Genomic DNA, 112514 nt, shown 5'->3' with positions numbered 1-112514 from the left:
TGGGTAGCTATGTGCGGACGGGATAAGTGCTGAAAGCATCTAAGCATGAAGCCCCCCTCAAGATGAGATTTCCCATTCCTATAAGGAAGTAAGATCCCTGAAAGATGATCAGGTTGATAGGTCTGAGGTGGAAGTGTGGCGACACATGGAGCTGACAGATACTAATCGATCGAGGACTTAACCTAAATATTTGTGAATGGTCTTTACCCGTTATCTAGTTTTGAGAGAACACCTCTCAAATGGTTTGGTGGCGATAGCGAAGAGGTCACACCCGTTCCCATGCCGAACACGGAAGTTAAGCTCTTCAGCGCCGATGGTAGTTGGGGGTCTCCCCCTGTGAGAGTAGGACGCCGCCAAGCAAGCGAAAGACCAGCTTAGATAAGCTGGTCTTTTTTTGTTTGAAAAAAATTGAAGCGATTGTTGAGGCAATAGAATCAATATTGTCTCTTTTTTTAATGCAAATAAACAAGAGATATACACTGCATTCATATTGACAATATTAATATGAACAATTAGCATATTAAATAACCCGATGAAACTCAACAGAAATAAAAAATTGCTGATTATTTCCAAAAGAATCTCAAATGTAAAATAACGGATAAGGATGGTTGAAATGAAAGGCAGACATGTCATATTAGGATTGCTGATGAAAAAGAAGCGTTCAGGATACGATATAAACGAAATGTTGAAAACCGTTTTTTCTCATTTCTATGATGGCAGCTTCGGGATGATCTATCCGACGTTAAGGAAGCTTGAAAAAGAAGGGAAGATCGAGAAGGAAGTCATTATTCAAGAAGGAAAACCGAATAAGAATGTCTTTTCTATCACTCAAAAAGGCGTTCAAGAATTTAATGAATTTTTACGATCTCCTGTGAAGGAAGACAGTTTTCAGTCTGATTTTCTCGCCAGAATGTATTTTGGAGAATATGCTGAACATGACCAAATGATTGATTGGATTCGCGATGAAATCGAACGAAAAACGGCATTCATCAGCCAACTGGAAAAAGACTTTGTTGAATGGAAACCTGAGTTAACTGCCACACAAAAAATTTCGTTGGATGTAGGGCTGGCGATCTATAAAGCCCAAGTAAAAGTATTAAACGAAAAATTAGACAGCTTGGACGGAGAGAGAGAGCGGTAAATGAGGGGAATGAAGCTTCAAAGCAGCTTAAATAATGGGAACGGCTTTCACATTGTAGTGATCATGTGTATGGGCATCTTTTTATGCATGCTTGATACGACAATCATGAATATAACCATTCCGTCTATACAATCAGATTTACATCTATCATTAGAGCAAATCTCATGGGCGCTCAATATCTATACGATTATTTTTGCGGTGTTTTCAATATCTTTCGGCAGAATTGCAGATATTCTCGGCCGTCATAAAGTGTATATATTCGGTATCATTTTGTTTGCTTTTGGCTCCCTGTTCTGTGCTCTTTCCAAAGATGCAAATTGTTTAATCACAGGAAGGGGGATTCAAAGCATCGGTGCTGCGATCGTTTTTCCGACGAGTATGGTAATAGGTGTTGACGCTGTTCCTCTAGAAAAAAGAAACAGCGCCTTAGCCATATTGGGTGTTACGCAAGGGCTTGCTGCAGCTTTGGGACCGGCAATCGGAGGCATGATTACACAGTACGCCAGTTGGAGGTGGGTTTTTCTTATCAATCTTCCAATATGTATAATTAGCATTTTATTATGCTGTATATATCTTAATATTAAAAATGAACAAAAATTAACGGTTTCAATCGATTGGTTGGGGCTGATTTTCAGCGGTGTGTCTATATTCAGCCTTACACTTGTGCTTGTGAAGGGAAATGAGTGGGGCTGGATATCTTTAACAGCTGTTTTGTGTTATGCCATAAGCTTGGTGTTTCTACTATTATTTTTGCTCACAGAGAAATATTGCAAAAATCCAATGGTGAATTTACATCTGTTCAAGGATAGACAGTTTAAGGGAGCTGCCGTTACAGTCGTTTTAAGCAATCTGTTTTTAATTGGAGTTACGGTGATCCTGCCTACATATTTAACGAAAGTTCAAAATGAGTCAGAGCTGAGGGCGGCACTGTTGATGACTCCGGTATCGGCAATGATTTTTATATGTTCTCCAATAGCAGCTTTTGTTATAAAAAAACTCGGAAGTTTTATAACCGTTTTTACCGGATTCATTTTAATGTTTATTGCTTATTTTGTTTTATATCATGTAGATATGGGCGCAAGCTATACCGGATTGGTGATAAGCTGTTTCATACTGGGCGCAGGTTATGGGATCATTGTCGGGCCTATTACAGTGCTGGCTGCATCTTCTTTTAAGGGTGAAATGTTAACTGCTTCCCAGAGCGTAGTTGCCGCGCTTCGTCAAATAGGCATTGTGTTGGCGGTAGCCATTTATGTGAGCAGCTTGGATGTGAACATTAACAATAGTAAAGAACACATTTTTAATCATGCGAAAACCGTGGTGAAGAATTTTTCCCTGACAGAAGAACAGAAAACAGCTTTATTAGAAACGACAAAAAAGAATTTAGATAAAGAAAACATCAATGCCGTGGAAAATCAAGAGAGACAGGTTGTTTCTTCAAAGGAGAGAGAACAACTAATCAATCATAAGATCGACAAGAAACTCAGGGATATTTCTGAGAATGGAAGAAAATATGTAAGGAATTCGATAAAACAGGAAGTGACTGCAGAGGTTGATAAGCATTTGGCGCAAATCAACAAAACAGTGAGTGATTATCAACATGAAATAACTCGATTTCGTGACCAAGAGGTAAATTCCGCTTTTTTGACTTTATACAAAGTTTCATTGCCTTTTATTTTATTCAGCAGTCTTGTATCTTTCCTGTTTTTGAAAAGAAGGGTTAATCTTAGGAAGATCAATAAAAGCAAGGCCGATGCAACAAGGTGAACATGATCCATACAGTTGGCCTTCCTGAGAAAGTCGGCAAAACCGTATATCTCTTAATAAAATGGCATTTCTCCTTAATAAAAAAAGAAGAATCACCGATATAAGTATGGTGAAAAATATTAATGGAGGAAATGAAATGCAATCTGAAAAACATGAAGATCTGATTATGGAAGTTCCGGCAAATTTATTTAGAGGTATTGAATCGGTAGGAGGCAGACTGAAATTAACAAGTAAAGGTTTATCTTTTGCAACGCACCGTGTCAATTTTCAAAACAAACCGCTCGACATTAGCATTCAAGATATAGCAGAGGTTGAAAAGCGGAATACATTTCTGATTGTACCAAACGGGCTTAAAGTCGTCTTGAAAAATCAGCAGGAATACAAATTTGTTGTTGCAAAACGACAGGAATTCTACAACCATTTGAAGAACCTATTATAAGCATGGACATAAAAAGGCATTGCGGCAAAATGGTCTGCTGCTTTGCTTTTTGACTTAAAAACAGGATATTGCGCCCGAAAAAACTGAAAATAAAATTTTTTTAATATAACCTTTACAAATGGGTATGTTCCTGTATATAATAGTCCTTGTCAGATCGAGAGTTGATCGAATAACTGATGCGGAGGATTAGCTCAGCTGGGAGAGCATCTGCCTTACAAGCAGAGGGTCGGCGGTTCGATCCCGTCATCCTCCACCATCCATTTCCGAATGGGCCGGTGTAGCTCAATTGGTAGAGCAACTGAATCGTAATCAGTAGGTTGGGGGTTCAAGTCCTCTTGCCGGCACCACTTTTCTATGATATAATATAAAAGTTGCTGGAAAGAGAGAACCAACGGCTTTTATCTAAGATTTTCTTAGAGCCATTAGCTCAGTTGGTAGAGCATCTGACTTTTAATCAGAGGGTCGAAGGTTCGAGTCCTTCATGGCTCACCATTTTCATGCGGATGTGGCGGAATTGGCAGACGCGCTAGAATCAGGCTCTAGTGTCTTTTAAAGACGTGGGGGTTCAAGTCCCTTCATCCGCATTGCCAATCTTTTTCGCGGAAGTAGTTCAGTGGTAGAACACCACCTTGCCAAGGTGGGGGTCGCGGGTTCGAATCCCGTCTTCCGCTCCAACCATCCAAGCCGGGGTGGTGGAATTGGCAGACACACAGGACTTAAAATCCTGCGGTAGGTGACTACCGTGCCGGTTCAAGTCCGGCCCTCGGCATTGATAGATGCGCCCGTAGCTCAATTGGATAGAGCGTTTGACTACGGATCAAAAGGTTAGGGGTTCGACTCCTCTCGGGCGCGCCATTATAATAACGGGAAGTAGCTCAGCTTGGTAGAGCACATGGTTTGGGACCATGGGGTCGCAGGTTCGAATCCTGTCTTCCCGATTCTTTAAGGGGCCTTAGCTCAGCTGGGAGAGCGCCTGCTTTGCACGCAGGAGGTCAGCGGTTCGATCCCGCTAGGCTCCACTTTGTTATCTTTATAGTGATCATGGCGGCGTAGCTCAGCTGGCTAGAGCGTACGGTTCATACCCGTGAGGTCGGGGGTTCGATCCCCTCCGCCGCTATTAAAGGACCTTTAGCTCAGTTGGTTAGAGCAGACGGCTCATAACCGTCCGGTCGTAGGTTCGAGTCCTACAAGGTCCACCATTATTACGGAGGAATACCCAAGTCTGGCTGAAGGGATCGGTCTTGAAAACCGACAGGGGTGTCAAAGCCCGCGGGGGTTCGAATCCCTCTTCCTCCGCCATACATATTTTATCATCGCGGGGTGGAGCAGTTCGGTAGCTCGTCGGGCTCATAACCCGAAGGTCGCAGGTTCAAATCCTGCCCCCGCAACCAAAATATTTACTCATTAAATAAGGAGTGCCCGAAGGGTACAGCCAAAACATTGGTCCGGTAGTTCAGTTGGTTAGAATGCCTGCCTGTCACGCAGGAGGTCGCGGGTTCGAGTCCCGTCCGGACCGCCATTTTTAAAAAGGCTCGGTAGCTCAGTTGGTAGAGCAACGGACTGAAAATCCGTGTGTCGGCGGTTCGATTCCGTCCCGAGCCACCATTGTAGAAAATTTCATATGAATTGTGGCGGTTGTGGCGAAGTGGTTAACGCACCAGATTGTGGCTCTGGCATTCGTGGGTTCGATTCCCATCAACCGCCCCATGCGAAATGCGGGTGTAGTTTAGTGGTAAAACCTCAGCCTTCCAAGCTGATGTCGTGGGTTCGATTCCCATCACCCGCTCCATTTGTATATCATGGGCCTGTAGCTCAGCTGGTTAGAGCGCACGCCTGATAAGCGTGAGGTCGATGGTTCAAGTCCATTCAGGCCCACCATGATATTCCACAGTAGCTCAGTGGTAGAGCTATCGGCTGTTAACCGATCGGTCGCAGGTTCGAATCCTGCCTGTGGAGCCATCTGGAGAAGTACTCAAGTGGCTGAAGAGGCGCCCCTGCTAAGGGTGTAGGTCGCGTAAGCGGCGCGAGGGTTCAAATCCCTCCTTCTCCGCCATGATCATCATAAACGGCCCGTTGGTCAAGTGGTTAAGACACCGCCCTTTCACGGCGGTAACACGGGTTCGAATCCCGTACGGGTCATCTTTTTTAGTTTCCCTGTGTTTAAAGGCACAGGGGTTTTTTGTATTGTTTCGCTTCTTTTCGCATCAAGACTCCGGTCAATTTTTCTCAACAAAAAAATAATGTCGTTTGTCAAAACAGCTTTCGTCACTGACGATCAAGTAAGCAGCCAAGTTTTGCTTCTGGCACCGGAATAGCGTACGAACAATAAAACCAAAAGAAGCCGACTTACGTGTTTGTTAAAGTCCGAAAAACACCGGCGGCACAGCATTGAACCAGCCTCTAAATCAGGATAAGCCCCGCAAATCCGGGGCTTAGTCATCCTCTGTATAAGGTTCTTTTTCAGCCGGCGGAAGATCTCCAAATGAGGTCATAATGCCTTCTTCATCAAGAAGCTCCTCATATTTTTCATGCTCGATCGTCGGATAGACGGTGACCTCTTTGCCTGTGATATCTGTTGCAGCGTAGTTTTCGTAATCTTCGACATACCCCAAAGGTTCTTCATATTCCATGTACATCTGGCTGTATGACAGCGGCGGGACTGCTAAATCCTGCGGTGTTTCAGAGTTGCCGTAGCGTTCGACATCCTGATAGGCGTCTTCTGAATCATATGCAACATTTTCATCATTTTCATCGAGTTCAAAGCGCCCGAACGGAGGGGTTAATACCTCTTCTTCAATTGGACGATCCTTTGATACGGATACTGTTGAAGAATGTTCACTGCACGTCGTCGCCGTAGGAAGCACAGACAGCCTTTCATAAGGAATCTCTTTTCCGCATACCTCACAGCGCCCGTATGTCCCTTTTTCAATGAGGGAAAGGGCATGTTCGATATCGTGCAAATGCTCCCTTTCATGCTCATAAAGGGCGAGATCCTTTTCACGTTCATAAAGCTCTGTTCCTTCATCTCCGGGGTGATTGTCATAAGAGGACAGCTCTCCCGTTGAGTTGAAAGGATATGTGACATCCATGCCAAAATGGCCGCTGTCTTTAAAACGGCTGACAATTTGTTCTTTGCCTGCTTTAAGCTCTTTTTCGAGTTTTGACAACTGTTCTCTTGTTAGCACATGCATCGCCTCGTTTCTAAAAAGTGCTGCCTTTTTAGTATGAACGATTTTAAACAGAACTTTCATTGTAAAAAAAGCAAAAAAAAAGAGCCTTAAAGGCTCTTTTTAAACAAAATAATGAATCACGAGGGCAAGCGCCAAAAGCAGGCCGAAAAATGTGTTCGTCTGGGCCGTTGATTTCATGGCGACCATCAGATCAGCCGGCTTTTCTTTTGCCTTGAATTCTTTAATCGCTTTTATCGGCTTCGGGAGGCTTAACAGAACAAGGAAGCTCCATACCGTGAGGATCCCTAACGCGACATAGAGCCCGATTAGCACATAGGAAACAATAAACACCCAGCTTAAAATCTGGACGGCGTTTTTTCTTCCCGCCAAAATAGGAAGCGTTTTTCTCCCGTTTTCTTTATCTCCGACCAGATCGCGAATGTTATTGGACAGGTTGATTCCCCCGACCAAAATTGTAATCGGAAGGGAGACCAGAAAGACGCTCCACGTCAGTTCTCCGGTCTGGAGAAAATAGGAGATGAGGATAATGATCATTCCCATAAAAACGCCTGACATGATTTCGCCAAACGGTGTATATGAGATCGGAAGCGGACCTCCAGTGTAAAGGTAGCCGACGGCCATGCAAATTAACCCGATGAGCGCCAGCCACCAGCTAGAAGATATGCAAATATAAATTCCGAGCAGCACGGCGGCCGCGAACAATCCGTATGCCAGGTACAATACCGTTTTCGGCTTCATTCCGTAGCGGACAATGGCGCCTCCGATGCCGACCGAGTTCTCATTATCAAGCCCGCGGACGAAATCGAAATATTCATTGAACAAATTCGTTCCGATTTGAATCAGTATGGAGGCGACAAGCATGGCTAAAAACAGCCAAATGTCGATCCGGCCTGTTTCAAGTGCCAGAACCGTCCCGAGTGTAACAGGGACAAATGCGGCTGTCAGTGTATGCGGTCTTGTTAACATCCACCATACGCGCCAGCTTTTATCCGGCTTTATTCCAGAAACACTCCCTGAAAGTGATTGATGCTGCATAAGTTTGACTCCTTTAGTTTTAATACGTACACGTCCATACTAAGTTTAGAAAAAGTTAAAAAAGGTGTCAATATAATGGGTGATATTGTTATAAAAAAAGCGGTGACACAACAAGTGAAAAATAATAAACCACCTTGTCTTTTTCAATCGGCTGATTACGTTTATAATAGAAAGGAGTCTGTTTACAAAGTGTCGTTTTGTTGACACATATCGTTCACAGGTGTATGGTTATAAAAGCATTTTACGGACTTTGGAGGAGTGTAATCATGGTGGCAACAGTGCAGCGCACTTTCCTGCGGGAAGCGCCTGAAGCATTAAATATCATCAAAAAAGTCAACCATGCTGTTTTAATAAGTTATTCCATAAAAATAAAAAACATAGATGCCCTTTCCTTTTTTAAAAGCGGTGACAAAACGTTTGCCGGGAAACGGTTTTTTTGGTCTGATCCCGACGGCGAACTGACGCTTGTCGGTCTGGGAAAGGAATTATCGATTTCGACAAGCCAAAAGGATGCCGGCCGTTATCGGGACATATATGAACAATGGGAGCGTTTAAAAGAAAGAGCCTATCACTTCCATGAAGGCGACAGCCTTCATCAAACGGCAGTGGGGCCTTTGCTGTTCGGCGGCTTTTCTTTTGATCCATTGGAAGAAAGAGAACAGCATTGGAGCTATTATCCGGAAGGCGCTTTTTTTGTTCCTTCCGTTATGCTGACGAAAGCCGAAGATGAAGCATTTATCACGGTGAACAAATGGACATCTTCTGATGAGGATGGACGAAAGGTCCTGGAAGATCTAAAGGCTTCTGTTCCAGAGCTGGCAAACGTCAACGCTTTCAGGGAAGATGAAAAGCAGCACGTACAGATAGAAGCGAAAGAAGAATTGCATGTTTCGGAGTGGCTTGATGCGATTCGCCATGCGACTGGCGAAATCAAAAAAGGAAAATATGATAAAATCGTCCTGGCCAGAGAAATCCTCCTGAGGTTTCATGAGCCTGTCCGGCTTCATAACGTATTATCCAAGCTCATGTCTGAGCAAAAGACGAGCTATATTTTCGCCATCGAAGAAAACGGTACAAGCTTTGTCGGCGCTTCCCCAGAACGGCTGATTAAAAAAGACGGGAACAAGGTGCTGTCCACATGCCTGGCGGGTTCGATCAAAAGAGGCCGGACCGAGCAGGAAGACAGAATGCTTGGGCTTGAACTGTTAAATGATGAGAAAAACCTCATTGAGCACGACATCGTGGTCAACATGATAAACCAGGCGTTTCTGGCAAATTGCAGCCACGTCAAAAAGCCGGCGAAGCCGAGCCTGTACAAAACAAAAAATGTCCAGCATCTATATACCCCTGTCGTCGGCCAAATGAATGATGATGCGTCGCTCTTTGATTTAATTGAGGAACTGCATCCAACTCCGGCTCTTGGAGGTGCTCCGCAGCAAAAAGCGGTCGAGGTTATCAGAAACATTGAACCGATGTCTAGAGGATGGTATGCGGCTCCGGCTGGATGGGTCGACTTCGGCGGCAACGGGGAATTTGCCGTTGCGATACGCTCCGGGTTGATCGATTCAAATGAGGCGAGACTTTTTGCAGGCTGCGGAATTGTCGCTGATTCTGATCCAATGCTGGAATACGAGGAAACGCAAATAAAACTGAAGCCTATGCTGTCCGCACTTGGAGGCGATACCCTTTGACAGAAAATCCGATTACAAAATATATAGGCAACTTTATTGATGAGCTTTCACTTGCAGGCGTGACCGAAGCTGTCATCTGCCCGGGGTCAAGATCGACGCCCCTTGCGATTCTGGCGGCAGCCCATCCGGATATGAACATTCATGTCCATGTTGATGAAAGATCGGCAGGATATTTTGCATTGGGGATGGCAAAAGCGAAACGAAATCCCGTTGCATTGATCTGTACGTCGGGAACGGCAGCCGCGAATTTTTACCCGGCGGTTGTTGAAGCTCATTATTCCAGAATACCGCTGATTGTCTTAACGGCTGATCGGCCGCATGAGCTTCGGGAAGTAGGAGCACCTCAGGCGATTGATCAGCAATTCTTATTCGGCAACTTTGTTAAGTATTTCACAGACTCGGCTCTGCCTGATGCGCATCCTGATATGCTGGCATACATCCGCACGGTGGCCAGCCGTGCCGTCGGAGAAGCGTCAAAAGCGCCGAACGGGCCGGTGCACATTAATTTTCCGTTAAGAGAGCCGCTCATGCCTAACCTTGATGATGAGCCTTTTCAAAGAACGGAAACAAGCCGCCATGTGTCGGTGGCAAACGGCCGTGCCGCAGCTGATCAACAAGCTCTTGAATCATTGATGGCTCTGATCAGGAACACGGAAGAAGGCGTGATTGTTTGCGGAGAGCTTCTGAATGAAGATGTGAAGCGCCATATTTTATCGCTTTCAGAAACAACGGGATATCCGATTTTGGCTGATCCGCTGTCAAATCTGAGAAATGGCGGGCATTCAAAGGAATCGGTGATTGATTCTTATGATTCGTTGTTAAAAGATGAAGAGCTGAAAGGTTTGCTCATGCCAAAGCTTGTTATCCGGTTTGGCCCGATGCCGGTTTCAAAACCGCTGTTCCAGCTATTAAAACAACATCCGGCAATCGAACAAATCATCGTCGATCCCGATGGCGGCTGGCGCGACCCGACACATCGCGGCAGCTATATGCTCCACTGTACAGAGCAGGAATTCGCAGAAGCCGCGGCTGTTTCAATTTCTGAAAAAAGATCGGAACAATGGCTTGAAAAATGGAGGTTTGCAGGCAGCCGATTTCGTCATCTTTTAAGAAATCTTGAAGTTGAGGATCTTACATTTGAAGGAAATGTGTACCGCAACCTGCAGCATTTCATTCCGGACAACAGCTCCCTTTTCGTCGGAAACAGCATGCCGATTCGCGATGTTGACACTTTTTTTGAAAATCAGGACCGGTCTTTCCGGATCTTGGCCAACAGGGGGGCAAACGGAATTGACGGGGTCGTTTCCACAGCGCTTGGCATATATGCAGCCACAAAGAAGCCGGTGACGCTCGTGATTGGGGATTTATCATTTTATCATGATTTAAACGGCTTATTGGTTACTAAGACGCTGGACATTCCGTTGACGGTCATCCTCGTCAATAATGACGGGGGAGGGATTTTCTCATTTCTTCCCCAGTCTGCTGAAGAACGGTATTTTGAACAATTGTTCGGGACGCCGACCGGGCTGGAATTTGAACATGCTGCAAAATTGTATGGAGGACGCTACATCTGTCCAGAGTCTTCCGCACATTTCGCAGATGCCTACCTGTCTGCTGTCAACCGCAGCGGGCTTGATATCATCGAAGTGAAAACAAAACGCAAGAGCCGTGTTCAGCTCCATCGCCGGCTGCTTGACAAGGTGCTCGATGACTTGAAAAGGGAGTGGCCGTTTTGCGACTGACATTGCGTGACGGTGTTCAATATGAGGTGGAAGACAGCGGAACAGCTGCTGAAAAAACGGCTGTTTTTCTGCACGGATTTACTGGGAGCGCCAACACATGGGACGGCATTGACGAACATTTGCAAGGCGTCCGTGTCATCAAATTGAATTTGCTGGGACACGGTCAAACCGATTCGCCCCCTGATAAACGTCGTTATACGACAGAAGAACAAATCGCCGATCTTGTGGAGATTTTTGAGCAATTGAAGCTGAAAACCGTTTACTTGGTCGGATATTCAATGGGAGGAAGGCTTGCTCTCTCATTTGGGATGACACATCCGGGCCGCGTGGCGGGTCTTGTGCTGGAAAGCAGCTCCCCGGGGCTTCAGACGCAGGAAGAAAGAAAAAGCCGCATCATTCATGATTGCCGGCTCGGCGAGAGGATTATAAATGAAGGGGTCGAATCGTTCGTCGATTATTGGGAGGCTATACCGCTGTTTGCTTCCCAGCTGTCGCTTGACGAACCGGTAAGAAAGAAAATCCGTGAAGAGCGTCTGAGCAATAATCCGCTCGGCCTTGCGGGCAGTCTGGCCGGGATGGGGACCGGTTCACAGCCGTCATGGTGGGACAAGCTGGATGAGATCACATATCCCGTCCTTCTCATCGCCGGCGGCCTTGACCAGAAATTTGTCGCGATCAATCAGAGCATGTACCGGAAAATTCCGGGCAGCCGCCTTGTCATCGCTGAACAAACGGGACATGCGGTTCATGTGGAAGCGCCCGATTTTTTTGGTAAAATAGTAAGTGAATTTATTTTAATGTAGGAGGTCACGTACATGACTGTAGAATGGAAAAGCGAACGTCAATATGAAGACATTTTATATGAAACATACAACGGTATTGCAAAAATTACGATCAATCGTCCCGAAGTACATAACGCGTTTCGACCGAAAACCGTTACTGAGCTTATCGATGCATTTGCCTATGCAAGGGATGATGCGGATATCGGCGTGATTATCCTGGCCGGCGCCGGAGACAAGGCGTTTTGTTCAGGCGGGGACCAAAAGGTTAGAGGACACGGCGGATATGTGGGAGAAGACCAAATTCCGCGTTTGAACGTTCTTGATTTGCAGCGTTTAATTCGCGTGATTCCGAAGCCTGTCGTTGCGATGGTTTCAGGATATGCGATCGGCGGAGGCCATGTGCTGCATATCGTATGCGACTTGACAATTGCCGCGGACAATGCGATTTTCGGACAAACCGGGCCGAAAGTGGGCAGCTTTGATGCAGGATACGGTTCAGGCTATTTAGCGCGGATCGTCGGACATAAAAAAGCCCGCGAAATCTGGTATCTGTGCCGTCAATACAACGCTCAGGATGCGCTGGAAATGGGCCTTGTCAACACGGTTGTTCCGCTTGAGAAGCTTGAAGAAGAAACGATTAAGTGGTGTGAGGAAATGCTTGAGAAAAGTCCGACTGCGCTTAGGTTCCTTAAAGCGGCATTCAACGCCGATACGGACGGACTTGCGGGCATCCAGCAATTTGCCGGAGATGCGACGCTCCTTTACTACACGACAGATGAGGCGAAAGAGGGCCGTGACGCGTTTAAAGAAAAACGCCGTCCTGACTTTGGACAGTTCCCTCGTTTTCCTTAAGAAAGATAAAAGAAACAGCTTGGTGCTACTGAGCTGTTTTCTTTTATCACCCGAGACATTTTCTGTGGAGATGATGACATGTTAATGGACCAGCCGAACTGGCTTGCACAGCGTGCAGAACTGACACCCGACAGGCTGGCTGTGATTCAGGAAAAACAGCAGCTGACCTTTCTGGATTTGTATGAAAAAACGAAAAAAATGGCCGCACAGCTGAACAGCTGTTCCATCGGAAAAGGGGATACTGCTGCATTACTGTTAACAAACCGGATGGAGATGGTCATTGCGGTCCACGCTTGCATATTTCTCGGTGTCAGGATCGTTTTACTGAATACGAAGCTGTCAACTGCGGAAAGAATGTATCAAATTGAACATTCGGAGGCCAAGCTGTTGATTACGGAACAGCCCTTTGCCGAAGATCATAAGGAAAGCCCTTCTGTCCGGACGATTGAAATAGAAGAAGTCCTGAACATAAAGGCCGATCCGCTTTTAAAACCGGCGGACATCCATTTGGATGATACAGCCACCATCATGTATACATCGGGTACGACCGGGCGGCCGAAAGGGGTTATGCAAACATTTGCCAACCATTATTTCAGCGCGGTTTCCTCAGCTTTGAATTTGGGGCTTGCGGAGAATGAACGGTGGCTGATCGCTCTGCCGCTCTTTCATATCAGCGGGCTGTCAGCCTTATTTAAATCCGTCATTTATGGAATGACCGTTGTGCTTCACCAAAAATTTGACGCAGACGATGTTCTTCGTTCGATCGATGATCATCAGGTCACGATTATATCTGTCGTCCAGACGACGCTTTCCCGGCTGGCCGCACGTGTGAAAAGCTGCCCAGAATCGTTGAGATGCCTTTTGCTTGGGGGTGGGCCCGCCCCTTACGCGTTGCTTGAAGAGTGCAAACGGAAGCGGCTGCCTGTCGTCCAGTCGTACGGGATGACTGAAACATGCTCGCAAATTGCGACGCTAGCACCTGAACACAGCATCCAAAAGCTTGGATCAGCCGGAAAGCCGCTTTTCGCTTCAAGCATCAGAATTGAAAAAAACGGAGCGGCTGCTAAAGCAGGCGAGCATGGTGAAATCACCGTGAAAGGGCCGACTGTCATGAAAGGCTATTTAAAGAATAAAGCGGCAAACAAAAAGTCGTTCAATGATGGCTGGTTTAGAACCGGCGATATCGGGTATTTTGACGATGACGGGTTTTTATATGTGCTGGACAGACGGTCTGACTTAATTATCTCAGGCGGGGAAAATATCTATCCGGCCGAAGTTGAAGCGGTGCTCATGGCGCACCCGTCCATAGATGAAGCGGGTGTGAAGGGAGCTGATGACGAGACATGGGGAAAGGTTCCCCACGCCTATCTTGTCGTCCATGAGCCTGTTGATGAACAGGAATTGATCCGCTACTGCAGAGAACGGCTCGCTGCATATAAAGTTCCGAAAGCTTTTCATTTTGTCGGGCAGTTGCCGCGCAATGCCTCGAATAAATTGATGAGACACAAACTGTAGAAGGAGATCGCCATGATTCAAATCAGACAGCTGACATTGTACCACCTCAGCATGTGGTTGAAAAAGCCCTTTACATCAAGTTTGGAAACCTTTCAGGAACGAAAATTTATCATTATAGAAGCCGAAGACAAAAACGGTGTGACAGGCTGGGGGGAAGTTTCAGCTTTTTCATCTCCCTGGTACACGGAAGAGACAACTGAGACATGCTACCACATGCTCAAAGATTTTTTTATCCCGGCTGTGCTTCGCGAATCATTCGCACATCCATCGCAAATTCCTGAAACACTTCGCGGTTATAAGGGCAACAGGATGGCCAAAGCAGGGCTTGAAGCCGCGTTTTGGGACATTTACGCTCAGATCAACGGCATTTCTTTAAGCAAAGCCCTCGGGGGAGTCAAACAGGAGGTTCCCGCCGGGGTTGTCGTCGGGCTTGCGCCGTTAGATGACATGCTCCAGGAAATAGATCAATATGTAAAAGAAGGATATCAAAGAATAAAACTTAAAATTCAGCCTGGACAGGATATCGAACTGTTAAAAGAAATCCGCAGGCATTTTCCGAGGGTGCCGCTGATGGCTGATGCAAATTCTTCCTATGAACTAAAAGATATCAGCCGGATCAAGGAACTTGACGAATTCAAGCTCATGATGATTGAACAGCCGCTTGATGATGATGATATTGTTGATCACCGCCATTTGCAAAAGCATATTAAAACCTCAATTTGCCTTGATGAAAGCATACGCTCCGCTGATGATGCGAGAAAAGCAATTGAGCTCGGCAGCTGCAAAATCATCAATATCAAACCGTCAAGGGTCGGCGGTTTGACAGAAGCGCTGAAAATTCATGATCTTTGCAAAAAGCATAACATGCCTGTCTGGTGCGGCGGCATGTTTGAAACAGGCATTTCCAGAGCGCATAATATCGCGCTCAGCTCTCTGCCCCAATTTTTGATCCCAGGGGACATTTCGTCGTCTTCCCGCTACTGGGAAGAGGATATCGTGAAACCGGAAATCCGGATTAACAACGGGTTTATCAAAGTGCCGGACAGGCCCGGCATGGGGTTTGAAGTTGATGGGAATATTTTAAGAAAACATTCAGTCAAAATGGATGTTTTTAAAAATTGAAATAAATAAGGGGGATTTTTGATTTTCGAGATTTGTTTTCCCCGCCCCCTTCCTGTATATTGAAGCTGTACATTATCCCTTCTCGTTTGGACCGGCTCTGACAAAGCCGGTTTTTTATATGCAGAGGATGTCCCTCAGGGCCCCCTTTGAAAAATAGCCCGTTTTTTATCAACCAGACAACGATAAAGACGGGCTATTGGCGCCATCTTTTTTATTAATTTACATCGATAGATACCGCTGTTTCATCCATCAGACCATTCTTCAATCCACATCATTTTTTCATTTTAAAATAAAAAAATAGTCTAAATTTATTGACAAACTTTCGACACAAATGTAAATTTTGATTTATTCATATTAAATATCTAGGAATAAAGAGATTAATTTTTTCGGATATTTGCAGCCCAAAATGATGATAAAAGGAGAAAACGTCATGACAAACGAAAAAAAACAAATCAAATTAGGCGTGTTCCTTGCGGGAACAGGACATCATGTGGCATCTTGGCGGCATCCGGATGCTCCCGCAGATGCAAGCATGAATCTGGATTATTTCAAAGAGCTGGCCAAAACAGCAGAGCGGGGCAAACTGGATATGCTGTTTCTAGCTGACAGCCTGTCGATAGACAGCAAATCGCATCCCAATGTGTTAACAAGATTCGAGCCGTTCACTTTGCTTGCCGCATTGGCGCAGGTGACATCTAGCATCGGACTGGCAGCGACTGCTTCGACAACTTACAGTGAACCGTTTCATATTGCCAGACAGTTTGCTTCACTGGATCACATTTCGGGCGGACGCGCCGGCTGGAATGTAGTGACCTCCTCCATTGAATCCACTGCGCTGAATTTCAGCGGGGAGAAGCACCTTGAACACCATCTGCGCTATCAGCGGGCCGAGGAATTTGTAGAGGTTGTAAAAGGCCTATGGGATTCCTGGGAAGAAGATGCCTTTATCCGGGATAAGGAAACAGGCGAGTTTTTTGATCAAGAAAAAATGCACGAGCTCAACCATAAAGGGGAGTACTTTTCAGTCCGCGGACCTCTAAATGTCGCAAGAACCCCGCAAGGCCGGCCGGTTATCATTCAAGCGGGCTCATCAGGGGACGGAAAAGCGCTCGCCGCTAAAACAGCTGAAGTGATATTTACGGCGCAAAACCATTTAGAGTCGGCTCAGGAATTTTATCAATCAATCAAACAACAGGCTGCCGGGTTCGGCCGGGACCCTGAGAAGATCGCGATTATGCCGGGCATTTTCCCAGTGATCGCCGATACCGAAGAAGAAGCGAAGGCTAAATATCAAGAACTTCAGGATTTAATCATTCCAGCTGTCGGCCTGCAAATTCTCCAAAATTATCTGGGCGGAATCGACTTGTCTGCATATCCGCTCGACGGTCCTCTGCCCGAATTGGATCCGGAGGCTTCAAATGCGGTAAAAAGCCGCTTTAAGCTTGTTCAAGAAATGGCCAAGCGAGATAACATGACAATACGCGAGCTTTATCAATACGTTGCTGGCTCCAGAGGCCACCACATCTTTGTCGGCACCCCGGAGCAGCTGGCCGACAAGATGCAGGAATGGGTGGATCATAAAGCATGTGACGGGTTTAATATCATGCCGCCGCTTCTTCCGGAGGGACTTGAGCTGTTCGTTGACAAGGTCGTTCCGATCTTGCAGGAACGCGGAGTATTCAGAACAGAATATGAAGGCGCAACATTAAGGGGTCATTTCGGTTTGGAACAACCGGCAAACCGCTATTCAAAAAAATAAAAGGAGGAGGTACGTACGATGAAACGACAGTACCGGCTGGCAAATGAACATGATGCCAAAGAGCTTTTGGCGTTGACGAGGCGGGCCTATGAGCCGATTCGAAAGCTTGGCATTCATTTTGCAGCAGCACATGCCGATCTGGATTTGGTATTGAACAATATCCGGAAAAATGCGTGCTATGTCATGGAAGAAGATGGGCGGATTATCGCGACCATTTCATTAAGAATGCCGTGGGGACAGCAGCCGGGGCCATACGGAGTTCCACATATCTGGTGGTTTGCTGTTGATCCTGCTTCCGGAAAAAAAGGTGTAGGTTCAGAGCTGCTTCAATGGCTCGAACAAACGGTCCTCCGAGACACGCTAAAAGTTCCGTTCGTATCGCTTGGTACGGCGGATAAGCATCCGTGGCTGATCGACATGTATGAAAGAAAAGGATATGTCCGGACAGGGGAACAAGACCTTGGCAAAGGACACATGACGGTTTATATGAAAAAAGAAATACGGACTGATCTATCACATAAAAAGGCGGGGAAATCATGATGAAAATGAAAAAATGGACTGTTCTGCTGGTTGCCGCATTAATCGCAATACTATCGGCTTGCGGAAATGGCAACAGCAGCGCTGATCAAGATGATAAGGTACTTCATGTCGGCGCGACCGGACAGAGCTATCCGTTCGCATATAAAGAAAACGGAAAGCTGACAGGTTTTGATGTTGAAGTGATGACGGCCGTAGCGAAAAAGCTTGATATGAAACTGGAATGGAAGCTCCTTGAATTCAGCGGACTGATGGGAGAGCTTCAAACCGGAAAGCTTGATACCATTTCGAATCAGGTAGCGGTCACTGACGAGCGCAAGCAAATGTACAATTTCACAAAGCCGTACTCTTATGCCGGAACACAGATTGTTGTAAAAAAAGACAACGATGACATCCAATCAGTAGACGATCTTAAAGGTAAGACTGTGGCGGCTGTTCTCGGTTCAAATCATGCGAAAAACCTTGAAAGCAAAGACCCTGATAAAAAAATCAACATCAAAACATACGAAACGCAGGAAGGTACGCTGAAGGACGTGGCTTACGGACGCGTGGACGCCTATGTCAACAGCAGAAGCGTGCTGATCGCACAAATTAAGAAAACGGGTCTGCCGCTGAAGCTTGCCGGAGATCCAATTGTTTATGAGCAAGTCGCATTCCCGTTTCCAAAGGATGATGCGCACGACAAACTCCGCCAAAAGGTGGATAAAGCACTGGATGAACTGCGTAAGGACGGAACGCTGAAAAAGCTTTCAGAAAAATATTTTAAAGAAGATATAACAGTGGAGAAGAAGTATTGAGAACGGCGGTGAAACACAAAAATGAATACGATTGATTGGGGATTTATGATTTCTGCATTCCCGGCCTTGATTCAAGCCCTGCCGATCACCTTGTTCATGGCTGTGGCCGCTATGATCTTTGCGATCATCGGGGGACTTGTTCTTGCACTTATTACAAAAAACCATATTCCTGTGCTTCATCAGCTGTCGAAGGTCTATATTTCATTCTTTCGCGGCGTGCCGACGCTTGTGCAGCTTTTCTTAATTTACTACGGCTTGCCGCAGCTGTTTCCGGAGATGAGCAAAATGACGGCTTTAACAGCCGCCATCATCGGTTTAAGCCTAAAAAACGCCGCCTATTTAGCGGAAATTTTCCGCGCCGCCCTAAACTCGGTTGATGAAGGGCAGCTTGAGGCGTGCTTGTCAGTCGGGATGACAAAGCTGCAGGCGTACAGACGGATCATCCTTCCGCAAGCGGCCAGAAACGCGATACCGGCAACCGGCAACACGTTTATCGGGCTCCTAAAAGAAACCTCATTAGCATTTACTTTAGGAGTGATGGAGATGTTTGCCCAGGGGAAGATGTATGCATCAGGCAATTTGAAATACTTTGAAACCTATATGGCGGTTGCGATTGTTTACTGGGCTCTGACGATTATCTACAGCATCTTGCAGGATCTGTTTGAACGCGCCATCAGCAAGCCATACCGGACTTAGAGGTGAAATCAGTTGATAAAAGTGAAAAATATCCGCAAAGCGTTTAAAGATCTCGTCGTACTGGATGGGATAGACCTTGAAGTCAAGCGAGGAGAAGTAGTGGCGATCATCGGCCCGTCCGGATCCGGAAAATCGACGCTGCTCCGCTGTCTGAATCTTTTGGAACGTCCGGATCAAGGCATTATCGAAATTGGAGAAACCAAATTGAACGCCGAAAATTATACACGTAAAGAAGCTTACCGGCTTCGCCAGCAAACCGCCATGGTGTTCCAAAATTACAACTTGTTTAAAAATAAAACCGCTATACAAAACATTACAGAAGCTTTGATCGTCGCACAAAAAAAGCCGCGTGAAGAAGCGAACCGGATCGGTATGGAGATTTTGAAGCAAGTCGGCTTGGAACATAAGGCAGACAGCTATCCGGTTACGATGTCCGGCGGGCAGCAGCAGAGAATCGGCATTGCCCGGGCGCTTGCTGTCGATCCGCACGCGATTTTGCTTGATGAGCCGACTTCGGCGCTGGACCCGGAGCTTGTTACGGGTGTGCTTCAAGTCATCAAATCCATTGCGGAAAAACAAACGACAATGATCATCGTCACTCATGAAATGGCGTTTGCCAAAGAAGTCGCAGATAAGGTGATATTTATGGCAGACGGCCATATCATCGAGAAGGGAACGCCGGAAGAACTGTTTGATCATCCGCAAAACGAACGGACGAAAAAGTTTATCAAGCAGGTGGGAGAACCTGCTGAACTGATATAGAAGGGATGAGAGGAATGTCCGAGGAGTATAATAAAGCGCTGCATACACGTTTAGTGAGCATGCGACGTGAACTTCATGAACATCCTGAGCTGTCGTTCCAGGAATTTGAAACGACGAAAAAAATCCGCCGCTGGCTGGAAGAAGAAAACATTGCAATACTGGACACTCCGAAGCTTGAAACAGGTGTAGTTGCAGAAATCAAAGGGCGGGAGGAAGGCCCGGTTATTGCGTTGAGGGCCGATATAGACGCTCTTCCGATTCAGGAGCAGACGGGTCTTCCGTTTGCTTCTAAAACCGAGGGAACGATGCATGCGTGCGGGCACGATTTTCATACAGCATCAATCATTGGCACAGCCATTTTGCTGAACAGAAGAAAAAAAGAATTAAAAGGTACGGTCCGCTTCATTTTTCAGCCTGCGGAGGAAATTGCCGCAGGAGCGCGGATGGTTATTGAAGCGGGTGGATTGGACGGCGTTTCTGCTATTTTTGGCATGCACAATAAACCTGATTTGCCGGTCGGCACAATCGGCCTGAAGGAGGGCGCCTTAATGGCGAGCGTCGACCGTTTTGAGATCCTTGTTAGAGGAAAAGGCGGACACGCCGGCATTCCGAACAACAGCATCGACCCGATCGCTGCCGCAGGGCAAATCGTCAGCGGCTTGCAATCAGTCGTCAGCCGCAATATCAGCTCGCTGCAAAACGCGGTTGTCAGCATTACAAGAATACAGGGAGGAAGCTCGTGGAACGTGATCCCCGATCAGGTGGGAATGGAAGGCACCGTCCGCACGTTTCAAAAAGAAGCAAGAGAGGCCGTTCCGAAGCATATGGAACGAATGGCAGAAGGAATAGCTGCGGGCTTCGGAGCACAGGCTGAATTCCGCTGGTTTCCCTATTTGCCTTCCGTTCAAAATGACGGACGATTTTTGCGTGCGGCTTCAGAAGCTGCGACCCGCCTCGGCTATCAAACGGTTCCGGCTGAACAGTCTCCCGGGGGAGAAGACTTCGCTCTTTACCAGGAAAACATTCCGGGCTTTTTTGTATGGATGGGAACCAGCGGGACGGAGGAATGGCACCATCCGGCATTCACATTGGATGAAGAGGCTTTGATAGTGGCCGCCCGCTATTTTGCCGAGCTGGCTGTTATTGCGCTGGAGACGGTCAAATGATTGGACTGGAGCTGACAAAAGGTCTCGCCCGCGCCATCGTATCGTCGCGTCCCGAGGATTCAGCCGAAGCGATGCATGAAGCGAAAAAAGGACTTCTCGATTTTACGGCCGCATCATTTGCGGGAAGACATGACGGCGGTATTCAAAAACTGCTGCAGCTGATCGAGACAGAAGGCGGAGAGCCGATCGTTCCCCTTATCGGCCAGGGAAAAAAAGCATCTCCCTTACAAGCTGCGCTGCTCAATGGGTTTATGGCACATGCGCTTGATTTTGACGATGTCCATTCCGATGTAAGAGGGCACCCAAGCGCGGTCATTTTGCCCGCGCTTATTTCTTCTGCGGCGGCCCGCCGGGAGGATGATCGTTTTTTCGGCGCATATATTTTGGGTGTAGAAGTCATGGCAAGGCTGGGTGAGTCGATTGGCAGCCGTCACTATGAAAAAGGATGGCACAACACGGGGACGCTGGGGGCCATTGCCGCGGCCTGCGCGGCAGGCTATGCAGAGAACCTGTCTGAGGAAGAGCTTGAAAAGGCGATCGGTTTTGCCGCCTCTCAATCGGCGGGAATGCGGGTGCAGTTTGGTACAGAGATGAAACCGCTGCACGCCGGCTTAGCCGCTCAATCCGGATTATTCGCCGTCAAACTGGCTCAGGCCGGCTTCGGCGGCTCTAACGCCGCTCTTGATGGCGAACTTGGTTTCTTCAGTCTTTACGGCGATTTGGAAAAGGCGGAAAAAGTACTGTTAAGAGAGTGGGGCACATCATGGAGAATCGTTCATCCGGGACTGTGGTTTAAAGTGTATCCATTCTGCTCTGCCGCACACCACGCGGCAGATGCGATTCTCAAGCTTATCGACGAGCATGGCGTTCGAGCCGGCAATACGGAACGAATTGAAGTCGTCTTTCCTCCGGAGGGAGACGCAGCTTTAACGGAAAGGCGGCCGGCAACAGGAGAAGAAGGGCGCTTCAGCGTGGAATACGTGATCGCCCTTGCCTTGAATGGACAGGAACTGACGGCAGACCGCTTCACCCATAAGCCGATCCCAAGCAGCATCCGCGATGTTCTGCCGCGGATTCATCGTGTATATGACGCTGGGATTCGCCCGGCTCCGGAAGCTGTGCCGAAAGGCCGGTTCACCATTGTCCGCGCATTTCTTACAGACGGGCGTGTATGTGAAGCCCGTGTCGATTGCCCGAGGGGAGCCCCGGGCAATGAATTATCGGAAAAAGAAATTAGAGAAAAGCTGAAACTTGCGCTTTATGCTGATGAACGAAAAGCGGACCACTTGCTTTTTGCGATTGAACAAATCGGCATTCAGCAATTTTTATCGCAGCTATGAAGTTTTACCCTCTGGCATACGCCGTTCCTGAAGTCATAGGCACTAAACTGGCAGCAAGAACGCTGTTTGTTTCGTGTTTTTTTCTTAAAAAAAGCTTGCCGGCAAGCCGGTTTTCCCCGGCTTGATCGACAAGCTTTCAGGCCGTCTTTATGACAGCTTGACCTTCAGTCCCGCAAAAGCAGGTTCTCGTGCACAGTCTGTCCGATCAGCCGGTCGGCCTGCTCAGGCAAATCGTCGAGACACCCGTATTCATAATCCCATAAGTTCATGAAGGAGCGGGCGGCCTTTTGAAAAGAGGTTTCATCGGCTCCTTGTATTTCCTGATAAAAAGCCTTTAGCAGCGACTCTCTGTTCATGACCTGTTCCTCCTTCAAAACTTTTGTCTAGTGGTGTTCAGGTTTGAATGTTTTACAGTCTGTTTCTTCGCTTTTTGAAGCTTTTTCACCTTCGGCATGGCTTACGACATAAATGGCATCAGCCGTACATTTGTTTCCTTTATCCCAGTACGTGCAGTTGCTGACTTCACACAGTATTTTTTGTTCCATTTATGATTGGCCCCCCTTAAAAATATTGTACGACTTTAGCTTAACCGATCCGGCCCGATTCATACTTATTCAGGCTGTTTAATGTACCGCTTGTCCTTCATGAATAATTTCCAGAAGTAATAGAACCCGGGAAATAAAATAATAAAACCGACGATGTACGAGATGAACAGCGCCCGAAACGTTTCCGGGGCGGTAAAGCCGGATTGAATCGTCACATCGGGGTAGATCATGAAAGGAAGATGAGCTCTTCCATACACATAGCTTGCCGTGAAATATTGGAGGGTAATCGCGATGACGGCGAGACGCGGCTTTCCTAGACGGTCTTGATTATAAGTATTTGGCAGAAACAAAGCGCCGAAGGCGACAAGAAACAGCAGGAACGATAAAATCAGCCATGGGAGCCCGTTCATCATTTTGGTGTAAAGCCAGCTTGCTTCGGCTCTCATCGTCATCATTATGCTAAAGGACATGATCAAGGCAAGAGGCCCGGTGATTAAAGCGTTCCGTCGATAGACCTGGTAGGCGTCTTTCTCGTCTGCCACATTTGAAAAATCGGCAAGCAGCAGGGATGATAAAAACAAGGTGCTGAAAATGGCAAAACCCATAAATGAGTAGGCATGCGGGCTTAAAAATAAATCGGTGAAATTCAGCTGATAGCTGCCGTTCCGCTGGGAGACGAAAGGTCCGTGAGTAACGGGCAAAACAAGAATTAACACGGCGGGAATAATGAATCCGCTGATCCCTGAAACATATGTCAGCGCTCTTTCATAGCCTTTGGCAGCGTGGGAAAAGACCAAGAATCCGCTGCGAATGGCCAGCAGCAATAGAATGATGCTGCCCGGAATCAAAAGCACGGTTCCCAATACAAACGTTCCGCCGGGGAAAAAGCTGAAAAGGGCCACAACAATTCCGACAATAAAGACATTCGTGACTTCCCATGTCGGAGAAAGGTAGCGGTTTGCGATATTCGTCGCTTTCAGCTGCTGCTTATTCATATAGACCATCGACCAAAAGCCGGCACCAAAATCCATGCTCGCCATGACGGCGTAGATAAATATAAATCCCCACACGATCGAAATAGCCAGCAGGGCATCTGTTGTTCCATCCATTTGCATCATACGACTCCCTTCTTAAGCATCAGATGTTTTGAGATCCTCTTCGACTGGGTGGCGCTTGAAGTAGTACTGCAAAACAAAGACCACAGCCGCCCCCAAAATAATGTAGACGATAAAAAACAATACGAATAATAATCCGATTGATCCCGAAGCTGTCACCACTTCAGATGTCTTTTGCATGTGGTAAATGACCCAAGGCTGCCTCCCGGTACATGCAAAAACCCAGCCGAATTCAATCGCAAGCAGGCTGAGCGGCCCCGCCGTCGTAAATAAGATCAGCAGCCAGCGGGGAAAGCGGTCTTTTTTCAAAACCTTTCTCCATATAAAGCCGGCGGCGGCATAAACGATCAAGAGCCCGCCGATTAATACCATCCCGTTAAATAACGTATGAATGTACAAAGGCGGCCATTCATCTCTCGGAAACTCATTCAAGCCTTTTACAACAGTGTCAAACCGGTTGTCAGCCAAAAAGCTTAATGCCCATGGAATTTCAATCGCCCCTTTAATCGATTGCGTCTCTTCATCGGGAAATCCTCCGATCGCAAGCGGGGCATAGGACTGGGTTTTAAATAAACCTTCCGCTCCGGCCAGTTTTTCCGGCTGATAGCGGTGAAGAAACTGAGCTGATTCATGCCCGGAGAGCGCAGTCACGAGAGAAAACACACCGCCGACGAGCAGGCCGAGCAAAAGCGCCTTTCTGTGGAGGACATACACTTTTTCATCACCCCGATTGCGAAGCATTTTATATGCCGCGATTGTCGCAATAATGAAGGCGCCTGTCATAAACGCCGAGACGACGACATGGCTGGCCGTGATGAAAAAGCTTTTGTTGAAAAAGGCTTTCCATGGCTGAACATCCGTAATTTCACCGTTTACAATCTTGAAGCCCTCAGGTGTTCCTTGAAAAGCGTGGACATTTGTAATTAAAATGGCGGAAGACGCCGCACCGATGACAATGGAGACGACGGCGATGATTCTCATCAGAGGAGTCAGGCGGTCCGCCGCATAAACATAAATCGACATAAATAAAGCCTCGACAAAAAAGGCGTATATTTCGATTTGAAATGGAAGGGACATCACTTTTCCGATGACTTCCATGAATCCCGGCCAAAGCAGGGCGAGCTGGGTTCCGGCAATCGTTCCGGTCGGAATGGCGACTCCAAGCAAAACCGCTTGGGCCTTTGTCCATCTCTTCGCCATAATGGAGTAGTGGGGGTCTTTTGTTTTTTGATAGATCAGCTCAGCCAGCAAAATCATTAAAGGAATTCCGACACCGAGCGAAGCAAAAATAATATGGAATCCCATTGTTGTTCCGAATAGGCTCCTTGCGAACATCAAATCATTCATCCGGAAAACCACCTTTCATTCACACCATTTTGCTTTTATTGTTCACCTCCTTATTTAGATTATTCTTCCTCTTTGATGGGAAAATTGTTATTATGCTTAAAAAATGTAAACGCGAATTTTTGACAAGAGGAAATTGATGGTTTATAATAAAACGTAATTGTTACGTTTTGAAAAAGGAGGAATAGGAATGAAGCCGAATATTCACCCGAAAACATATCAAGTGATTTTTCAGGATGTAAACAGCGGATACCGTTTTCTAAGCCGTTCAACAAGAACATCTTCTGAAACGGCGGAATGGGAAGACGGCAAAACATATCCCGTGATTAAAGTCGAAGTGAGTTCCGACACCCATCCGTTTTATACCGGCAGACAGAAATTCAATGAAAAAGGCGGACGGGTCGAACAGTTTAAGAAAAGATTTAATATGGATTAATCAAAAAAACACGCGCTGCAATGCGCGTGTTTTACGTTTGATTAATTTGACAATGCTTTTTTCAATACAGACAGGTTTTCTTTCATAATGGTGAGATAGTCTTTGCCGCTTTCTTTATCCTCTTTAGAGATGGATTCAAGGTTTTTCATGGTCAGGCTCTCCGCTCCGATTTCATTTTTAATGATCTCTGAGATTTTGCTGCTGACGTTGCTTTCAAAAATGACATATTTGATATTGTGTTCTTTCGCGGTTTTTACGATATTTTCAAGTTCTTTTTGGGAAGGCTCCTCTGTCGGTGAGAGGCCGAGCACGCTCATTTGTTTGATTCCATAGCGCTTTTCCCAGTAGCCGTACGCTGCGTGCGAGACAAGGATCTCTTTTTTATCAGCGCGGTCGACAGTTTGTTTGAAGTCTTGGTCCAGCTGTTTCAAATCCTTTTTTAGAGATTCATAGTTTTTCGTAAATGTTTTTTTATGCTCGGGTTCCAGTTTGACCAGTTCATCTTTGATGTTTTCCGCCAGTTTTTCTGCAAGAACAGGGTCAAGCCAAACGTGCGGGTCTTTATCTCCATGGTCGTGATCATGTTCTTCGGCTTCACCATGGTCATGGGCATGATCATGTTCTTCGTGAGCGGACTCCTCTTCGTGCCCGTGCTCTTCGTGCTCTTCTTCCTGTGACAGAAGATCAATGCCTTCGCCCGCTTTAACGATTTTGACGTCGCTGCCTTTTAATGTGTTCACGGCTTTATCTGCGAACCCCTCAACGCCTACGCCGGAATAAATGAAGGCATCTGCCTCTGAAATCTCTGCCATCGTTTTGGAGCTTGGCTCATAAGTGTGAGCTTCAACGTTGGGAGGGTAAACGCTTTTGACGTTTACATATTCCCCGCCGATTTTTTTAGTGAAATCCTCAAGCGGATAAATAGTCGTGTAAATGTCCAATTTTCCGTTGTCTTTTTGATCGCCGGAAGCTCCCGTGCTTGAGCAGCCCGCGGCTAATCCGGCAGCAAGAATGAATGCAGATGCTAATCCGAATGTCTTTTTCATTGTATTTCTCCTCTCAACATAAAAACTGAAATCGTTCCGATTTAATAATCCTGTATCATTGTATCGTAATAATTACGATTTGAAAAGAGGGAAATTTTTTGATGCATTCATAGAAACGCCTTACATCAGAGCTTGACGCTATAGAGAGCGCCGTTAAAACGTAAATATTACGATTTAATGGCGGGATTTTTGTTGGCGAGTAAAAAAAAAATGAAGTTATATGTTATATTTAGATATAAAAAATTGTATAGAAAGGAATTCGAGCATGAAACTTTTGGATAATATTCTAAAATTCAACCAGCAGTTTGTTGAACGGCAGGATTATAAAAAGTATGAGACGAGCAAATACCCGGATAAAAAAGTGGTTATTCTATCCTGTATGGATACGAGGCTTGTTGAGCTACTGCCGCACGCCATGAATATGCGGAACGGCGACGTTAAAATCGTCAAAAGCGCAGGCGCTCTTGTTGCCCATCCTTTTGGGAGCATCATGAGAAGCATTCTTGTCGCTGTTTATGAGCTGAACGCCGATGAAGTATGCGTTATCGGCCATTATGACTGCGGAATGAGCAAGCTGAAAAGCAAAAGCTTTTTGGAAAAAGCGGTCAAACGCGGAATTCCTAAGGAGCGGATTGAAACGCTGGAGTATTCGGGCGTCGATTTTGAACAATGGCTGAAAAGCTTTGACTCTGTCGAGGATAGTGTCAGAGACAGCGTCAGTGTCATCAAAAACCATCCGCTGCTGCCCCAGGACGTCCCTGTTCACGGACTTGTCATTGATCCTGAAACAGGCCGACTTGATCTTGTCGTCAACGGCTATCCGGAAGAGCATTAATCCTTTTGCTTTTTTTCAGGCACGGGATCGACGCCGCCGGGGTGAAACGGATGACATTTCAGAATCCGTTTGATGGTCAGCCAGCCTCCTTTGAGAGCGCCGTGTTTTTCGATCGCTTCAAGGCCGTAATTCGAGCAAGTCGGATAAAAGCGGCAGGACGGCGGCAAAACGGGCGATATCCATTTTTGATACGTACGGATGATCAGAAGGAAAAGAGTTTTCATGTGTTCAGCACCTTTTTTTCTTCATATTATAATATAAGAGAAAATCATACAAAATGAAAAAGCATTTACCTAAAAACATACCGGCAAAGTATGATATAATACAAAAAGAGTAGAAAGAGGGGAGAGATGGAAATGCCTTCAGTTGAAAGTTTTGAACTAGATCATAATGCAGTAAAAGCGCCTTATGTTAGACATTGCGGGGTTCATAAAGTGGGAACGGACGGCGTTGTTAACAAGTTCGATATCCGTTTTTGCCAGCCGAATAAACAGGCGATGAAACCCGATACGATTCATACATTGGAGCACCTGCTTGCCTTTACGATCCGCACTCACGCTGAAAAATACGACCATTTTGACATTATCGACGTTTCACCGATGGGCTGCCAGACAGGCTATTATCTTGTGGTGAGCGGTGAGCCGACAGCGGAGGAAATCGTTGATTTGCTTGAAGATACGTTTAAGGAAGCCGTTGAAGTGACGGAAATTCCTGCCGCCAATGAAAAGCAATGCGGCCAGGCTAAGCTTCATGATCTTGAAGGTGCAAAACGCATGATGCGTTTTTGGCTTTCACAAAGCAAGGAAGATTTATTAAAAGTATTTGGATAAAGGTTTTCAAACAGCCGGCTCCATCTTTTGAAGATGGGAGCCGGTTTTTGATTTGTTCACAAAGAAAATAATGCCATAAATGCCGGAACTTTGCTACACTAAGTATGTGTATATCATATGAAAAAGGGTGATAGGATGCGTTTGGGAAAATGGCTTATATTCTTGGTGTTACTGGGCGGCCTATCCGCCTGCAGCCAGGCGGACAAGCCGGCAACGTCGGCAGAGGAGCCCAAGGTGCTGACCGCAAAGCTTTCGGCGCCTAAGCAGGCGGCGAAAAATGAAAGGGCTGTCATTAAAGCGTCCGTGCTTTACGGGGACGAGCCTGTAACAGATGCAGATGAAGTCGAGTTTGAAGTTTGGAAGTCGGGAAGCAAAGAGAAAAGCGAACTTCAAAAAGCAAAGCATGATGGAAAAGGGATCTACAGTATGGAAAAAGCATTCCCTGAAGATGGAGTTTATAAAATTCAGGTCCATGTCACGGCAAAGAAGCAGCATACAATGCCTGTTACGGAAATGAAAGTAGGATCACCGAAGAATGATCCGGAAACAGATGATAAGGAAGAAGCCCACCATCATTGACCGGTCTCTTCTTCCTCCATCCTGCGGCCCTGTGGAAGGGGATCGATTTTGTGCCGATAATCATATGCTTTGGCTGTTGTTACCAGTGATAATACGAGAACCGCGCCTGTAATCAGAATGCCTGCGACAATCCAGAAGACCATAAAGAAACCTCCAAGTCCTTTTTCTATAGTTTACCATATAAGGGGATGAATTAGGAGTAAAAGAAATGTTTCCTGTACAAGCTAAACGGGTAAACCAAAAGTAAACCAAAAGGAGGACGATCGAGTATGTCGGAAAAATTGAAAACAACGGTGAATCAACAAGTCGCAAACTGGACTGTACTTTACGTAAAGCTACATAATTATCATTGGTATGTGAAAGGCAAAGACTTTTTTACACTGCATGAAAAATTTGAAGAGCTTTATACAGAAGCCGCTCAATACATTGACGATTTGGCTGAACGTCTGCTGGCCATGCAAGGTTCTCCGGTGGGAACGATGAAAGAGTGCCTTGAAATCTCGACGATTAAAGAAGCGGACGGCAGCGAGACGGCGGAACAGATGGTAGAGGCGATTTACAACGACTTTTTAAAGGTGGCCGAAGAGCTGAAAAGCGGGATGGAGCTTGCTGATGAAGTGAATGATGAAACGACGGGAGACATGCTTCTCGCCATTCATCAAACGATTGAAAAGCACAACTGGATGCTGAAATCATATTTGGGATGAAGGAAAGACCCGGGTGATGCCGGGTCTTTTTTGTTTTCTCCATGAAGTTTCGTTCTTTTTAAAGCCTTTTTTATGAATTGTCAAACAATTCATCCAAGCCTTTCAAAGCATCTTTTCATAGGATAAGCTATGAAACGTTTTGTTTGAAAGGATGTTGAAGCGCATGAACAAAGACTTAGGCATCTTTTCGCTATTTTCAATCGGTTTTTCGGCTTTCGGATTTTTGTTTGGTGCAATTGAATATTTGTTTTTAATTTTAATTACGTTAATGGGGATTGAGTTTGTCAGCAAAAGTTTGAGCGAATGTGTGAAAGATCAATTTACGATCAAGAGCTTGTTTACAAGATTGGCGAAAAAATTTGTGACGCTTTTTCTCATATCAGTCGCGCACTTTTTTGATCAACTGTTGCAGACGGATAATTCGATCCGCGATTTTTCGATCGTGTTTTATATTTTGTATGAAACATTTTTGATTGTGAGCACTGCTCACGCACTGGGCATACCTGTCCCGCAAATCTTTTTGGATATTCAGGAATTCGTTAAAAATAAACTGCAAAGAGGACCGTAACATTTTAAAACAACAGGCAATACTAACGGGAAAAAGGGATGATCACTTTGGAAAAGAGGACATACTATATTTCAGTTCAAGATGGAATGATTTCGCAGCACTCCGGCGCTTCTCCCTGGGAATTCGAGATTTCGGCGGACGATGACGATATCATCATATTAAGAGAATATTTTGACCAGCTGCATTCCCAGGATTGGATCAACTTTTTCCGTGCGCATGTGCCGGCTGTCGAATACCATTATGACAGCTCAAATGATAAAATGGATGAGCTTCGCAGGAATATTTACGGGATGCTCTACCGTCTCGGCAATGAAGAAACAAGATCGTTTATCAGCGAGAACGGTCTTTGTGATATCAAATCCGCTGATTGAGATATGGCGCAAAAAACCTCTTCTTTTATGAAGAGGTTTTAGCGCGCCGACAAACCCTCGCATTCGTTGTCAGGCCTGCGCGTCGGTGCTCACGAATTCCAACATTCGCTCCGCTCCGATGCGCAGGCCTTCCTAGACTGCAAGGGTTTTCAATCACGCTGAGAGGTTTTAAACATGCTATCTTCTATTGTTTAAAAGGTTTCCGATGATATCGCCGATTCCGCCGCCCTGCTCTTGGCGGTGCGGCCCCTGGTCGTGCTGGTGCACCGGCTGATTCGTCATGCCTTGGCGCGTGTTCTGCCAGGCGCTGCCCTGGGTTTGCGCCTGGTAGCGCTGATCGTCAAGCCCTACTCTTAAGCCCGCCTGTCTTTCAAACGGCTGGACAATGACGATCTGTCCTGGTTCTTGAAATTCAAACATATATGATTCACCGGAAGTTTGTCCGATGATTGTTTTCCAGTTCACATCTAATTTTACTTTTGGAGCCGGACCCGTCCAGGCTACGATTGCATCGGGGTCGACCCGGCACGGGCTTTCCAGGATGAGCGGGTTGCCGGCCGTTTTAACGGCGACTTGGGCACCCGCCCCGTTAAATGAAAGCTTTGAAGTAAAAAGCCCTTTTTGGGATAAAACGCCGACACCGACAGGCGTGACACCGTAATGGCAGCTTTCTGTAAAAGCGAGCAGGTCTTCGCTTTCGACACAGACGCTCTGCCAAATCCCGTTAGGCTCAAGGTTAATGACTGTGACGTGATCGCTTTGGTCAGCTAGATAACAGACTCCGTGGCCGGTTACTTCCATCATTTCGAGATTTTCTCCCGTTATTTTTCTGCTTATGTGGTTGAATACTTGTTTGACTATGCTTCCCTGGTTAGTCCCGAGCAGCCGTTTGCTGTATTTCAATTGACCCTGATCTGCGATCATGGCCCCTTTCTTTGCAAAAAAACGCCCGCTCCCTTCAGCTTTTAATGTTAGTTCTTGTACTGTATCCAAGTAGAAACCCAATGGTGACATCTCCTTCAAACATGATAGTGGGTAAATGTTTCGTTCGGCCGGTCTGCCGGTAAATGTCCGGCTTGTCCTTTCATCAGACGATTTGATCGTATATTCAAGTTATCAAACGATGGGATCAATATAATTACGCGGGAGGTGCGCGAAAGGTTTCTTTTCTATCCGACTTTTTGATGTTTAAAAAAGACGGATGTTTGCGAAAGTGTTTTAAGCCGCGCCATTTTGTGAAACAATAAAATGAAAATTTACAGTGATTTCGTTTGGCAAATGTACAAAAAGACTACCGAAAAAACGGATATGTGATATGATGAGTGGAAGAAGCGAGGAAACGGATTAGAGGGATTAAGATGTACGAATTTAAAGACTTTTACCGTAATACAGTTCAGCTCTCCTTTGATGACCATCCCTTTTCACAGGCTCCAAAGCATGTTTGGGTGATCTGCCGATATCAAAACCAGTGGCTTTTAACAAATCACCAGGATAGGGGATACGAATTTCCCGGAGGTAAAGTAGAGCCCTTTGAAAACGCCGAGGAAGCCGCTTTGCGGGAAGTGAAGGAAGAGACGGGGGCTGCTGTAAAGAAGCTGACATATATCGGCCAATATAAAGTCCTTGGCAGGGAAAAAGTAATTATTAAGAATATATATTTTGCTGAGATTGATAAGATTGAAAAACAGGAGACGTATTATGAGACGAAAGGTCCTGTTTTGCTGAACAGCCTGCCCGGGGATATTGCAAAGAACAGAAAATACAGTTTTATCATGAAAGACTCCGTTCTCCAAATCAGCCTTGAGAAGCTGAAAAAAGACGGTATGATCGAATAGAAGGCCCTGCCAATCAGCAGGGCCTTTTCTAATTACGTTCTCCCTTTCATCCATTTTCTTTCCAAAAGCTCGACACATTGGTACATGATCGTTGCAAATACGGCGATGATCAGGAGACTCAGCATCACAAGGGTGAAGTTAAAGACTTGAAATCCGTATATGATCATATAGCCGAGGCCCTGGGCGGATACTAAAAATTCCCCCACGATCACGCCGACCCAGCTCAGCCCGACATTCACTTTCAACGCGGAAATGATCGTCGGAATTGAAGCGGGAAGAATCACTTCTTTAAAAATCTCGCTTTTTTTCGCACCGAATGTTTTCATAACCTTGATGTAATTTTCATCAATTTCCTGAAAGGACGTATAGACGACGATTGTGGTAATAATGACGCTGATAATGGCGCCCATGGCAATGATGCTTGTTAGACTCGGACCGATGGCGACGATCAGGATGGGGCCCAGTGCGACCTTTGGCATCGCATTAAGGACGACGAGATAGGGATCCAATATGTTGGAAAGCCGCGGAAACCACCATAAAAGAGCAGCCAGAAAAGTTCCGAGCAAGGTTCCAAAGAGGAAGCCGAGTATCGTTTCAAATACGGTTACACCGATGTGCCCGGGCAATGAACCGTCGCCCATTTTCTCCAGGAAAAGCGCCCAGACGGCTGAAGGGGAGCTGAAAATAAGCGGATCGATCCATGCCATGCGGCTGGCCGTTTCCCACAGGGCGAAAAAAACGATGAAAATCGCAGCCTGATAAAAACGGACCCGCCTTTTTTCCGCCTGCTGCTGCTTTAAAAATTCCTGATGAAGGAAATCAACTTTTTGTCTGATGTTGTTCAAGGTGATTGAGCTCCTTCCATATGGTCTGAAACAGGACCTGGAATTCCGGTTCCTGCCTGGCATCAAAAGGTGTCATCCCTTTAAGAGATTCAGGGACTGTAAAGGTTTTATGGATCGTTCCGGGCTGTTTTGAAAACAGTAAAATCCGGTCGCTCATCGCAATCGCCTCGCCGATATCATGGGTGACGAGAACGGCTGTTTTTTGATACGTTTTTAATGTGTTGAAAACCAAATCTTCAAGGTTCAGTTTTGTCTGATAGTCAAGGGCTGAAAAGGGTTCATCCAGCAGCAGAATGTCGGGGTCGACGGCAAGTGTGCGGGCGAGAGAAGCTCTCTGCCTCATCCCGCCGGAAAGCTCCTTCGGATACTTTGTTTCAACTTGATACAGTCCGAGCTTTGCCAATAGATCCAAAGCGGATTTTTTCGATTCGGGCGTCAGTTTTTTCGAAATCTGCAAACCAATCAAGACGTTTTCTTCAATCGTTTTCCAGGGAAATAAATAGTCCTGCTGCAGCATATAGCCAATATGCAGATCTTTTTCATCAGGCGTGCGGCTGTCGATCAAGACGCGTCCCGCTGTGGGGGAAATGATCCCGGCGATGATCGAAAGCAGCGTCGTTTTGCCGCATCCGCTCGGACCGAGAAATGACACAAATTCGCCTTTTTCCGCTTCAAAGCTGATATTCTCAAGCGCTGCTGTTTTTTCTTTCAGAGAGAAATAAGTATGCGTGATATCCTGAACTTGCAAAAAAGACAATGCGGCCACCTCCTAGTGATTTTTTGTGACCTTTTCGGCAATCTTTGTATTGACCAGTTTCTGATGGGAGGTGTATTTCGGCAGCTCACCGGCTTCATCCATAATGGTTTGAAGCTGATTCCATTCCTTTTCATCCAAAATCGGATTTTGCGCAAAGGATTTTTGCTGTTTATACCGTTCGATTGAGGATTCAAGAATCGAAGGCTCCGTATCTTTAAACTGGTCCTGGATGCTGAGAGCGGCTTCTTTTGAGGAGTGCGACTCGATCCATTGCTGTGCTTTATAGATCGCACGGGTGAATTTTTCAGCGGTAGCCTCGTTTTTCTTTAAATAGCTTGCTTTTGCCATAAATGTCGTATAGGGAATCCGTCCGGATTCTTTGCCGAAGGAGGCGACAATGCGGCCGATGCCTTCTTTTTCAAAAATTGAGGCCTGCGGTTCGAAAAGCTGAACATAATCGCCGGTTCCGGAAGCAAAGCTGTTTGGGATATTTGCAAAATCGATCGTTTGAATCAAATCGATGTCTTTTTTCGGATCAATGCCTTTCTGTTTTAAGACAAACTCTCCGGCCATCTGAGGCATTCCGCCTTTCCGCTGTCCGAGGAAGGTTTTGCCCTTCAGCTGTTCCCAGCTGAAGTGATCCGTTTTTTCGCGGGCGACGAGGAACGTTCCATCCGTTTGGGTGAGCTGCGCGAAATTGATGATTGGGTCGCTTGCGCCTTGGGCATTGACGTAGATCGAAGTTTCAGAACCGACAAGCGCGATATCCGCGCCGTTCGATAGCAGGGCCGTCATGGTTTTATCGCCGCCCCACGTTGTTTTCAGCTCGACATCCAAGCCTTCTTTCTTAAAGAAATCTTCAGATATGGCGATATATAATGGCGTATAGAAAACAGAACGGGTCACTTCTGCCAGCCGGACCTTCTCTGCTTTTTGTCCGCCGCATGCAACGAGGATAAACAGCATCAGGGTGAAGGATACTATCATAAAAAAGAAACGCTTCAAACCGATTTCCCTCCTTTGATTTCGGTTGCTTTCGGCATAAAATAGTTTATGTTAAATACAAAACAGGTGTGAGGGACGACTGCGGATTAAGAGGTGAACAAACAATGTTGTTAGAAAAAACCAGGTTCCCGTCACCGAATAAACAGATTCGCCTGTTTACCGTCACATATTTGTCACAGGGGCTTAAAGTCAAGGGCCTGTTGGCTGAACCGGCCGCGCCCGGCCGCTATGACGGATTTCTGTATTTGCGGGGCGGGATCAAAAGCGTCGGGATGGTCAGACCCGGCAGAATCGTTCAATTCGCCGTACAAGGATTTGTCGTCTTTGCTCCGTATTACAGGGGCAACCAGGGCGGTGAAGGCAATGAAGACTTTGCCGGGGATGACCGGGAAGACGCATTTGCCGCTTTCCGATTCCTTCAGAATCACGAGCTTGTGAAGGATCGGCGGGTTCATATATTCGGATTCTCAAGAGGCGGAATCATGGGCATTTTGACGGCCATCCAAATGAAATCGGCGGCCGCTTCATTTGTGTCATGGGGAGGAGTCAGCGATATGGTTCTGACCTATCGGGAGCGTAAAGATTTGCGGCGGATGATGAAACGGGTCATAGGCGGCACGCCTGAAAAAGTTCCGCAAGCATATGCGCGAAGGACGCCGTTTGACAAAATCGCAAGGATAGAAGCGCCGATATTGCTGATCCATGGTGCAAAGGACCAAAATGTATCGATCGAGCACGCCAGACGCTTTGAACGGGAATTGATCAAAAGAAACAAACCGGTTGAAACGTGGTATTTTCATTCATTCACACACTACTTTCCTCCAAAAGAAAACAGACGGATTGTGAGGAAGCTTGCGCAGTGGATGAAAAGCAGGTAATGGACAAGCTATGGTAAACTAAAGTGAACAGAGTAAAAAGGAGGGGGATTTCAGGTGGGAATGCCAGTAGAATTTAATACGATGATCGTAACAAAAGGACAAGAAACGCGGGTCGAGGAAAATTTGTTTACGCTTGAAAAAGAAGGCTATCGGGTTTACCCTCTTCATGTGCCGATAGAAGTGAGAAAGACGAAGAGCGGTGATGTGACAGGGACAGCCCGTGCGGAGCGTCTGGAATGGTCGGAAGGACGCACTCATTTAACATATAGACTCGTTTCTTTAAATTCCACGAACTAAGCAAAAAAGCCAAGGTCGTATAGGACGTCCTTGGCTTTTCTGTATGATTATGCAGGTGCATCCTCTTCTTTTCCAACCCCATTTTTTGAAGTCAGTCTGTGAATGAGCATCGTGAGAGCGCCGTCCCCGGTGACATTCGTGGCCGTTCCCAGGCTGTCCTGTGCCAGATATAACAATTGTCTGAAATTCATTAAATGCATTTTTAAGCGTTTTGCCTGGCAGATAGGTAATTCCAATCCCCATAATGAAAGCGAAAATGAGCGCGCTCATGATGCTCATAAAGGGCGTCATTTCAATTGTAAAAAATCCGCTTTGCAGGACTTCTTCCGGATTTTTAAACTCTTGCAGCTGCTGACCGGAAATAATGGCGGGAAGCAGGTTTGATCCAGCCAGATACGCCAAGAGGCCCGCAATAATGGTTGAGGCATAGGCGATGCCCGCGGTAATCCCGAGAATTTTCCCCGCGCCGCGGCCGATCTGCCCAATTCCTGGAATGATAAAAGGAATGACAAATTGAATAAAGTTCCCAAACATGTCATTAAACGTGGCGGCGGTTTTGACAAACCAGAGCGGTGCAAAGCTTCCAATGATAACACCAAGAACAATTGCCGTGATAATCCTCGGCAGCAATCCAAATTCCATAGAAGTGTCCTCCTGAAATATACAAATGTTTTTTAAAAATATTATCATATGAAAGCGTTATTTTATTGAAAATTCAAAAAATTCCAGTTTGAAATAACAGCAGCGTATGATTACGCTGCTGCGGGTGTTCCATTAAACAAACGGGCCTCCTGTTCTTTCGAGGTCTCCTGTATTGGAAAACTTTTTGAAGTTCTTTTTAAACTCGTTTGCCAGGTGTATCGCTTTTTCTGCGTATTCTTTTTCATTCGCCCACGTTTTGGCAGGCTCAAGCACCTGGTCAGGGACGCCTGGTACGTGTACTGGGGTATGCAGGCCGAAAATCCGGTCTGTTCTCATCTCCGCATTGTCCAAATCCCCCTCGATCGCGGCCCGCACCATAGCCCTCGTATAGGCCAGGCTCATTCTTTCCCCGACGCCGTAGCCACCGCCGGTCCATCCTGTATTGACAAGGAACACGCTGACGCCGTGTTCGTCAATTTTCTTTCCGAGCATTTCCGCATATACATGAGCCGGAAGCGGAAGGAACGGTGAACCGAAGCAGGTTGAGAAGGTTGCTTCAGGAGAGGTGATTCCGCGCTCCGTCCCGGCAAGCTTGCTCGTATACCCGCTTAAGAAGTGGTACATCGCCTGTTCTTTCGTCAGCTTGCTGATCGGAGGCAGGACTCCGAAGGCATCTGCCGTTAAAAATACAATCGTTGTCGGATGTCCGGCAATGCTCGGTTTGACGATGTTATCGATCGCATCGATCGGATAAGCGGCTCTCGTGTTTTCTGTGTAAAATGCGTCATCATAGTCCGGCTCCCCTGTATCGCTGTCCACCACGACATTTTCCAGAACGGAGCCGAAGCGGATCGCCCGGTAAATTTGGGGCTCTTTTTCTTCGCTTAAATGAATGCATTTTGCATAGCAGCCGCCCTCAATATTAAAAATCCCCGTACTTGACCAGCCGTGCTCATCATCTCCGATCAGCCTTCTGTTCGGATCTGCGGAAAGCGTCGTTTTCCCCGTGCCCGACAAGCCGAAGAAGAGAGCTGTGCCGCCTTCCTCGCCAATGTTGGCAGAACAGTGCATCGGCAATATGTTTCGTTCGGGAAGAAGATAGTTCATAATCGAAAAAATCGATTTTTTCATTTCTCCGGCGTATTCTGTCCCCCCGATTAAAATGGTCCGTTTTTCAAACGATACGATGATGAATGTTTCCGATCTTGTGCCGTCAAGCAGGGGATCGGCTTTGAAGTTTGGCGCGGAAAGAATCGTAAAAGGCTGCTCAGCCGTCATTTGGCGGGCTCCGTCGGGTCTGATGAACAGCTGTCTTGCGAACAGGTTGTGCCAGGCGAATTCATTGACCACTGTAATCGGAAGCCGATACTTTTCGTCTGCGCCTGCAAAACCCTCAAATACAAATAATTCATCGCGTTCCTTTAAATAGTTGACGACTTTTGTGTAGAGCCGGTCGAACGCTTCTGCCGAAATCGGCTGGTTGACAGCGCCCCAGTCGATTTTCCCTTTTACGCTTTCTTCTTCTACGATGAATTTGTCTTTCGGTGAGCGGCCGGTATATGTACCGGTCGTCGCCCGCACGGCTCCTGAAGATGTTAAAATCCCCTCTTTGCGCTCGAGAACTTTTTCAACCAAATGGGGAACGGATAAATTAATTTGAACGTTTTTGCCTGACAATAACGATTGTAAATCGGCAGTTGCATCTACAGAGTTCATAAAAAACCTTCCTTTGCGTGTTTTTTAATGTGTATAACATTAATGTAGAAATAGTATAACACATTTCATCTTATAGTCTATACCGTTTATCAAAATTCGTTCGGGTTTTTTCTTTACATTCAGTGTGCAAATTTATTTCAACTAATATTGACATGACAAGTCATTTTAAGATAAGATATTTCATTGAACGGATACTCTTATCCCGAGCTGGCGGAGGGACAGGCCCAATGAAGCCCAGCAACCGGTTTCTCTTCATCATAAAAGATGTAACACAGTATTGAGACAACTACGGTGCTAACCTGATGCAAGGTTTTAAAATACCTTGAGCGATAAGAGTGAAAGGTACGCACTACCAGACCCTTTCCTCAGTGAACAGGAAAAGGTTTTTTTATTGCATAAATCAGCATACAAAAATTGCTAAAAAAATCATGCCTTTAAGAGGAAGGTACTGGGCGTTTTTCACATATAAGTGAAGGGTTTTAGCCGAGTATCTGGGCGAAAGGAGATGCTACAGCCGCTCCCGCGAAACGGGAGGTCCGGCTTAGGGTCCCGCAACGACAATGAAAAATTCTTTCAGGATGAGAGAGTATGAAGCCCGAGTATCGTCATATAATTAAGAGAGACGAGTTCCGTATCATACTTTAAGATCACGGCTGATCTTCATATACAGGAGGAAACATACATGAGCAAAAATCGTCGGTTATTTACATCAGAGTCAGTTACGGAGGGACATCCGGACAAAATTTGCGATCAGATTTCGGATAGTATATTAGACGAAATTTTAAAGAAAGATCCGAATGCCCGCGTTGCATGCGAAACATCTGTGACAACCGGATTGGTGCTGGTAAGCGGTGAAATTACAACATCCACATATGTGGATATCCCGAAAACGGTTCGTGAAACGATTAAAGAAATTGGCTACACGCGCGCAAAGTACGGCTTTGATGCTGAAACATGCGCGGTGTTAACGTCGATAGATGAGCAGTCTCCCGATATTGCGATGGGGGTTGACCAGGCGCTTGAAGCTCGCGAGGGAGCGATGAGCGACGCTGAAATCGAAGCGATCGGAGCCGGAGACCAAGGCTTGATGTTCGGTTTTGCTTGTAATGAAACAAATGAGCTCATGCCTCTTCCGATTTCCCTTGCTCATAAATTATCCCGCCGTTTGACTGAAGTGCGCAAAGAGGAAATTCTTCCATACTTGCGTCCGGACGGAAAAACACAGGTGACAGTCGAGTATGATGAGAATAATAAACCGGTGCGCATCGACACAATCGTCATTTCAACACAGCACCATCCGGAAATTTCACTTGAGCAGATTCAGCGCAATTTAAAAGAATATGTGATTAATCCGGTTGTTCCGAAAGACCTGATCGATGAAAATACAAAATATTTTATTAACCCGACAGGCCGTTTTGTCATCGGAGGACCGCAAGGCGATGCAGGCTTGACAGGACGAAAAATCATTGTCGACACTTACGGCGGATATGCTCGCCACGGAGGCGGAGCGTTTTCCGGTAAAGACGCGACAAAAGTTGACAGATCAGCCGCTTATGCAGCGAGATATGTAGCGAAAAACATCGTGGCAGCAGGCCTTGCCGATAAATGTGAAGTGCAGCTTGCCTATGCGATCGGCGTCGCACAGCCGGTGTCCATTTCAATCGATACGTTCGGCACTGGAAAAGCGAGCGAAGAGACATTGATCGAAGTTGTCCGTAAAAACTTTGATTTAAGACCTGCCGGCATCATCAAAATGCTTGATTTGCGCCGTCCGATCTACAAACAGACGGCAGCTTACGGTCATTTCGGACGCCTTGATCTTGATCTGCCTTGGGAGCGTACAGACAAAGCAGACCAGCTGCGCAAAGAGGCATTAGGGGAATAATCGCATAGCCGCTTACTTATAAGCGGCTTTATTTTTCGATGGCATAAACACGCGGATTTTTTGAAACTTGAAAAATATCCAGATTTAATATTGTTGTTTGATTGTAGAAAGCAAGTATTCTAATGTGAACATTTTTCAAGTTTTTTGAAACGTTTTCTTTAAATACATGTCTAATAATGCAGCAGAACGATCTGCATGAAATCTTAAAAAATCGGAGGCAATACTATGTGTGGATTTGTAGGGGTATTCAATCATCGCCCATCATCCGAGACAGCAGGCCAGGAAGAATTAATTAAGCAAATGAATGAAATGATTGTACACCGCGGTCCCGACGATGATGGGTACTATCATGATGAACATGTAGGCTTCGGATTTAGAAGGCTGAGCATCATTGACGTTGAAAACGGAGGACAGCCTCTGTCATATGAAGATGATTCATACTGGATTATTTTTAATGGAGAAATTTATAATTATATAGAATTAAAAGACGAGCTTCTCTCAAAAGGTTACGAATTTAATACCGATTCAGATACGGAAGTTCTCCTTGCGACATACCGTCACTATAAACAAGAGGCGGCATCAAAGCTGCGGGGAATGTTTGCATTTTTGATCTGGGATAAAAAAGAGCAGCTTTTATACGGCGCGCGCGATCCGTTTGGGATCAAACCGCTTTATTTTACAAAAACGGACGGACACGTTTACTTCGCATCAGAAAGAAAAAGCCTGATGCCTGTCGGCGCTGATTTGGAGTTCAATGAAAAGGCGCTTCAGCAGTATACATCATTCCAATTTGTACCTGAGCCTGAAACGCTTGATAAAAAGGTGCAAAAAGTGGGACCGGGCCAGCAGTTTACGCTTCGCCCAAATGAAGATATTCAATTTAAAACATATTGGAAAGTTCAATTTAAGCCTGTGCAGTCGGAAGAGGACAAGCTTGTCCAGGAAGTAAGAGATGCCATCTTTGATTCCGTCAAGGTTCACATGAGAAGCGACGTGCCTGTCGGCTCATTCCTTTCAGGCGGTATTGATTCTTCCTTTATCGTGTCCGTTGCCAAACAATTTCATCCGAATTTAAAAACATTCTCCGTCGGTTTTGAGCACGAGGGCTTCAGTGAAGTTGACGTGGCGAAAGAAACTGCCGAGAAGGTCGGCGTAGAAAACTACAGCGCGATCATTTCACCTGAAGAATACATGAAAGAGCTTCCGAAGATCGTCTGGCACTTGGATGATCCCCTAGCAGATCCTGCCGCGATTCCTTTGTATTTTGTCGCGAAGGAAGCGAAAAAACAAGTGACGGTCGTCTTATCCGGAGAAGGGGCGGATGAGCTTTTCGGCGGCTATAATATTTACCGCGAGCCGCTGTCATTGAAACCGTTCGAACGGATTCCGTCTCCTTTGAAAAAGATGCTTCTGCGTGTCGCTTCCGCGATGCCTGAGGGCATGAAAGGAAAAAGCTTTTTAATGAGGGGCTGCACGCCTCTTGAAGAGAGATATATCGGCAATGCGAAGATCTTTGAAGAAGGCATGAAATCGAAGCTTCTTCGTCAATATGACAAAAACCTCACATATTGTGATGTGACAAAGCCGTATTTTGAAGAAAGCAAGTCATATAGCGAGATCAACAAAATGCAGTATGTTGACATTCACACATGGCTCCGCGGCGACATCCTGTTGAAAGCAGATAAAATGACGATGGCTAATTCGCTCGAGCTTCGCGTTCCATTTTTGGACAAAGTCGTGTTTGAAGCGGCTTCAAAAATTCCGGAAGAACTGAAAACAAAAAACGGCACAACAAAGTATCTGCTTAGAAAAGCGGCCGAAGGCATCGTTCCTGATCATGTACTAAACCGCAAAAAGCTGGGCTTCCCTGTGCCGATCCGCCACTGGCTGAAAAATGAAATGCATGATTGGGCTGTGGGCATTATTAAAGAAAGCCAAACAGATGCATATATTCATAAAGATTATGTGCTTCAGCTTCTTGAAGACCATTGCGCCAACAAAGCGGATAACAGCAGAAAAATCTGGACGGTTCTCATCTTTATGATCTGGCACAGCATTTTCGTTGAAAAACGCTACGTACCGGAAGAATTAAATCACCAGCCTAAGGAAGTCATTATCGTGTAAGCAGATGAAAAAGGTTTTCGAGCAATCGAAAACCTTTTTTCTATTTTTAAGCAGGCTTTTCTCTTGGATAGTCGGCCAGCACCTCTTCACACCCGGCGAGAAGATTGTCAAAAATGGCATCCCACGATTGGGTGAGGGCATAGCTTCGCGCTTCGTGTTCCATCCGCTGCTTCAAAGAAGCATTGGAGAGGACATGCAAAACATGTGAGGCAAATGCTTCCGGATTTTTTGGCTCCGCAAGGAAACCGGTCCTTCCGTTTTGAATAAAGTCTTTCAGGCCGCCGGCGTCCGCTCCGATTACAGGCGTTCCGCAGGCGAGCGCTTCAAGGCCGGCGTTCCCGAAGGTTTCTGTCGGAGAAGGAAATACAAACAAATCCGAGCTCGCATAAATGCTTGATAGCTCTTTGCCTTTTACATAGCCGGCAAATGTCATATTGACGGGAGCGCGTTTCTCAAGTTCTTTTTTTAATGGTCCGTCTCCTGCGATGAGCCAGTGAACATCTTTTTGCAATGCTGGGTGGTCCGCGATCTTTAACAGCGTTTCCAGGTCTTTTTCAGGCGCGAGCCTGCCGACATAGCTCAAAAGATATTTTTCTTTTATTCCATATTGCTCCCGCACTTTTCCGGAGCGAAAATCTGGATGGAATAAAGAGCAGTCCACTCCGCGTTTCCAAATGGATAGATTTTTGAACTGTTTTGCCTTTAACTGCCGCAATGTTTCATTTGAAGGAACAAAGATTTTTTGAAAAGGTTTATAAAACCAATGCATATACTTCCATAAAAGTTTGGAAAACATGTGCAGGTCATAATAGGCAAGATACTGGTCAAAATCGGTATGATACGAGCCTACGATGGGGATGTTCTGTTTTTTTGCATATTTCAGCCCCGCAAGGCCGATATTGAAAGGTGTCGCGATATGAATAAGATCAGGATGGAAGGTATGAAGCTCTGATTTCATTTTCAAGAGGTTGGGGAGAGCGAGTCTGCACTCGGGGTATAAGAAGAACGGCAAACTGGTGAAACGGCGGATACTGCTTGAAAATTGTGTTTCATGCGTGCTTTCGGGTGCAAACACTTTAAATGGGATACCTCTCGCCTCCAGGTAGTCCGTGTACTTTTTTAAAGTCCTGGCGCAGCCGTTGACATCGGGCGTAAATGTGTCGGTGAAAATCGCGATTTTCATCGTTTCCCCTCCTGGTGGTTGTTTTTTTGTCAATCTGGAAGAAACGTTTTATATGACCATACATGACAGCAGTCCGACTGAAATGCCGAGCACCATGCCGGCCAGCACATCTGACGGATAATGCAGACCGAGATAGATTCTGGAGAGTCCGACTGTGATTCCGACAGGGATTAATAAAAGTGCAAGTAACGGAAAGAATACGATTAGCGGTGTAATCACGGAAAATACAGCAGTCGTATGCCCGGATGGAAACGAATGATCCTTTAACGGATTGTGTAATACCTTGGTTTGTTTCAGCGTCATATACGGACGTTTTCTCGGGAAGAGCTTTTTCATAAGCACAACCTGCAGATGGCTGACAAGGAGGGCCAGGGCTCCAGCGGCTCCGGCGAGACGAATGTTTCCTTTGCCGAAAACGATCAGCGCCAGTGAAGTGAAAATCGTGCAAAAAGCTCCCCCTAAATGGGTCGAAGAGCGGAAGTATCGATTTAATGCTTTTTGCTCAAATAAGCTGTTCATACCGAGGAACATTTTGCATTCAAAGTTGTACATGCGTGTCAGTTTATTCAGCGTTAAAACCTCCTTAGACGAATGGTAGCTCACTTTTATTGTAAAAAATCAATGTTTAGAAAATGATAAGTATTTGTAAAGAATTCGGAAATGAAAAAAAGCCGTAAGCACTGGGCTTAAGACGGCCAAAAAAGGTTTTCGCTTAATTTATGGCGAAAAAAATGGTAAAGTTGTAGCAAAGCTAGTCTTTCTTTTGAAGGGACTTATAGTATTGTCCTTTTTCAATATATTCTTTGCGAATTCTTTCCATATCCTGTTTGTCATTGTCGGTTAACGGACGAATGACTTTGGCGGGTCTCCCGAAAGCGAGATGAAACGGCGGTATTTTTTTGCCGGGCGGGACAAGGCTGCCAGCACCGATAAAGGCGCCTTCGCCGATTTCGGCTTCGTCGAGGATAATCGACCCCATTCCGATAAGGGCATGCTTTCGAATCACAGCGCTATGCAGTGTGACCTGATGGCCGACCGTTACGCCATCCTCGATCAAGAGGGGGCGGTTCGGACTTTGATGCAGACAAGAAAGGTCTTGTATATTGACGCCTTTTCCGATCCGGACAGGCGCGACATCCCCGCGGATAACGGAGGAGAACCAGATGGATGAGTACTCCCCGATCGTGACATCTCCGGTGATGCACGCGTTGTCGGCAACAAATGCTGTTTCATGTATCATTGGTTCAGTATGTTTATAAGGGTAGATCATAAGTTCCATCCTTTCATTCCCTGTTTTTTAAAAAATAGCGTGAGGTGGTCAAAGCATGTGGTGCATGGAAGCGGAAAGACCTGTCGCTTCAATTGTGATCGTCCATGGGGCCTGTGAACATCATGGACGGTATAAATGGTTATCCGAAATGTGGCGTTCAGCCGGATATCATGTCGTAATGGGCGATCTGCCTGGACAGGGCACATCGACAAGAGCAAGAGGACATATACGCTCGTTTCAAGAATATATTGATGAAGTAGACAAGTGGGTTGACAAGGCAAAAGCGTTTCAGCTGCCGGTGTTGCTTCTCGGACACAGCATGGGCGGACTCGTTGCGATTGAGTGGTTCAAGCAGCATGGGAAAGCCGTTGCCGGTATCATTTTATCATCCCCTTGTCTTGGGCTGCAATTAAAGCCGAATAAATTCATGGACGTAATCGCCAAAGGGCTCAATGTCGTAGCTCCGTCCATAATGTTTGAATCCGGAATTACCCCGGATAAAGCAACGAGAAATAAAGAAGTCATCGAAATGGACATCAATGATTCATTATACATCACAAAAGTTTCCGTCAGATGGTACCAAGAGATTTTAAAAGCTGTGAAAAGCGCGATGGAGCCGACGGACGCGTTTCTCGACATCCCTTTGCTTGTCATGCAGGCTGGAACAGACTTTCTTGTAGACAAAAAAATGGTGGTCAAATGGTTTGATCAGCTGGCATCTTATAATAAGACGTACAGAGAGTGGGAGGGCTTGTATCACGAAATCTTCAACGAGCCGGAACGGGAGGACGTGTTTAAAGCGGCAAAAGCGTTTGCAGATCAATACATCACTTAATGGAGGTGCATTCTTTGTCAGTACCGGAGCATCCGTTGGGATTAATGGCAAAAGTATACAGAGAGGTTTTTCCACTGGTCCATCAGGAATTAGACAAATGGCGGACCAAGGCAGAAAACATTAAAAATTCCGAGCTGAAGCTGCAGGCGACGGCAAGCATCAGACAGAAGACCTTCCACTGTGAAGGAGGCGGCATATTGGCGCTATTGTCCGGAGATCAGATCGAGCAGTCGATCCGGTTTATTACCGCATATCAGACGATAAGCGACTATCTTGATAATTTATGCGACCGCAGCACCTCACTTGACCCGGACGATTTCGCCATGCTTCACCAGTCAATGAAAGACGCTCTAACTGTGGGAGCGGACCTGAAAAACTATTACCAGTTCAGAGAGGATCAAGAAGATGGCGGCTACTTGCACGAATTAGTCAAAACCTGCCAGAATGTTCTGGCTGATATTGAAAACTACGGCTTGATCAAGGAACATCTGCTTGAGCTTTGCAGCTACTACTGCGATCTCCAAGTTCATAAACATGTCATTGAGCACGAACGGGTGCCGCGCCTTGAAGCCTGGTTTAACAAATATAAATCCGCTTTGCCTGAAATGGAATGGTATGAATTTTCAGCGTGTGCAGGTTCGACGCTCGGTATTTTTTGTTTGGTATCTTATTCGGTTCGGCCGGATTTTACCGAATCGATGGCCGGAAAAATCCGTGACAGCTATTTTCCGTACATACAGGGACTGCACATCCTGCTTGATTATCTGATTGATCAAGAGGAAGATTTAATCGGAGGCGATTTGAATTTTTGCACCTATTATTCATCACATTCAGAAATGATGGAAAGGCTTGAATATTTTATTGAAATGGCGGATGAGCATTTGCACGGCATTCCGCATGAAAATTTTCACCGCCTGATCAACAGGGGCCTGTTGGGCGTTTATTTGTCTGATGATAAAGTAGCAGGCCAGAAGGAAATCGGCAGGCTTGCGAAAAAACTGATCAAAGCGAGCGGCAAAACGTCTTTCTTTTTCTATATTAACGGCAGGGCATACCGCAAAATTCAAAAAATGCCATGGATGAAAAGCTCGTAAAGAAAAGCTCAAACCGATGATCGGTTTGAGCCTTTGTCGTTTATAAGCTTTCCGTCCGGTATTGTTTTTCAAGCACAAAGCGCTCATTATACCGGAAGCTTTTTTCCCATTTTGAAACAACGATGCAGGCGACAGCATGACCCGGGACGTTAACGCCGGTTCGCGCCATGTCCATGACGCGGTCCACACCTGCGATAATCGCGACTCCTTCGGCGGGAAGGCCGACTGCGTTGGCGGTAGCCAGAAGGACGACGAGCGATCCCGATGGCACGGCGGCGATCCCTTTGCTTGTCATCACAAGCACGAGCATCATGAGCAATTGCTGCGAAATGCTCATGTCTATATTGAAAGCCTGCGCCAAAAAGATACAGGCGACCGACAAATACAGGCTGGAGCCGTCGCAATTCAGCGATAAGCCTGATGGAACAACGAAGGAAACGACCCGTTTCGGACAGCCGTATTTCTCCATGCGGTCCATCAGCTGCGGCAGCACCGTTTCCGTGCTCGTCGTGGAAAACGCGATCAGGAACAAATCCCAAATCATTTTCAGAACTTCGAAATATTTAATTTTAAAAATAAGACCGACGAGCGGAAACAACACAAAAAGAACGATAAACAGTCCGAGAAAGACGGTGCCGACCAATTTTAACATAGGAAGCAGAAGCTCGATGCCGTATTGGCCGACAGATGCGGCCATAAGGGCAAGCACGCCGATAGGGGCTGTGACCATTACCATCTGCGTCAGCTTGAACATGATATTGGCAACAGATTCAAAAAATTTCATGACAGGTTCTGAGGCTTTGCCGATCCCGGCAGCTGCGACGCCGAACAATATCGCAAAGAAGATCACGGCAAGCAAATCGTTTCTGGCCATGACGTCAACGATGTTGGTAGGTATAATATCGAGGATCATTTGTTTAAGGTCGACTACTTTTTCCGTATAGCCCGAGAGCTCGTCGATATCTTTTTTGGCCAAATGGGAGAGGTCAAGGCCGATGCCTGGCTTTAACACATTGGCCAACAGCAGCCCGAGTCCGAGCACGATGGTCGTAATCACTTCAAACCAAATAATCGTCTTGATGCCGAGGTTGCCCATTTTTTTCATGCTTCCGCTTCCGGCCGCTCCGATGACGATTGTAGAAAAAACGATCGGAACGACGATCATTTTGATCAAACGGATAAATCCGTCTCCGACGGGGCGCAGCGCCATTCCGAAATCAGGGAAAAAGTGTCCGATAACTGCTCCAATGGCGAGTGCGATCAAAATTTGATAAGCGATAAATTTTTTCAAGCGAATCCCTCCGTATTTTTACATGTGATTTCAACAATTTCGTGACAAAGAGCAAAACCACCTCCATTTTTTTGAGGTTTTTTTGGAAAATTCCGAAATAAAAAGTGTTTCATATTTTATTTTGATATCGCCTACATTATGTTTGAATGAAAAAAATCCTCCAAACGGAGGATTTTCAGGCTGTCACTTTTGGGCCGCTTCTTTCTTTTCGATCGCAATGATAAACGGCGGATCGTTTCGCTGGTTCAAATATTGGTAACAGAGGACCCGGGCCGTCTCCTGGTCGAGCGATGCGCAAAATTCGAGAAGGGCGTCCTTTTCCCGTTTTCCTTCGGGATGGCCGTGGTAGACGACCAGCACGATCAATCCCTCATCTTTCAGGATGTTGAGCAGCTGCTTGATGCTGGCGATGGTGGACTCGCTTTTTGTCGTCACCGATTTGTCTCCTCCCGGAAGATACCCGAGGTTAAACACGGCTGCCGCCACCTTGCCTGAGACGCCTTCAGGAAGCGAAGCGATGAGCTCAACATGGCTTTTTTGAATCAATGTCACCCGGTCTTTATACTCGTTTCCAAGCCTTTCGGCCGTATTTAAAAGAGCCGTTTCCTGAATGTCAAAAGCATAGACGTGGCCGCTCTCTCCGACCAGCTCGGCCAAAAAGAATGTGTCATGCCCGTTTCCCATTGTCGCATCGATGACGATGTCGCCTTCCCCAGCAGCCGTTTTCAGCAGTTCTTTTGCATATGGAAGGATTTTTTTCAGCTTCATGACAGGGCTTCCTCTTTCGTGTTTTTAAACCATTTTCCCTGATAGCTGCCGCGCATTTCAAGCTCGCCGTTAATGGCGTTTAACACTTCCCATTTATTGACGCTCCACATCGGTCCGACCATTAACTCGATGGGTCCGTCGCCGGTGATTCTATGGATGATCATCTCAGGCGGCAAAATTTCAAGCTGGTCGCAGACGAGCTTGACATACTCATCCTGGGAAAGAAACGCCAGCTTGCCTTTTTCATACTGCTTGACCATCGGCGTTCCCTTTAAAAGGTGCAGCAAGTGGATTTTGATTCCCTGTACATCTAAATCGGCAACGGCTTTAGCCGTTTCCATCATCATGTCGTAGTCTTCCAGCGGCAGACCGTTAATGATATGGGAGCAGACCCGGATGCCATGCTTTCTCAGCTTGTTTACACCTTCGACATAGCAGTCATAATCATGCGCACGGTTGATTAGGGCGGCCGTCCGTTCATGAACCGTTTGCAGGCCGAGCTCCACCCAAAGGTATGTCCGCTCATTCAGCTCGGCAAGGTATTCGACGACATCATCGGGCAGACAATCAGGCCGTGTCGCGATCGAGAGTCCGACAACCCCGTCAAGGCCGAGGACGGTTTCATATTTTTCGCGGAGAACGTCTACAGGTGCGTGTGTATTCGTGAAAGCCTGGAAATAGGCCATATATTTGCCGTCTTTCCATTTTTCATGCATCCGGTCGCGCACTTCATGAAATTGGGTAATCAGATCATCGGCGCGGTTTCCGGCAAAATCGCCGCTTCCGGCCGCGCTGCAAAATGTGCATCCCCCGTGCGCGACTGTTCCGTCGCGGTTCGGGCAGTCAAAGCCGCCGTCAAGGGCAACCTTGAAGACTTTGTGTCCGAAATGTTGTCTTAAATGATAATTCCATGTATGATAACGTTTTTCACTGTTCGTATATGGAAAAGGGTTGTTCTGATGCAAATCAGGCTCCTCCTTGTAGTAGATGGCATCCTAAAATTGTAGCAAATAATGCGGATGAGAACAAATCCATTTCTCCATTATTTTCTTTATTGATCATGGGCGGATAGGGCAAAACTAAACACGATGGAATATTTCCATTAAGGAGGGGTTTTCTTTGGCTACAAGACAATCCGTCGGAGAACACATCCAAAGAAGCGAAGATGCTTATGAATTTGCTTTATCTCAATTTGAAACTGCAAGCAGGCAGGAACATTACAATGAGACAGAGTTCAGCAACGCGCAGCTGATGCTTGAAAATGCGGTCAATGATTTGAATAAGCTCTCATTGTTTGCCAATCCGCAGCAAAGAGAGGAAATTTACCGCAAAAGACTTCAGCTGCAAGCCCTTCAAAATAATATGATTCTGCAGAGATCGTATGAAAGGCCCTTTTAAAGGGTCTTTTTTTTGAAAAAATTGTTGACAAATCGCTTGTGTGTAATTATTGTATTAAGTGTACTACATCAAGTAATACAATTCATACACAAGTTGAAAGGATCTTTCTTTCATGAGTGATAAATATAAAAAAGCAAAGAAGCCAATGGTTGTACTGGCGTTTGTCATCGCCTGCTCTTTCTTGTTTGCTCTTGCAACGCTTGGTTTTATGCTTCAGGAAAATATGGGGAGCGCGTTTTTTCTGAAGATTTAAAGATGCCCCATTAATTGAAGAGATTGAATGAGAAAGAAGGGAGATAGATGATCCAAATCGATCCGAGAAGCTCGACACCGATCTATGAGCAGATCATTCAGCAGATGAAAGAGCTTTGCTTAAAAGGAATAATGAAACCCGGTGATAAGCTTCCTTCTGTCCGAGAGCTTGCAACCATTATCATTGCAAACCCGAATACAGTCAGCAAAGCCTATAAGGAGCTTGAACGCGAAGGGATTATCGAAACTTTGCGGGGAAGAGGAACCTACATTTCAGAAAATGCAAAAGTCACGCTTGATGAAGGGAAGATCACGATGATTAAAGAGCAGTTGAAGCAGCTGATCATCGATGCGCATTACGCCGGAATTGACATCAAAAAGCTGCAGGAATGGATGGCGGAAATCAGCGACGAGGTGAAAGGAGGAGATGCGGATGATTGAGCTGAAGCATGTGTCCAAAACGATTGATGGAAAAGAAGTGCTCAAGGATGTTTCGTTAAAACTGGAAGAAGGAGAAATTTTCGGACTGCTCGGCAGAAACGGTTCCGGGAAAACGACGCTCCTGCGCCTCATCCAGCAGATTCTTCTGCCTGATCATGGAGAGATTTTATTTGACAATGTCAATATTAAGGACCATCCGCTGGTGAAGCGCAATATTGTGTATATGCCGGTCCAAAATCCTTATTTTGAAAAATACAATTATAAGCAGCTCGTTTCCATTTTGCACAACATATATCCAGACTTTGATGTGACATATGCGAACGAACTAATGAACCGCTACGGGATTTCAGAAACAAAAAAATACCGCGAGCTGTCGACAGGATTGAAAAAGCAACTGTCACTCATTCTTTCGTTCGCCATCCGTCCGGCCGTCATATTGCTTGATGAACCGACAGACGGCATCGATGCGGTCACAAGGCATGACGTTTTGCAGCTGATGGTCGATGAAGTGGCTGAACACAATACGACCATTCTAATCACATCCCACAGGCTCGAAGATATTGAGCGGATGTGCAACCGGATCGGTTTTCTCGAAGACAATACATTGTCGAATGTCATGGATCTTGACGATCTGAAAGAAGACTTTATGAAAATTCAAATGGTGTTTGAAGAAGATGTCAATTTGAAAATCAGGGAGAGAGAAATACCTGTTTTAGATCATTCAGGCGTGTTTTACACCGTGCTGATTCCGAAACAAGACGATGTCAGCAGGCAGTTTCTTAAAAGTTTGTCTCCCAAGGTATGGAACGAGCTTCCTGTCAGCCTTGAGGAAGTATTCATCGCGAAGTTTGGAGGGAAGCGAAGATGGTAGACCGCGGGCTGATTTATAAAGAATGGAAACAGCATCAAGCTTTGTTACTGGCGATTTTTTTTCTTTTGTTTTTAAGCACTCCTCTTTCAATTATAAGTGAATACTTTTCCTATCAGGGATGTTTGAATAATGACAATTGGAATCCTAGAGATTGCCAATTTTATCTGAATTATCAATCTGGCGGCTCGCTTCAGTTTTTCTGGGCGCCCGGCGTTTTTTTGGCCGTAGCCCAGCTGGGGCTTGAGCGAAGCAGAGGGCTGCTGGATTTTACATTAAGCTTGCCGTATTCCAGAGGCCAGGTGTTTCATACGAAATTTTGGATGGGCGGAACGGTTTTAGTAGGCGCCCAGCTGCTTGGCTACCTGTTGTCAAAACTGTTGATCATCCTTCTCAAGCCCGGCAGCGTCGAGTTTTTCGACCACTTTATGATTGGTTCAATGATCATCAGTTTGATGGCGTATTCTCTTGTCATGGCCGCAGGAGCGCTGACAGGCAATCTGTTTGCGCAGCTTTTAACATCTTTTACGGTTACGATTTTGCCTTTTTTAATTGTGGTTATACCTGCTCTAAATCTCAGAGTCATTATAGGAAGGGAGCTGTTTTGGGATCAATTGCCAATTATTGATTCTCAAATTTTTCAGTATATGATTCCGATTATTTATGTCAATCCGGTGTGGGTCACGGATTCAAAATATATTTTGCTGATTCCGGCTGCTATGGGCATTTTGTTTTATGTTATCGGATATATCAGCTTTGTGAAACATCCGAGCGAGCGAAGCGGCAGCTTTTTCTTATGGAAACAGCTTGATCGGCCGATTCACATATTTGTCATTATCGCCAGTATTCTCTCATTTGGATATTTTGGATACGGCGCCAGCGAGTCAATGATAGGATATGTGCTCGGCATGATTCTGGGCGCGGTAATCGGCTTTTTCATCAGCTATTTTGCCATTTATAAAAAAATGAAGCATTAGTAAAGGAGAGAGAACATGATCGACATTCAACATATTCACCATTCATTCAAAATCGGAAAAAAGGGGAGGGAAAATGAAATCAAGGTATTGAAGGATGTCTCACTTACCGTCGAGAAAGGGGAAATCGCCTGCATCGTCGGGCGGAGCGGCTCGGGGAAATCGACGCTGTTAAATTTGATTTCCGGCTATATCGCGCCGACGAAAGGAAAGATCGTTATCGGCGGTACGGATGTGACGGGATTCAGCGAAAAGGAGTGGGCGAAATTCCGGCTTGAGAATTTCGGCTTTATCTTTCAAAGCTTTCAGCTGATTCCGAGCTTGACGACATTTGAAAATATTGAGCTGCCCCTGACATTAAAAGGCGTCCATCCGTCAGAGCGGAAACAAAAAGTCACAGAAATGCTGCACAGGGTCGGTCTTGAAAACCACGCCGGCCATTTTCCGAACGAGCTTTCCGGCGGACAGCAGCAGCGGGTCAGCATCGCGCGGGCGCTGATTTTAAACCCGTCGATCATTTTGGCGGACGAGCCGACAGGAAGTCTTGACTCTGAAACAGAGCAGGAAATCCTTGAATTCATCAAGCAGCTCAACAGAGAAAGAGGCATCACGTTTATCATCATCACCCACGATGATGAGGTGGCGTCCATCGCAGATACGAAATTCCATTTATTTGACGGCGTTTTGGAGAAAGGGGAAGAGACTGTTGAAGTTTAAGGACCAGTTGAAATTTATTAGAAGAAATATGAAGAAAAACCGCCTTCGGGTGTTTATGACGATACTTGCCACTACAGTAGCCTGCGCGTTTTTAATCGTGCTCGCCTCCGTCGGCTTCGGGCTGCAAAAGTCGATGACCGATCAGCTGATGAGAGAGCAGATTGTCACGAAAATCGATGTCATGGGCAAGGATGGGCAAGGCGACAAGCCTGTTCAGAAGAAAGACTTACAAGAATTTGAGAAACGCGGCGATGTAGCAGCCGTTATCGAACGTACAAAAGTGATGGTGCCTGTAGAAGCCAAGTTTGGCAATCGGACCAATGGGCAAATTGGTTATATTACACTTACTGATATGGCTGCAGAGCAGAAAGCAAACATTAAATTGGACCGCGGCCGCGTGGCGAAATCGCCGAATGAAATCGTCGTCGGCTATCATTTTGGCAATCAGCTGTGGACGAAAAAAGAAGCGAAAGACTTTGAGAAGCAGCAAGAAAACAATCCAGATGATGTAAAACAACCTAAAGGATATGAAAAAGACATTCTCGGTAAGACGATAGAATTAAAGATTGCAAAGTTAGATGAAAAGACAGGAGAAAAAGGTAAGGAAAAAACGTATGACTTTAAGATTGTCGGGGTAATGGAAAAACCTTCTTATGATTGGGTGAGGGATTCCAGCGTCTATGTCAGCAATGACATGCAAAAAGGGATTACCGATTTTCTGAAAGCGGATAAAGACAGCGGTGATATAGAAAAAGAACTGACAGTCTATGCGGACAACTTTGAACATGTCGATCAGCTTACGAAAGATTTGGAAGACAAAGGCTTCTACGTCGATTCAGTGACCAAAAGACTTGACAGCATCAATCTGTTTTTTACGGCTTTTAAAATCGGACTGATTTTCGTCGGGGTGATTGCCATATTGATTTCTGCGATCGGCATTTTCAACACGATGACAATGGCCGTCACGGAGCGGACCCAGGAGATCGGAATCATGAAAGCGATCGGCGCAAGCCCGAACGTCATCCGCAAAATGTTTTTAATGGAAAGCGCCTATATCGGCTTTATCGGATCTGTAGTCGGCATCATCATTTCATACGGCGTCAGCTTTTTGGTGAACAAGATTCTCCCGGTTATTTTGTCATCCGTTTCCCAAGGGGAAGGAACCGCACAGGAGTTCAGCATCACGTTCTCCTATATTCCGGTGAGCCTTGTCATCATCGCGAGCGTTATCAGTATGGGAGTAGCGATTCTGTCAGGCTTGAATCCGGCCGTCAAAGCGACGAGAACGAACGTGCTGACAGCATTAAGAAGAGAGCTGTAGTTTGAAAGCCGGCGGATTGCCGGCTTTTTATTTTTTTAAAAAACTGACTATATAAATTCATTTTTTGTAAACACGGGTATTGGCGTTTTGATGAATGGGGAAGAAATTGTTGCAGCCTTTTACCATTATAAATCAATTTCTTCCAAAAAAATGCCCGTTAGAGAATAGGCAATTACCGTTGAAAAGAAGACAGTCATATGAAACAGGGAATAAATAAACATTAATTTTGCCCATTTCTCCGATTCCATCTTTTTGTAACCAAAAATGCTTAAAATAATCCACAGAACATTTAAAAGAAGTGCTGATAACATAAGACCATGGCTTAATGGCCCGAGAAGAAAACTTGTTGCGGTTAAAACAATTAAATAAATATTGGTTTGTATATATGTCCTTTTAACGCCTTTGACAACGGGAAGCATTGGAACCTTAGCAGCTTTATATTCATCGTGTTTACGAATGGCGATTGAATAAAAATGCGGCATTTGCCAAATAACCGCAATCATAAATAAACCGAGAACAGCAGGATGTGTAATGTCTGGATGAATAGCCGACCAACCAATTAAAAGCGGCATTGCTCCAGAGATGCTTCCCACTTCTGTATTATAGATTGTTCTTCTCTTGCTCCACATCGTATATGGGACAATATAAAAAAATAAACCTAAAAACCCTAGAAATGCTGCAAGAGGAGTTGTTAATAAAAGACATGACATTCCGGTTGCTGCCATGGAGATCCCGAGCCATAATACTGTTTTAGGTTTTATTTCTCCTGTTACAGTAGGTCTTTTTTTGGTTCTCTCCATGATACAGTCGATATCCCGGTCATATAAGTTATTAAAAGCGCCTGCCGCTCCCATTACTAATATTGAGCCAATTAGAGCAAAGGTTATTTCCGAAAGTTTCTCAACAGGGCCGATTTTGTATGTATATAATGACAAAGTTAGTCCGGCAAACATCGGGATCAAATTTGACTTAATAATCCCTGATTTAATAGTTTGAGCCAAAATGGTTGATAAAGCCCTTTTCTGTGTAAGGTTTTTTTCTGTCTGCATTGCGCCCCCTCTTCCCCTTTTTGATCGTCATTCAATTGCAGTTTTTATACTGGTTGGAATTTAAATACTATATGGTATATTAATTCTGCGTGGTATGCTTGTCAAGTGAAAAAGGAGGAAGACAAATGGTCAGAAGAAGATTAACCCAAGAGGAGCGAAAAAAAGAAACACGGAAGCTGCTTTTAGAAGCAGCGGTAGAAATCTTTGCCCAAATGGGCTTTTACGGAGCCACTGTTGACAAAATTGCAGAACATGCTGGATTTAGCAAGGGTGCGTTCTATGCTCATTTTCATTCCAAAGAAGAGCTATTTCTTACCATTTTGGAACAACAAATGGAAGCGCATGTGGACAATATTCGCAACGTAATTAAGCAACATCAATCGCTTTCACATTTTATCGAAACAATAGATAAATATTTCCTTTCAGTCGCTCAGAAAAATCGAACATTGAGCATGCTTAATATGGAATTTCTTCTTTATGCGATGCGTGAAGAATCTGTGCGTCATAAATGGTCCGGCATGATAACTGAATCTGTAAAACAAATATCAAAAGCTATTAATGAATTGATGTTAAGTGAGAATTACGAATCTGATCTATCAACGGACGAAATAGCATGGACCATTCTTTCGTTAGAAAATGGCATGGCGATATTCTATTATATAAATCAAGATCTTATGCCTCTAAATTTATATGGGAAATCATTGCGGAATATGTTACTGCCCCATATTAAGGAAGAGAATTAAAAAAACGAAAAAAACCTTACATAAGATGCCGGAATTTGAGCGGTTTTTTAAAAGAGATAAGCTATTCAATCACTTTTCGGAGTATGCTTTTAATCCTTACAGCGCTGTGACGTTGAAAAGCAACAAGCAAAAGCTGAAGAGAAAAAGCAAAAAACTTCTTGCAAATCTTAATATTCATACGTAAAATAAAAGGAATTCAAAAATCAAATAGGTAGCTTATGAAGAGAGATGGAGGGACTGGCCCTGTGAAATCTCAGCAACCTGCATATATGCAAGGTGCTAAATCCAGCAGAATGTCAGACGCATTCTGAAAGATAAGTGAGGAACTCTTTCAGATGGGCTGAAAGAGTTTTTTTTATGTTAAGGGGGAGAACGGAATGAAGAAATGGACAAAGCTATGGTCTTCACTTGTATTGGCGGGAATGATCGGACTTCTGGCCGCATGCGGAAACAGCGCGGCAAATGGAGGCAAGACGATCAAAATCGGCGCCACCGCAGGGCCGTACTACGATATGGTCACAAAGGCGATCAAGCCTGAGCTCGAGAAAAAAGGCTATCAAGTGGAAGCGATTGAGTTTACGGACTATGTACAGCCGAACACGGCGTTAAGCGAAGGCGACCTTGACGCCAATCTGTTTCAGCATGAAGTTTTTATGAAAGCTTACAATAAAGAAAACAACAAAAATCTGGCGGCGCTGATTTCAGTGCCGACCGCGCCGATGGGACTCTATTCTTCCAAGTACAAACATCTGCAAGACATCAAGCCGGGTGCGGAAGTGGCGATTCCAAATGATCCGGCCAATGCGGCCAGAGCGTTTTTAACCTTAAAGGATCAAGGGCTGATTCAACTGAAAGACGGCATCGATACATTAAAGGCGTCTGAACGCGATATCACGGACAATCCGAAAAAGCTGACATTTAAACAGCTTGAATCCGCCAATTTGCCAAGGGCGGTGGAGGATCTTGACATCGCAGCCGTGCCGGGCAATTTCGCACTTTCCGCCAATATGAAATTGCAGGATGCCCTGGCGCTGGAAAACATGCCTGACCGCTATCGCAACCAAGTCGTTGTGGACGGAAAAAACAAGGATAAACAATTCGCCAAAGATTTAAAAGAAGCGGTCGAATCCAAGGCTTTCGAAGAAACGATCGACAAAGAATTTGCCGGGTTTGGAAAGCCGAAATGGATGACTGAATAACCGAATGCGAAATCCCCTTTTCTAAAAAGGGGATTTTTTATGCCAAAACCGAAAATCAATCAATTGAAAAAAACGGCCAAAACGAATAGAATCTAGAAGGAATGAAAATGAGAAAGAAGGAACAAACAATGCCGCGTACTCTATGGCTGCTGGTCATCGGGATGTTTATCAATGTAACGGGGGCTTCTTTTTTGTGGCCGCTGAACACCATCTATATTCATCAGCATTTGGGCAAATCCTTAACTGCAGCCGGGTTTGTGCTGATGCTGAACTCCGGCGCAAATGTCATCGGAAATTTGTGCGGCGGTTTTCTGTTCGATAAAATCGGCGGGTTTAAATCGGTTATTCTCGGAATTGTCATTACGTTTGCCAGTCTTTCGGGCCTAGTGTTTTTTCATGACTGGTTCGCTTATATTGTCCTGCTGGCAATCGCTGGCTTCGGATCAGGGGTTGTGTTTCCGGCGTGTTATGCAATGGCCGGATCGGTTTGGCCTGAGGGCGGAAGAAAGGCTTTTAATGCCGTATATGTAGCGCAAAATGCCGGAGTTGCGGTCGGCTCTGCGCTGGGAGGAATCGTCGCATCCTTTTCCTTTGCCTACGTCTTTTTCGCCAATGCGATGCTTTACGCCGTTTTTTTCGCAATCGCGTTTTTCGGTTTCAGACACATCCGCACAGAACCCGCAGTGCAGTCAACTGTTTTAGACCATGCTGCCGCAGGAAGCGGAAAATCAAGATTTTCAGCTCTTATGCTTGTATGTACGGGCTATCTTCTCGGATGGGTCGCTTATTCCCAATGGTCTTCAACAATCGCTTCACATACCCAGGAGCTTGGCATATCCCTCGGCAAGTACAGCCTGCTGTGGACTGTAAACGGCGCCCTCATCGTGTTGGGACAGCCTGTCATCGGCTTATTTGTGAAACGGTTCGCCAAATCTCTAAAAAAACAAATCGTTATCGGTTTTGTCATCTTTATATTCGCTTACGGCATTCTCTTCGCCGCCGAATCGTTCCAGGCGTTCCTTGGAGCGATGATTGTGCTGACGCTCGGGGAAATGCTTGTCTGGCCGGCTGTTCCGACCATTGCCAACCGCCTCGCTCCGCGGGGGAAAGAGGGATTTTACCAAGGATTTGTCAACAGTATGGCAACAGGCGGCAGGATGATCGGGCCTCTGTTTGGCGGAATGCTTGTTGATGCCTTCAGCATGCAGGTATTGTTGGCCGTGCTGATCGTTTTATTGCTGGTCAGCATTGGAACAGCGTTTTTATATGAACGAAAAGAAAAGCAGCTCTCCGTTCACCAGGACTGATATAGAAAAAATAGGTAAATGTAATTATGTGAAAATGAATCGAAGGAATCAAGATTATCATTGCGTTCTTCACATATAATGGAAGAAACAAGCTTTTTTTCTTCAGAGACAGAACACATTTTCTGTGGTAGTATCGAAAATCATCGCAAAGGGTCTAGGGGGGCTGCTTGATGGCCTGAAGTCGCTTGACTAAACTAAGGGCTTTAGGAAGGTGATGAAGATGCTGCATCAAGTGTTGGTTGCTTGTTTGATTGGAGGGATTATGGGGGTTCTCGGGCACATTAAAAAAAGAGGCCGCCTTGAGAAACCCAGAACAACGAAACGATTTATCTATCTTGGCTTTTTTGAAGATATCCTTGTCGGCATGGTCGCCTCTATTTTGCTTGTTTTATCTGCGGAACCTGACTCCGGAATTCAGCTCGTGATTTTATCCATTATCGCAGGCTATGGCGGTGAAGCTGTATTAAGAAGCTTTGACTTTGTCAGAGAACAGCAGGCAAATGTACAGAACTCCGGACGGCAAAATGATTCTCCACACGATTAAAGATCCTCACTCTTACCCTTTTTTTCAGCACATTCCCATTGTATACAAACCTGCTTGCACTTATGAACAGAATTCTATAAAATACAGATAAGATTACGGTTACGGCAAGAACAGTGAAGAGGAGCAGTAGGAAGCCCAATTTGTCTCAGAGAGTTGACGGCTGGTGTAAGTCAATCAAATGCGCTTCTGAACTCGCCTCAGAGTTGCAGCAGTGACGAGCTGCTGCCGCATATCTGCGTTAAAGATATCAAGTGAGTGTATGAATGTACACTAACAAGGGTGGTACCGCGGGAATCTCTCGTCCCTTTTCTGGGATGGGAGAGTTTTTTTGATTTTAGAATAATCTGAATATAAGGATGCCAGTCCCGTCCATACTTGAATGCAAGCAGCCGTACATATTAAAGGAGGTTTTTACAATTGAGTTTTGATCATCAAAAAATCGAAAAAAAGTGGCAGGACTATTGGCTTGAAAACAAAACATTTGCCACGCTTGAAGATAAATCCAAACCGAAATTTTATGCTTTGGATATGTTTCCGTATCCTTCCGGCGCGGGGCTGCATGTCGGCCATCCCGAAGGCTACACGGCGACAGACATTCTCTCACGCATGAAGCGCATGCAGGGGTATGACGTCCTCCATCCGATGGGCTGGGATGCATTCGGGCTTCCGGCAGAGCAATACGCGCTTGATACCGGGAATGATCCTGCCGTCTTTACAAAGCAGAATATCGAGAATTTCCGCCGCCAGATCAGGGCGCTCGGCTTTTCGTACGACTGGGACAGGGAAGTCAATACGACAGATCCTGACTACTACAAATGGACGCAGTGGATTTTCTTAAAGCTTTATGAAAAAGGCCTCGCTTATGTAGATGAAGTGCCTGTGAACTGGTGCCCGGCGCTCGGAACCGTTCTTGCCAATGAAGAAGTCATCGACGGAAAAAGCGAACGCGGCGGCCATCCTGTAGAAAGGCGTCCGATGAAGCAATGGATGCTGAAAATTACGGCATATGCCGACCGTTTGTTGGAAGATCTTGAAGAGCTCGACTGGCCGGAAAGCATTAAAGAAATGCAGCGCAATTGGATCGGCCGTTCCGAAGGTGCGCACGTTCATTTTGCAATCGACGGCAGCGAAGAAACATTCACTGTTTTCACGACGCGCCCTGATACGCTGTTTGGCGCGACATACGCCGTACTCGCCCCTGAGCATGAGCTGGTTCAAAAAATCACGACTCCTGAACAGCAGGATGCGGTCAATGCCTATATTGCAGAAGTGCAATCAAAGAGCGACTTGGAGCGCACTGATTTAGCGAAAACAAAGACTGGCGTATTCACCGGCGCTTATGCCATCAATCCGGCAAGCGGAGAAAAGATTCCAGTCTGGATCGCGGATTATGTCCTCGCTACATATGGAACAGGAGCGGTGATGGCGGTTCCCGCCCATGATGAGCGCGACCACGAATTCGCAAAGGTTTTCGGTCTCCCGATCAAAGAAGTCGTCAAAGGCGGACATGTTGAGAAAGAAGCGTATGCAGGCGACGGCGAGCATATGAATTCCGATTTTCTGAACGGCCTTGACAAAGCGGCTGCGATCGCAAAAATGATCGAGTGGCTTGAAGAGAACGGAAAAGGCGAGAAAAAAGTGACATACCGTCTCCGCGATTGGCTGTTCAGCCGCCAGCGCTATTGGGGCGAACCGATTCCGATCATCCATTGGGAAGACGGCACATCCACTCCGGTTCCTGAAGAGGAGCTGCCGCTTATTTTGCCGAAAACGTCTGAAATCAAACCGAGCGGCACTGGTGAGTCACCGCTTGCCAACATTAAAGAATGGGTGGAAGTCACCGATCCTGTAACAGGCAAAAAAGGAAGACGGGAAACGAATACAATGCCGCAGTGGGCCGGCAGCTGCTGGTACTTCCTGCGCTACATCGACCCGAAAAACCCGAATGAACTGGCTTCACCTGAAAAATTAAAAGAATGGCTCCCTGTCGATATGTATATCGGAGGCGCTGAACACGCCGTTCTTCACTTATTGTATGCGCGCTTCTGGCATAAATTCCTTTATGATATCGGAGTGGTGCCGACAAAAGAGCCATTTAAACAGCTTTATAACCAAGGAATGATTCTTGGCGAAAACAACGAAAAAATGAGTAAATCAAAAGGCAATGTCGTCAACCCGGATGAAATCGTCGAAACGCATGGCGCTGACACGCTTCGTTTGTATGAAATGTTCATGGGGCCGCTTGATGCTTCGATCGCCTGGTCTACGAAAGGGCTTGACGGAGCCCGCCGTTTCCTTGACCGCGTATGGCGCCTGTTTATCGATGACAATGGCGAGTTGAACAGCAAGATAACAGAAGGAGCAGGCGAAACGCTTGAGCGCGTCTACCATGAAACGGTCATGAAAGTGACAGATCATTTCGAGGGGCTGCGTTTCAATACGGGGATTTCCCAGCTGATGGTCTTCATCAACGAAGCCTATAAAGCAGAACAGCTTCCGAAAGAATATATGGAAGGCTTTGTGAAATTGCTTTCGCCTGTCGCTCCGCATCTGGCTGAAGAGCTTTGGAACCGTCTCGGCCATGAGGGCACAATCGCGTATGAAGCATGGCCTGTCTATGACGAAGAAAAGCTTGTCGATGATGAAGTTGAAATCGTCGTTCAGGTAAACGGGAAAGTGAAAGCCAAATTAAACGTTCCGGCTGACGCGGGCAAGGAGCAGCTTGAAGAGCTGGCTAAAAACAATGAAAAAGTAAAAGAACAAATTGAAGGAAAGACGATCAGAAAAGTAATCGCCGTTCCAGGCAAGCTTGTCAATATTGTTGCCAACTAAAAACAAACCCCTTCCTTGTTGAAGGGGTTTTTGCTGTTTTATTTCCATCATAAGCCCCGGATCTTTTCAAACATTGGTGAGATTTCGGGCCGCTTTAACAAGTGTTAAAATATGGTTGAAGGAGCTGATGAAAATGAACTTTGCCGATTTTTCCGCTGTTCAGGTCAGAATCGCCAGACCAACAGACCGGTTTGAAGAGGTTACAGCCTTTTATGAAAAAGGCCTGGGCTTAAAAAAGCTTGGTGAGTTCTCCGGACATGCTGGCTACAAAGGCGTGATGCTCGGCCTGCCGAATGCCCTGTATCATCTTGAATTCACGTCACACGAAGACGGGAGCCCGTGTCCCGCCCCGACGAAAGACAACCTTCTCGTTTTTTACATCCCAGATCTTCATCAAATCAAAACGATTGCAAACAGGCTGACTGATATGGGCTATCAAGAGGTGCCTCCGGAAAACCCGTATTGGGAAGAAAAAGGCGTAACGATCGAAGATCCCGACGGCTGGCGGATCGTGCTGATGAATACTGAAGGAATTTAAAAGGCAAGCCTGGCCTCTTTTACGGACGCCTCCCATTTTTCAGCCTGGCTGCGGACGATTTCTGTAAAAGCCGTCATCGCCGGAGACAGCCATTTGTTTTTATGATAAACCATCTGCGTGGAAAAGAGGGCGTCCTTAACCATGATGCCCTCAAGCTTTTGTTCATTGATTTCAGAGCGGGTCGTGATCATCGGGAGAAGCGAAACGCCAAGACCGCACATCACGCATTGTTTAATCGCTTCCACGCTCCAAAACTCCATCGTGTGGTCTGCGAGCACACCTTGTTTATGTAAATATTCTTCGAAAAAATCTCTGTAGCTGCAGCCATGTTCTGTGTATAAAAACGTTTCATTTGCACTGAATGTAAGGTGGTCAAAGTCGGTGTTCCCTGCCGGATGACCATTTGGAAAGATGAAAACGATCGGCTCATCAACCAGTTTTTCAATATGAAGATCCTCTTCTTTTCGTTCCTCATCCAACAGAAAGGCGATATCAATTTTGCCCTGCCGCAATTCATCCCTCAGCTGCCAGCATGTCGAAGATTTTAACGTCACTGTCACCTGAGGATACTTGCTCTTATATTCATGAAGAATCGAAGGCAATCTGTAGACGGTTAATGATTCGGAAGCACCGATCATCAGATTTCCGGAAGGTTCCTGATCATTTTCGGGAATGTGCCTAGCTTTGTCATACAGCTCTATCATCTCTGTTGCATAAGGAAGCAGGTGCTTTCCGGCTTCAGTCAGCATCATCTTTTTTCCTAAACGATAGAATAATGGTTTTCTTATTTCTTGTTCAATCGCCTGGATGTGTGAAGTCACCGTCGATTGCGCATATCCCAAATAATCGGCGGCCCTCGTAAAGCCCCCTATTTCCACAATGGTTTTGAATGTTTTCAGGTGCCGGATCTCCATCTCAATCATCTCCTTTTTTTCTCTATATCGAAAAATGCGAAGTTTCAGTTCGATAATATCTATTTTACTGATGAAACAAACAAGTTTACAATCATTTTAAATGGTTTCCTGAAAGGATTGTACTGTAATGAGAGAAAAAAAGCTTGGACCTTTATTGTTATCCGGTTTAATGACAGGGCCTATTTTAGGATCGGGCATCATCCTGCTGCCTCCCATGGTCCATGACATAGCAGGGGATTATGCGATTTTTGCGTGGCTGCTGATGATGGGGACCGGATTTTTGTTTGCCTGGATCTTCGCAAAATTAAGCATTGAATATCCGAATGATGCGGGTGTGGCCTATGCAGCTGAAAAAGCGTTCGGCCCTTACATCAGAAATCTTGCAGTCTTCTATTTTATTATGGCTGCAAGCTTCGGCCCGGCAGCGGTGTTAATGACGGCCGGTGAGTATATTCAGTCGCTTGCACCGGATGCTCCATTTTCAGCCGAAGCCTATGGACTGGCGCTTTTCATCATTTGCCTGATTGTGTTATGTTTTGACATTTCTTTTGTAGGGAAGGTTTCATTCGTTTGTTCAAGTGCAGCGGCCGTCGTTCTGCTCGGGGGCAGCCTGACATCCATTCCTTATTTCCGGGAGGGGCCGCTTGTGGATGGTTCATTTCAGATTGGAGATTTTGGCCGGGGCATGCTTTTGCTATTCTGGGCGCTGGTCGGCTGGGAAATGATCGGCAATTACAGCATGGAGGTGAAAGACAGAAAGAAAACCATTACCCGCGCCGTCATACTCAGCAGCCTGATGGTAACGGTGATTTACCTTGCCACAGCGGGCGCAGCCCAATGGATTGATCCGGGGCGCTTTGAAAGCGGCCGATTAAAGCTGGCGATGATGTTGACGCCGCTGTTCGGGCCGTTTGCATTACCTGTGATTGCCGCCCTGACCTCTGTATTGTGCCTCAGCACTTATTTGCTTGTTGTCGGGGGCGCATCCAGGCTGATATCGTCGCAAGCCAGGGGAATTCTTGCATGCAGAACTAAGGACAATAAACCATTAGCGGCTTTATGCCTGATTTTTATCATACATGCTATTGTGTTCGGGTGTTTATTTTATCAATTGATTAATGTTGAGACGCTCGTTGCCATCGCCAACGCCTTTTTCATCTGCAATTCGCTGTGCGGTCTTGCCGCTGCTTACAGGCTGTTGCCCGGCCTTGTTTATAGAGTGGTTTGTGTGTTATTAATTTGCTGTTTTGCGCTGCTTCTATTGTTTTCATCGCCATGGATATTATGTTTTATGGTGCTCATGACGGCATGTTTTATATGTCGAAACGGCCATGCTGTCAAACAGGGCCATGGACAGCTTTAATTTCATACAAAAAAAGGTAATCGCTCCTTTCAGATCGTATTCATGAGTGTAGCGTAAAAGAAAGGAGCATAAAATGCGTAAACAACTTTTCAAGCTGTTTGGCGATTTGCCGGAAAAAACAGACATTCAGGCGACAACTCTTAAAATTGAAGAGAAAGACTCATTCATTCTTGAAACACTTCTGCTCGAATTAAACGGGATTGAACCTGTGCCGGCTTATTTTGCGAAGCCGAAACAGACAAAAGGCAAAATCCCGGCCGTGCTTTATTGCCATTCCCATGGCGGGCGATATGAAAGAGGAAAAAAAGAGCTGATCGAAGGAGCGGAATATTTAGAAGCGCCCCCATTTGCCGCTGAGCTGGCCTCTCTCGGCTTTGCTTCCCTTGCCATTGATCATTGGGCTTTCGGCGACAGGCGGGGAAAAACGGAAAGCGAAATCTTTAAAGAGATGCTTTGGACCGGACGGGTGATGTGGGGGATGATGGTGTATGACAGCATTCGGGCCCTTGATTATCTTGAAACCCGGCAAGACGCGGATACAAGCCGCCTGGCCGCACTCGGGATGTCAATGGGAGGTTTAATGGCATGGTGGACCGCGGCATTGGACATGCGGATCAGCGTATGTGTCGATATATGCAGCCAGGTTGACAGCGAAACACTCATCAAAACGCAGAATTTGGACCGGCACAATCTGTATTCGTATGTACCGGGACTCGTCAAGCATTTTTCAACCGCCGAGATTCAAAGCCTGATTGCGCCAAGGCCCCATCTAAGTCTTGTCGGAACGGCGGATAAGCTGACCCCCGTTATGGGGATTGATATCATTGAGAAAAAGCTGGCTTGCGTGTATAAAGAAAAAAATGCAGGCGAACGCTATGAAATGTTTCGCTCTCATTCCGGGCATATTGAAACGGCAGTCATGAGACATAAAGCCATTGAATTTTTGCAGGCATGGCTATGAACAGGAGGTCGAAAAAAGCGGTGAAAAAGGTCATGATCATCGGGGGAAACGGAACGGTCGGGCGCATTTTAGTCCGGGGGCTTTCTGATGAAGGATACGATCTGTCGGTGATGGATGTAAAACAGCCGGATCAAGAGCTGCCTGTCAGGTTTGTGCAGGCGGACGCAACAAACTATGAGGAAACCGTCAAGGGCATTGATGAACATACCGATGTGCTGATTAACCTTCTTGCCGTAAAGCCGAGCGGCAACCTGCTTGACCAGCGTGAATTTGAAAAGATGACAGACATCTTTTTTAAAGCGACCTATACAATTTTGCGCGCCGCAGCAGAGCTCGGCGTGCCCAAGGTCATCTTTGCCAGCAGCAATCATGTCACAGATATTTATGAAAAAGACGGGGTTTCTTTACTGATGAGGCGGATTCATACGGATGACTATCCGCAATCAAAAAGCTTGTACGGCTTGCTGAAATTGGCCTCTGAAAACTTGGGATATTTATTTTCACATCATTCGGGTGCGCCGATTTCCGTCATCAATTTACGCATCGGCACGGCAGTCGAAAATGAAAGGGAAGCGCTTTTGACAAAGCCGAGAACGAAAAAGACGCTATTATCCGGCGAAGATCTCACCGGCATTTTTAAAGCGGCGATTGAAACTGACAACACATATGGGACATATTATGCCGTAAGCGACAATCCCGGCAGGCCTTGGTCGATTGCGTCAGCCATCAAGGAATTGGGCTACATGCCGAAAGTGAATTCAGCAGACCTTTTGAAAGACATTTGACATATCATCTTCTAAGATGATGGTCTTTTCCTTTGTTTCCCGGCCCCTGCTTACAAAATGATTATAGACGCTTCTCCTTTCCCTTTGCTACATTTTAGACACGATATCGTAATTTTTTGACAGCGCTTACAAAAAAGGAGGGGGGAAATGGCAATCAGACATTCCGCGGGAAGCCGCATGTTTGATGTGTTCAATTATGCTTTTTTAGCCGGATTCGGCCTGGTTTGCGTGCTGCCGTTTATCCATGTAATCGCCGCCTCTTTTGCAACGGTGGAAGAGGTCATTTCAAAGAAGTTTATTTTGTTTCCGACCACGTTTTCATTAGATGCTTACAGATACATTTTTTCAACCGACATCGTCTATAGAAGCTTGATCATCTCAGTTCTTGTGACAGCCGTGGGAACGGCCGTCAGCATGTTCCTTTCCTCACTGATGGCCTACGGATTGTCGAGGAGGGAACTGATGGGCAGACGGGTGCTGATGTTTTTGGTCGTCTTTACGATGCTCTTCAGCGGCGGGATGATCCCGACGTTTCTCGTTGTTAAATCTCTCGGATTGCTTGATTCCTATTGGTCTTTGATTCTTCCGACCGCCATCAACGCATTTAATCTGATCATTTTAAAAAATTTTTTTCAAAACATTCCGGCCAGTTTGGAGGAATCCGCGAAAATTGACGGGTGCAATGATTTAGGGATCTTTTTCCGCATTATTCTGCCTTTATCCCTGCCGGCGATTGCGACGATTTCGCTGTTTTACGCCGTCACCTATTGGAACACGTACATGCAGGCGATCCTGTATTTAAACGATGCGACGAAATGGCCGATACAGGTTCTGCTTCGGCAGATTGTCATTGTGTCAAGCGGCATGCAGGGAGATATGACGGAAATGGGAGCAGCCTCGGCTCCGCCGGAACAAACGATTAAAATGGCGGTCATTGTCGTTGCCACCATACCGGTGCTGCTCGTCTATCCGTTTATTCAAAAACATTTTGCAAAAGGTGCGTTGTTAGGGTCTATTAAAGGATAAAAAACGGAGGGGGACAAAGTATGGGGAAAAAATGGCTGATCCCGATGTTTGCGTTCGCGCTTTTGGCGGGCGGATTGCTGGGATGTTCGAACAATGGAGCGGAGCAGGCTTCTTCGAAAGAGGAGCAGGCTGATCCAGACTCGCCTTTGGACTTAAGCTGGATGGTGATTCTCTACCATCAGCAGCCGCCGAAGGATACGGCGATCAAAAAAATCGAAGAACTCACAAATACAAAGCTTGATTTAATGTGGGTGCCTGATGCGGTAAAAGAAGACCGTCTGAATTCGGCGCTTGCCGCCGGAAATCTGCCTAAAGTCGTCACCATCCAGGACATCAAAAATTCATCTGTCATGAATGCTTTCAGATCGGGGATGTTTTGGGAAGTGGGGCCCTATTTGAAGGATTATCCAAATCTGAGCAAAATGAATAAGCTGATCAACAAAAATGCTTCCATTGACGGCAAACTGTACGGCATTTACAGGGAGCGCCCGCTATCAAGGCAAGGGATCGTCATCCGCAAAGACTGGCTTGACAACCTCGGCTTGAAAACGCCGCAAACGCTTGATGAATTATATGAAACGGCAAAGGCATTTACAGAAAAAGATCCTGATCAAAACGGAAAACGGGATACGATCGGGTTTGCCGACAGAAACGATTTAATCTACGGAGCATTTAAAACATTGGGCTCGTACATGGGGATGCCGACGGATTGGAAAGAGGAAAACGGCACATTCACACCCGATTTCATGACAACAGAATATATGGACACGATGAAATATATGAAAAAACTATATGATGAAGGACTGATTAATAAAGATTTTCCTGTGACAAGCAAAACCCAGCAGCAGGAGATGTTTTCACAGGGGAAAGCAGGCATTTACGTCGGGAATATGGTTGATGCCGTCAATTTAAGAGACCAGTCGGTCGACGACAAGATGGAGCTTGATATCATCAACCGCATCAAAGGACCGGATGGAAAAGAACGCGTCTGGGCATCAGGCGGGCATAACGGAATTTTTGCCATTCCGAAAACGAGTGTAAAGACCGAAAAAGAGCTGAAACGGATTTTGGCCTTTTTTGACCGGATTGCGGAAGAGGATGTCTACAGCCTGATGACTTACGGAATCGAAGGGGTTCATTATAAAAAAGAAGGGAAGAACCATTTCAAACGGATTGATGACAATCTGAAAGATTGGCAGGCGGAAATTCAGCCGCTCGTCTCACTTGTCGGGATTGATAAAACCTATTTGAAAAATACCGGAGATACATTGCGGACCAAATATGAAGAGCTGACAGAGGATAACGAACACATCATCGTCTCCAACCCTGCTGAGAGCCTGTACTCTCCGGCAGCTTCTGAAAGGGGAGATGAGCTGCAAAAGATCATCGATGATGCGACATATCAATTTATTCTCGGAAAAATAAATGAAAGCCAGTTTGAACAAGCTGTTGAAAAATGGCGGACAAATGGCGGAAATCAAGTGATAGAAGAATATGAAGAAGCTTTTAAGAAGGCGGAGAAATAAAAACGACAATCCCGGGTGCTGCCGGGGTTGTCGTTTTTTATGCCGAATGATTTTTCAGTTCGCGGTATTTCCCGGGGGTGATCCCTTCGAGCTTTTTGAATGAACGAATAAAATTTTGCGGATTTTTGTATTTTAGTTTTTCAGAGATTTCTTTTACTGATAAAGTCGTTTCCGTCAGCCAGCTTTTGGCGATATGATGGCGGTAAGAGGTCAAATATTCACTGAATGATATCTTCATTTCTTTTCGAAAAATGCTGCTTAAATAATTGGGATTGTAATGCAGTCTTCCGGCAATCGATTCCAGGGTCAAATCGGTGTCAAATTCCTGCTGGATAATATGCACGATTTTTTCTGAGATGTTTTTATACTGCGATCCTTCCCTTATGCTGAGGGTTTCGATCATTTTACTGATGATTTGCGATTTCATCCAGCTTTCGATTTCATCCAAGGTCGTCAGTTCAAAAATATCGTCATACAGCATTTTACTGCCATTCGGTTCAAACAGCTCGATTCCGAGAAGGTGCATGAATTCGATTAAGTTATTGAGCAGTCTTGCGATTGCGATTTGGCAGTGATGAGGATTCGAGTTTTCAGAACAAACGGTTTCGAGCAAAAGATGAAGCCGTTCCCCGGCTTTTTCCCGGTCGCATGTTTTAATCGCTTCGAACAGTTCATTTTGGATTTGCTTCGGAAACTGTGTCAAAAATGCTTTGTTCCGGTCAAGCTGTTCGAAGAAAATGATCGCGTGTTTGCCGGACTTCAGCCGGTATGTCAAGGCTTCAAGCCCTTCCAGATAAGCGTGCTTGGACATGGCGAGATTTGTAAAGGGCTGGCTGATTCCGATGCTGACAAACAGTCCGAGCTCCTCTTTGATCTTCTGCTGAATCGATGAGGCGGTTGTCTCAAGATGCTGATGGAATCTCTCAAGGGACTTGCCCCTGTTTAGCATCACGGTTGTCTGCGTTTTATCAATGACAATGGGAGACAGGCGGCTTTCTCTTGGGACCGTCCGGTCGACCAGGCTGTTGACGGCAAACAGCAGGACATCAAGGTCCTTTTTTTCATATGGCGTGTTTCGCAAGGTGTCAATTTGCAATGTAAAAACGGAAAGGTGGCTCCAATTGTCCGCAAAGCCGAGCCCAGCAAAGCGCTCTTTCGTCTCTTCTTCGCTTAATTTGCCGAGCAAAAGCCTTGTTAAAAAATATTGCTTCAACTGGGTGACCTGCTGTTCAACCCGTTTTTCGAGGTCGTGGTTTTTGTTTTTCATTTCTTTAATATTCCGTTCAATCAGCTCAAATTCACTTTTGAGATGCCCTTTCGCCGGGTCTGATCCAGCCGCGAAGCCGGAGACGGACTCGTATAATACCTTGATCGGCTTGTAAAAATGGCGTGATCCAAACCAGGAAAACAACAATGAAAGCGCTAACAAAATGCCGCAAATCGTAAACGTAAACCAGCCGATTGACGTCGTCTGCCGGTAAAGATCGGGCATTGTCGTTAATGAAACGTATATCCAGTTGTTATAGTCCGACTTCTGGTATGTAATCTTATAATCGGTATCACCGATCGAGGCATCAAACTGACCGTTTTTCGCGGCAAGCCTCCGGATGTTTTTGAAGTATCCTTCATTCCGGATCGATTGGCCGATCAGCGATTGTCTTTGATGAAGGATGATGCGGCCGTTGTCATCAAGCGCCATCATGCTGTTTGTTTTCGATTTCAGGGGCATGCGTTTGACAAGCGAGCAAGATGGAATGCTCGCGATAGCAAGGCCTTTATGTCTCATGCTGTTTAAGGGAAGCTGTTTGACGAGATTGACGTTGTACCGGCAGTTTTCCGCCGTTCCTTCTTTTGTGGCGACAAGGGCGTTGTTTTGTTCAAGCACCCAGCTCGATCGGCTTTTTAGCGAGTTGTAGAGCGAGACCATCAGAGCCTGTTTGCCTTCATCCAAAGGGTACAGGCCGGAATTGTTGATATACCACTTTTTTTCCTGGCTGATGACTGTAATATCGGATAGATCGGTGTCAAATGTTTGCAGTTCATTTAATTCTCGATTGATTTGGTTGTAGAGCTGGAAGCGTTCGGGTGTGATGCTGCGGCTGAGCGTCTGGATTAAGGGATAGGAACGAACATAATTGGTGAAGGAGTGATCAACCGTTTTTAAAATATGTTCAATATTCAGCTGCATCTGTCCAACGGTTTGGAGTTTTTCATTTGTGACGTTTTGTTCAATGGTTTCAGCCGATCTTTGGTAGGAAAAAAAGCCGACGATGATGACAGGGATCGTGCTGAGAATAAAAAAGAATGTCACCAGCTTATAGTAAAACCTGTATTGTTTCCTTTTCATAAATTCCCCCCCAGCCGAGTCTGAAAATGAGATGCTTATATATAATTAATCCGACTTTTGTGTGAATTTGTCAATAATCATTTTCTAATATACGGTTCATTTCATCAGGTGTTAAAGGCCGGCGTACTGCGGGCGGGCTATATGATGATATGATTGTAGACGGATTTTTCCATATTGATATACAGTAAAAGCAAACATCATGAAGGGAGGCCGTTTATGAAAGCTGTCGAGGTTCAGACGGGGCGGGATCCGGGCGTGATTGCCGGAAAAGAACGAAGGACGCGTTTTTTCGCGAAATTGCTTCAGCAAAAATATTTGTATTTGATGATTCTGCCGGGGCTTGTTTATTTTCTCCTTTTTAAGTATGTGCCGATGTGGGGGATCATCATTGCGTTTCAGGACTACCAGCCTTTTCTCGGGATCACGGGAAGCGAATGGGTCGGGTTCAAGCACTTTGAAAGGCTGTTTACCGAGCCGACTTTCTTTATGCTGCTCAAAAATACGCTGATCTTGTTTTTCTTGAATCTGGTCGTATTTTTTCCAATTCCGATTATTTTGGCCATTTTATTAAACGAAGTCAGAATCGCGCTGTTTAAAAAGTTTGTCCAGACGATGATCTATATTCCGCATTTTATGTCATGGGTGATCGTCGTGTCGCTTTCATTTGTTCTTTTAACGGTAGACGGCGGTTTGATCAATGAAATCATCGCATATTTCGGCGGGGAAAAAATCAATTTTCTGCTGAATGAAAACTGGTTCAGGCCGCTCTACATCCTTCAGGTGATCTGGAGGGAAGCCGGCTGGTCAACGATCATTTACCTGGCGGCCATCACCGCGGTTGACCCGCAGCTTTATGAGGCGGCGAAAATGGACGGGGCCAACCGTCTGCGGAGAATGTGGCATGTGACGCTGCCCGCGATCAGAAGCGTCATTGTCGTTCTGCTCATCCTTAAAATCGGTGATACGCTTGAACTCGGATTTGAGCATGTGTACCTGCTTCTAAATGCAACAAACCGCGAAGTCGCTGAAATTTTCGATACGTACGTGTATACGGCAGGTTTAAAGCAGGGGCAGTTCAGCTACAGCACGGCCGTCGGTTTGTTCAAAGCCGCTGTCGGCCTCATTTTGGTCATATTTGCAAACAGGATGGCAAAGAAATTTGGAGAAGAAGGTATATATTAACTTTTTTGATGAAAGGATTTGAATGTCATGAATCAATCTCTCATCACAAAATCGCCTCTTCATGTTGCCGAAGAAGCAGCCAACACGGTAATGAAAGCGTATACAAAGGATAAGCTGCCTCCGTCCGGCCGCTGGCACTATCACCAGGGAGTGTTTTTATCCGGACTGATTCATCTCTGGAAAGAAACAGGGAAAGAGTCGTATTTTGCTTATGTGAAGGACTATGTCGATTATCTCATTGATGAACACGGAAATTTTTATTTCAGCAGGGATGAGCTGGACGCCATCCAAGCGGGGCTTCTTCTGTATCCTTTGTATGAAGAGACTGGAGATGAACGCTACAGGAAAGCGGCGGGAAAGCTGAGGGGTCTTTTCAAAACGCTGAACCGGACATCTGAAGGCGGCTTTTGGCATAAAGATAAATATCCTTATCAAATGTGGCTCGACGGGCTGTATATGGGAGGACCCTTCGCGCTCAAATATGCGAGGGCTTTCAATGACCCTGAACTGTACGATTTGGTCGTCCTTGAAGAAACCTTAATGCGAAAACATACAAAAGACCAGCATACAGGCTTGTATTACCATGCCTGGGACGAACAGCGGAAAATGCCTTGGGCCGATCCTGAATCAGGCTGCTCTCCAGAGTTTTGGGGAAGGTCGATCGGCTGGTATGCGCTGGCGCTGAGCGACATGATCGAGCTGCTTCCGGAGGGACACGGCATGAGAGAGGAATGGATCAAAACGCTCCGGGATATGGTAAAAAGCCTCACCGATTTTCAGGATGAGGAAACCGGATTATGGTATCAGGTCGTTGATAAAGGGGACCGGCCGGATAACTGGCTGGAAAGCTCTTGCTCATGCTTGTATCTATACGCGCTGGCGAAAGGCGTCCGCATGGGCTACATCGATCCATCGTATACAGAAAAAGCCTTGAAAGCATACAGCGGGCTCTTGAAGGAGAAGATCGAGGTGAAGCCGGGAGAAGGTTTGTTTTTGAAAGATATTTGCGTCGGGACATCCGCCGGCGAGTACGCGTATTACGTCGGCCGTGAAAGAAGCGTCAATGATCTGCACGGAGTCGGCGCTCTTATTATGGCGCTTTGTGAGCTTGGAAAAACCGGAGGCTGTAAAGATGGGGGAGACAGGTGAAAAAGACGGTTTTTCTCACCGCTGTGATGATGCTCCTTACCTCATGCGGCAAAGCTGATTCTGCGCGTACAGACGTTTTTATTTTTTCAGATGCATCTGCAGAAATCAGCGGGAACATTGAAAAGGCAGCCGGGAAACAGCATCTCAGCGCCAAGTTTTTCCCGGCATCTCCCGAAAAACTGCTTGTTGAAATCGCGGCGAAGGAAGGAGATTTATATATCGTTCCAGAAGAAATGTTTAAGCCGTTTTTTGATCCGGAAGGGCTGCGGCCGCTGGGCTCTCATCCCGGGGACGGAGAGCCGTATACGGCGGCCGGGTCGGATGGAGAAAAACGGGTGTATGCGGCTGTTCTTAACAAAGGAGAAAAACGGCTGAACGGCTATACGTTTCAGCTGAATACAGACATGGCCGCGTTTATCCCGATTTATGCGAAGAAAACCGATGAAGCGATGGATCTGATAGAGGCGCTTCGAGGTCAATGAACAGAGGTGTGCAATGCCGATGAAAAAGTATGTCGTATGCGGGTTGAGCGGGCGCGCGCTCAACATGTTCATCGAGCCGCTGACAGGGGAACACCGCCGCGGACACCGGATCGCGGCGCTCCTTGATGACGATCCGCTCAGGGAAGCCGTCTGCAAAAAGCGATTCCCCGAGCTTCGTTCGGTTCCGTTTTTCAAAGCGGATGCGTTTCATGAGATGATCGAAAAGGTCAATCCCGACACCGTTATTGTGGCAGGCCGCGATGACACGCATGTCCGCTACATTTTGGGCGCTTTGGAATTGAATAAAGATGTGGTGACTGAAAAGCCGATGGTGACTACGGTGAGAGACGCTAAAGCCGTTCTGGCAGCCGAAGCGGAGAGCCGGGGCTCTGTGACGGTGACCTTTAATTACCGCTACAATCCGTACCATCGCAAAATTAAAGAGATGATATTGGAAGGGAAGCTTGGCAGAATCACCTCAGTTGATCTCAACTGGTACATCGATACGTACCACGGGGCAAGCTATTTTAAACGCTGGAACAGAATGAGAAAGTATTCCGGAGGGCTTTCCGTCCATAAGTCGACACACCACTTCGATCTTGTCAATTGGTGGCTTGACCAAATGCCGCAAGAGGTCTTTGCTTACGGCGGATTATACTATTACGGGCCGGACGGCGAAATGAATCCTGAAAAAGGGGAAAAACGCTATTGCGGCACGTGCCATGTCAAACAGAAATGCCGCTACTTTGTGAGATGGCAAGCGGGCGATCCGGAGGATGATCACATTCAGGCGAACGAACATCAGCATCTGCTCTACACCAATTACAGGCCTGATGCTTGTATTTTTGATGAGGAAATTGATATTGAAGACACCTATGCGGCCGTTTTGAAATACGACGGCGGCGCATTGCTGAACTATTCCGTCCACTTTTCCGCACCTTATGAAGGATACCGGCTTGCGATAAACGGCACGAAGGGGAGACTGGAAACGAAAGAATACCATGCCCCCGGAAGAATTCCTTTTGAGATACCCGAGCAGACGATCGAGTATTTTCCTCTGTTTGAGTCGAAGGAGACGATCCGCGTCGTCCGCCAGCCTGGCGGACACGGCGGAGGGGACCCGCTGCTGTTGCGGGAGCTGTTTTCAGGGAAAGACCCTTTAAGGGAGTATGATATTCTGGCCGGTGCCGAAGCCGGCGCCTATTCGATCGCGGCAGGCGAAGGAATGTGGCGTTCGATCAAGGAAAAAAGGCCGATCGGGATCGAAGAGCTGCTTCATTCCCGGCAATACTCGTAAGGAGGACGGAAATCGTGGAACAAGATGTCTCCATGGAAAGGGTGCTCAGCTTTTGTGAATGGGTGATGAGATTTGCTTATACCAATTTGCTATGGTTCCTGTTTACGATTCTCGGCCTCGGTGTGTTCGGTTTTATGCCGGCGACAACCGCTTTATTTGCCGTGATGAGAAAGTGGATTATGGGCCGTTCGGACATTCCGGTTTTCAAAACGTTTTGGATGGCGTACCGGGAAGAGTTTTTCCGCTCAAATGCGCTTGGATGTATCATGGCTGCGGCCGGCATCATCCTATATATTGATCTGGCCTTTATTTATCCGGAGAATGTTTTTCTGTATATCCTCCGCTTTGTCATCATGGTGTTCGGCTTTTTGTTCCTCATTATGTTTTTTTATATGTTTCCGCTGCTCGCCCATTTTGATTGGAAAAAGCGGATGTATCTTAAGTTTTCGCTGATTCTCGGGGTGTCGTATTTGCAGTATACGCTGACAATGATAGCGCTTGTGATTCTGCTTTTGGCCGCTTTTGCCTATCTGCCGGGAATCATTCCTTTTTTCAGCGTCAGCCTTGTAAGCTATTTGATAATGTGGCTTGCGTACCAGGTTTTCAAGAGAGCGGGAGCAGCAGAGCCGAAAAACGGCCACATCCCGCGGACATATAATGCACGCTGGTCCCGCCTCTGGTGTGTTTTTTATCATGAAAGGAGATGATGCTGTTTGGGCAAAGAAAACGATGGGCAGTATCTTCATTGGATTGATCAAGCCGTGAAAGACAGCTTGGGAAAGGAGGGAATACGGTCTTTGCCGGGGTTCGGAAAACCGCTTAAAAAAGATGCGCTTCAAGGAGACGCCCTTTCCAGCACCCTGAAAAACGCCCGCTATCTTCCCCGCTGGCTCGAGCTGCAAAAAGAAATCAAAGAAGAGATCGAGAAAGCGATTGCATCCAAGCACCCCGAAGAGCGGATCGACATGATCAACCGAAAAATCAAAACATACAACCTCTCCTGTCCAAGCCAATTCCAGAAAGGTCTTGTAACAGAACAAAACCTCGAAAGCCAGCTGAACGTTTGGAGCTGATTTCAATCACTTATAACGTAAATTGAATATTTATAAAGTAATTGCCAATATTAATCATTTTCTGTAAAATAAAAGAAACATATCTACTGTTTTTGAAAATGAGAAAGGATGAAAAAAGAAGTGGAGACGAAAACGGCATACGAAAAGGCGGCCGGGCTCATGAATCAATGGTATACCATGATCAAACGCCATGAAGCGCTGCAAGCAGCTTCGTTAAAACAAGAAATTAAGGAGCTGCTTGCAAACATGGAAAAAAACGGAGATCTGCAGCTTTATTTTCATCTTCTGGATTACCGCCACAAACTGATGACAGAGCAGTTCGCTGAATCCGCGGAAGTTTTCAGGGAGATACAAAAGCAAAAAGAAGCGGTCAGGAATGTCGATGACATCATCCAGTACTACTTTTTCTTTTTTTCGGGCATGTACGAATTCTATGAAAAAAATTATTTTGAAGCGATCAACTGCTACAAAAAAGCCGAACATAAATTATACAAAATAACCGATGAAGTAGAAAAAGGGGAGTTTCACTATAAAATCGCGATCGCATACTATCAGGTAGACGATCATTTTCGTTCAATGAACCATGCCGAGAAAGCCCTCGCCGTTTTCAATCGACATGATGAATACATAGATAAAGCGATAGGATGCGACATGATTCTCGGCTCCATCCAGTTTGACCTGTTCCGCATCAAAGAAGCAGAAGAGCATTACAGCCGGGCGTTGGATCGGGCCGCTTCTTTTCATAATCTGAGGGTAGTCGGGCTTATCTATCATAATATGGGGGTGAACTATGCCAACCGAAACATGCCGCTTTTGGCCGAGGAACATTTTAGAAAAGCCCTCTCCATCAAGATACATGAGCAGTCCATTTTTGGGATCAATACCATCTTCGAACTGGCTCACATCCTGTATAAGCACGGTTATGCCGAAGAAGAGCGACAGCTTTGCAAGGAAGGCTTCTCCCGGGCGGCTGAACAGGGAGAGGAAGAATATACGGCGAAATTCAGGCTGATCTTTGCCTTATATGACGGGGGGCATCCGCTTGATATCGATTTTTCCCTGGAGTATTTGACGAATAAAAAGCTCTGGGCGCATGTTGCCGAATTGGCGAAAGACATTGCCGACTACTACATGGGGCAGGGCGATGAGAAAAAAAGCGCTCATTATCTTGAAAAATCACGATATGCCGAGAATCAAATATGCAAGGTAAAGGAGGAATTAATATGAAAAAAGCCGCTCGTTTTTCAGCAGTCATGTTCGCCTGCCTGATTGCTGGGAGCTCCTTTGCATGGGCTTCCGAGCAGAATGAGCCGCTGCAAACAGCGGGAAAATCCGTATTCCCAGATAACGGGCTGACGCAACCGAAGTCTTAAATACCCATCGCTCCCCGACTTTTGCTATAATATTCTCACCTTAAACAATAAAGGGAGCTGGAAGTATGACAGTAAAAGAGATCACACCGGATGAGTTAAAAGAAAAGCTTTCAAAAGGCGAAACACTTAACATCGTTGACGTCAGAGAGGACGATGAAGTGGCCGAAGGCATGATACCGGAAGCCGTTCATATTAAGATGGGCGATATCCCGGATCAGCTCGGCTACTTTCAAGAAGACGAGCCTTATATTTTTGTCTGCCGGTCCGGGAAGCGCAGTGAAAATGTTTGTCTCTATTTGCAGGATAAAGGATTTGATGTGACAAATATGGTGGGCGGCATGCTCAAATGGACCGGCGATACGAAACCGAAAACAAAATAAGCTGCAAAAACTTCTTATCTTAAAAGGTAAGAAGTTTTTTTCTTTTTTATTCAAACAATTGATAGAATTTAGTCAAAAATAAGCCGTAAATAGCTTAAATTTTACATATTTTGATATGTATTTATAAAAAAATTTATTGTAAAGTAGCTTTTGTAAGGATTGGAAAACCGATCATTGAAACCAGTGATATTCTAATGAAAAAGGGGGTGGGTATCCAAAAATTCAGATGTTCGCAAGCAATCATGTGAAATAGTGAGCAAACTTACAAAACGGAGTGATAAATAATGGCAGTAAATGAGCAGGCACACGATTCACAAACACATGATTCATCTGCACCGTCCGACATCAGATGGACTCCGCTTTTGTTGACGCTGATCGTCGGTGTTGTCATTTGGTTGATTGGGCCGCCGGCGGGTATCGAGCCAAAGGCATGGCATTTATTGGCGATATTCGTTGCGACAATTGTGGGATTTATCTGCAAACCGCTTCCGATGGGATCGCTGTCGGTCATCAGCATGACGCTTCTGATCATAACAGGGACGCTGACGACACAGGAGACGCTTGCCGGATTCAGCAATACGACGATTTGGCTGATTGTCGCCGCATTTTTTATTTCCCGGGGATTTATTAAAACAGGCCTTGGAACGCGGATTGCCTATTTATTTGTCAGGCTGTTCGGAAAGAAAACACTCGGCCTTTCGTATTCATTAATATTATGTGATTTCATTTTAGCTCCAGCTACACCGAGCAACACGGCCCGGGCAGGCGGAATTATTTTTCCGATCGTCCGCTCATTGGCTGAAGCTTTCGGTTCCCGCCCCGGCGACGGAACGGAAAGAAAAGTGGGTTCTTTTTTAACGCTGACCTGTTTCCAGGGAAACATGATTACATCCGCCATGTTTATGACGGCGATGGCAGCGAACCCTCTGGCCGTTTCTTTCGCAAAAGCGGCGGGGATCGAGATTACGTGGGGCGGCTGGCTTTTGGCTGCTTTGCTTCCGGGGATAATCAGCTTAATTGTCATTCCGCTGTTTATCTATAAAGTGTATGGACCGGAGATCAAGGAAACACCCGGAGCCAGACAGATGGCTATTGACAAATTAAAGGAACTGGGTCCTGTAAAACGCTCTGAAAAAAATATGATTTTCGTATTTTTTATCATTTTGTTATTGTGGATTTTCGGTGAGAAGATCGGAATTGATGCAACCGCAACGGCGTTGATCGGCCTTTCTCTACTGCTGGCCACCAACGTATTGAACTGGGAAGATATTAAAAATGAAAAGGCGGCATGGGACACATTGATTTGGTTTGCTGCGCTTGTGATGATGGCGACGCAGCTCAATACATTAGGGCTGATTCCCTGGGTCTCTCAGCAGATCAGCCAGTCTGTCAGCGGTATGTCCTGGTTGACGGCTTTGATCGTGCTGGGCGCCGGCTATTACTATGTTCATTATTTATTCGCCAGTTCAACGGCGCATGTCAGCGCGATGTACCCGGCATTTTTGGCTGTAGCGATTCATGCGGGTGCACCAGGCATGCTGGCGGCACTTCTTTTCGGCTTTTTCGGCAATTTATTTGGTTCAACAACGCATTATGGAGCAGGTCCGGCGCCGGTGCTGTTCGGTTCCGGCTATGTCTCCCAAGGAAAATGGTGGTCCATCGGCTTTTGCATTTCCGTTTTGCATATGATCATCTGGTTCGGGGCAGGCATGATCTGGTGGAAGCTGCTCGGTTTCTATTAAGATAAGCAAGGATTGGGGGACAACATGATGAATGGAATAAGTGAATGCGCCATGCTGACATATGATATCGTTGTTGTCGGCTCCGGCGGTGCGGGAATGAGGGCCGCACTCGCAGCCGGGGAAGGAAGCGGGCTGAGAGTCGCCGTCATCAGCAAAACATATCCGACACGCTCGCATACCGGAGCGGCCCAAGGCGGCATCAATGCGGTGCTTAAAAACCGGGATGCTAATGATACGACCGATTCGCATGCATATGACACGATAAAAGGCAGTGATTTTTTAGCGGATCAGGATGCGGTTCATTATTTTACTGAAGGGATGCCCGGCATGATTAAGGAGCTTGACTATATGGGAGTTCCGTTTTCCCGGGATGAAAACGGGAAAGTCGCCCAGCGTCCGTTTGGCGGAGCTTCTCATCCGCGCGCCTGCTATTCGGCTGATAAAACCGGCCATGTGATTTTGCATGCTTTATTTGAACAATGCTTAAAACATCAGGTCGAATTTTTATATGAATGGTTTTTGTTATCTGTTGTCACAGATGGAAACGAATGCGAAGGAGTCACGGCGATGAATATTCGGACAGGCGAGATTCATCCTGTTCAGGCGAAATGCGTCGTGATCGCAACGGGCGGATTCGGGCGCGTCTACTGGAACCGGACGACGAACGCATTCAATATGACGGGCGACGGAGCGGCCGCTTGTCTGGAAGCAGGCATTCCTTTGAAAGACCCCGAGTTTATCCAATACCATCCGACAGGCATGTCTAAAACGGGTGTATTATTGTCTGAAGCATGCCGAGGTGAAGGCGGCTATCTGATCAACAAAAACGGTGAACGCTTTATGGCCCGCTATGCACCGGAAAAAATGGAGCTCGGGCCGCGGGATCTTGTGGCTCGTTCAATCGAACAGGAAATTAAAGAGGGCCGCGGCTGGGGGGAGGGAATCAACGCATATGTATGCCTTGATCTTCGCCATTTGGGCAAGGAGAAGATATTGGAGCGGCTTCCTCAAGTCCGCCAATTGGCCATCGAATTTGAAGGCGTCGATATCATCGAAGAGCCGGTTCCGATTCGTCCAAGCTGCCATTATGTCATGGGGGGCATCCATGTCAAAGATTATAAAACGGCGATGACGCCTGTAAACGGCATATTTGCGGCCGGCGAGTGTGCATGTGTATCGATACACGGGGCAAATCGTCTAGGCGCCAATTCAGTCGCCGATGCCGTGTTTTATGGAAAAGTAGCCGGTGAAGGGGCAAGAGAACTGGCAAAAACACGAACTTTCGGCTCTGGCAAATGTCTGAGCGAAGATGCCGGGCGGTGGAGAGAAACTTTTGAAACGATGCGAAAAAAAGAAACAGGCACCGACTTAATCAACATTCGCCAGCGGATGGCGGAAACGATGTGGAACAATGTCGGAATTTTCCGTAATGAACAAGATATGCTCCAGGCCTTAAAGGATATTGATCAGCTTCTTCTTGAATACGAGGATGCCTGTTTTCACGATCCATCTGCACGCTATAACACCGCATTCATTCATTATGTGGAAGTCGGAAATTTACTCAAGCTGACCAAAGCGGTAACAATCGGAGCGCTGAACCGGAAAGAAAGCAGGGGCGCCCATACGCGCGAGGATTATCCTGACCGGGACGACCGCCGCTTCCTAAAGCATACGCTGGTGTATAAAAACGGAGATGAATACAGGCTTGAGTATGCTCCAGTGTCGATTACCAAGTATCAGCCGGAGGAGAGGAAATACTGATGAGGAATATTACGTATCGGATTAAACGGTTTGACGGAGAGCATATGTGGCATCAAACGTATACACTCCCTTATGAAAAAGGCAGCACCATTTTATCTGTGCTGATCAAGATCCGCGAGGAATATGATCCAACGTTAAATTTTACATCAGCCTGCCGGTCCGCGATTTGCGGAAGCTGTGCAATCCGCATCAACGGCCAGGCCTTCCTCGTTTGTAAAACGCCGTTAGATGACATACTCGATATGTTTAAGACGGATGAGCTTCTGTTTGAACCGCTTGGACATTTCGAAGTTGTCCGCGATCTCGTTGTCGACTGGGAGCCTAAATTTGAAAAAATGAAACGTGTGAAGCCCTGGCTCATTCCGAAAGAAGAAGGCTCAAAGGAAGAAGGATTTGTCCAGTCAGAACAGGATTTCCACCGGATCTCGTCTTCAGCCGACTGCATTTTATGCGGTGTCTGCGCATCTGAATGCTCACAGCTGGATATTCATGAAGATGGCTATCTTGACCCGTTTATTTTAAATCGGGCGTACCGTTTTGCAAAAGATACGCGTGACGCCGACTCAAAAGGACGGATTCGCGCAGCACTGGACCACAGTTTGTGGAAATGCGTGCACTGCCACGAATGCGTCACGAAATGTCCAAAAGACATCAACCTTGCCGGTGAAATCGCCGAGCTGCGGCAAATGACGATGAAAATGGGCGAAACGAAAAACCTCGGCGCCCGCCATGCGTATGCTTTTCATGATGACGTCAAGCGCAAAGGCCGCTTAAACGAAACGATGCTTCCCGTCAAAACGGAAGGCGTGCTGAATACGGTGAAAAAACGTGTGCCATTTGCGATGCGCATGGTTCTGAAAGGAAAGATGAATCCCCTTCATATGCCAAAAGAAGTCGAAGGGATCGAGGACGTCAGGAAAATCTATGAATATGTCAAGGCGGGTGACAAATCATGAGATATGCTTTTTTTCCGGGCTGTACGCTGGAGTCTGCTGCAGAGGAGCTGATGATTGCGACCAAAAAAGTAGCCGCTGCCCTCGAAATCGAACTGGTTGAAATCAGCGGCTGGACGTGCTGCGGGGCAAGCCACATCCAAGACATCGATGAATTGTTATCGACATCGATCAACGCGCGCAATATCGCGTTAGGCGAAAAAGTCGCCGATAAAATTTTAACGGTATGCAACACATGTACATTAATGCTTCGGACAGCCAAGCAGCGGATTGATGAAGATGAAGAAATGAAAGAAAACGTGCAAAAAGGACTTAGAGAGGCAAACCTTGAATATAGCGGGAGCGCGGAGGTGACGCACCTGCTGTGGACGCTGATCCAGGATTACGGATTGGAAAATTTGAAGAAAAAAGTCAAGCGTCCGCTAACAGGCTTGAAGGTGGCGAATTTTTACGGATGCCACATCATTCGCCCTCCTAAAATCATGGGGTTTGAAAATCCGGCCAATCCAAGGTCAATGGAGATGGTCATGGAGGCCTTAGGAGCGGAAAGCGTCGATTTTGACAGGCGTTTGTCATGCTGCGGCTTTCATGCGGTATTCCCCGCTGAACGCGAAGTCTTGAAAATGACGGAAAACAACTGTCTGTCTTCTAAAGATGCCGGAGCGCATGTAATGGTGACGCCGTGTCCGCTGTGTCATATGCAGCTTGATATGTATCAGCCTGACGCCCAAAAACGCGCCGCCCGCAAGATTGAAACGCCTATCCTTCATCTGCCGCAAGTCATCGGCTTGGCATTGGGCTTCAGCCCGGAAGAATTGGCGATTAACCGGCATATCATTGATGCGCTTCCGATTTTGCAGGAGCAGCTCGCATAAGAAGGAATGGGGATGGAAGAATTTGATGGCATATATGAGAAAAAAGCAAAGCTTGTCGGTTTAAAGGGCGGCGACAAGCTGTGTTTGATTAATTTTTGCGATGACTGGATACACGATCATTATGAAGAAAGCTATATATATTACGGCAGGATGTATTCGCCGTTTGAAAGCTTTCATCCAAATGCCGTTCATATTAGCGGCTATTTTAGAGATGATGATTCAAATGCGTGGATCAAAGTAGAAAATGGCATTGCAAGACTGGCAAAAGAAAAATATGACGGCTGGTGGGATTCACTCGAAGCTTTGCTGAAACAAGAGCTGAATCCGTAAAGCGAATATATGAAATCTCCTTTCGATCAGCTTGCAGGGAGATTTCTTTTTTGTTCATAACTTCGGATGTTCGCGAATACCTTTCAAATAGAAAGGAGAGAGCGTATGCTGAAGGTTGCCGTATTTGATGAAGAACACGAAAAAGATCTGCAGCACGAAATCAACGAGTTTTTAAAAAAGCTGTCCGAAGACCAGCTGGTCGACATAAAATACAACGTCTCCGCCGCATGCGATCCCCAGGGCGAACAGCTTTACTGTTTTTCAGCGTTGATATTATACAGAAAATAAGCAAACAACTCTTCTTAATAAACAAAGAGCCGACTCGCAGAAAAAACATCGTTTTATTCCACAAGCCGCGCTTTACCGGTTGTTGTTGATTCAGATGAATAGATCCAACATCATCGTAAAGACAAGCCCTGATACAGCTACAATGGTGGAAAGCACCGTATACGTTCCGAACGCTTCCTTCAGTGTCAGGCCGAGTGATTCTTTTACCATCCAGAAGCCTGCGTCATTGACATGGGAAGCGATGGCGCTTCCTGCTCCTGTGGCCAGTGCGACAAGCTCGAGATTCACATCGGGCATGGAGGCAAGTGATGGGATGACAAGGCCCGCTGTCGTCAGGGTGGCGACAGTTCCAGAACCCAGGCAGATACGCAGGATTGCTGCGACCATCCAGGCGAAGAATACCGGTGACATGGATGTTCCGGAAAAGATGGATGCCACATAGTCTCCCACTCCGCCATCGATGAGCACCTGTTTCAAGGCACCGCCGCCGCCAATAATCAGAAGCAGCATTCCAAGTGCATTGATCGCGGAACCGCAGGAATCCATCAGCTTTTGAATAGGCACGTTTCTTCTGATTCCCATCGTGTACATCGCGACTAAAAGCGAGATGACCATTGCGGTTGATGAGTTGCCTATAAAGCGAATGATTGCAATCAACAGACTGTCTTTAAAGTGCAGTTCTGCCTGCAAAATATCTACGGCGGCACCGGCCGCCATAAGGATAACCGGGAATAATGCGGTAAAGACGCTGACACCGAAGCCGGGCATTTCTTCTTCCTTGAATGTTTTCCTGGCGCCGAAAGATTCGCTGCCTTCCCGCGTCCAGGCAGAAGGCACGATTCGTTTTGCGAGCTTCGGATACAGAATCCCTGACAGGATAACCGTCGGAATGGCTACGATGATACCATAAACAAGGACAAGACCAATGTTCGCTCCGTACTCCGCAGCCACTGCTGTCGGACCTGGGTGGGGCGGAAGGAAGGCATGCGTCGCGAGTGCCGCCGCAACCATCGGCAGTCCAAGATGGACGATGGAGACCCTCAGCTCCTTTGCGATCGAGAAGATGATGGGAATCAATAAGACAATGGTTACTTCAAGGAATAGCGCAATTCCTACAATGAACGTTGCGAATAAGACGGCCCATTGGATGCGCTTTTCTCCGAAACGGTCAATCAGCGTGGTCGCAATGCGGTTTGCACCGCCGGCGTCAGCAATGAGACGGCCCAGCATCGCACCCATTCCGAAGATGAGCGCGATATGGCCCAGCGTTCCGCCTAAACCGCTTTCAATGGAACCTACCACTTTTGATAGCGGCATGCCAAGCAGCAATGCCACGATAAAAGAGACAATGATCAAGGAAACGAATGTATTGAGCTTGAATCTCATAATAAAAAGAAGTAATAAAAGCACACCAAAAGCGATGATGAGTAATGGCATAAGTTTCTCCTCCCGAAGTCTATTTTCTTGTAAGCGGTTTCATTATTGTTTTCTAGAAAGGAAGGATGCTGGACCCTTCCTTTTAGATGTATTATTTACAGGCTATTTGGCGAGAAGTTCGGTGCATACTGTGCGGCAACCTTGATGCATTCTTCCATACTGGTGCTTTCTGCGATGTTCTTGCCTGCAATATCGAAGGCGGTGCCGTGATCGACTGACGTGCGCAAGAACGGGAGACCGTTCGTGATCGAAATGGTACGGTGGAAGTCTGTCATTTTCGCAGCGATATGTCCTTGGTCATGGTACAAGGATAGCACTGCATCATACTTGCCATTTAGCGCCTGAAAGAAGACCGAATCGGCCGGCACCGGGCCTGCAGCATTTATTCCATCCTTCACGGCGAGTGCAATGCCAGGCTTAATTTGATCAATTTCCTCCCGGCCAAACAAGCCGCCTTCTCCGCTATGCGGGTTCAAGCCTGCCACCGCGAATCTGCCGTTTTGAACCCCGAGCCGCTGCAATGCCCGGTGACAACGAATCAAGTAATCATGGACTCTTTCTTTTGTGATCTGGCCGATGGCATCCCGCAAAGACAGGTGGCGGGTGAGGAAGAAGATCCGCATGCCGTTCACCTCGAACATCGTAAGCGGATCGTCTGAACCGGCCAGATCCTCCAGCATTTCGGTATGACCGATATATGGGACTTCAGCTGCTTTCAAGGATTCCTTATTGATTGGCGTCGTCGCCAGGGCTTTGACTTCTCCGGCCATGGCAAGCTCCACGGATTTTTTAATGTATTCGAATGCGCCCTGGCCGCCTTGTGCCGAAACTTGTCCGTATTCAAGCTTATCGATATCGATATTCGCCAGATTGATCACATCGACGGTACCGAATTTATATTTTCCTTCTGCTGGCGCTGTAATTTCGTTCACTTGCAGATCCGCTTCCACGATCTTGATCGCTTTTTTGATGACTCCGGTATCACCGATCACCAGCGGCTTACACACATCATAGATTTCTTTCTTCGCTAAAGATTTCATCGTGATTTCAGGCCCGATACCAGCCGGGTCTCCCATTGGAATTGCAATAATTGATCTTTCTGCCATGATATATTCCTCCTTAAAATGTCGCTTCCAGATATTTCACGCTTGTGTAGATCGCTTTCACATCACCTGCTGTACCGCCTTTGGTGACAATCGGAATACCGTCCAGGTACCCCCCGATAAACTTCCCATAGGCGACCAACGGCAGGATTTCATCAATCAGCCGGATGCCTTCTACTCTGCAGACCGAGCTGAGGGAAGCGGTTACATCCCCGCCGCTGGTAAAGCAGCCTCCAATTTCAAAGCGGCTGTTCTGTATCACAACTCTGGCAATCTTGCCAAGACCGTCCGCGATGCGCTTTGCCAATGCATCCTGGCTTACATGCTGCTTTGCCGCCAGTGTTTTCAAATCCAGGATTTCCGATCCCAGAGCATCAGTCGTGATCAGGAGAATATCCTGCTTCTCTAACTCTTCGATCGCTTTTTTGATGACGCGTTCTACTTCTGTATCCCAGGCTCCGTCCATAGTCGCAAGCTTTTTGCAATCGACATAGATGGGGTGGAGATTCGTCTTATCGATCAAATATTGCAGCTGCTTGGAGCTGTTCGATGTGACGCTGCCGACTGTGACGATGATTTTTTTATCCTTCATCCGCTTTCTGCTGAATGCCTGAGCGAAAGCGGCAGTAAGCGGACCGGGATCAGCCGGAATCATTTGATACATGTCCAGCTCTGCCATTGCACCGGCAACAGCATCAATGTCCTCATTTGAGATGGCATCAGGAACAATGATTCGTGCACCTTCCTGTATCTTCTTCCGCATTTCTGCCTTGATCGCTTCCTTGCCGGCGAGGATGGTCTGTAATCCGATGCTTTCAACCTGATGATCGCTCTGCTTCTGTACAAGCTTTGGGATATGTGATTCTGTCACAGGCTTAACCGGATCCTTTCCGACATCGGAAAGCTGTACCGGTATTCCGTGGACAAGGAGATAGCCGCCTGACACGATACGGCCGGAGTCTGGATAAGCCGGAACCACGACTGCGATGGACCGATCACCCCATTCATTAAGAAAAGCATCCAGTTCTATCCCGATATTGCCCCGTACCGTACTGTCAATGCGTTTACAGACAATATCCGTTCCCCACTTTTTCAGGTTCGCCGCCGCTGTCTTCACCCTGCGGTGTGCGACTTCTGCTTTCGCATAGCGGCTATCGGTATCAATGATCACCCCATTGATCTCTTCCGATGATGGCAAGTGGTCGTAAAAAACCATTGTTGCCACGTTATAACCAAGCTTCGTCAGTTTGACGCCTGTACCATTGCCTCCAGTAAGATCATCTGCGACGACGCCAATTTTCATGGAGATTCCTCCTCTGCTGTCATGACATCTAAAAGCTCCTGCAATTCATAAGGATGATAATCGACGATGCCGGAATCTGAGATGATACCGGATAATTCCTTCAAGTCGCACACCTTTACGAGCGATTTTTGATCCAGCTTGCTGGAATCGGCGACAAGCCAGGTTGCCTGAGCGGACTGGATCATCAGTTTTTTAATAGATGCTTTTTCGAATGTCGGAACAGTGACCCCGACATGCAGATGCACGGCGTGCGCTCCGAGAAAGCACAAGTCGACATGCAGATTGCGCAATGTCTGTTCTGTCAGCGGGCCAAAAAGTGCGCCAATATTGTTCTGCACCTCCCCGCCTGTGAGAATCAGCTTGACCTCGCTGTCCATCAGCTCCGCTGCGATCTTGATGTCATTGGTTACGACCGTCAAATTGCTTTTGGACTTCAGCAGCTTTGCAATCTCGAGTGTAGTCGTTCCAGAATCAAGGAGAATAGTATAATTCTCTTTTACGAGTTCTGCCGCTTTTTCGGCGATGCGCTTTTTCTCAGCTGCATATTTTCCTTCCTTTGTCTGAAAGGAAGATTCCATCACAAGCGGCTTGTTGAGAACTGCACCGCCAAGCGTGCGGATGATCTGCTCCTTCTCCTCCAGGTAGGTCAAATCTCGCCGAATTGTCATAGCGGAAACATTCAATTCGGCCGCCAATGCTTCGATGTCTATTTTTTTGTGCTTTTTCAATTGTTCCAAAATCACATCTCTGCGTTCGTTAGGTTGCATTTTTATCACCTTTTGTTAATTATGAACATCCTATATGGTTAGCATAGTCATTATTTTGTGAAAAGTCAACAATTTATTGTGAAAAAATATCATATTCCTGGTGATTAATGTTGAAAATGAACAGAATATCGTTGATTCTCCGCTTTCTTTTCCTGTTTGACTATTTCATGTTCATTCATCACATAAAGGGGAAAAGTCCAATGGGGATTAATGCGCACTGAAGTAAAGGAATGCCGTCCGTATATCAACCGGCCATTATAAACGGTGCTCAAAACAATGCCATAGCTTATTCACAGTGGGGCGTCTTACACGCTTAATGATCTCGAAGCAGGGGGGAGGTGCGCCGCTATTCATATAGGAAAGCATAAAAAAGCCGGCTGCTGCCGGCTACATGAAAGGATACTGCTGATTTGCTGTTTATGCCTTTTTCACCCGGGGGCTTCTAGGCTTTTGATATGCATCGGTTTTTTTAAGCTCACGCCGCTCTTTTGAGAGCGATTTGTACAGAGAGACGATCATGAAAATTATGACGATCGAAAATGGCAGCGCGGCAAGGATGGCGGTGTTTTGCAAAGCGGTCAATCCGCCTGAATACAAGAGAGCCGCGGCCATCGCCGACTGAATGATCCCCCAAGAGACTTTCACCGAATTGGCCGGATTCAGAGAACCGTATGTCGTCTGCATTCCGAGCACAAATGTCGCCGAATCGGCAGATGTGATAAAGAACACCGCGATCAGAATCAAGGCAACAATCGATGTAATCATCTGCAAAGGATAATGATTCAGCGTTCCAAACAGCATGGTTTCAGTAGACAGTTTGGCCACATTGAAAATATCATTTTGCTGCAGATTCATGGCTGAAACGCCAAAGATGGAGAACCACAGAAACGCTAGGAGGGACGGCGCAAACAATACGGCGCCGAGGAATTCCCGGATTGTCCGGCCCCTTGACACGCGGGCGATGAAAATTCCGACAAACGGAGACCAGGAAATCCACCATGCCCAGTAAAAAATCGTCCATGAGTTGATCCACTGCCGGCCTTCTTCATTAATTGGCGATAGCCTGAAGCTCATCTGCACCAAATTTGAAAAATAGGTTCCGATAGTATCTGTGAACGAATTCATGATCAGCACCGTCGGGCCGGCAAACAGCATAAAGAGCATGAGAATACCGGCAAGCCCCATGTTAATGTTGCTTAAATATTTAATTCCCTTGCTGATGCCGCTCCAGGCCGATGCCAGGAAGAGAACCGTCACAATGGCGATGATGATCAGCTGAACCTGAAAATTATTTGGAATGTTGAATAAATAGTTCAGCCCGCCGTTGATTTGCGTTGCACCGATTCCAAGGCTTGTCGCAACACCCACTACAGTCGCAAATACTGCGATGCAGTCAATCAACTTGCCGAGAGGTCCTTTGACCCTGTCCCCAAAGACAGGGTACAACGTAGCGCTGATAAGGCCTGGCGCATCCTTTCTAAACTTAAAATAGGCGATGCAAAGCGCAACGATCGCATATATTGCCCAGGCATGCAAACCCCAGTGAAAAAAGGTAAACCGGAGAGAGTCTCTAAAGGCCTGAGCGGTTTCTGTTTCACCTGATGGAGAGCTAATCGCGAAATGGCTGATGGGTTCAGCTGCACCGTAGAATACGAGGCCGATCCCCATTCCAGCGCTGAACAGCATGGCAAACCATGATAAAAGAGAAAATTCCGGTTTTTCATCCGGCTTTCCTAATTTAATTTTTCCGATCGGACTAAACATCAGGAAAATTCCAAAAGCGACAAAAAGGGACACCACTAATAAATAATACCAGCCAAACGTGTTGGTTAAATACTCCTGTATCGAACTTGACAGCGCCTGAAGATTGTCGGGAGCTATGATTCCCCATAAGACTGCTGCGGCTGTGATGACGATTACAATCCAAAAAACACTTGAAATATTCTTCAAAATCATCCTCACCCTCTATTCATTTTTCATCTTGCTCCTGTCCTACAATTTAGTATGAGTTACACTGTGAAAATTCATTCTCGCAGATAACGTTTAGTCCGGTTGTCGCATTACCCACAATCAGGTGAAACAAAACGATTCTACCGTAACATATTTTTAAAAAAAGAGACAAGTCACAAAACTTGTCCAAAGTTGCTGCTATGCTTGATGGTTAAGGGGTCGACACGTTTTTAATTTTTTCTGACGGAAACCGAAAATTCCCCTGCATTGAGGCCGGCAAGCCGCCCGGTGACAAGGGCGGAGGTGATGTTGTATCCGCCGGTGTACCCGTGGATATCAAGGATTTCCCCGCAAAAATATAAACCTTCCTTCTTTTTGGACGCCATTTTTTTCGGATCGATTTCTTTTACGGAAACGCCGCCTCCGGTCACAAAGGCTTTTTCAAGCGAAAGCGTTCCATTCACTCTGACCGTAAACTCTTTGCAGTCTTTTACAAAAGCTCTTAAGCGGTCTTTGGAAAGGGTGGAAAAGGTCTCAGCGGGATCAATCATGCTTCGCTCGAACAGAAACAGCAAATACCTTTCCTGCATCCATGGTTTGAGCACATTTTTGACCGATTTTTTCGGAGCTTCTTTCAGCTCTCTTTGCATCCGCTGAAAAAGCTGTTCTTCGTGAATGTCGGGAAATAAATCAATCTTCAGCCTTACATCTTCCTGCTTTTTCAATTCTTTCACGACAAATTGGCTGCATCTGAGCACTGCCGGGCCGGAAAGGCCGAAATGTGTAAAAATCATATCCATCTGATGAGTGATGACGGGTTTTCCTCTTTTGTTCAGGACGCTGAGCGCCACATTTCTCAATGATAAGCCCTGCAAAGTTTTTTGCTTGATAAACGGCTCGGCCGAGGTGACGGGAACCTCTGTCGGGAAAAGCTCGGTGATGGTATGTCCCGCTTTTTCCGCCCATTCATAGCCGTCTCCCGTTGATCCAGTGTGCGGGACGCTTTTTCCGCCGACCGCCACAACGACCGCTCCGCACAATATCTTTTCGCCGTTGTTTGTTACAATGCCGTACGCCTTTTGGTCATCGTATAAAACAGATATCACTTTTTCGTTCGTGCTGATGGCGACATGCAGCTGTTCAAGTCTTCCCAAAAGTGCGTCCACGACGCTTTGCGCTTTATCGGAAACGGGAAACATCCGCCCGTGGTCCTCTTCTTTCAGCTTGACGCCGAGGCGTTCAAAAAACTCAATGATATCTTCATTGTTAAACTCGGAAAACGCGCTGTATAAAAAACGGCCGTTTCCGGGAATATGCCTGATGATTTCCTCAATTGGAAGGCGGTTGGTGACATTGCAGCGCCCCCCTCCTGAGATGGCCAGCTTCCGGCCAAGCTTGTTTCCTTTGTCGATCAGCAAAACATTTGCGCCCCGTTCACCGGCCGCAATGGCGGCCATCAGCCCGGACGGTCCTCCGCCGATGACGATTACATCAAAATGCTTCATTTAAAAATCCTCAACTTTCCTGCAGTCTAAAGCCTGTGCGTAAGATGTTCGCAGATGCTGTCACAGAATGTGGCTTTGGATCATCTGCGCTTTATTTTATATTATAACGAAAGAACGGCATCTTTAGAAAAACTTTCAAAAGATCTAATTTAGCCAAGTTATTATTACCTAGGTGAAGCACCTGTGTGGTAAAATGGAAAAGTTGAATCTATTGAAGAAAAATGGTGATTAGGAACATGTCAAGCAAACTGTTAAGAGGCACGTTTATATTAACGCTTGGTACCTACATTTCAAGGATCCTCGGAATGATTTATTTAATTCCGTTCGGAGCCATGGTCGGTGCCACCGGAGGTGCCCTGTTCCAGTACGGTTATAATCAATATACGATTTTTTTGAGCATTGCCACGATGGGTTTTCCGGCGGCCGTGTCCAAGTTTGTTTCAAAGTATAATTCCATCGGTGATTATGAGACAACGAGAAAGATGCTGCGCGCCGGAATGTCGATGATGCTTGTTACGGGAATCATTGCGTTCTCACTTCTATATTGCACTGCACCGTTTTTTGCGAAGACGGCCCTCGGCGGTGCAGAAAACAATGGACTGACGATTGAGCATGTCGTATACGTCATCCGCATGGTCAGCCTGGCCCTGTTGGTTGTGCCGGTATTAGCCCTTGTGAGGGGATTTTTCCAAGGCCACCAAATGATGGGGCCGACAGCCGTTTCCCAGGTTGTTGAACAACTTGCCAGAATCGTTTTTCTCCTCACGGCGACATATTTGGTCATGAAGGTATTGAACGGCGGACTTGTGGTCGCCGTCGGCTATGCGACTTTTGCGGCATTGATCGGCGCGTTTGCAGGGCTTTTCACTCTCTATTTTTCCTGGCAGAAAAGGAAAGGTGATCTGCTGGCGCTGAAGCCGAACCTTGTCCCGCCGTCAAATATTACGTATAAGCAAATGTTTAAGGAACTGTTCAGCTATGCGGCTCCATATGTGTTTGTCGGGCTGGCGATTCCGCTTTTTCAGTATATTGATACGAATACGTTCAATAAAGCGATGATTGAAGCCGGCTTTCAAGACATCAGCCAGGACTTGCTGGCGATCGTGACGCTGTATGTTCCCAAGCTTGTCATGATACCTGTTTCTCTTGCGACGGCTTTTGGTCTGACATTGATTCCGGTGATTACGGAAAACTTCACCAGCCGGAATTTTGCCGCTTTAAATAAACAGATTGATCAGGCGATGCAGATTATCCTGTTTATCGTGCTTCCCGTTTCAGTCGGGATGTCGCTTCTTGCAGGGCCGTTCTACACGTTCTTTTACGGCTCGGAAAGCCTGCGCCCTGAAATGGGACAAGACATTTTATTCTGGTATTCTCCAGTAGCGCTTTTATTTTCATTGTTCACGGTCAACGCCGCAATTTTGCAAGGGATTAACAAGCAAAAATTTGCGGTTGTCAGCCTTTTACTTGGGATTATCATCAAAATCGTGCTGAACGTGCCGCTGATCAAGCTGCTTCAGGGAGAAGGGTCGATTTTGGCCACGGCTCTCGGATATTCGGCATCTATATTGTATGGCTTCATTATGATCAGACGCCATGCCGGCTATTCTTATAAAAAACTGTTGAAAAGGTTTTTGCTGATGGTGATTTTGACAGCGGTAATGGGAATCGTCACATTGATTGTCAAAGCCATTTTCGGCATCTTTATTTCATATGAGGGAAGACAAATTCTGTCCGCCTTGATTATCGTCATGACATCAGCGATCAGCGGCTTTGTCTACCTGTATATGGCTTACCGCTTGAAACTGCTTGAAAAAATATTCGGACAGCGGTTGAGCCGCTTCTTCAAAAGAAAGGCCTCATAAGCGGGCTTTTCTTTTTATTTAGAAAAAGGAGGATTGCACGATGAGATTGGATAAGCTGCTTGCCCATAGCGGCTATGGGTCGAGAAAAGACGTCAAAAAAATGCTGAAAAACGGTGCGGTTCGCGTGGGGGGCAGGATTGCCAAGGACGCGAAGGAACAGATTGATCCGGCGGCTGATGAGGTAACCGTATTCGGCGAGCCTGTCATCTATCGGGAATTCATTTATTTGATGATGAACAAGCCGCAGGGGGTGCTGTCGGCTACAGAGGACAGCCGCCAGGAGACGATCATCGATTTGCTTGATCCGGAATATTTGCGCTTTGAGCCGTTTCCTGTCGGACGGCTTGATAAAGATACGGAAGGCCTGCTTCTTTTAACAAATGACGGTCAGCTTGCCCACCAGCTTTTATCGCCCAAAAAGCATGTTCCTAAAACGTATGAGGTGCATGTTGAAAAGCCGGTCACAAAGGCTGCCGCCGATCAGCTCGAAAGCGGCGTCGATATTGGAGAGGGGTATGTGACAAAACCCGCAAAAGCGGTGATCCTCGAAAATGAAAGCGGCAGGCACAAGCTGCTTTTGACGATTACGGAAGGAAAATTCCATCAGGTCAAACGGATGCTGAAGGCCGTCGGCAATGAAGTGGTCTATTTAAAACGGCTGAAAATGGGGGATGTGGCGCTTGATGCAGAACTTGCGGCAGGGGGGTACAGAGAACTGACCGAATCTGAGCTTGCGGCATTAAAAAATAAAAAACACTCAGATTGATCTGAGTGTCTGGGGAAGAACCGGCGGCTGCCGGTTCTTTATTCAGCAGTTTCAAAGACCGCAAAGTTGCCGGTTATGTGATATATATGATCGTTTGTTAATATTCTATTTTTCGGAACATTTTCTATGAAGAAATTCTCACTTTTTTTCTTGTTGTTTCCCATTTACCTCTGCTTGGGCTGCGAACTAAATCGTTGTATGCCAACACATTCAGATCACGCTGGATTGTTCTAGGTGTAGTGCCAAATTCATCAACCAGTTCCTGGGTTGTAACGAGTCCCTTTTCTTGAATAAACATGTAGACTGATTTGATCCTGGTTAGCATTCGGTTTGTTGAAGGTTTCAAACAACCACTCCCTATCATATGATCGAATGGACTTGACTACCACAACTTACGTCTCCAAAATGCAGCATGGACGATGAACAAACAATTCTTAAAATGATCAATAAATATTATACACGATGTGTTCGAGAAATATCCAGAAAAAAACCCGGACCAAATTTATGAAAAAATGAAACCCCTTTGATGAACCGTTTTAAAAAAGAGGCTCAGGCTGTCATCTAAGCCTCTTTTTCTACTTAATGCCCCTCTAAAAAAACATATGGATGAAAAACAGGATCGCGAATATCAGGACAAGCGGATGGATTTCCCGCCATTTTCTTTTCGCGGCTTTCACGATCGGATATGCAATAAATCCGAGCGAGATTCCTGTTGCAATGCTGGATGTTAAAGGCATTGCAAGGATGACGAGAAAAGCCGGAAACGCCTCATCAAGCTCTTTCCAGCGGATGTTTGAGACAGATCCGATCATCATGCTCCCTACTATGATCAAGGCGGGAGATGTAATCGCTGAAATGCCCGAAACCGCCCCCACAAGCGGACTGAAAAACAATGCGGCTCCAAAGAGCACGGCGACTGTCAAAGAAGTCAGTCCGGTTCTTCCTCCGGCGGCAACTCCGGCGGAGGACTCGATATAGGCGGTTGTCGGGCTTGTCCCGAACATTGCGCCGATCGTAGTCGCCGTTGAATCGGCAAGAAGCGCCTTTCTCGCATTTGGGAGCTTGTTGTTTTTCATAAGCCCCGCTTGTTCGGCAACTCCGATCATCGTACCGGTTGTATCAAAAATCGTAACCAGCAGGAAAGAAAAGACGACCGAGTAAAGCCCGTAATGGATGACATCCCCAAAGGCTGTCAAAGGATTGGTGATGATCAGCTTTTCAGGCAGGTGAGGCATTGACATCACGCCATGCTCAAAGCTGAGCTGACCGGTGAAAAATGCGATCAGACCAGTGAAAAGCATCCCGAAAAAGAGGGCGCCGTTCACGTTCATGACCATGAGAACGACGGAAAAAGCCAGCCCGATTAATGTTAAGATCACTTCCGGCGAACGGAGGTTGCCGAGGCCGACCAAATTGGCTTCATTAGCCGTAATGATTCCGGCTCCCCTTAAACCGACAAATGCGATAAACAATCCGATTCCGGCGGTAATGCCGTACTTCAAATTGGCCGGAATGGCTTCGATCAGTTGTTTTCTAAGCGGTGTTAAGGATAAGATAATAAAGAGAATTCCAGCCGTAAAGACAGCGCTGAAAGCCGTATGATACGATACCGCGCCATTTGACGAACCGACGACGGAAACCGCAAAATATGCATTAAGCCCCATCCCCGGTGCAATCGCGATCGGGAAATTGGCTGACAGCGCCATCCAGAGCGTTCCGATGACGGCGGCGATGATCGTGGCCGTGAACACTTGATCAAAAGGAACGCCGGTGCCTGAAAGAATGCTCGGATTGACGACGACGATGTAAACCATCGTAAAGAAAGTCGTCATTCCCGCAAGAATTTCTTTTTTGACTGTTGTTTGGTTTTCTTTTATGTTAAACATAATTCCTCCAATAACGAACATTGCAGCGAAACAATATCTATAATATTCGTTATCAGTCGGTTTTGCAAGTGTTTTTAGCGAATCTAACAAAAGAAAGGGTGGAAATATGAACTGGGAACAAGAGGTAGCGAAGAGAAAGGACGAAATTGTTCGGGATATACAAGACTTCTTAACAATCAACAGCGTTCTCGATGAGGAGACCGCCGGGCCTGATAAGCCGTTTGGCGAAGGGATTCACAAATGTTTGACGGCTTTGCTGAAAAAAGGAGAGGCCAACGGTTTCACTGTCAAAAATCTCGACGGCTATGCAGGCCATATTGAATGGGGGAAAGGCGACGAGATCATCGGTGTTCTCTGCCATATTGACGTCGTCCCGCCCGGAGACGGCTGGACCAGCGACCCGTTTGCTGCCGACATTAGAGACGGCCGGATATATGCCCGGGGCGCGCTCGATGATAAAGGACCGACGATGGCCGCATTTCACGCTCTGAAAATTGTGAAAGAGCTGTATCTGCCATTGTCAAAACGGATCAGGCTGATCATTGGAACTGATGAAGAAAGCGATTGGCGGTGTGTGGAGCATTATTTTAAACATGAAGAAATGCCTTCGGCTGGATTTGCGCCTGATGCCGATTTTCCGATCATTTATGCAGAAAAGGGACTGATTGACGCCGCTTTACAAATTGAATGCCCGCATGATGGAAAGGATGCGGAAATGGTTTTGGAAACCCTTCACGCGGGGCGGCGCCTCAATATGGTTCCCGACGATGCAGAAGCGGTTCTTTCCGGAGCAGTCACAGCCGATTTTGAATCATCCTTTGCCGACTTTGTGAAAGGCAAACGGGCGGAGGGCAGGATCACCAAGAACGGAGATAAGTGGAGCGTCAAAGTATTCGGGAAATCGGCCCATGCGATGGAGCCTGACAACGGCATCAATGCCGGGCTTGTCCTGACACAGTTTTTACATACACAAGCGCTTGATGCAGCTGGCCTTCACTTTGTCAAAGCGGTAACAGATGCGTTTAGCGGTGATACAAGAGGGAAAAAGCTTGGAATCGCCTGCAGCGACGAGATCAGCGGCGATCTGACCTTAAATGTCGGCCGCATCGCTTATGTGAGAGATAAAGAGAGTGCTGTCGGCATCAATATCCGCTATCCCGTAACAGAAAAGAGCGGCCGGATCAAAGATGCGCTTGAACGCGCGCACGGCGTAAAGCTTGTAAGCTTTAAAGACAGCAAGCCCCATCATGTGCCAAAAGACCATGAGCTGATTCAGACGCTTCAGCGTGTATATGAGGAACAGACTGGGGAAAAAGCAGAGCTGATTTCAATCGGTGGAGCGACCTATGCGAGATCTCTGCAAGCGGGAGTGGCGTTTGGTCCGCTCTTTCCGGGACGTCCAGACATCGCTCATCAAAAAGATGAATATATGGAGATTGACGACCTTTTGCGGGCGGCATCCCTTTACGCGCAAGCTATTTATGAACTGGCGAAGTAATAACAGGTGATGGGATAAGGGAGAAATTTGAAGTTTTCCTTTACAGTTGGCTGCTGGATGCAGGTGAATGCTGTATTATTCAAATGAACAGTTGACATGTGAAGCGCTCACGTCTTGTTAAAAGCGGTACACCGTAGATGGCCTAAAAAAACCACTTGATTTCAATCATGGAAATCAAGTGGTTTTTCTTTAAAATTGAAATAAGTCGCTGGATAAATAGCGTTCTCCAGTATCCGCGGTCATACAGACGACGATTTGATCTGCCGGCAGTTTTTTTGCGGTTTCAATGGCGGCGAAGCAGGCCGCTCCGGAAGAAGGGCCGACGAGAATGCCTTCCTCCCGCGCCAATCTGCGGGCCATCTCGTACGCTTCCTCATCTTTAATTTTCAAGATTTCATCATAGACATCTTCATTTAAAATATTCGGAATGAAGCCCGGGCTTGTCCCGACGAGTTTATGTTTTCCAGGCTTCCCGCCTGACAAGACGGGCGATCCGGCCGGTTCTGCCACATGGACGGTTATTCCCGGAAACAGCTCCTTCAGCTTTTCACCCGTGCCGGTAATCGTTCCGCCTGTTCCTGCCGTTGCGACAAATGCGGCAAGCGGTTTTCCGATTTCTTCTATTGCCCGGGCAATTTCCAAGGCGGTTGTTTTTCGATGGGCATCCGGATTGGCTTCATTGTCAAACTGCATCGGAATGAAGCTTCCGGGAATTTGTTCTGCGAGTTCCCGCGCTTTTTTGATGCTTCCCGGCATTCTTTCGTCTCCGGGTGTAAGAACGACTTCTGCTCCGTATGCCTTTAAAAGGTTGATCCGTTCTTTCGTCATCGTATCAGGCATAACAAGAATCGCCCTGTAGCCTCTTGCGGCCGCATTCATGGCGAGTCCGATTCCGGTATTACCGCTTGTCGGTTCGATGATTGTCGCCCCTGGTATAAGGAGGCCTTTTTCTTCCGCGTCTATAATCATTTGGTATGCCGCCCGGTCTTTGACACTGCCGCTCGGATTGAAAAATTCAAGCTTAACGTAGACTTGCGCCGCATTCTCCGGCTGAACCCGGTTCAATTTGACAAGGGGTGTATCCCCGATTAATTCGGCTATATTTTGAACCGCTCTCACATTTGTGCACCCTTTCTGACAAAACATGTTCTTTCAATATCGTATCATAAGCCCCGGAAAAGTGAAAAATAGAGAGGTTATAAGCCCTTGATTTTTGTTAAAATGTAAAGAAGATAAATGGAAGGAAGTCATACATATGTCTGTAAAACCGCATTATTTCATTGGAATTCCTTTTCCGGCTGAGCTTGCAGAGCCGCTTTATCATTCAATCAGCAGCCGTCCGGATTTTTCTTTTCATAAATGGGTCCATCCTTTGGATTACCACTTCACGCTTGTCTTTCTCGGATCAGCTGATCAGGATCAGCTGTCGTTTCTTGAGGACAAGCTCGGTCTGATCGCTTCTGACACATCTTGTTTTGAACTTCACCTGAGACAAACAGGGACGTTCGGCAAACCGTCTGAGCCGAGAATCCTCTATGTTGAACCGGAGCATTCCGCAGCTCTTTTTCAAGTACGGGAGCAGGTGAAACAGGCTGCGGCCGGGGCGGGCTTTAAGATTGAAAAACGGCCGTTTCACCCCCATATGACAGTCGCCAGAAAATGGAGCGGAGCCGTTTCTTTTCATGGACGCTTAGACCCGCTTGAGGACGATGTTTCCTTCACAGCGAGCCGGCTTACCATTTTTCAGACGCATGTAGACCAGATTCCAAAATACGAACATAAAGCTGTCTTTCCTTTCGGCGGATAGCATGAAGCAGCAGAAATGTAAGATTCGGAGATGAAAAACGATGGCACAAATTATTAAAATACAGGATTGCATCTCAAGATATGAGCAAGACCCTTATCACTACACCAATCAATTCATCCGTTTAAAAAAACAGCGCTGGCAGACGCTGGAGGATATTTCGAAAGCAAAACAAGCGGGCCGTTTTCCGGCAGTCGAAGAAGCCGCTATAGAGGAGCCTGGCGGCGGGAGAAAGAAAAAATTTTCATTAAAAAGAAAAAAAGAAGTATCCGATATTAATAGTGGAAAAGAAGCCGATGATCAATGGTTTAACGGTTTGGAAGCTGAAACGGACAGACATTTTATGGCGAGAATACCCGCAGATAAAAAAGAGCTTGCTTCATTTTTTAAAGAATATCTCTATCAATTCCAATTAAAATGGGCAAGCTCGACGATTTCGGACATCTCCAGCCTTTCCCGGGAAATAAATAATGATAAAATTCTGCAAATTTTGGCGCAGCAGCTTCCAGATTCCTATTTTCTGATGTACAGGCCTGTCTTACAAGTGAATCAGGCGGATGTCGAATTAAGCATCATCATTTTCACGCCGCTTGAAATTTATTGCGCGGCTTTTCTCGAAGGAGACAAGGAAAGCACCTATCTCGGTTCCAAGCACCGTTTTTGGAAGGAAAAAACCGTAAGAGGAAGGGAAACATCTGTTTTAAATCCGTTGACAGAACTATTCAGAACCGGTTCGGTCCTTTCCGGACTATTAAAGGGGTCAGGTGTTGAACTGCCCGTGCGCAAAGCCATCATCAGCAGGACGTCGTATATCGATTATCCAGAACCTCCGTATGGAATCGAAATATATGACCGCAGACAATGGAGCGAATGGCTGGCGAGACAGCAAAAAAACACCGCCCCGATTAAAAGCAGACAGCTGAAAGCGGCCAGCCTTTTGTTATCTTACGGTGTATCGAACGCAAAACGCAGAAAAGAATGGCTTGATTAACCGTCAGATCGTTATCCCGGCTTTTTCATACTATAAAATGGAGAAATGAATCATGAGTGAATGGTATATCATCATTAATCCGAAAGCAGGAAGATCGTCGGCTCTCAGAGTATGGAAGTCATTGCAAAAAGAACTGCAAAAAACAAATATTTCGTACCGGTCGTTCATGACTCAGCACCCGGGGCATGCCGAAGTGTTGGCAAGGCAGATATCGACGATCCAGGATGACAGGCTGAAGCGCCTGCTGATCATTGGCGGAGACGGCACAATCCATGAAGTCCTAAACGGGTTGATCAGCCTCCAGGACATTCAGCTCAGCGTCATTCCGGCAGGTTCTGCAAATGATTTTAAAAGGGGCTTCTCCATTAAAAAATCAGATGTCGTTAAGGGGCTCAAAAAAGCCGGGAAATCTCTGACCCGGACGTACGCGCTCGGCAGCTTTCAACCAAAAGACAGTGGAAGTGAGCTTTATTTTGCCAACCATCTCAGCATCGGGTTTGACGCCTGCATCGCGAAAAAAATATCAGAGCTGCCGAAATGGACGGGCATTCTTAAGCTGAATCATCTCATCCAGCCGTTTTTGTTTTTGGCCGTCGCTTTTACATTCAAACCGTTTGTCCTTTCATATGAAACCGAAGGAGAAAAGCATACGTTTAAAAAAATTTGGTTTGCGTCCGTTTCAAATCACCCATACTATGGCGGAGGCATGAAAATCGCCCCACACGCAAATCCCCGCGAGGAGCTGTTAGACGTGACGATCATTGAAGACCGCCCGATGCTGAAAAAGGCGGCGCTTTTATTTGCGATGTCTTTCGGCAAACATCTTGGAGCAGACGGGGTCACTTCGTTTAAAACGAAAGATATTTACCTTCATACAAATGAACGCGTTCTTTTCCAGGCCGACGGGGAAGTCATTGGTTCAACGCCTGTTTTTGTCAAGACGGGAGAGGAACATCTCCGTTTAAAAGCATAAAGGAGAGACGGTGATCCGGTCCTGAAGAACAGCTGGGACGAGAAAAAACGGTTGTTCACCGGCCGGCTCCTATAGCCTTTGATTCCCGGGCAATCCCGTTTTAGAGTAAAATGAACGGATGACTAAACGGTTCAGACAAAATGGGTTGCCCTGTTCATTTTCCTTTCGAAAGGTTTTTTTACAGCAGATTTGAGACATGAGCGTTATCGGCTAAAATGCCATAAGTGCGTATCATCTGTACGAGCCGAAGGGATTTTCTAGTTTTGCTTGACGAAGTTTGGCGTCTAGCGCTAAAATTTAAAAAGACGGCTATTGTTTAGCACAAATGACTCTCAATAGCCGTCTTTTTATTTTAATATAGAGAGACGATCAATACAGGCATCTTGTTTTCTTAGATACGGGAGGCAAAATGCTTTTAAAATCTTTTAATGAAATGATGGGTTGAAAATCGATGAACTGGTTGGGACAATTACTAGGTAGCGAATGGGAGATTTCCCCCGCAGGAGGAGCTACAGGAGACGCATATTATGCAAAACATAATGGGCAGCAGCTTTTTTTGAAGCGGAACAGCTCTCCTTTTTTGGCTGTCCTGTCCGCGGAAGGAATTGTTCCTAAGCTCGTTTGGACAAAACGAATGGAAAATGGAGATGTGATTACGGCGCAGCACTGGCTGAGCGGCAGAGAGCTGAAGCCGAAGGACATGAACAGTCAGGCAGTGGCTGAAATGCTCCGGAAAATCCACACCTCCAAAGAGCTTTTAGATATGCTGAAACGATTAGGAAAACAGCCTTTTCAGCCAAGCTCTGTCATCACTCAATTAAAGCAATTTATCCAAGCCCGACAATATCCGATTCCGCAGCTGGATCAAGCGCTCTTTTACCTTGAACATCATCTTGGCGAGGTTCAATCAGGGGAAAAAGTCGTCTGCCACTGCGATGTCAATCATAATAATTGGCTTCTTACAGATCAGAATCAGCTTTATTTAATCGATTGGGATGGTCCGATGATTGCAGATCCTGCCATCGATCTCGGGCCTCTTCTTTACCATTACGTAGAGGAGCAGGAGTGGGAAAGCTGGTTTGAACGATACGGCGCCCCCTTAACGGACAACCTCAAGCAGCGAATGGCATGGTACGTATTGGCCGAGACGGCAATGACAATACTTAGGCAAAAGGCGAAACGAAATGATGAGGGCTTTAAGCAGGGGCTTGAACAGCTGCACACGCTGATGGAGCGCCTTGCCCGCCCTTTATGAAAAGGAATCAATTTCTTCCACCCATTGTGTGAGACGGTCCTGATGCGCCAATATGTGGTCGTTTATTGAAGAAGAAGCTCTCCCTCTTTGACTGTAGAGGTAAATGTCTTCAAGGACGCCTTTCAGATTTACATCGAGATTTGTGTTGGCCATCAGAGACTTGATGATCCGTTCCACCTGTTCGCATTCTGCGACGGTGCCTGAGCAGTCTGTTTGATGGTCAGAGAGAATGTCTTTTAATAGATCAATCTGATTTTCTTGATTTAATCCCATGGTAGTAGCACTTCCCTTCATTCGCATATATGGATTAAATTGTTCAGAAAGCTGGTTTTTATACATGAAGGACCAGGGGACGGCGCCCCGGTCCTTTTTCGTCTTTCTAAGAGGCCTTGCGGGGCGGCAAATTTCATGGTATGTTGTTAAACGATACAACAGATAGAGGTGTAAGGTACATGCGTATGCGTCACAAGCCTTGGGCGGATGATTACTTGGCTGAAAACTCTCATATTGTGATCAGCGATCCGTCCCAATATAAAGGGAAATGGCATTCCGTTTTTGGAAATGACAACCCGATTCATATCGAAGTAGGAACCGGAAAAGGCCAGTTTATTTCAGGAATGGCCCTGCAGCATCCGGATGTAAACTATATCGGCATTGAATTGTTCAAAAGCGTCATCGTCACGGCGGTTGATAAGGTAAAGCAGTCGGAGGCGCCGAATGTAAAGCTGCTGAACATCAATGCAGACATGCTTTCCGATGTATTTGCGGAAGGGGAAATCGAGCGGGTGTATTTGAATTTTTCCGACCCTTGGCCCAAAAAGCGCCATGAAAAACGCCGCCTGACCAATCATGCGTTTTTGCAAAAATATGAGCAGGTTTTGGGAGGCAAGGGGGCGATTCACTTTAAGACAGATAATCGCGGTTTATTTGAATATTCCCTGACAAGCTTTTCTGAATACGGACTCGTTTTGACGTTCGTCAGCCTTGATTTGCATCAGAGCGATTTTGAAGGAAACGTCATGACTGAATATGAAGAAAAATTCGCCGCCAAAGGCCAGCCGATCTACAGGGTTGAAGCCGAATGGAGGAATTAAAAAAACAGACAATCAAAAGGTCTGTTTTTTTTTGTTTTTATGAAGCTGATGCCGCTTCATTTTTTTGCTACGATAAGGTGGGAGGGATCATAATGGAAACTTTACACATCGGAAGCATAAAGCTGACGTGGTTAAACGGCGGTGTGACGCATATGGACGGAGGCGCCATGTTTGGCGTTGTCCCAAAGCCGCTGTGGTCAAAAAAATATCATGTGAATGAAAAAAATCAGATTGAACTTAGAACAGACCCTATTCTTGTGCAAAAAGACGGAGTCAATCTGCTGATCGATTCAGGAATCGGGCGCGGCAAACTGACGGACAAACAAAAAAGAAACTACGGTGTTACGGAAGAATCCGCGCTTGATGAGTCTTTAAAAACGCTTGGGCTGACGACCGGCGATATTGACGGCGTCCTCATGACCCATCTTCATTTCGACCATGCGTGCGGTTTGACGCATGATGACGGGGATAAACTCGCATCCGTATTTCCCAATGCCGTCATCTATACGTCTTCCATAGAATGGGAGGAAATGAAGAACCCGAATATCCGCTCAAAAAATACATACTGGAAGGAGAATTGGGAACCTGTTCAGCAGCAAGTGAAAACATTTGAACAAAAGCTTGAGGTGTTGCCCGGTATTACAATGCACCACACAGGCGGCCACAGCGACGGTCACTCTGTGATCATGCTGGAAGATTCGGGTGAAACGGCTCTTCATATGGCTGATATCATGCCGACGCATGCCCACCGGAATCCATTATGGGTGCTCGCTTATGACGATTATCCGATGACATCGATTTCCGCCAAACAGCAATGGCAGGCAAAAGCGGCCGAAACAAATGCATGGTACATTTTTTATCATGATGCATGCTACAGAGCATTAAAATGGGATGAAAACGGCGATATTGCGCTTTCAGTGAAAAGGGAAAGGAGGTAGCTTGCGCAAGCGGCCGGGCTTTTTCGTGAATGGTTTACCCGAATCTTATCCATGCTATAGGTATCAACACGTGAAAGGAAGACGACGGGTGAGCTACGAACATCTCAATGAACAAGTGATTGAAACCCATTTAAGAGGATTTGAGGTCCTATCAACCCCTTTGCTGAACAAAGGAGTGGCGTTTCCTTTGGAAGAAAGAAAAGCCCTCGGTTTAACCGGGCTTCTCCCGCCAAAAGTACTGACTCTGGAGGAGCAGGCAAAGCGGGCTTACAAGCAGTTTCTCTCACAGCCTGATGACTTAAGCAAAAATGTATATTTGACCGCTCTTCATGACCGAAATGAAGTACTTTTTTACAGGCTGCTGAATGATCATATGACAGAGATGCTGCCGATTGTCTATACGCCGACCGTTGGTACGGCGATCCAGCGGTACAGCCATGAATATAGAAAACCGCGCGGCTTGTTTTTGTCTGTCGATGATCCTGAAGGGATGAAAACGGCTTTTGAAAATTTGGCTGCGGAAAAAGACCAGATTGATTTGATCGTTGCTACTGATGCCGAGGGGATTCTCGGTATCGGAGACTGGGGAGTCGGAGGGATCGCCATCTCTATCGGGAAGCTTGCCGTGTACACGGCAGCAGCCGGAATCGATCCAAACAGAGTGCTTCCTGTCGTCATTGATGCGGGCACGAATCAGGAGCGGCTTCTGAATGATCCGCTTTATGTCGGAAACCAGCATTCGAGAATCAGGGGCGAACGCTATGATTCATTTATCGATCAGTACGTGGACATCGCGACAAAAACCTTCCCGGGTGTATTGCTGCACTGGGAGGATTTCGGAACGCAGAATGCCCGCCGGATTTTGAAAAAATATAAAGACAAGGTATGCACCTTTAATGATGATATACAAGGCACCGGAGCCGTAACGCTTGCCGCGGTGCTGGCGGCTGTGAAAATTTCAAAAATGCCGCTGAAAGAGCATAAAGTCGTCATATTTGGAGCGGGTACTGCCGGCATCGGCAACGCTGAACAAATCCGCGCCGCGCTGATCAAACAAGGGATATCGGAGGAAGAAGCGTACCGCCGTTTCTGGTGCGTCGACCGTAACGGTCTGCTGACGGACGATATGGCCGATTTGCAGGACATTCAAAAGCCGTATGCAAGGCCGGCTGATGAAGTGAAAGATTTTGCACGGAACGGGCCGGGAGAGTCGATTGATTTGGCAGAGGTTGTCAAGCAAGTTCAGCCTACGATTTTAATCGGTACCTCGACCGTTGCAGGCGCATTTACCGAAAAAATTGTCAAAGACATGGCGGCTCATGTCGAACGTCCGGCGATATTCCCAATGTCGAACCCTACGACATTATCAGAGGCAAAGCCGGAGGATTTAATCAAATGGACGGAAGGAAGAGCGCTCGTTGCCATAGGGAGTCCTTTTGAGCCGGTTTCCTATAATGGCACGGAATATGTGATCGGCCAGGCGAACAATGCGTTTGTCTTCCCGGGCCTCGGACTTGGAACACTCGTCTCAAAAGCGAGACTGATCACCGATAATATGTTTTTCGCAAGTGCTGAAGCGATTGCCAATATGGTTGACGTCGGCAAGCCGGGGGCAGCCCTGCTTCCTCAAGTTGAAGATTTGCGGACAGTGTCGGCGACCGTTGCGACCGCTGTCATTCAAGCAGCCGTCAAGGACGGGGTTGCCGAATCAGAGCCCGAAGACATCATCCAGGCGGTCCAGGATGCCATGTGGCACCCGGTTTATCGGCCGATCCGCGCTATATAAAAAAAGATGCGGCAGACATAAGCCGCATCTTTTTTCATTATGCCGCTGTGTCAATGACATCAACGATCATTCCGGTTTTTGCGTCAACCATGACTTCATATTGTTCAAGCTCTCCGAAAACCGACCGGGTGATCCCCGTTTTATAGACAGTGACGGTTTCGCCATTCACCGTATAAGGCTCTGGGACGGTATAGATCCAGGACCCGTCGATTGGTCCTCTCTGCTTAAAAGCCGATTTGACGATCCGCAGCGCTTTCTCTGATGAAATATAAGGCGTCATGACATACCGTTTGACAGCGACGGCTGCGGCGATGCCGATTCCGGCTCCGAGCAGAAAATGGCGCAATTTCATAATCTTTGGCACCTCCAAGGCTTCTTTTTTCCATTATACAGAACATGTCCTTTTCTGTTAAGGATTCGGTCTGCTGTGGAAACCTATTGCGCACTTATGTAAAATGTGATTGAGATACATATGAAAAGAGGGAAACAGATGAATCAGGAAACGAGAACGCTTTTTCAAACGCTGACCGAACTTCCAGGCGCCCCCGGCAATGAACATCTTGTCAGAGCTTTTATGAAAAAAGAACTTGCAAAATATGCCGACGAGGTCATACAAGACAGGCTTGGAAGCGTGTTTGGCGTGAGAAAGGGACGTGAAGGCAGCCCGAAAATCATGGTGGCCGGCCATATGGATGAAGTGGGATTTATGGTTACTTCCATCACCGACAATGGAATGCTCCGATTTCAAACGCTTGGTGGATGGTGGAGCCAGGTTCTTCTGGCCCAGCGTGTTGAAATTCATACGGAGAACGGACCGATTCCGGGCGTTATCGCCAGCACGCCGCCGCATCTTTTGACAGATGAACAGCGGAAGCGTCCGATGGACATCAAAAACATGATGATCGACATCGGTGCGGATGACCGCGAAGATGCCGAAAAAATCGGCGTCAGGCCGGGACAGCAGGTCGTACCGATCTGTCCGTTTACACCGATGGCGAATGAAAAGAAAATTATGGCGAAAGCGTGGGATAATCGCTATGGCTGCGGGCTGAGCATTGAATTGCTGAAAGAGCTGCACGGCACAGAGCTTCCGAATACGCTGTATTCCGGGGCGACCGTTCAGGAAGAAGTCGGCACAAGAGGCGCCCAGACGGCGGCAAACATGATTCAGCCCGATTTGTTTTTTGCGCTTGATGCCAGTCCGGCAAATGATGCAGGCGGAGACAAAAGCCAATTCGGTCAGCTCGGAAAAGGCGTCCTCTTGAGAATTTTTGACCGCACCATGGTGATGCACAGTGAAATGAGAAACTTTGTGCTGGATACAGCTGAATCGAATGACATTCCGTATCAATATTTTGTCTCGCCGGGCGGAACCGATGCGGGCCGCGTTCATATTTCAAACGAAGGAATCCCTTCAGCTGTGATCGGAATCTGTTCACGGTATATCCACACATCGGCCTCCATCATTCATGTTGACGATTACCTGGCCGCCAAAGAATTGATCATTAAATTGGTAAAAGCGTGCGACAGTTCCTTGGTGAAATCGATTATAGCAAATGACTGAACAAATCAGCGTGATTGAAAACCCTTGCAGTCTAGGAAGGCCGGGCATCGGAGCGGAGCGAATGTTGGAATTCGTGAGCACCGACGCGCAGGCCTGACAACGAATGCGGGGGTTTGTCGACACGCTGAAACCTGTGCACATGCACAGGTTTTTTTCTTAGCGGGTTATTCGCTTTCAAAGACGTATGACAGCGATTTAATCGCCTGGTTCACGGTTTCGACAGTGATATTGGCCTTGTTTGACAGCTCTTTCAGCGGATGATGCAGCGATTTCGGGCGGATAATGATCAGCGGTTTTCCCTTTGCAATGGCGTAAGAAGCATCCATGGCCGTGTTCCACTGCTTGTATTTTTCTCCGAAAAGGGCGATGACGATATCTGCTTTGTTCATCAAAACCTGGGTTCTGAAGTTGTTTACATCTGAGGCTGCATCATCTGTTGCGACCGGATCCGCCTGTTTGCCCAAAATTTCTTCTCCGATGTTGTCAGATCGTTCATGGTTTTCCATCGGTCCGACAAATGTGACAGGCAGTTTAAGGGATTTTGCTTTTTCTTTCACTTCTTCGCGCCAGTTACTATGTATTTCTCCGGCAAGATAAACGGTAAATTCCATGCGGATTCTTCCTTCCTTGTTTTGAGATTTGTGTACCTCATCGGATATTTTTACCCGTTCAGCTTCCATGTTAAACGACAATGGGTTGATAAAGCAAAAAAATTATGCTAATGATAGGAAGAAGGTTTCAAGCAGGCGTCATATCAGATTTTCCCCGCTGAAAAGGGGTATGATACATAAAAGAAAAGTCATCCTTGGTCAGCCCGGCGGCAAAAATCTGGCTATGCGGCCCGTTGTCTGGTATGATCCGAATGGATGATAAGAACATATAAACTGGAGGCGTTGATCATGAAAAAAATCGAATCAAATGAAGAACTTGCAAAAGCTGTAAATGATGATTTATCCCTGCTGATGTTTTCCGCCGACTGGTGCCCGGACTGCCGCTTTGTCGAACCGTTTTTGCCAGAGCTGGAAGCGAATTATCCCGAGTTTACATTCTACTATGTAGACCGCGACAAATTTATCGATACATGTGCTGAGTGGGATATTTTCGGGATTCCAAGTTTTCTCGTATTTAAAAGCGGAAAAGAAATCAGCCGTTTTGTCAGCAAAGACCGGAAAACGAAAGAGGAAATTGAACAATTTTTGACCGATTCTTTGAAAAAGTAGCAGAAAGGAAGTTCCCTCAATGAAAATGACGTCAAGGAAACTTTCCGATATCCTGAAAAAACGTTTGCAAAATGAAAGCTGGACCTTTTATTTTGACAGAGAAAAAGATACCTTGAGGATTGAAGACAAGGCCACTGAAAAAGGCATTACCCTCGAGCTTCCCGGAATCATCGCCAAATGGGAGCAAAAAAAAGACGAGGCTATTGACGAGGTCGTCTATTATACTGAAGAAGCGCTAAAGGCAATGAAGGGGCAGTCTCAAGAAATGGAAGGGCGGGAAAGCATGATTTATCCCGTTATCCGTTCGACGTCATTTCCTGAAAAGTCCAGTGCGGGAATTCCCCTGATTTTCGACGAGCATACAGCCGAGACGAGAATTTATTATGCTCTGGATCTCGGCAAATCCTACCGGCTGATCGACGAGAACATGCTTGAGAAAGAAGGGTGGACGAAGGAACGGATCAGGGAAACGTCCTCCTTCAATCTCCGTTCGCTCCGGACCGTTGTCAAGGAAGACGTTGTGGCTGATAACCGGTTTTATTTTTTCCGGGCAAACGACGGTTATGATGCCAGCCGTGTGTTAAACGAATCGATCCTTACGGAGTATGAAAAAAAAGCCCAAGGAGCCCTCGCGGTTTCTATCCCCCATCAGGATGTGCTGATCATTGCTGACATTCGCAACCAGGCAGGATATGATATTCTTGGGCAAATGTCGATGAGCTTTTTTGCAAACGGAACGGTACCGATCACGGCGCTTTCTTTTTTGTATGAGGAAGGAAAGCTTGAGCCGATTTTTATTCTGGCTCAAAACCGCCCAAAAAAGAAATGACAGAAAGGAATTTTTTGATGAACGCATTTTATAATTTAGAAGGAGTAGGCGATACGCTTCTCATCTCTCTCAACGATGTCCCGCGCGAGAATATTGATTTTGAACGTTTCGGCGATGTCGTGAAAATTTTCGATAAAGAAACAAAGGAAACATCAGGCTATAATATTTTTCATGCTTCATCTTATTTGAACGTGACGGAAAACGGACCGATCGCGCTTTCTGAAAGCTTTGTCCAGGATGTTAATGAAATTCTCGTCCGCAACGGATTGAAAGATCAGCTGACCGTTGATCTTTCTCCGAAATTTGTCGTCGGTTATATCGAAGAAAAAGAAAAGCACCCGAATGCCGACAAATTGAGCGTCTGCAAAGTCAATGTCGGTGACGAAACATTGCAAATCGTCTGCGGAGCCCCTAATGTTGATGCAGGGCAAAAAGTCGTCGTTGCCAAGGTCGGAGCCGTGATGCCAAGCGGCATCATCATCAAAGACGCCGAGCTTCGCGGAGTGGCGTCAAGCGGCATGATCTGCTCGGCAAAAGAATTGAACCTGCCGGACGCCCCTAAAGAAAAAGGGATCCTCGTCCTTGACGACAGCCGTGAAGCAGGAGAAGCCTTTACATTTTAGAACGGCATAAAATGAACCAAACTTTCGAATACATGTGAAAGAAGCCGCTGGGTCAAAAACTTGGCGGCTCTTTTATTCGGCGGACGGGATGGACCTTGTCCTTTTCTGGCGGATGAAGCAGTGGTATACTAAAAACCGTCCCCGAAAAATTTAAGGGAGTTAGAGAGTGATGATTCATGAGCTGGATTAATAAAATGTTCGGCCTGTTTTTAGGCGATGATGAACATAACGA

At 46.4% G+C, this 112514-nt stretch carries 114 protein-coding genes, 21 tRNA genes, 2 rRNA genes, 2 riboswitches and 1 other annotated feature (2 of these 140 only partly in view); of the genes, 101 read left to right on the top strand and 36 right to left on the bottom strand.

Annotation, left to right across the window (positions count from 1 at the left end):
• The 26 genes from R5H20_RS18230 to R5H20_RS18105 all read left to right on the top strand — a co-directional run.
• Positions 1-185: ribosomal RNA gene (locus tag R5H20_RS18230) — 23S ribosomal RNA — on the top strand (it extends 2748 nt beyond the left edge of the window).
• A 58-nt stretch (positions 186-243) separates the two neighbouring features.
• A 5S ribosomal RNA gene (rrf, locus tag R5H20_RS18225) occupies positions 244-359 on the top strand.
• 254 nt (positions 360-613) lie between these two features.
• Positions 614-1141, top strand: coding sequence for a PadR family transcriptional regulator (locus R5H20_RS18220; protein ID WP_006636048.1), 528 nt, complete (start codon positions 614-616; stop codon positions 1139-1141).
• Entirely contained in the window at positions 1142-2908 is a 1767-nt protein-coding gene (locus R5H20_RS18215; RefSeq protein ID WP_006636049.1) for an MFS transporter, read from the top strand.
• A 136-nt stretch (positions 2909-3044) separates the two neighbouring features.
• Positions 3045-3347, top strand: coding sequence for a PH domain-containing protein (locus R5H20_RS18210; RefSeq protein ID WP_006636050.1), 303 nt, complete (start codon positions 3045-3047; stop codon positions 3345-3347).
• Between the two features lie 180 nt (positions 3348-3527).
• Positions 3528-3603 (top strand) — tRNA-Val (locus R5H20_RS18205).
• Between the two features lie 15 nt (positions 3604-3618).
• Positions 3619-3694, top strand: a tRNA-Thr gene (locus tag R5H20_RS18200).
• Positions 3695-3763: 69 nt separating this feature from the next.
• Positions 3764-3839: transfer RNA gene (locus R5H20_RS18195), tRNA-Lys, on the top strand.
• A 7-nt stretch (positions 3840-3846) separates the two neighbouring features.
• A tRNA-Leu gene (locus R5H20_RS18190) sits at positions 3847-3931 on the top strand.
• Between the two features lie 15 nt (positions 3932-3946).
• A tRNA-Gly gene (locus R5H20_RS18185) sits at positions 3947-4021 on the top strand.
• Positions 4022-4030: 9 nt separating this feature from the next.
• Positions 4031-4116, top strand: a tRNA-Leu gene (locus R5H20_RS18180).
• 9 nt (positions 4117-4125) lie between these two features.
• Positions 4126-4202 (top strand) — tRNA-Arg (locus tag R5H20_RS18175).
• Positions 4203-4211: 9 nt separating this feature from the next.
• Positions 4212-4285, top strand: a tRNA-Pro gene (locus R5H20_RS18170).
• An 8-nt stretch (positions 4286-4293) separates the two neighbouring features.
• Positions 4294-4366: transfer RNA gene (locus R5H20_RS18165), tRNA-Ala, on the top strand.
• A 24-nt stretch (positions 4367-4390) separates the two neighbouring features.
• Positions 4391-4464 (top strand) — tRNA-Met (locus R5H20_RS18160).
• A gap of 5 nt (positions 4465-4469) precedes the next feature.
• Positions 4470-4546: transfer RNA gene (locus tag R5H20_RS18155), tRNA-Ile, on the top strand.
• A gap of 7 nt (positions 4547-4553) precedes the next feature.
• Positions 4554-4646, top strand: a tRNA-Ser gene (locus R5H20_RS18150).
• A gap of 15 nt (positions 4647-4661) precedes the next feature.
• Positions 4662-4738 (top strand) — tRNA-Met (locus R5H20_RS18145).
• Positions 4739-4789: 51 nt separating this feature from the next.
• A tRNA-Asp gene (locus tag R5H20_RS18140) sits at positions 4790-4866 on the top strand.
• 10 nt (positions 4867-4876) lie between these two features.
• Positions 4877-4952, top strand: a tRNA-Phe gene (locus tag R5H20_RS18135).
• Between the two features lie 26 nt (positions 4953-4978).
• A tRNA-His gene (locus tag R5H20_RS18130) sits at positions 4979-5054 on the top strand.
• Between the two features lie 8 nt (positions 5055-5062).
• Positions 5063-5136 (top strand) — tRNA-Gly (locus R5H20_RS18125).
• A gap of 12 nt (positions 5137-5148) precedes the next feature.
• Positions 5149-5225 (top strand) — tRNA-Ile (locus tag R5H20_RS18120).
• A gap of 6 nt (positions 5226-5231) precedes the next feature.
• Positions 5232-5306 (top strand) — tRNA-Asn (locus R5H20_RS18115).
• A gap of 3 nt (positions 5307-5309) precedes the next feature.
• Positions 5310-5400 (top strand) — tRNA-Ser (locus R5H20_RS18110).
• Between the two features lie 14 nt (positions 5401-5414).
• Positions 5415-5486, top strand: a tRNA-Glu gene (locus tag R5H20_RS18105).
• Positions 5487-5779: 293 nt separating this feature from the next.
• On the opposite strand, the gene R5H20_RS18100 is transcribed toward R5H20_RS18105, so the two are convergent.
• Positions 5780-6532: a TraR/DksA C4-type zinc finger protein gene (locus R5H20_RS18100; RefSeq protein WP_006636051.1), complete on the bottom strand. Its 753-nt coding sequence runs from the start codon at positions 6530-6532 to the stop codon at positions 5780-5782.
• 105 nt (positions 6533-6637) lie between these two features.
• A complete protein-coding gene (locus tag R5H20_RS18095) occupies positions 6638-7573 on the bottom strand; it encodes a 1,4-dihydroxy-2-naphthoate polyprenyltransferase (RefSeq protein WP_006636052.1) in 936 nt (311 codons plus the stop codon).
• Positions 7574-7839: 266 nt separating this feature from the next.
• On the opposite strand from R5H20_RS18095, the gene R5H20_RS18090 reads away from it, so the two are divergent.
• The 13 genes from R5H20_RS18090 (at position 7840) to R5H20_RS18030 (ending at position 22334) form a co-directional block, all read left to right on the top strand.
• Positions 7840-9264, top strand: coding sequence for an isochorismate synthase (locus R5H20_RS18090; protein WP_006636053.1), 1425 nt, complete (start codon positions 7840-7842; stop codon positions 9262-9264).
• The gene (gene menD, locus R5H20_RS18085; RefSeq protein WP_006636054.1) at positions 9261-11006 is read left to right on the top strand and encodes a 2-succinyl-5-enolpyruvyl-6-hydroxy-3-cyclohexene-1-carboxylic-acid synthase; all 1746 of its coding nucleotides are present in this window, start codon (positions 9261-9263) and stop codon (positions 11004-11006) included. Before R5H20_RS18090 ends, menD begins: the two co-directional genes overlap by 4 nt.
• On the top strand, positions 10988-11809 hold the full coding sequence (gene menH, locus R5H20_RS18080; RefSeq protein ID WP_029419215.1) for a 2-succinyl-6-hydroxy-2,4-cyclohexadiene-1-carboxylate synthase: 822 nt from the start codon (positions 10988-10990) through the stop codon (positions 11807-11809). Before menD ends, menH begins: the two co-directional genes overlap by 19 nt.
• 12 nt (positions 11810-11821) lie before the next feature.
• Positions 11822-12640 carry a 1,4-dihydroxy-2-naphthoyl-CoA synthase gene (gene menB, locus R5H20_RS18075; protein WP_006636056.1) on the top strand — a complete coding sequence of 273 codons (819 nt, stop codon included), beginning with the start codon at positions 11822-11824 and terminating at the stop codon, positions 12638-12640.
• A 78-nt stretch (positions 12641-12718) separates the two neighbouring features.
• The gene (locus R5H20_RS18070; protein WP_006636057.1) at positions 12719-14155 is read left to right on the top strand and encodes an o-succinylbenzoate--CoA ligase; all 1437 of its coding nucleotides are present in this window, start codon (positions 12719-12721) and stop codon (positions 14153-14155) included.
• Between the two features lie 12 nt (positions 14156-14167).
• Entirely contained in the window at positions 14168-15277 is a 1110-nt protein-coding gene (gene menC, locus R5H20_RS18065; protein ID WP_006636058.1) for an o-succinylbenzoate synthase, read from the top strand.
• A gap of 430 nt (positions 15278-15707) precedes the next feature.
• Positions 15708-17036 (top strand): LLM class flavin-dependent oxidoreductase, encoded by a 1329-nt coding sequence (locus R5H20_RS18060; RefSeq protein ID WP_006636059.1) that lies wholly within the window; start codon positions 15708-15710, stop codon positions 17034-17036.
• An 18-nt stretch (positions 17037-17054) separates the two neighbouring features.
• Entirely contained in the window at positions 17055-17576 is a 522-nt protein-coding gene (locus R5H20_RS18055; RefSeq protein WP_006636060.1) for a GNAT family N-acetyltransferase, read from the top strand.
• Positions 17576-18370 carry an amino acid ABC transporter substrate-binding protein gene (locus tag R5H20_RS18050; RefSeq protein WP_006636061.1) on the top strand — a complete coding sequence of 265 codons (795 nt, stop codon included), beginning with the start codon at positions 17576-17578 and terminating at the stop codon, positions 18368-18370. The genes R5H20_RS18055 and R5H20_RS18050 overlap by 1 nt, the downstream gene beginning before the upstream one ends.
• 21 nt (positions 18371-18391) lie before the next feature.
• Positions 18392-19066, top strand: a complete 675-nt coding sequence (locus R5H20_RS18045; protein WP_006636062.1) for an amino acid ABC transporter permease — start codon at positions 18392-18394, stop codon at positions 19064-19066.
• 12 nt (positions 19067-19078) lie between these two features.
• The gene (locus tag R5H20_RS18040) at positions 19079-19828 is read left to right on the top strand and encodes an amino acid ABC transporter ATP-binding protein (protein ID WP_006636063.1); all 750 of its coding nucleotides are present in this window, start codon (positions 19079-19081) and stop codon (positions 19826-19828) included.
• Between the two features lie 14 nt (positions 19829-19842).
• Positions 19843-20994, top strand: a complete 1152-nt coding sequence (locus tag R5H20_RS18035; RefSeq protein ID WP_006636064.1) for a M20 peptidase aminoacylase family protein — start codon at positions 19843-19845, stop codon at positions 20992-20994.
• Positions 20991-22334 (top strand): MmgE/PrpD family protein, encoded by a 1344-nt coding sequence (locus R5H20_RS18030; RefSeq protein WP_006636065.1) that lies wholly within the window; start codon positions 20991-20993, stop codon positions 22332-22334. The genes R5H20_RS18035 and R5H20_RS18030 overlap by 4 nt, the downstream gene beginning before the upstream one ends.
• A gap of 164 nt (positions 22335-22498) precedes the next feature.
• On the opposite strand, the gene R5H20_RS18025 is transcribed toward R5H20_RS18030, so the two are convergent.
• The 4 genes from R5H20_RS18025 to R5H20_RS18010 all read right to left on the bottom strand — a co-directional run bounded on the left by R5H20_RS18025 (position 22499) and on the right by R5H20_RS18010 (position 25341).
• Positions 22499-22690 (bottom strand): hypothetical protein, encoded by a 192-nt coding sequence (locus R5H20_RS18025; RefSeq protein ID WP_006636066.1) that lies wholly within the window; start codon positions 22688-22690, stop codon positions 22499-22501.
• A 27-nt stretch (positions 22691-22717) separates the two neighbouring features.
• A complete protein-coding gene (locus R5H20_RS18020; protein WP_006636067.1) occupies positions 22718-22879 on the bottom strand; it encodes a DUF1540 domain-containing protein in 162 nt (53 codons plus the stop codon).
• A gap of 65 nt (positions 22880-22944) precedes the next feature.
• Positions 22945-23988, bottom strand: a complete 1044-nt coding sequence (locus R5H20_RS18015; protein WP_006636068.1) for a cytochrome d ubiquinol oxidase subunit II — start codon at positions 23986-23988, stop codon at positions 22945-22947.
• A 21-nt stretch (positions 23989-24009) separates the two neighbouring features.
• Entirely contained in the window at positions 24010-25341 is a 1332-nt protein-coding gene (locus R5H20_RS18010; protein WP_006636069.1) for a cytochrome ubiquinol oxidase subunit I, read from the bottom strand.
• Between the two features lie 187 nt (positions 25342-25528).
• On the opposite strand from R5H20_RS18010, the gene R5H20_RS18005 reads away from it, so the two are divergent.
• Positions 25529-25774 carry a type B 50S ribosomal protein L31 gene (locus R5H20_RS18005; RefSeq protein ID WP_006636070.1) on the top strand — a complete coding sequence of 82 codons (246 nt, stop codon included), beginning with the start codon at positions 25529-25531 and terminating at the stop codon, positions 25772-25774.
• A gap of 41 nt (positions 25775-25815) precedes the next feature.
• On the opposite strand, the gene R5H20_RS18000 is transcribed toward R5H20_RS18005, so the two are convergent.
• The gene (locus tag R5H20_RS18000; protein ID WP_006636071.1) at positions 25816-26820 is read right to left on the bottom strand and encodes a metal ABC transporter substrate-binding protein; all 1005 of its coding nucleotides are present in this window, start codon (positions 26818-26820) and stop codon (positions 25816-25818) included.
• A 265-nt stretch (positions 26821-27085) separates the two neighbouring features.
• Between R5H20_RS18000 and R5H20_RS17995 the strand changes: the two genes are divergently transcribed.
• A complete protein-coding gene (locus R5H20_RS17995) occupies positions 27086-27655 on the top strand; it encodes a beta-class carbonic anhydrase (protein ID WP_006636072.1) in 570 nt (189 codons plus the stop codon).
• Here the strand turns inward: R5H20_RS17995 and yidD are convergent.
• On the bottom strand, positions 27652-27879 hold the full coding sequence (gene yidD / locus R5H20_RS17990) for a membrane protein insertion efficiency factor YidD (protein ID WP_006636073.1): 228 nt from the start codon (positions 27877-27879) through the stop codon (positions 27652-27654). The two genes, R5H20_RS17995 and yidD, sit on opposite strands and share 4 nt — an antisense overlap.
• A 132-nt stretch (positions 27880-28011) precedes the next feature.
• On the opposite strand from yidD, the gene R5H20_RS17985 reads away from it, so the two are divergent.
• Together R5H20_RS17985 and R5H20_RS17980 are read left to right on the top strand one after the other, a co-directional pair.
• Positions 28012-28485: an S-ribosylhomocysteine lyase gene (locus R5H20_RS17985; RefSeq protein ID WP_006636074.1), complete on the top strand. Its 474-nt coding sequence runs from the start codon at positions 28012-28014 to the stop codon at positions 28483-28485.
• Positions 28486-28620: 135 nt separating this feature from the next.
• On the top strand, positions 28621-29064 hold the full coding sequence (locus tag R5H20_RS17980; RefSeq protein WP_006636075.1) for a FixH family protein: 444 nt from the start codon (positions 28621-28623) through the stop codon (positions 29062-29064).
• Here R5H20_RS17980 and ytzI read toward each other — a convergent pair.
• Positions 29058-29207 (bottom strand): YtzI protein, encoded by a 150-nt coding sequence (gene ytzI, locus R5H20_RS17975; protein ID WP_006636076.1) that lies wholly within the window; start codon positions 29205-29207, stop codon positions 29058-29060. The genes R5H20_RS17980 and ytzI overlap by 7 nt on opposite strands.
• A gap of 126 nt (positions 29208-29333) precedes the next feature.
• Here ytzI and R5H20_RS17970 point away from each other — a divergent pair, with 126 nt between their 5' ends.
• The 3 genes from R5H20_RS17970 to R5H20_RS17960 all read left to right on the top strand — a co-directional run bounded on the left by R5H20_RS17970 (position 29334) and on the right by R5H20_RS17960 (position 30710).
• Entirely contained in the window at positions 29334-29771 is a 438-nt protein-coding gene (locus R5H20_RS17970) for a Dps family protein (RefSeq protein WP_006636077.1), read from the top strand.
• Between the two features lie 163 nt (positions 29772-29934).
• On the top strand, positions 29935-30339 hold the full coding sequence (locus R5H20_RS17965; protein WP_006636078.1) for a phage holin family protein: 405 nt from the start codon (positions 29935-29937) through the stop codon (positions 30337-30339).
• A gap of 47 nt (positions 30340-30386) precedes the next feature.
• A complete protein-coding gene (locus tag R5H20_RS17960) occupies positions 30387-30710 on the top strand; it encodes a hypothetical protein (protein ID WP_006636079.1) in 324 nt (107 codons plus the stop codon).
• A gap of 177 nt (positions 30711-30887) precedes the next feature.
• Here R5H20_RS17960 and R5H20_RS17955 read toward each other — a convergent pair whose 3' ends face one another.
• Positions 30888-31724 carry an AIM24 family protein gene (locus R5H20_RS17955; RefSeq protein ID WP_040347779.1) on the bottom strand — a complete coding sequence of 279 codons (837 nt, stop codon included), beginning with the start codon at positions 31722-31724 and terminating at the stop codon, positions 30888-30890.
• A 344-nt stretch (positions 31725-32068) separates the two neighbouring features.
• Here R5H20_RS17955 and ytkD point away from each other — a divergent pair, with 344 nt between their 5' ends.
• On the top strand, positions 32069-32545 hold the full coding sequence (ytkD, locus tag R5H20_RS17950) for an RNA deprotection pyrophosphohydrolase (RefSeq protein ID WP_006636081.1): 477 nt from the start codon (positions 32069-32071) through the stop codon (positions 32543-32545).
• Between the two features lie 32 nt (positions 32546-32577).
• On the opposite strand, the gene R5H20_RS17945 is transcribed toward ytkD, so the two are convergent.
• The 3 genes from R5H20_RS17945 to R5H20_RS17935 are packed head-to-tail and all read right to left on the bottom strand — an operon-like array spanning position 32578 to position 35134.
• Positions 32578-33390 (bottom strand): ABC transporter permease, encoded by an 813-nt coding sequence (locus R5H20_RS17945; RefSeq protein ID WP_006636082.1) that lies wholly within the window; start codon positions 33388-33390, stop codon positions 32578-32580.
• Positions 33365-34147, bottom strand: a complete 783-nt coding sequence (locus R5H20_RS17940; protein ID WP_006636083.1) for an ABC transporter ATP-binding protein — start codon at positions 34145-34147, stop codon at positions 33365-33367. The genes R5H20_RS17945 and R5H20_RS17940 overlap by 26 nt, the downstream gene beginning before the upstream one ends.
• Positions 34148-34159: 12 nt before the next feature.
• Positions 34160-35134: an ABC transporter substrate-binding protein gene (locus R5H20_RS17935; RefSeq protein WP_173400968.1), complete on the bottom strand. Its 975-nt coding sequence runs from the start codon at positions 35132-35134 to the stop codon at positions 34160-34162.
• A gap of 122 nt (positions 35135-35256) precedes the next feature.
• Here R5H20_RS17935 and R5H20_RS17930 point away from each other — a divergent pair, with 122 nt between their 5' ends.
• Both R5H20_RS17930 and R5H20_RS17925 read left to right on the top strand, forming a co-directional pair.
• A complete protein-coding gene (locus R5H20_RS17930) occupies positions 35257-36030 on the top strand; it encodes an alpha/beta hydrolase family protein (protein WP_006636085.1) in 774 nt (257 codons plus the stop codon).
• A 54-nt stretch (positions 36031-36084) separates the two neighbouring features.
• Positions 36085-36327 (top strand): DUF2584 domain-containing protein, encoded by a 243-nt coding sequence (locus R5H20_RS17925; RefSeq protein WP_006636086.1) that lies wholly within the window; start codon positions 36085-36087, stop codon positions 36325-36327.
• Here R5H20_RS17925 and R5H20_RS17920 read toward each other — a convergent pair.
• Both R5H20_RS17920 and pckA read right to left on the bottom strand, forming a co-directional pair.
• Positions 36310-36969, bottom strand: a complete 660-nt coding sequence (locus R5H20_RS17920) for a cation:dicarboxylate symporter family transporter (RefSeq protein ID WP_006636087.1) — start codon at positions 36967-36969, stop codon at positions 36310-36312. The genes R5H20_RS17925 and R5H20_RS17920 overlap by 18 nt on opposite strands.
• A gap of 132 nt (positions 36970-37101) precedes the next feature.
• The gene (gene pckA / locus R5H20_RS17915) at positions 37102-38685 is read right to left on the bottom strand and encodes a phosphoenolpyruvate carboxykinase (ATP) (protein ID WP_006636088.1); all 1584 of its coding nucleotides are present in this window, start codon (positions 38683-38685) and stop codon (positions 37102-37104) included.
• A gap of 194 nt (positions 38686-38879) precedes the next feature.
• Positions 38880-39021, top strand: a riboswitch (SAM riboswitch).
• Between the two features lie 346 nt (positions 39022-39367).
• On the opposite strand from pckA, the gene metK reads away from it, so the two are divergent.
• Positions 39368-40570 carry a methionine adenosyltransferase gene (gene metK / locus R5H20_RS17910; RefSeq protein WP_006636089.1) on the top strand — a complete coding sequence of 401 codons (1203 nt, stop codon included), beginning with the start codon at positions 39368-39370 and terminating at the stop codon, positions 40568-40570.
• Between the two features lie 225 nt (positions 40571-40795).
• The gene (gene asnB / locus R5H20_RS17905; RefSeq protein ID WP_006636090.1) at positions 40796-42694 is read left to right on the top strand and encodes an asparagine synthase (glutamine-hydrolyzing); all 1899 of its coding nucleotides are present in this window, start codon (positions 40796-40798) and stop codon (positions 42692-42694) included.
• Positions 42695-42740: 46 nt separating this feature from the next.
• On the opposite strand, the gene R5H20_RS17900 is transcribed toward asnB, so the two are convergent.
• The 3 genes from R5H20_RS17900 to R5H20_RS17890 form a co-directional block, all read right to left on the bottom strand.
• Entirely contained in the window at positions 42741-43877 is a 1137-nt protein-coding gene (locus R5H20_RS17900; protein ID WP_006636091.1) for a glycosyltransferase family 4 protein, read from the bottom strand.
• Between the two features lie 48 nt (positions 43878-43925).
• The gene (locus R5H20_RS17895; protein ID WP_006636092.1) at positions 43926-44396 is read right to left on the bottom strand and encodes a phosphatase PAP2 family protein; all 471 of its coding nucleotides are present in this window, start codon (positions 44394-44396) and stop codon (positions 43926-43928) included.
• A gap of 232 nt (positions 44397-44628) precedes the next feature.
• On the bottom strand, positions 44629-45147 hold the full coding sequence (locus tag R5H20_RS17890; RefSeq protein ID WP_006636093.1) for a gamma carbonic anhydrase: 519 nt from the start codon (positions 45145-45147) through the stop codon (positions 44629-44631).
• Between the two features lie 55 nt (positions 45148-45202).
• On the opposite strand from R5H20_RS17890, the gene R5H20_RS17885 reads away from it, so the two are divergent.
• Together R5H20_RS17885 and R5H20_RS17880 are read left to right on the top strand one after the other, a co-directional pair.
• Positions 45203-45982 (top strand): alpha/beta hydrolase, encoded by a 780-nt coding sequence (locus R5H20_RS17885; protein ID WP_006636094.1) that lies wholly within the window; start codon positions 45203-45205, stop codon positions 45980-45982.
• 14 nt (positions 45983-45996) lie between these two features.
• Entirely contained in the window at positions 45997-47076 is a 1080-nt protein-coding gene (locus R5H20_RS17880; protein WP_006636095.1) for a tetraprenyl-beta-curcumene synthase family protein, read from the top strand.
• 40 nt (positions 47077-47116) lie between these two features.
• Here the strand turns inward: R5H20_RS17880 and gltP are convergent, their stop codons facing one another.
• From gltP to R5H20_RS17865, 3 genes are all read right to left on the bottom strand, one after another.
• Entirely contained in the window at positions 47117-48367 is a 1251-nt protein-coding gene (gene gltP, locus R5H20_RS17875) for a glutamate-aspartate/proton symporter GltP (RefSeq protein WP_006636096.1), read from the bottom strand.
• Between the two features lie 183 nt (positions 48368-48550).
• Positions 48551-49135 (bottom strand): tRNA 5-(aminomethyl)-2-thiouridylate-methyltransferase MnmM, encoded by a 585-nt coding sequence (locus R5H20_RS17870; RefSeq protein ID WP_006636097.1) that lies wholly within the window; start codon positions 49133-49135, stop codon positions 48551-48553.
• Positions 49132-50100, bottom strand: a complete 969-nt coding sequence (locus R5H20_RS17865; RefSeq protein WP_006636098.1) for a tRNA modification radical SAM protein MnmL/YtqA — start codon at positions 50098-50100, stop codon at positions 49132-49134. Before R5H20_RS17865 ends, R5H20_RS17870 begins: the two co-directional genes overlap by 4 nt.
• A 154-nt stretch (positions 50101-50254) precedes the next feature.
• Here R5H20_RS17865 and R5H20_RS17860 point away from each other — a divergent pair, with 154 nt between their 5' ends.
• The 7 genes from R5H20_RS17860 to R5H20_RS17830 all read left to right on the top strand — a co-directional run bounded on the left by R5H20_RS17860 (position 50255) and on the right by R5H20_RS17830 (position 55106).
• The gene (locus R5H20_RS17860; protein WP_006636099.1) at positions 50255-50533 is read left to right on the top strand and encodes a YtzC family protein; all 279 of its coding nucleotides are present in this window, start codon (positions 50255-50257) and stop codon (positions 50531-50533) included.
• Between the two features lie 112 nt (positions 50534-50645).
• Complete coding sequence (locus tag R5H20_RS17855) at positions 50646-50786, top strand: hypothetical protein (RefSeq protein WP_167373788.1); 141 nt, start codon at positions 50646-50648, stop codon at positions 50784-50786.
• Between the two features lie 47 nt (positions 50787-50833).
• On the top strand, positions 50834-51226 hold the full coding sequence (locus R5H20_RS17850; protein ID WP_006636100.1) for a GntR family transcriptional regulator: 393 nt from the start codon (positions 50834-50836) through the stop codon (positions 51224-51226).
• Positions 51219-52097 carry an ATP-binding cassette domain-containing protein gene (locus tag R5H20_RS17845; protein WP_006636101.1) on the top strand — a complete coding sequence of 293 codons (879 nt, stop codon included), beginning with the start codon at positions 51219-51221 and terminating at the stop codon, positions 52095-52097. Before R5H20_RS17850 ends, R5H20_RS17845 begins: the two co-directional genes overlap by 8 nt.
• Positions 52091-53071: a hypothetical protein gene (locus R5H20_RS17840; protein ID WP_006636102.1), complete on the top strand. Its 981-nt coding sequence runs from the start codon at positions 52091-52093 to the stop codon at positions 53069-53071. The genes R5H20_RS17845 and R5H20_RS17840 overlap by 7 nt, the downstream gene beginning before the upstream one ends.
• A gap of 15 nt (positions 53072-53086) precedes the next feature.
• Positions 53087-53785, top strand: coding sequence for an ABC transporter ATP-binding protein (locus R5H20_RS17835; RefSeq protein WP_006636103.1), 699 nt, complete (start codon positions 53087-53089; stop codon positions 53783-53785).
• Entirely contained in the window at positions 53775-55106 is a 1332-nt protein-coding gene (locus R5H20_RS17830; RefSeq protein WP_006636104.1) for an ABC transporter permease, read from the top strand. The genes R5H20_RS17835 and R5H20_RS17830 overlap by 11 nt, the downstream gene beginning before the upstream one ends.
• Before the next feature lie 125 nt (positions 55107-55231).
• Here the strand turns inward: R5H20_RS17830 and cyoE are convergent, their stop codons facing one another.
• The gene (gene cyoE / locus R5H20_RS17825) at positions 55232-56155 is read right to left on the bottom strand and encodes a heme o synthase (RefSeq protein ID WP_006636105.1); all 924 of its coding nucleotides are present in this window, start codon (positions 56153-56155) and stop codon (positions 55232-55234) included.
• 125 nt (positions 56156-56280) lie between these two features.
• Here cyoE and R5H20_RS17820 point away from each other — a divergent pair, with 125 nt between their 5' ends.
• From R5H20_RS17820 to R5H20_RS17795, 6 genes are all read left to right on the top strand, one after another.
• Positions 56281-56898 carry a TetR/AcrR family transcriptional regulator gene (locus tag R5H20_RS17820; RefSeq protein WP_006636106.1) on the top strand — a complete coding sequence of 206 codons (618 nt, stop codon included), beginning with the start codon at positions 56281-56283 and terminating at the stop codon, positions 56896-56898.
• Between the two features lie 213 nt (positions 56899-57111).
• Positions 57112-57219, top strand: a riboswitch (SAM riboswitch).
• 56 nt (positions 57220-57275) lie between these two features.
• Positions 57276-58097, top strand: coding sequence for a MetQ/NlpA family ABC transporter substrate-binding protein (locus R5H20_RS17815; protein WP_006636107.1), 822 nt, complete (start codon positions 57276-57278; stop codon positions 58095-58097).
• 128 nt (positions 58098-58225) lie between these two features.
• On the top strand, positions 58226-59404 hold the full coding sequence (locus R5H20_RS17810; protein WP_040347789.1) for an MDR family MFS transporter: 1179 nt from the start codon (positions 58226-58228) through the stop codon (positions 59402-59404).
• 214 nt (positions 59405-59618) lie between these two features.
• On the top strand, positions 59619-59948 hold the full coding sequence (locus R5H20_RS17805; RefSeq protein ID WP_141231093.1) for a DUF4257 domain-containing protein: 330 nt from the start codon (positions 59619-59621) through the stop codon (positions 59946-59948).
• A 104-nt stretch (positions 59949-60052) separates the two neighbouring features.
• Positions 60053-60257: a binding site (T-box leader), on the top strand.
• 108 nt (positions 60258-60365) lie between these two features.
• Positions 60366-62780 carry a leucine--tRNA ligase gene (gene leuS, locus R5H20_RS17800; protein WP_006636110.1) on the top strand — a complete coding sequence of 805 codons (2415 nt, stop codon included), beginning with the start codon at positions 60366-60368 and terminating at the stop codon, positions 62778-62780.
• A 133-nt stretch (positions 62781-62913) separates the two neighbouring features.
• Positions 62914-63318, top strand: coding sequence for a VOC family protein (locus tag R5H20_RS17795; protein WP_006636111.1), 405 nt, complete (start codon positions 62914-62916; stop codon positions 63316-63318).
• On the opposite strand, the gene R5H20_RS17790 is transcribed toward R5H20_RS17795, so the two are convergent.
• A complete protein-coding gene (locus tag R5H20_RS17790; RefSeq protein ID WP_006636112.1) occupies positions 63315-64232 on the bottom strand; it encodes a LysR family transcriptional regulator in 918 nt (305 codons plus the stop codon). The genes R5H20_RS17795 and R5H20_RS17790 overlap by 4 nt on opposite strands.
• 127 nt (positions 64233-64359) lie before the next feature.
• Here R5H20_RS17790 and R5H20_RS17785 point away from each other — a divergent pair, with 127 nt between their 5' ends.
• The 5 genes from R5H20_RS17785 to R5H20_RS17765 all read left to right on the top strand — a co-directional run bounded on the left by R5H20_RS17785 (position 64360) and on the right by R5H20_RS17765 (position 69893).
• A complete protein-coding gene (locus R5H20_RS17785) occupies positions 64360-65595 on the top strand; it encodes an APC family permease (protein ID WP_006636113.1) in 1236 nt (411 codons plus the stop codon).
• 73 nt (positions 65596-65668) lie between these two features.
• The gene (locus R5H20_RS17780; protein ID WP_006636114.1) at positions 65669-66556 is read left to right on the top strand and encodes a dienelactone hydrolase family protein; all 888 of its coding nucleotides are present in this window, start codon (positions 65669-65671) and stop codon (positions 66554-66556) included.
• 20 nt (positions 66557-66576) lie between these two features.
• A complete protein-coding gene (locus R5H20_RS17775) occupies positions 66577-67341 on the top strand; it encodes an NAD-dependent epimerase/dehydratase family protein (protein WP_006636115.1) in 765 nt (254 codons plus the stop codon).
• Positions 67342-67488: 147 nt separating this feature from the next.
• Positions 67489-68367 (top strand): carbohydrate ABC transporter permease, encoded by an 879-nt coding sequence (locus R5H20_RS17770; protein WP_006636116.1) that lies wholly within the window; start codon positions 67489-67491, stop codon positions 68365-68367.
• Positions 68368-68387: 20 nt separating this feature from the next.
• Positions 68388-69893: an extracellular solute-binding protein gene (locus R5H20_RS17765; RefSeq protein WP_006636117.1), complete on the top strand. Its 1506-nt coding sequence runs from the start codon at positions 68388-68390 to the stop codon at positions 69891-69893.
• Between the two features lie 37 nt (positions 69894-69930).
• Here the strand turns inward: R5H20_RS17765 and R5H20_RS17760 are convergent, their stop codons facing one another.
• Positions 69931-72240, bottom strand: coding sequence for a helix-turn-helix domain-containing protein (locus tag R5H20_RS17760; RefSeq protein ID WP_006636118.1), 2310 nt, complete (start codon positions 72238-72240; stop codon positions 69931-69933).
• Positions 72241-72456: 216 nt separating this feature from the next.
• Between R5H20_RS17760 and R5H20_RS17755 the strand changes: the two genes are divergently transcribed.
• The 15 genes from R5H20_RS17755 (at position 72457) to R5H20_RS17685 (ending at position 85125) form a co-directional block, all read left to right on the top strand.
• Positions 72457-73422 (top strand): ABC transporter permease, encoded by a 966-nt coding sequence (locus R5H20_RS17755; protein WP_006636119.1) that lies wholly within the window; start codon positions 72457-72459, stop codon positions 73420-73422.
• A 27-nt stretch (positions 73423-73449) separates the two neighbouring features.
• Complete coding sequence (locus R5H20_RS17750; protein WP_006636120.1) at positions 73450-74571, top strand: glycoside hydrolase family 88/105 protein; 1122 nt, start codon at positions 73450-73452, stop codon at positions 74569-74571.
• Between the two features lie 26 nt (positions 74572-74597).
• Positions 74598-75053 carry a hypothetical protein gene (locus tag R5H20_RS17745; protein WP_051056650.1) on the top strand — a complete coding sequence of 152 codons (456 nt, stop codon included), beginning with the start codon at positions 74598-74600 and terminating at the stop codon, positions 75051-75053.
• Positions 75054-75072: 19 nt separating this feature from the next.
• Positions 75073-76350, top strand: a complete 1278-nt coding sequence (locus R5H20_RS17740; protein ID WP_006636122.1) for a Gfo/Idh/MocA family protein — start codon at positions 75073-75075, stop codon at positions 76348-76350.
• Between the two features lie 14 nt (positions 76351-76364).
• A complete protein-coding gene (locus R5H20_RS17735) occupies positions 76365-77057 on the top strand; it encodes a YesL family protein (RefSeq protein WP_006636123.1) in 693 nt (230 codons plus the stop codon).
• Positions 77058-77063: 6 nt separating this feature from the next.
• Positions 77064-77423: a DnaJ family domain-containing protein gene (locus R5H20_RS17730; RefSeq protein ID WP_006636124.1), complete on the top strand. Its 360-nt coding sequence runs from the start codon at positions 77064-77066 to the stop codon at positions 77421-77423.
• Positions 77424-77543: 120 nt separating this feature from the next.
• Positions 77544-78650 (top strand): Rap family tetratricopeptide repeat protein, encoded by a 1107-nt coding sequence (locus R5H20_RS17725; protein WP_224254431.1) that lies wholly within the window; start codon positions 77544-77546, stop codon positions 78648-78650.
• On the top strand, positions 78647-78796 hold the full coding sequence (locus R5H20_RS17720) for a hypothetical protein (protein ID WP_167373789.1): 150 nt from the start codon (positions 78647-78649) through the stop codon (positions 78794-78796). Before R5H20_RS17725 ends, R5H20_RS17720 begins: the two co-directional genes overlap by 4 nt.
• Before the next feature lie 65 nt (positions 78797-78861).
• Positions 78862-79176 carry a rhodanese-like domain-containing protein gene (locus tag R5H20_RS17715; protein ID WP_006636126.1) on the top strand — a complete coding sequence of 105 codons (315 nt, stop codon included), beginning with the start codon at positions 78862-78864 and terminating at the stop codon, positions 79174-79176.
• 284 nt (positions 79177-79460) lie between these two features.
• Positions 79461-80918, top strand: a complete 1458-nt coding sequence (locus R5H20_RS17710) for an anion permease (RefSeq protein ID WP_006636127.1) — start codon at positions 79461-79463, stop codon at positions 80916-80918.
• A gap of 24 nt (positions 80919-80942) precedes the next feature.
• Positions 80943-82679, top strand: a complete 1737-nt coding sequence (locus R5H20_RS17705) for an FAD-binding protein (RefSeq protein WP_254726421.1) — start codon at positions 80943-80945, stop codon at positions 82677-82679.
• On the top strand, positions 82679-83635 hold the full coding sequence (locus R5H20_RS17700) for a succinate dehydrogenase/fumarate reductase iron-sulfur subunit (RefSeq protein WP_006636129.1): 957 nt from the start codon (positions 82679-82681) through the stop codon (positions 83633-83635). Before R5H20_RS17705 ends, R5H20_RS17700 begins: the two co-directional genes overlap by 1 nt.
• A complete protein-coding gene (locus tag R5H20_RS17695) occupies positions 83632-84507 on the top strand; it encodes a CoB--CoM heterodisulfide reductase iron-sulfur subunit B family protein (RefSeq protein WP_006636130.1) in 876 nt (291 codons plus the stop codon). Before R5H20_RS17700 ends, R5H20_RS17695 begins: the two co-directional genes overlap by 4 nt.
• A gap of 12 nt (positions 84508-84519) precedes the next feature.
• Positions 84520-84837: a hypothetical protein gene (locus R5H20_RS17690; RefSeq protein WP_006636131.1), complete on the top strand. Its 318-nt coding sequence runs from the start codon at positions 84520-84522 to the stop codon at positions 84835-84837.
• Positions 84838-84942: 105 nt separating this feature from the next.
• Entirely contained in the window at positions 84943-85125 is a 183-nt protein-coding gene (locus tag R5H20_RS17685) for a sporulation protein Cse60 (RefSeq protein ID WP_006636132.1), read from the top strand.
• Between the two features lie 90 nt (positions 85126-85215).
• Here the strand turns inward: R5H20_RS17685 and R5H20_RS17680 are convergent, their stop codons facing one another.
• The 6 genes from R5H20_RS17680 to R5H20_RS17655 form a co-directional block, all read right to left on the bottom strand.
• Positions 85216-86562, bottom strand: a complete 1347-nt coding sequence (locus tag R5H20_RS17680; RefSeq protein WP_006636133.1) for a gluconate:H+ symporter — start codon at positions 86560-86562, stop codon at positions 85216-85218.
• Between the two features lie 95 nt (positions 86563-86657).
• Positions 86658-87668, bottom strand: a complete 1011-nt coding sequence (gene pdxA / locus R5H20_RS17675) for a 4-hydroxythreonine-4-phosphate dehydrogenase PdxA (RefSeq protein WP_006636134.1) — start codon at positions 87666-87668, stop codon at positions 86658-86660.
• A gap of 13 nt (positions 87669-87681) precedes the next feature.
• Positions 87682-88968, bottom strand: a complete 1287-nt coding sequence (locus tag R5H20_RS17670; RefSeq protein ID WP_006636135.1) for a four-carbon acid sugar kinase family protein — start codon at positions 88966-88968, stop codon at positions 87682-87684.
• Positions 88965-89735 (bottom strand): DeoR/GlpR family DNA-binding transcription regulator, encoded by a 771-nt coding sequence (locus R5H20_RS17665; protein ID WP_006636136.1) that lies wholly within the window; start codon positions 89733-89735, stop codon positions 88965-88967. The genes R5H20_RS17670 and R5H20_RS17665 overlap by 4 nt, the downstream gene beginning before the upstream one ends.
• 417 nt (positions 89736-90152) lie before the next feature.
• Complete coding sequence (locus tag R5H20_RS17660) at positions 90153-91688, bottom strand: glycine betaine transporter OpuD (RefSeq protein ID WP_029419188.1); 1536 nt, start codon at positions 91686-91688, stop codon at positions 90153-90155.
• Between the two features lie 227 nt (positions 91689-91915).
• Positions 91916-93190: a BaiN/RdsA family NAD(P)/FAD-dependent oxidoreductase gene (locus R5H20_RS17655; protein WP_006636138.1), complete on the bottom strand. Its 1275-nt coding sequence runs from the start codon at positions 93188-93190 to the stop codon at positions 91916-91918.
• 236 nt (positions 93191-93426) lie between these two features.
• On the opposite strand from R5H20_RS17655, the gene R5H20_RS17650 reads away from it, so the two are divergent.
• Positions 93427-95055, top strand: a complete 1629-nt coding sequence (locus R5H20_RS17650) for a putative polysaccharide biosynthesis protein (protein WP_006636139.1) — start codon at positions 93427-93429, stop codon at positions 95053-95055.
• Between the two features lie 40 nt (positions 95056-95095).
• Positions 95096-95821 (top strand): pseudouridine synthase, encoded by a 726-nt coding sequence (locus R5H20_RS17645; RefSeq protein ID WP_006636140.1) that lies wholly within the window; start codon positions 95096-95098, stop codon positions 95819-95821.
• Between the two features lie 124 nt (positions 95822-95945).
• Here the strand turns inward: R5H20_RS17645 and R5H20_RS17640 are convergent, their stop codons facing one another.
• On the bottom strand, positions 95946-96167 hold the full coding sequence (locus tag R5H20_RS17640; RefSeq protein WP_006636141.1) for a DeoR family transcriptional regulator: 222 nt from the start codon (positions 96165-96167) through the stop codon (positions 95946-95948).
• A gap of 244 nt (positions 96168-96411) precedes the next feature.
• The gene (locus R5H20_RS17635; RefSeq protein ID WP_006636142.1) at positions 96412-97707 is read right to left on the bottom strand and encodes an NCS2 family permease; all 1296 of its coding nucleotides are present in this window, start codon (positions 97705-97707) and stop codon (positions 96412-96414) included.
• Positions 97708-97813: 106 nt separating this feature from the next.
• Here R5H20_RS17635 and pepV point away from each other — a divergent pair, with 106 nt between their 5' ends.
• A complete protein-coding gene (pepV, locus tag R5H20_RS17630) occupies positions 97814-99205 on the top strand; it encodes a dipeptidase PepV (RefSeq protein WP_006636144.1) in 1392 nt (463 codons plus the stop codon).
• Between the two features lie 189 nt (positions 99206-99394).
• On the opposite strand, the gene cysK is transcribed toward pepV, so the two are convergent.
• Complete coding sequence (gene cysK / locus R5H20_RS17625; RefSeq protein ID WP_087962482.1) at positions 99395-100351, bottom strand: cysteine synthase A; 957 nt, start codon at positions 100349-100351, stop codon at positions 99395-99397.
• 109 nt (positions 100352-100460) lie between these two features.
• On the opposite strand from cysK, the gene thpR reads away from it, so the two are divergent.
• The 4 genes from thpR to R5H20_RS17605 all read left to right on the top strand — a co-directional run bounded on the left by thpR (position 100461) and on the right by R5H20_RS17605 (position 104228).
• Positions 100461-101012, top strand: coding sequence for an RNA 2',3'-cyclic phosphodiesterase (gene thpR, locus R5H20_RS17620; protein ID WP_006636147.1), 552 nt, complete (start codon positions 100461-100463; stop codon positions 101010-101012).
• Between the two features lie 40 nt (positions 101013-101052).
• The gene (locus R5H20_RS17615; protein ID WP_006636148.1) at positions 101053-102000 is read left to right on the top strand and encodes a hypothetical protein; all 948 of its coding nucleotides are present in this window, start codon (positions 101053-101055) and stop codon (positions 101998-102000) included.
• 52 nt (positions 102001-102052) lie between these two features.
• Positions 102053-102973, top strand: a complete 921-nt coding sequence (locus R5H20_RS17610; RefSeq protein ID WP_006636149.1) for a YegS/Rv2252/BmrU family lipid kinase — start codon at positions 102053-102055, stop codon at positions 102971-102973.
• 451 nt (positions 102974-103424) lie between these two features.
• On the top strand, positions 103425-104228 hold the full coding sequence (locus R5H20_RS17605) for a phosphotransferase family protein (RefSeq protein WP_006636151.1): 804 nt from the start codon (positions 103425-103427) through the stop codon (positions 104226-104228).
• On the opposite strand, the gene R5H20_RS17600 is transcribed toward R5H20_RS17605, so the two are convergent.
• Positions 104223-104501, bottom strand: a complete 279-nt coding sequence (locus R5H20_RS17600) for a YtzH-like family protein (RefSeq protein WP_006636152.1) — start codon at positions 104499-104501, stop codon at positions 104223-104225. The two genes, R5H20_RS17605 and R5H20_RS17600, sit on opposite strands and share 6 nt — an antisense overlap.
• A 179-nt stretch (positions 104502-104680) precedes the next feature.
• Between R5H20_RS17600 and trmB the strand changes: the two genes are divergently transcribed.
• From trmB to R5H20_RS17585, 3 genes are all read left to right on the top strand, one after another.
• A complete protein-coding gene (trmB, locus tag R5H20_RS17595) occupies positions 104681-105322 on the top strand; it encodes a tRNA (guanosine(46)-N7)-methyltransferase TrmB (RefSeq protein WP_006636153.1) in 642 nt (213 codons plus the stop codon).
• A gap of 92 nt (positions 105323-105414) precedes the next feature.
• Complete coding sequence (locus R5H20_RS17590) at positions 105415-106260, top strand: YtnP family quorum-quenching lactonase (RefSeq protein ID WP_006636154.1); 846 nt, start codon at positions 105415-105417, stop codon at positions 106258-106260.
• A gap of 88 nt (positions 106261-106348) precedes the next feature.
• Positions 106349-108046, top strand: a complete 1698-nt coding sequence (locus R5H20_RS17585) for an NAD-dependent malic enzyme (RefSeq protein WP_006636155.1) — start codon at positions 106349-106351, stop codon at positions 108044-108046.
• 37 nt (positions 108047-108083) lie between these two features.
• Here R5H20_RS17585 and R5H20_RS17580 read toward each other — a convergent pair whose 3' ends face one another.
• Positions 108084-108398, bottom strand: a complete 315-nt coding sequence (locus R5H20_RS17580) for a PepSY domain-containing protein (protein WP_006636157.1) — start codon at positions 108396-108398, stop codon at positions 108084-108086.
• 138 nt (positions 108399-108536) lie between these two features.
• Here R5H20_RS17580 and R5H20_RS17575 point away from each other — a divergent pair, with 138 nt between their 5' ends.
• On the top strand, positions 108537-109610 hold the full coding sequence (locus R5H20_RS17575; protein ID WP_006636158.1) for a M42 family metallopeptidase: 1074 nt from the start codon (positions 108537-108539) through the stop codon (positions 109608-109610).
• 164 nt (positions 109611-109774) lie between these two features.
• On the opposite strand, the gene R5H20_RS17570 is transcribed toward R5H20_RS17575, so the two are convergent.
• Positions 109775-110221 (bottom strand): YtoQ family protein, encoded by a 447-nt coding sequence (locus R5H20_RS17570; RefSeq protein ID WP_006636159.1) that lies wholly within the window; start codon positions 110219-110221, stop codon positions 109775-109777.
• A gap of 288 nt (positions 110222-110509) precedes the next feature.
• Between R5H20_RS17570 and R5H20_RS17565 the strand changes: the two genes are divergently transcribed.
• The 4 genes from R5H20_RS17565 to R5H20_RS17550 form a co-directional block, all read left to right on the top strand.
• A complete protein-coding gene (locus tag R5H20_RS17565; protein WP_006636160.1) occupies positions 110510-110830 on the top strand; it encodes a thioredoxin family protein in 321 nt (106 codons plus the stop codon).
• A gap of 19 nt (positions 110831-110849) precedes the next feature.
• Entirely contained in the window at positions 110850-111659 is an 810-nt protein-coding gene (locus tag R5H20_RS17560; RefSeq protein ID WP_029419178.1) for a DUF1444 domain-containing protein, read from the top strand.
• Positions 111660-111676: 17 nt separating this feature from the next.
• Positions 111677-112282: a YtpR family tRNA-binding protein gene (gene ytpR / locus R5H20_RS17555; RefSeq protein ID WP_006636162.1), complete on the top strand. Its 606-nt coding sequence runs from the start codon at positions 111677-111679 to the stop codon at positions 112280-112282.
• Between the two features lie 176 nt (positions 112283-112458).
• On the top strand, positions 112459-112514 hold the beginning of the coding sequence (locus R5H20_RS17550; RefSeq protein WP_088272774.1) for a DNA translocase FtsK. It continues 2983 nt past the right edge of the window; 56 of the gene's 3039 nt are visible here — the first part of the coding sequence; it begins with the start codon at positions 112459-112461; its stop codon lies beyond the right edge, outside the window.

Origin of the sequence: Bacillus sp. KICET-3, from assembly GCF_033261025.1 — a bacterium.
Classification (GTDB): domain Bacteria; phylum Bacillota; class Bacilli; order Bacillales; family Bacillaceae; genus Bacillus; species Bacillus sonorensis.
The sequence above is the reverse complement of the archived record's forward strand: the minus strand, read 5'-3'. Positions and strand labels throughout refer to the sequence as shown.

Coding starts and splice junctions, on each gene's coding strand:
- R5H20_RS18220 (WP_006636048.1), top strand. CDS start 614: ATGAAAGGCAGACATGTCATATTAGGATTGCTGATGAAAAAGAAGCGT.
- R5H20_RS18215 (WP_006636049.1), top strand. CDS start 1,142: ATGAGGGGAATGAAGCTTCAAAGCAGCTTAAATAATGGGAACGGCTTT.
- R5H20_RS18210 (WP_006636050.1), top strand. CDS start 3,045: ATGCAATCTGAAAAACATGAAGATCTGATTATGGAAGTTCCGGCAAAT.
- R5H20_RS18095 (WP_006636052.1), bottom strand. CDS start 7,573: ATGCAGCATCAATCACTTTCAGGGAGTGTTTCTGGAATAAAGCCGGAT.
- R5H20_RS18090 (WP_006636053.1), top strand. CDS start 7,840: ATGGTGGCAACAGTGCAGCGCACTTTCCTGCGGGAAGCGCCTGAAGCA.
- menB (WP_006636056.1), top strand. CDS start 11,822: ATGACTGTAGAATGGAAAAGCGAACGTCAATATGAAGACATTTTATAT.
- R5H20_RS18070 (WP_006636057.1), top strand. CDS start 12,719: ATGTTAATGGACCAGCCGAACTGGCTTGCACAGCGTGCAGAACTGACA.
- menC (WP_006636058.1), top strand. CDS start 14,168: ATGATTCAAATCAGACAGCTGACATTGTACCACCTCAGCATGTGGTTG.
- R5H20_RS18060 (WP_006636059.1), top strand. CDS start 15,708: ATGACAAACGAAAAAAAACAAATCAAATTAGGCGTGTTCCTTGCGGGA.
- R5H20_RS18055 (WP_006636060.1), top strand. CDS start 17,055: ATGAAACGACAGTACCGGCTGGCAAATGAACATGATGCCAAAGAGCTT.
- R5H20_RS18050 (WP_006636061.1), top strand. CDS start 17,576: ATGAAAATGAAAAAATGGACTGTTCTGCTGGTTGCCGCATTAATCGCA.
- R5H20_RS18045 (WP_006636062.1), top strand. CDS start 18,392: ATGAATACGATTGATTGGGGATTTATGATTTCTGCATTCCCGGCCTTG.
- R5H20_RS18035 (WP_006636064.1), top strand. CDS start 19,843: ATGTCCGAGGAGTATAATAAAGCGCTGCATACACGTTTAGTGAGCATG.
- R5H20_RS18030 (WP_006636065.1), top strand. CDS start 20,991: ATGATTGGACTGGAGCTGACAAAAGGTCTCGCCCGCGCCATCGTATCG.
- R5H20_RS18025 (WP_006636066.1), bottom strand. CDS start 22,690: ATGAACAGAGAGTCGCTGCTAAAGGCTTTTTATCAGGAAATACAAGGA.
- R5H20_RS18020 (WP_006636067.1), bottom strand. CDS start 22,879: ATGGAACAAAAAATACTGTGTGAAGTCAGCAACTGCACGTACTGGGAT.
- R5H20_RS18015 (WP_006636068.1), bottom strand. CDS start 23,988: ATGGATGGAACAACAGATGCCCTGCTGGCTATTTCGATCGTGTGGGGA.
- R5H20_RS18010 (WP_006636069.1), bottom strand. CDS start 25,341: ATGAATGATTTGATGTTCGCAAGGAGCCTATTCGGAACAACAATGGGA.
- R5H20_RS18005 (WP_006636070.1), top strand. CDS start 25,529: ATGAAGCCGAATATTCACCCGAAAACATATCAAGTGATTTTTCAGGAT.
- R5H20_RS18000 (WP_006636071.1), bottom strand. CDS start 26,820: ATGAAAAAGACATTCGGATTAGCATCTGCATTCATTCTTGCTGCCGGA.
- R5H20_RS17995 (WP_006636072.1), top strand. CDS start 27,086: ATGAAACTTTTGGATAATATTCTAAAATTCAACCAGCAGTTTGTTGAA.
- yidD (WP_006636073.1), bottom strand. CDS start 27,879: ATGAAAACTCTTTTCCTTCTGATCATCCGTACGTATCAAAAATGGATA.
- R5H20_RS17985 (WP_006636074.1), top strand. CDS start 28,012: ATGCCTTCAGTTGAAAGTTTTGAACTAGATCATAATGCAGTAAAAGCG.
- R5H20_RS17980 (WP_006636075.1), top strand. CDS start 28,621: ATGCGTTTGGGAAAATGGCTTATATTCTTGGTGTTACTGGGCGGCCTA.
- ytzI (WP_006636076.1), bottom strand. CDS start 29,207: ATGGTCTTCTGGATTGTCGCAGGCATTCTGATTACAGGCGCGGTTCTC.
- R5H20_RS17970 (WP_006636077.1), top strand. CDS start 29,334: ATGTCGGAAAAATTGAAAACAACGGTGAATCAACAAGTCGCAAACTGG.
- R5H20_RS17965 (WP_006636078.1), top strand. CDS start 29,935: ATGAACAAAGACTTAGGCATCTTTTCGCTATTTTCAATCGGTTTTTCG.
- R5H20_RS17955 (WP_040347779.1), bottom strand. CDS start 31,724: ATGTCACCATTGGGTTTCTACTTGGATACAGTACAAGAACTAACATTA.
- ytkD (WP_006636081.1), top strand. CDS start 32,069: ATGTACGAATTTAAAGACTTTTACCGTAATACAGTTCAGCTCTCCTTT.
- R5H20_RS17935 (WP_173400968.1), bottom strand. CDS start 35,134: ATGATAGTATCCTTCACCCTGATGCTGTTTATCCTCGTTGCATGCGGC.
- R5H20_RS17930 (WP_006636085.1), top strand. CDS start 35,257: ATGTTGTTAGAAAAAACCAGGTTCCCGTCACCGAATAAACAGATTCGC.
- R5H20_RS17920 (WP_006636087.1), bottom strand. CDS start 36,969: ATGGAATTTGGATTGCTGCCGAGGATTATCACGGCAATTGTTCTTGGT.
- pckA (WP_006636088.1), bottom strand. CDS start 38,685: ATGAACTCTGTAGATGCAACTGCCGATTTACAATCGTTATTGTCAGGC.
- metK (WP_006636089.1), top strand. CDS start 39,368: ATGAGCAAAAATCGTCGGTTATTTACATCAGAGTCAGTTACGGAGGGA.
- asnB (WP_006636090.1), top strand. CDS start 40,796: ATGTGTGGATTTGTAGGGGTATTCAATCATCGCCCATCATCCGAGACA.
- R5H20_RS17900 (WP_006636091.1), bottom strand. CDS start 43,877: ATGAAAATCGCGATTTTCACCGACACATTTACGCCCGATGTCAACGGC.
- R5H20_RS17895 (WP_006636092.1), bottom strand. CDS start 44,396: ATGAACAGCTTATTTGAGCAAAAAGCATTAAATCGATACTTCCGCTCT.
- R5H20_RS17890 (WP_006636093.1), bottom strand. CDS start 45,147: ATGATCTACCCTTATAAACATACTGAACCAATGATACATGAAACAGCA.
- R5H20_RS17885 (WP_006636094.1), top strand. CDS start 45,203: ATGTGGTGCATGGAAGCGGAAAGACCTGTCGCTTCAATTGTGATCGTC.
- R5H20_RS17870 (WP_006636097.1), bottom strand. CDS start 49,135: ATGAAGCTGAAAAAAATCCTTCCATATGCAAAAGAACTGCTGAAAACG.
- R5H20_RS17855 (WP_167373788.1), top strand. CDS start 50,646: ATGAGTGATAAATATAAAAAAGCAAAGAAGCCAATGGTTGTACTGGCG.
- R5H20_RS17850 (WP_006636100.1), top strand. CDS start 50,834: ATGATCCAAATCGATCCGAGAAGCTCGACACCGATCTATGAGCAGATC.
- R5H20_RS17845 (WP_006636101.1), top strand. CDS start 51,219: ATGATTGAGCTGAAGCATGTGTCCAAAACGATTGATGGAAAAGAAGTG.
- R5H20_RS17840 (WP_006636102.1), top strand. CDS start 52,091: ATGGTAGACCGCGGGCTGATTTATAAAGAATGGAAACAGCATCAAGCT.
- R5H20_RS17835 (WP_006636103.1), top strand. CDS start 53,087: ATGATCGACATTCAACATATTCACCATTCATTCAAAATCGGAAAAAAG.
- cyoE (WP_006636105.1), bottom strand. CDS start 56,155: ATGCAGACAGAAAAAAACCTTACACAGAAAAGGGCTTTATCAACCATT.
- R5H20_RS17820 (WP_006636106.1), top strand. CDS start 56,281: ATGGTCAGAAGAAGATTAACCCAAGAGGAGCGAAAAAAAGAAACACGG.
- R5H20_RS17815 (WP_006636107.1), top strand. CDS start 57,276: ATGAAGAAATGGACAAAGCTATGGTCTTCACTTGTATTGGCGGGAATG.
- R5H20_RS17810 (WP_040347789.1), top strand. CDS start 58,226: ATGCCGCGTACTCTATGGCTGCTGGTCATCGGGATGTTTATCAATGTA.
- R5H20_RS17805 (WP_141231093.1), top strand. CDS start 59,619: ATGAAGATGCTGCATCAAGTGTTGGTTGCTTGTTTGATTGGAGGGATT.
- R5H20_RS17795 (WP_006636111.1), top strand. CDS start 62,914: ATGAACTTTGCCGATTTTTCCGCTGTTCAGGTCAGAATCGCCAGACCA.
- R5H20_RS17790 (WP_006636112.1), bottom strand. CDS start 64,232: ATGGAGATCCGGCACCTGAAAACATTCAAAACCATTGTGGAAATAGGG.
- R5H20_RS17785 (WP_006636113.1), top strand. CDS start 64,360: ATGAGAGAAAAAAAGCTTGGACCTTTATTGTTATCCGGTTTAATGACA.
- R5H20_RS17780 (WP_006636114.1), top strand. CDS start 65,669: ATGCGTAAACAACTTTTCAAGCTGTTTGGCGATTTGCCGGAAAAAACA.
- R5H20_RS17770 (WP_006636116.1), top strand. CDS start 67,489: ATGGCAATCAGACATTCCGCGGGAAGCCGCATGTTTGATGTGTTCAAT.
- R5H20_RS17765 (WP_006636117.1), top strand. CDS start 68,388: ATGGGGAAAAAATGGCTGATCCCGATGTTTGCGTTCGCGCTTTTGGCG.
- R5H20_RS17760 (WP_006636118.1), bottom strand. CDS start 72,240: ATGAAAAGGAAACAATACAGGTTTTACTATAAGCTGGTGACATTCTTT.
- R5H20_RS17755 (WP_006636119.1), top strand. CDS start 72,457: ATGAAAGCTGTCGAGGTTCAGACGGGGCGGGATCCGGGCGTGATTGCC.
- R5H20_RS17750 (WP_006636120.1), top strand. CDS start 73,450: ATGAATCAATCTCTCATCACAAAATCGCCTCTTCATGTTGCCGAAGAA.
- R5H20_RS17745 (WP_051056650.1), top strand. CDS start 74,598: ATGATGCTCCTTACCTCATGCGGCAAAGCTGATTCTGCGCGTACAGAC.
- R5H20_RS17740 (WP_006636122.1), top strand. CDS start 75,073: ATGAAAAAGTATGTCGTATGCGGGTTGAGCGGGCGCGCGCTCAACATG.
- R5H20_RS17720 (WP_167373789.1), top strand. CDS start 78,647: ATGAAAAAAGCCGCTCGTTTTTCAGCAGTCATGTTCGCCTGCCTGATT.
- R5H20_RS17715 (WP_006636126.1), top strand. CDS start 78,862: ATGACAGTAAAAGAGATCACACCGGATGAGTTAAAAGAAAAGCTTTCA.
- R5H20_RS17710 (WP_006636127.1), top strand. CDS start 79,461: ATGGCAGTAAATGAGCAGGCACACGATTCACAAACACATGATTCATCT.
- R5H20_RS17705 (WP_254726421.1), top strand. CDS start 80,943: ATGATGAATGGAATAAGTGAATGCGCCATGCTGACATATGATATCGTT.
- R5H20_RS17700 (WP_006636129.1), top strand. CDS start 82,679: ATGAGGAATATTACGTATCGGATTAAACGGTTTGACGGAGAGCATATG.
- R5H20_RS17695 (WP_006636130.1), top strand. CDS start 83,632: ATGAGATATGCTTTTTTTCCGGGCTGTACGCTGGAGTCTGCTGCAGAG.
- R5H20_RS17690 (WP_006636131.1), top strand. CDS start 84,520: ATGGAAGAATTTGATGGCATATATGAGAAAAAAGCAAAGCTTGTCGGT.
- R5H20_RS17685 (WP_006636132.1), top strand. CDS start 84,943: ATGCTGAAGGTTGCCGTATTTGATGAAGAACACGAAAAAGATCTGCAG.
- R5H20_RS17680 (WP_006636133.1), bottom strand. CDS start 86,562: ATGCCATTACTCATCATCGCTTTTGGTGTGCTTTTATTACTTCTTTTT.
- pdxA (WP_006636134.1), bottom strand. CDS start 87,668: ATGGCAGAAAGATCAATTATTGCAATTCCAATGGGAGACCCGGCTGGT.
- R5H20_RS17670 (WP_006636135.1), bottom strand. CDS start 88,968: ATGAAAATTGGCGTCGTCGCAGATGATCTTACTGGAGGCAATGGTACA.
- R5H20_RS17665 (WP_006636136.1), bottom strand. CDS start 89,735: ATGCAACCTAACGAACGCAGAGATGTGATTTTGGAACAATTGAAAAAG.
- R5H20_RS17655 (WP_006636138.1), bottom strand. CDS start 93,190: ATGAAGCATTTTGATGTAATCGTCATCGGCGGAGGACCGTCCGGGCTG.
- R5H20_RS17650 (WP_006636139.1), top strand. CDS start 93,427: ATGTCAAGCAAACTGTTAAGAGGCACGTTTATATTAACGCTTGGTACC.
- R5H20_RS17645 (WP_006636140.1), top strand. CDS start 95,096: ATGAGATTGGATAAGCTGCTTGCCCATAGCGGCTATGGGTCGAGAAAA.
- R5H20_RS17635 (WP_006636142.1), bottom strand. CDS start 97,707: ATGTTTAACATAAAAGAAAACCAAACAACAGTCAAAAAAGAAATTCTT.
- pepV (WP_006636144.1), top strand. CDS start 97,814: ATGAACTGGGAACAAGAGGTAGCGAAGAGAAAGGACGAAATTGTTCGG.
- cysK (WP_087962482.1), bottom strand. CDS start 100,351: ATGTTTTGTCAGAAAGGGTGCACAAATGTGAGAGCGGTTCAAAATATA.
- thpR (WP_006636147.1), top strand. CDS start 100,461: ATGTCTGTAAAACCGCATTATTTCATTGGAATTCCTTTTCCGGCTGAG.
- R5H20_RS17615 (WP_006636148.1), top strand. CDS start 101,053: ATGGCACAAATTATTAAAATACAGGATTGCATCTCAAGATATGAGCAA.
- R5H20_RS17610 (WP_006636149.1), top strand. CDS start 102,053: ATGAGTGAATGGTATATCATCATTAATCCGAAAGCAGGAAGATCGTCG.
- R5H20_RS17605 (WP_006636151.1), top strand. CDS start 103,425: ATGAACTGGTTGGGACAATTACTAGGTAGCGAATGGGAGATTTCCCCC.
- R5H20_RS17600 (WP_006636152.1), bottom strand. CDS start 104,501: ATGGGATTAAATCAAGAAAATCAGATTGATCTATTAAAAGACATTCTC.
- trmB (WP_006636153.1), top strand. CDS start 104,681: ATGCGTATGCGTCACAAGCCTTGGGCGGATGATTACTTGGCTGAAAAC.
- R5H20_RS17590 (WP_006636154.1), top strand. CDS start 105,415: ATGGAAACTTTACACATCGGAAGCATAAAGCTGACGTGGTTAAACGGC.
- R5H20_RS17580 (WP_006636157.1), bottom strand. CDS start 108,398: ATGAAATTGCGCCATTTTCTGCTCGGAGCCGGAATCGGCATCGCCGCA.
- R5H20_RS17575 (WP_006636158.1), top strand. CDS start 108,537: ATGAATCAGGAAACGAGAACGCTTTTTCAAACGCTGACCGAACTTCCA.
- R5H20_RS17570 (WP_006636159.1), bottom strand. CDS start 110,221: ATGGAATTTACCGTTTATCTTGCCGGAGAAATACATAGTAACTGGCGC.
- R5H20_RS17565 (WP_006636160.1), top strand. CDS start 110,510: ATGAAAAAAATCGAATCAAATGAAGAACTTGCAAAAGCTGTAAATGAT.
- R5H20_RS17560 (WP_029419178.1), top strand. CDS start 110,850: ATGAAAATGACGTCAAGGAAACTTTCCGATATCCTGAAAAAACGTTTG.
- ytpR (WP_006636162.1), top strand. CDS start 111,677: ATGAACGCATTTTATAATTTAGAAGGAGTAGGCGATACGCTTCTCATC.